Origin of the sequence: Campylobacter sp. LH-2024 (genome assembly GCF_048270605.1) — a bacterium.
In the GTDB taxonomy this organism is placed as follows: Bacteria; Campylobacterota; Campylobacteria; order Campylobacterales; family Campylobacteraceae; genus Campylobacter_D; species Campylobacter_D molothri.
Map to the genome: position 1 here is coordinate 1094271 of NZ_CP168139.1, position 115343 is coordinate 1209613.

Here is a 115343-nt window from a genome sequence, read left to right on the forward strand (position 1 = left end):
TTAAAAAGTAAAATAAATCTATATAAATAACTAAGCAAACTAACATTAACTAAACTTATTATATTAAAAAGAATAAAAGATTAAATAAAGATTATAATTAAGAAGTAGAATAATAACAAGTCCGCAATGAGCTACTTTCCCCCTGCCAGTAAGGCGTAGTATCATCACCCACGATGTGCTTAGCTTCTTGGTTCGGGATGGAGCAAGGCGTTTCCACATCTGTATAATCACGGACATTGTTATTTAAATATTCTTATTAAAAATACTTAAAAAACAATGTTAAAAGCAAGTTAAAAACTTTACTCTTTCTTTTTAAGGTAAAAACCTTAACAAGGAAGTGATGCTTATTAAAAAGATAAGCCAAACGCTCTATTAGTACTGGTCAGCTAAAAGACTTTCATCCATTACACACCCAGCCTATCAAACTAGTAGTCTTCTAGAGAGCTTAGAGAAGATTCATCTTAGAGTTGGCTTCACGCTTAGATGCTTTCAGCGTTTATCCTTTCCAAACTTAGCTACGCTGCGATGCTCTTGGCAGAACAACAGCTACACCAGTGGTTTGTTCAACCCGGTCCTCTCGTACTAGGGTCAAATCTCTTCAATCTTCTTACGCCCACGGCAGATAGGGACCGAACTGTCTCACGACGTTCTGAACCCAGCTCGCGTACCGCTTTAAATGGCGAACAGCCATACCCTTGGGACCTGCTCCAGCCCCAGGATGCGATGAGCCGACATCGAGGTGCCAAACCTCCCCGTCGATGTGAGCTCTTGGGGGAGATCAGCCTGTTATCCCCGGGGTACCTTTTATCCTTTGAGCGATGGCCCTTCCACACAGAACCACCGGATCACTAAGACCGACTTCTGTCTCTGCTTGACTTGTATGTCTTGCAGTTAAGCTGGCTTATACCTTTATACTCTACAAACGATTTCCAACCGTTTTGAGCCAACCTTTGTAAGCCTCCGTTATTATTTGGGAGGCGACCGCCCCAGTCAAACTACCCACCAGACATTGTCCCACTTGAGGATAACTCAAGCTGGTTAGCTACCCAAATAAGAAAGAGTGGTATCTCAACAATGGCTCATATACAACTGGCGTCATATACTCAAAGCCTCCCACCTATCCTGCACATTCTTATCCAAATAGCAGTGTCAAGCTGTAGTAAAGGTCCACGGGGTCTTTCCGTCTTGCCGCGGGTAGGAGGAATTTTCACCTCCACTACAATTTCACTGGATCCCTCTTTGAGACAGCTCCCATCTCGTTACGCCATTCATGCAGGTCGGTATTTAACCGACAAGGAATTTCGCTACCTTAGGACCGTTATAGTTACGGCCGCCGTTTACTCGGGCTTCGATCAAGAGCTTCGCTAATGCTAACCCATCAATTAACCTTCGAGCACCGGGCAGGCGTCACACCCTATACATCCTCTTACGAGTTAGCAGAGTGCTGTGTTTTTGGTAAACAGTCGGGAGGGACTCTTTGTTGTAAGTTTCTTCGCTTTCGGAGTAAATCCTAGTACAGAGCGAACCACACCTTATACCGAAGATACGGTGCTATTTTGCAGAGTATCCTTAAAGAGAGTTCTTCCACGCGCCTTAGAATACTCATCCCACCCACCTGTGTCGGTTTACGGTACGGGCAACATTAGCTAAACTTAGAAACTTTTCTTGGCTCGACGGCATCAGCAATTCTTCTATCCATCCGAAGACTTCAAAAAGCCTGTCAGTTCTCGGAGTATTCTTATACGGATTTGCCTGTATAAGCTCCTACAACCTTCGACTAGCACTTCCATCCGCTAGCTTGCTTAGCCCTAAGCGTCCTTCCATCGCACACTAATGTTGGTATTGGAATATTAACCAATTTGCCATCACCTACCCCTTTCGGACTCGGCTTAGGACCCGACTAACCCTACGATGACGAGCATCGCGTAGGAAACCTTGGGTTTACGGCGTTAATGATTCTCACATTAATTATCGCTACTCATGCCTGCATGCTCACTTCTATTCGCTCCAGCACTCCTTACCGGTATACCTTCGACGCAAATAGAACGCTCTCCTACCACTTGACAAAGTCAAGTCTACAGCTTCGGTACTTACTTTAGCCCCGTTATATTTTCCGCGCAAAATCACTAGACCAGTGAGCTATTACGCTTTCTTTAAAGGATGGCTGCTTCTAAGCCAACCTCCTGGTTGTTTAAGTAACTTCACATCGTTTTCCACTTAAGTAAGATTTAGGGACCTTAGCTGGTAGTCTGGGTTGTTTCCCTCTTGACGACGGATTTTATCACTCGCCGCCTGACTGCTGTGATTACATATAAGGTATTCGGAGTTTGATAGGGTTTGGTACATTGGTGTATGCCCTAGCCCATTCAGTGCTCTACCCCCTTATACTACGACACAACGCTATACCTAAATATATTTCGGAGAGAACCAGCTATCACGAAGTTTGATTGGCCTTTCACCCTATCCACAAGTCATCCCGGGGCTTTTCAACGCCTATGGGTTCAGTCCTCCACTAGTTCTTACACTAGCTTCAACTTGCTCATGGATAGATCACTTCGTTTCGGGTCTGCAGCATCTGACTAAGCGCCCTATTCAGACTCGCTTTCGCTACGGCTTCGCGTGTGCTTAACCTTGCCAGACACCACAACTCGCAGGCTCATTATGCAAAAAGGCAGTCCATCACCCTGGTTTGCACCATAGGGCTCTGAATGATTGTAAGCAAATGGTTTCAGGTTCTATTTCACTCTGATCACCTCAGTTCTTTTCACCTTTCCCTCACGGTACTTGTGCACTATCGATCTGGTATTAGTATTTAGGGTTGGATCGTGGTCGACCCAGCTTCAGACAAAATTCCACGTGTTTCGCCCTACTCAGGATACTGCTAGCTAAAGTTTGGTTTTCGCATACGGGACTATCACCCTCTATGGCTATACTTTCCAGAATGTTCTGCTAACCTCACTTATTGCACATTGCAGTCCTACAACCCCCAATGCAAGCATTGGGTTTGCCCTCTTACGCTTTCGCTCGCCGCTACTGACGTAATCTCTATTGATTTCTTTTCCTGAGGGTACTAAGATGTTTCAATTCCCCTCGTTCGCTCCTATATTAGGTAATGTATATCTCTATACATTGGGTTGCCCCATTCGGAAATCTACGGATCAAAGCTTCTTGACAGCTCCCCGTAGCTTATCGCAGTCTAGTACGTCCTTCATCGCCTTTACCAGTCAAGGCATCCACCATTCGCTCTTAGTAGCTTACCTTTTTACCTTTTTTAGTTGATTCTAAAACGCATCACTTCCTTGTTAAAGTTTTTATAATAAGACTTCTTTAATATCTGTCTTAAGACGGAAAGCATTTAAACACTTATATTAAGCAACAATATAAGCTGTGAAGTTTAAAACTTATTCTTTAAAAAAGAAATAAAGAAAGAAAATTAAATATATTTTTTAATTTTTTATTTAAATATTTATTTATGATAAAAAATAATTAATAAAGCACTAAAAACATTAATTTTAAATTCTTTTTAGTTTTTTAAAGAAAAAGACAGTGAAGTTTTATTCTTTAACAAGTTCAGTAAAATTGTTTTTAAAACTTGCTTGTGACTCTTAACATTGGTAAGTAAAAGAACATAACTTTAGTAATTTTTTTATAAAATAAAAAATATTTCTAAAGTAAAAACTGGAATTATATATACAATAAGCTTAAAATAAGATGAAACAAAAAGTGAAAATCTCACTTTTTGTTTTAATTATTTAGTTTTATATCCTCTAAAAGCAAAAAATAAAATATAAAAATAGCACAATAATGGGACTATATAGGAAATAAGCAAATTAAAATAATCAGCAACTAAACCTTGCACTGGTGGTATTAAAGCTCCACCAACAATAGCCATGCTAATAAGTCCAGAGGCTCTACTTGTGAATTTACCTAGTTTTTTTGTCGCTAAAGAAAAAATAGTTGGAAACATAATAGAATTAAAAAGTCCTATCACTAACAAAGCTATCATGGCAATTTTTCCACCAATTAAAATAGCTATTATAATTAAACAAATGTTGATAATAGAATTAAATGCTAAACATTTATTTGGAGCGATTTTAGTCATGATAAAGCTTCCTATAAATCTTCCTATCATAGCTCCACCCCAATAATAAACTATATACTTTGCTGCCGTTATTTCTTTAATGTTTGCAAATTTTTCCATAGTTAAAATTAAAAAAGAACCTATAGATACTTCAGCTCCAACATAAAAAAATATAGCTGCTGCTCCTAGAACGAAATGAGGATATTCAAAAAGACTCTCTTTTTTATCATAATTTTCCTCACTAACCACTTCAGTTCTTTTCCTTATATCTGGAAGTTTTAAAAGATATATCACAATAGCTAAAAGAATTAAAATTCCAGCAATTGCCAAATAAGGAATTTGAACAGATTGAGCTTCTTCTAACTTACTTGCATATTTTACAGTATCTGAAAGTATAAAAGCAGCACCAAAAATTGGCCCCAAGGTCGTCCCTAAAGAATTAAAAGCCTGAACTAATGTTAAAGCTGTAGCTTCCTTTCCTGGAGCAAGTAAAGTTACAAATGGATTCCCAGCTGTTTGTAATAAAACAACTCCACTTGCCAATATAAAAAAAGCTCCTAAAAATATAGAATATGAAGCCATAGAAGCTGCTGGATAAAACAAAACACAACCAATGGCTGTTAATATAAAACCTAAAACGATCCCTACTGGATAACCAATCTTCTCTAAAAGCTTACCAAAAACTCCACCAGTTACAAAATAAGCTCCAAAAAAGCAAAATTGCACTAAAGCTGATTCAAAATGGTTAAGTTCAAATATTACTTTAAGATGGGGTATTAAAATATCATTTAATACCGTAATAAATCCCATAACAAAAAATAAAGCTGTTAAAGCTACTAATGCAAAATTATTAGACTTAGTTTGCATATTTTTCCCTTCTAAATTGAATTAAAATTTTTATAAATTTGTATTAGATGTTTTGTAGAGCTATCGTGCTCTTGAATTTTTCCACCTTGAAGCTCTGATAAAATAGTTTTTACAAGTTCTTTACCGAGCTCAACTCCCCATTGATCAAAACTATTAATACCCCAAATTACGCCTTGAACAAAAATTTTATGTTCATATAAAGCGACCAAAGAACCTATGCTTTTAGGATTAATTTCATTAAGTAAAATAATATTACTAGGTCTATTACCTGAAAAAACCCTATGAGGTGCAAGTTTATGAATTTGCTCTTCGCTAAAACCCTTACTAGACATTTCTTTTTGAACTTCTTCAAGTGTCTTTCCTTTCATAAAAGCTTCAGCTTGAGCAAAAACATTACTAAGTAAAATTTCATGGTGCCCTGGCAAACTTCCTTTTTTACTCAAAGATGCAATTAAATCAATAGGGCTTAAATGTGTTCCTTGATGTAGAAGCTGAAAAAAAGCATGTTGGGCATTAATACCTGTATCACCCCAAATAATTGGGCCTGTGTCATAATCAACTTTTTTTCCATCTTTTCTAACCTGCTTACCATTACTCTCCATATCTAACTGCTGTATAAATTTAGGGAGATATTTTAGTACAGAATCATAAGGAGCTATAATATGGCTACCAGCATCAAAAAAATTTATATACCAAACACCGATTAAACCTAAAATGACGGGCATATTTTTTTCAAATGGCTGGTTATAAAAATGTTCATCCATTATATAAGCACCTTCTAATAAAGATGAGAAATTTTCTTTACCTAAATAAATCATAATAGACAAACCTATGGCAGACCATAAACTATAACGTCCGCCAACCCAATTCCAAAATTCGAACATATTATTTGAATCAATTCCAAATTCTTTTACTGCTTCTTTATTGGTTGAAACTGCTACAAAATGTTTTGCAATATATTTTTCATCTAAAGCATGATTTAAAAACCATTTTCTAGCTGTAAATGCATTAGTTAAAGTTTCTTGAGTTGAGAAAGTTTTAGAGGCTACTATAAATAAAGTTGTTTCAGGATGTACCTGATCTAAAACACCTTGTAATTGTGCTCCATCCACATTAGAAACAAAATGCATATGCAATCTTGGATGTCCAAAATTTTTTAAAGCTTCGCAAACCATTAAAGCTCCCAAATCAGATCCGCCTATACCTATATTTACTATATCTGTAATCACTTGATTTGTATATCCAAGCCAAGCACCAGAACGCAAAGAATCTGAAAAATTTTGCATTTTTGTTAAAACTTCTCTAACATTGGGCATAATATCCATATCATCAATCATAATTGAATGATTGCTCTTATTTCTTAAAGCAGTATGTAAAACAGCTCTATTTTCGGTTGTATTAATCTTTTCACCTTTGAACATAGCTATCATTTTTTCTTTTAAAGAACATTCATTGGCTAGATTAAACAATAATTTTAAGGTTTCATCATTGATGCGATTTTTTGAATAATCAAGCTTTAAATAATCTGTCTCAAGAAAATATCTCATTCCTCTATTTTGATCTTCTCTAAATAGATCTCTCATGTGCACATCTTTTATGTTTAAAAAATGATTGTGCAACTCCTTATAAGAATTTAAATGTGTTAAAGATTTCATTTTTCACCTTTCACTTCTTTTAAAGAATAATCTTTTAAATGATTTTCCAAAGCAACCGCAGCTCCACTAATACCCGGATATTTTGCTAAAACCACATAAACAGGAATAGCAGCCAAATAAGCATCAAATCTTCCTTTATTTTCAAAACGAATTCTAAAAGGTGATGTTTTGAAATAATCAATAAATCTAGGAATAATTCCTCCGCAAAGATAAACTCCACCTCTAGCTCCTAAAGTTAAAGCTAAATTTGAAGAAACTGTACCCAACATAGCGCAAAATATATCTAAAGTTAATCGACACAAAGGCGAATTACCACTTAAAGCTTGCTCGCTAATAAGTTCTGGAGTCATTTTAGAATGCTTAATACCTTCTCTATTAGCTAAAGCTTCATATATAAGCACCAAACCCGCTCCACTTAAAAAACGCTCAGCTGATACATGACCATATTTTTTCTTTGCATACTGCCAAATCATTATTTCAGTATCATCAAAAGGAGCAAAACTAACATGCCCGCCTTCTCCAGCTAAAGCAGTATATCCGCACTCATTGCAGGGTATTAAACCACTCACTCCAAGTCCTGTTCCAGGACCTAAAACAGCTTTTGGCGCATATACCTCACAAGAACTTCCACCAACTTGCATCAATTCAGAAAGTGGCATTTTGGTTATAGCATAAGCTTGAGCTGTAAAATCGTTAATTAAGATTAAAGATTCCAAATTTAAAGCTTGTCTTGTTGTCTCGATTGAAAAAGCCCAATGATGATTTGTCATTTGAACCCAATCACCCAAAACAGGATTAGCAATAGCAAAAGCGCCAAATCGAACTACTGGATTGCCAACTTTACTTAAATAAGTTTTTGCTGCATCAACAACGGTATTGTAATCTTGACAAGCTAAAACTTCAACATTATCAATTTTACCCGGCATAACTTCCAATGCAAATCGAGCATTAGTGCCCCCAATATCAGCTAAAAGTCTTGGATATGATTTTTTATTTTGAGAAGTAGACATTGCACATTACCTTTTTTGAATGAAGTATATAAGATATAGGAAATTTAGGATTTAAACCCTTAGTAGCCTCATTGAAAACGAGTTGCTTTTCTCTTGTGGCTATAGATAAAAATAACTCATTGCAATTTTCTAATGCTGATAAAGACATGGAAAGTCTTTTGTACGGGGCATTTTTAGGAGTTACTGAAACAATATTTTTTTGAGTTGTTAAAGCAAAGTTGATTTCGTCTGCTTCAGGAAATAAAGAAGCTGTATGACCATCTCCGCCCATACCAAGAATAGCAATATCAGGTTGATTGTAAAATTTATTTGCATTTTTAACCAAATCTTCTAAAGAAAGTTTACAATCTTTAAAAAAAGGTTTAAAATGTGCTTTTTGGGCTAAATTTTTTAAAAAATGCATTTTTATTAACCTTGCATTACTATCTTCATGATCAAGTTCAACTATTCTCTCATCAACCAAAGAAATATTGCATTTATCCCAAGTACAAGCTTTTTTACTTAGCATGTCTAAGAATAAAACTGGAGACTTTCCTCCAGAAAAAGCTAAATTTACACTTTGCTTATCTGATAAAATTTGATCAATAGATAATACAACAGCCTCAACCAAAGCCTTATTACAAGACTTCAAATCTGAAAATTCATGCATTTTAAATGCCATTTTTCCTCCATTTACTGCTTCATAAATTTAATTAAATAAAGTGTAACAGAGTTTTGCTTATAATCATCAAAATAAACAAAAATTACTGAAAAATTTAAACAAATTTGTTTCATAATTACTCAAATTTTGTTTTAATATATTAAGCATTATACCATTCACGTTGATCTTTTTGAATCAAATCAAACGATTCCTTAGGCCCCCAGCTTCCTGCAAAATAAGAATATAAAGGTGTTTTATTATTTTTCCAATTTTCTAAAATAGGATCAATCCAAGCCCAAGCGGCTTCTAATTCTTCTTTATGATTAAAAGAAGCTTGATTGCCCTCTATAACATCCAAAATTAATCTTTCATATGGTTGCATAACTAAAGTGCTATTTAAATTTAAAATTAGATTATTTTCCTCATAATCCATTGTTTTACCAATTTTTTTTACTTTTAAATTTAAAGAAATTTGATTTTCTGGCTGTAAACGTATTATAAGTTTATTAGGATGGATATCTTGATATTGTTGATCTTTAAAATAAATAACAATTTGGGCAAAAGAGTTAGCCATTCTTTTACCTGTTCTAATATAAAATGGGACATTTTTCCAGTTTTCATCTAAAAGCTCAACTTTTATAGCGACAAAAGTTTCTGTTTGACTATTTTCTTTAATATTATCTTCATTTAAATAGGCTTTAAATTCTCCTGATTGGCTGTATTGAGCCCTAATAACATTTGTTTTTATATTTTCATCATCTAAAGGTTTTAAATTTCTTAAAAGTTGTAATTTTGCACTTCTTATAGAATTAGCATCAAGAGTATCTGGTATTTTCATAGCAACCAAAGAAAGAATTTGCAAAATATGATTTTGAATCATATCTCTTAAAGCACCCGTGCTATCGTAAAATTCTCCTCGACTTTCCACTCCTAAAGTTTCAAAAACGCTAATTTCAACATAATCAATATAATCTTTTTTCCATAAAGAAGTAAAAATAGGATTAAACCTTCTTAAAATTAAAAGATTTTGTATACTTTCTTTTCCCAAGTAGTGATCAATTCTATAAATTTGTTTTTCATTATAATATTGTGCTATTTCATTATTTATAGCTTGACAAGATTTTAAATCCATACCTAAAGGTTTTTCTAAAATAATCTTAACTCTCTCATCATTCAAACCTACTGATGCTAAATTTTTACATGCCTTAATAAAAAATTCTGGAGACACTGAAAAATAAATAACTATATTCTTACTTTCACTATTTATTTTTTCTTTTAAAAGTTCAAAGTCTTTTGTTTCATTTAAATTTATACTTAAATAATCAATATTGTGTGTAAATTCTTCCCATTTTTTATCATCACAATTTTTTATATGAATTTTTGATTTATGACTCATCTTATCCTTAAATTCATCAACATTTAACAAACTTCTACCAGTTGCGATCACTTTTCCAATATGAGGTAAAAAACCATCTGCATAAGCTTGATAAAGAGAAGGGAAAATCTTTCTCATAGCTAAATCTCCAGTGGCTCCAAATAAAATAAAATCGAAACTTTGCATATTTTCTCCTTAATTGTATGAAATTAATATCAAAAACTTTATTTTTAATTGCTAAAAACATATTTTAGAATTTTTATCTAAAATTATGGCATAATTAAACATAAAAAATGCTACAATGAAAAACATAAATTTTAAATAAAGGATAAACATGGCATTAAATAAAATTAAACAAATAACTCAAAAAGTAAAAGAACGTAGTAAAAAAACACGAGAACAATATTTAGAACGTATTCAAACCCATAAAGGTAAAATTCAAAGAAAAGATCTTGGATGTGCAAATTTAGCTCATGCTTATGCTAGTATACCTAAACATATTAAAGAAAGAATCAAAGAAAACAAAGATTTAAATTTTGCCATAGTTTCAGCTTATAATGATATGCTCTCAGCACACCAACCCTTTAAAAATTATCCAGATATAATTAAACAAGAACTTTTTAAAAATCATGCATTTGGACAATTTGCCGGCGGAACGCCTGCTATGTGTGATGGAATCACTCAAGGTTATGATGGGATGGAACTTAGTCTATTTTCAAGAGATGTCATAGCTATGAGTGTAGCTATAGCACTTTCACATAATGTTTTTGATGGAGCGTTTTATTTGGGGGTTTGTGATAAAATCGTTCCTGGACTTTTAATTGGAGCTTTAAGTTTTGGTCATTTACCGAGTATTTTTGTGCCTTCTGGCCCTATGACGAGTGGAATTTCTAATGATGAAAAATCAAAAACGAGACAACTTTTTGCTGAGGGAAAAATTTCACGTGATAAACTCTTAGAAAGCGAAATGAAATCGTATCATGATATAGGAACATGTACTTTTTATGGAACAGCCAATTCAAATCAAATGATGATGGAATTTATGGGACTGCACTTACCTAACTCTGCCTTCATAAATCCGAATACATCTTTAAGAGAGGCTTTAGTCAAAGAAGCTGCAAATCATATGACTCAAAATAAAATTTTACCTATAGGAGAGTTACTTGATGAAAGAAATATCATTAATGCTATGATAGGACTTATGGCTACTGGTGGCTCTACAAATCACACTATTCACTTAATTGCTATAGCTCGTGCAGCAGGAATAATCATTAATTGGGATGATTTTGACGCTATTTCAAATATTACTCCACTTTTAGCAAGAGTTTATCCTAATGGTAAAGCCGATGTCAATCAATTTGAAGCTGCTGGAGGTTTAGCCTTCGTGATTAATGAACTCTTAAAAGAAGGTTTATTGCATGATGATGCTAATACGGTAATGGGTCAAGGAATGCAAGCTTACACTAAAAATCCTTTCTTAATTGATGGAAAGCTCATCTATAAGGATGGGATAAAAGCAAGCAAAGAAGAAAATATTTTAAGAAATATAGAAAATCCATTTTCTAAAAATGGTGGTGTTAGAATTTTAAAAGGAAATATAGGAAGAGCTGTTATTAAAATTTCAGCTGTTAAAGAAGAATATCAAATCATTAAAGCTCCTGCTATGGTATTTCACTCCCAGCAAGAATTTTTAAATAAATTTCAAAATAAAGAATTACAAAAAGATTTTATAGCTGTCTTACCTTATCAAGGACCAAGATCCAACGGTATGCCAGAACTTCACAAACTCACTCCACCTTTAGGAATTTTGCAAGATCAAGGTTTTAAAGTTGCACTTGTTACAGATGGAAGAATGTCAGGAGCTTCTGGAAAAGTTCCAGCAGCAATCCATATGAGTCCAGAAGCTTTACTTGATGGTAATATTGCTAAAATTAAAGATGGGGATATGTTATTACTTGATGCAAAAAATGGAATACTTGAAATTCTTATCGATGAAAAAGAATGGAAGGAAAGAAAAATACCTAAGTTAGAAAAAGAAGAAATTTTTGGTTGCGGAAGAGAACTTTTCGCTGGATTTAGAACTCAAACTTCAAGTGCTGAAACAGGTGCAATGAGTTTTGGTGGATATTTTAAATAAGGAGACACAATGCAAACAAAAGAAATTTTAGAAGTAAGTAAAATCATTCCAGTTATAACTATTTATGATTTAAAAACAAGCGTAGATTTAGCAAAAGCTTTAATTGAAGGAGGGATTAAAATTTTAGAAATCACTTTACGTACTCAAGAAGCTATTGAAGCTATAAAACTCATATCAAAAGAAATTCCAGAAGCAGTTGTAGGAGCTGGAACAGTATTAAATACCAAGATGTTAGAAGAGGTAAAAAATGCAGGAGCTAAATTTGCTATAAGCCCAGGATTAAATGTTGTATTTGCTAAAGAAGCAAGAAATATTGATTTACCTTTAATTCCAGGTATTGCAACTGCTGGTGAATTAATGCTTGCCCTTGAATTTGGTTTTAAAAATTTAAAATTTTTTCCTGCTCAAGCTGCAGGAGGCATTAATATGTTAAAGTCATTTTCTGCTCCTTTTCAAGAAATTAAATTTTGCCCTACAGGAGGTATTAGCCTTGATAATATGAATGATTATTTAAAATTAGATAATGTTCTTTGTGTTGGAGGGTCTTGGCTTACTCCTAAAGAATTGATTTTAGATAAAAAATGGAATCAAATCACTCAAATCGCTAAACAAAGTTTGGGACAAATTTTATAAATGATTTTAAATGCAAAAACTAAATCAAAATCTTAAAAAAATATATAAAGAAGAATTTTTAGCTCAACAAGAACAAAGATATTTAAAAGCTTTAGAGGCTTTTAAAAAACATTATCCTAAGCATGATAATTTTAATTTTTACTCTTCATCTGGTAGAACAGAAATAGGAGGAAATCATACCGATCATCAACATGGTATGGTTTTAGCAGCTGCTGTAAATTTAGATATTATTGCAGTAGCTGCCCCCAACAATAGTGATGCAATTTGTATTAATTCTGAAAGTTTTAAATTAAAAGAAATCAAATTAAATAATCTTACTTTTAATTCAAATGAAATTGGAAGTTCAGAAGCTTTAATAAAAGGAATTTGTTCTAAATTTAAAGATTTGGGCTATAATGTAAAAGGTTTTGATGCCTATATCACTTCAGATGTTGTAAAAGGCTCAGGTCTTTCTTCTTCAGCTGCTTTTGAAAATTTAATTGGCACAATTTTAAATTATGAATTTAACAATGCTAATATTCCACCAACTCAAATAGCGTTAATAAGCCAATATGCGGAAAATGTTTATTTTAGAAAATCTTGCGGTTTAATGGATCAAATGGCTAGTGCTATAGGAGGATTTTCTTTTATGGATTTTAAAGATCCTCAAAAACCTATTATAGAAAAGATAAATTTTGATTTTTCGAATTGTAATTATCTTTTATGTATTGTCAATACTAAAGGAAATCACATAGATTTAACTCCTGATTATATTTCAATCACTAAAGAAATGCAACTTGTTGCAAAAGCTTTTAATAAAAAAGTTTTAAGAGAAGTAAATGAAAAAGATTTTTTTAATAATATTGCCTCATTAAGAACGAAAATTCACGACAGAGCCATTTTGCGTGCTATACATTTTTTTAAAGATAATCAAAATGCATTCAAAGAAGCTCAAGCTTTAAAAAATAATGATTTTGAAACTTTTAAAAATCTTATTAGAGATTCTGGAAATTCATCATTTAAATTTTTGCAAAATATTTTTTCTTTATCTAAACCCTTGGAACAAAATTTAGCTTTAGCTTTAGCTTTGAGTGAAAAAATTTTAAAAGATAAAGGCGTAAGTAGAGTTCATGGTGGAGGTTTTGCAGGGACAATTCAAGCTTATATACCTTTGGAACTTGTTCAAGAATATAAAGAAAGTATGAAAAATATTTTTGGCCAAGATTCTTGTCATATATTAAATATAAGAAATATAGGTGTAACAAAACTATGATTTACACTCTTATTGATCAACTAATTTTATATTCCTTGAAAAAAAAACTCATCAAACAAGAGGATAAAATTTTTCACATAAATAGTCTAATTGATCTTTTTGGATTGCAAGAATACAAACAAAGAAAAAAAATACCTAAAATGAAGCTTAATGAGATTTTAAATGCTCTGCTAGATTATGCTTGCGAAAATAAACTTTGTAAAAATGATAATATATCAAGATCTTTATTTTGTGTTAAAATCATAGGACTTTTAACACCTAAACCTAGCGAATTAATTTCTCAATTTAAACAATACTATCAAAAAAGTCCAAAAAAAGCTAGTGATTTTTTTTATCAATTTAACCAAAGCTGTAATTATATCAATGTCGATCAAATTAAAAAAAATATAAAATGGCAAACCCAAAGTAGTTATGGAAAGCTGGAAATTACAATAAATCTTTCAAAACCAGAAAAAGATCCAAAAGCAATTGCTCAAGCTAAAGAAAATGAAAATATCAATTATCCTCAATGTCTCTTATGTAAAGAAAATGAATATTATTCGGGAAATTATCATCATCCTGCTAGGCAAAATTTAAGAATTATACCTATAAAACTTGCTAATGAAAATTGGTTTTTTCAATACTCGCCTTATATTTATTATAAAGAACATTGTATTATTCTTAATCAAAAACATACACCCATGAAAATTTGTAAAAAAACTTTTAAACAATTATTTGATTTTTTAAAAATATTTCCTCATTACTTTATAGGATCAAATGCTGATTTACCTATAGTTGGAGGTTCTATCTTAAGCCACGATCATTTTCAAGGAGGTAGTCATATTTTTGCCATTAATAATGCAAAAATAGAAAAAAGGTATAAAATTAAAAATTTTGAAAATATAGATTTTGCCATTGTAAAATGGCCATTGTCTGTTATAAGAATTTCAAGTAAAGATGATAAAAAATTGATAGAACTTGCAAATTTTATTTTAAAAAAATGGAAAAATTATAGCGACAAAACTGTGAATATTTTAGCAAAAACTCAAAATACATATCACAATACCATAACTCCTATTGCAAGAATTAAAAATTCCAAATTTGAACTAGACTTAGTTTTAAGAAATAACAGAACAGATAAAAATCATCCATTTGGCATTTTTCATCCACATGAACATCTGCATAATATAAAAAAAGAAAATATAGGACTTATAGAAGTTATGGGATTAGCTATTTTACCACCTAGGCTTAAAGAAGAATTAAAACTTTTAAGTGATTATATCCTTAATGATAAAAATATAAATCATAATGAAAAAATCAAAAAGCATGCTCAATGGGTTCAACATTTCCTACCTAAATACAAAAATATTAATAACAATAATATAGAAAAAATTTTAAAAAGAGAAATATCACAATCATTTTTAGAAGTATTGAAAAACTGCGGAGTATTTAAACGCGATCAAAAAGGAATGAGAGCTTTTGAAAAATTTATAAATACCTTACAAAATAGTTAAAGAATTTAATATTATTATTTAATGGTGGGCCTAACAAGACTTGAACTTGTGACCTCACCCTTATCAGGGGTGCACTCTAACCAGCTGAGCTATAGGCCCTTATCATGGTGGAGAATAGCGGGATCGAACCGCTGACCTCCTGCGTGCAAAGCAGGCGCTCTCCCAGCTGAGCTAATTCCCCATAAATTAGCTTTTCATCAATCTTTGAAATCTAAACAAGGACGATTGAGTTTATATGAAGTAATAGTTGTGAGACTTATTACTTTGTACTCTAGAAAGGAGGTGATCCAACCGCAGGTTCTCCTACGGTTACCTTGTTACGACTTCACCCCAGTCGCTGATTCCACTGTGGACGGTAACTAGTTTAGTATTCCGGCTTCGAGTGAAATCAACTCCCATGGTGTGACGGGCGGTGAGTACAAGACCCGGGAACGTATTCACCGTAGCATGGCTGATCTACGATTACTAGCGATTCCGGCTTCATGCTCTCGAGTTGCAGAGAACAATCCGAACTGGGACATATTTTATAGATTTGCTCCACCTCGCGGTATTGCGTCTCATTGTATATGCCATTGTAGCACGTGTGTCGCCCTGGACATAAGGGCCATGATGACTTGACGTCGTCCACACCTTCCTCCTCCTTACGAAGGCAGTCTATTTAGAGTGCTCACCCGAAGTGTTAGCAACTAAATACGTGGGTTGCGCTCGTTGCGGGACTTAACCAACATCTCACGACACGAGCTGACGACAGCCGTGCAGCACCTGTCTCTAAGTTCTAGCAAGCTAGCACCCTCATATCTCTATAAGGTTCTTAGGATATCAAGCCCAGGTAAGGTTCTTCGCGTATCTTCGAATTAAACCACATGCTCCACCGCTTGTGCGGGTCCCCGTCTATTCCTTTGAGTTTTAATCTTGCGACCGTACTCCCCAGGCGGTACACTTAATGCGTTAGCTGCATTACTGAGATGACTAGCACCCCAACAACTAGTGTACATCGTTTAGGGCGTGGACTACCAGGGTATCTAATCCTGTTTGCTCCCCACGCTTTCGCGCCTTAGCGTCAGTTAAGTTCCAGCAGATCGCCTTCGCAATGGGTATTCTTGGTGATATCTACGGATTTTACCCCTACACCACCAATTCCATCTGCCTCTCCCTCACTCTAGATTACCAGTTTCCCAAGCAGTTTAATGGTTAAGCCATTAGATTTCACAAGAGACTTGATAATCCGCCTACGCGCCCTTTACGCCCAGTGATTCCGAGTAACGCTTGCACCCTCCGTATTACCGCGGCTGCTGGCACGGAGTTAGCCGGTGCTTATTCCTTAGGTACCGTCAGAATTCTTCCCTAAGAAAAGGAGTTTACGCTCCGAAAAGTGTCATCCTCCACGCGGCGTTGCTGCGTCAGGGTTTCCCCCATTGCGCAATATTCCCTACTGCTGCCTCCCGTAGGAGTCTGGACCGTGTCTCAGTTCCAGTGTGACTGATCATCCTCTCAGACCAGTTAAGCGTCATAGCCTTGGTAAGCCATTACCTTACCAACTAGCTGATACTATATAGTCTCATCCTACACCGAAAAACTTTCCCTATTCAACTTATGTTAAGTAGGAGTATGGGGTATTAGCAGTCGTTTCCAACTGTTGTCCCCCAGTGTAGGGCAGATTAACTATACCTTACTCACCCGTGCGCCACTAATCCACTTCTAGCAAGCTAAAAGCTTCATCGTTCGACTTGCATGTATTAGGCACGCCGCCAGCGTTCACTCTGAGCCAGGATCAAACTCTCCATAAAAATTATAGAAAGTTTAAATCTTTTTCTTCAAAGAAAAAGTATTTAATATATTTTAGATTAATAAAGAAAACTTTATTAACCCTAATAATTAATATAAATTTTGATTTATTATTGATTATAAAATAATAAATCTATTAATCTGGCTCAATCGATCACTTATTTAGATTTCAAAGATTGACTATAAGATTTGAATAACAATATTAAATTAAAAGAACAAAAACAAAAAATCTTTTTAAATCATTAAAAAATAAAATACTTTTTAATTTTTTAAATTAAAACATTTATAATGATTATATGAGAAGTTTTATTTTTAATAATAACTTTAAAATAAAAAATATTTTAATAATTATAAATTAAAGCAAAGCTTTAATTAAAAATTAAAACTATAATTTATTCTAAAATATTTATGAAACTTCTTTTAAGATTTTAAGCCCTTCTAAAAAAGGAAATGAAAGTATAACTAATTAAGCTTAAAGGGGGTTTAAAGTGTTTTATTTATATTTTTATGAAAATTTAAAGTATAATGTATAAAAAAATTAAATTAGCCATTTTATTTGCCAAAATAATTATAATTTTTAACCAAATTTATAAAATTAAATCTTAAATAATTTACAAAAAAAATATTATAATTACAAAAAATTATTAAATTTACAAAATATAGGAGATTTTTTAATGAAAAAAATATTTATTGCTTTTTGTATTATTTTAATGAGTTTATTTTTTGCAGCTTGTCAAAAAAATAAAAACGACAATCAAACAGAATCAAACGCAACTCTTAGTTTAAAAGTAGGAACAGATCCTAATTACAAGCCTTTTAACTACAAAGAAAATTCAATTCTTACTGGCTTTGATACAGATTTAGTAGATGCTATAGGAAAAAAAGAAAATATAAAAATTACTTGGATTCAAACTAGTTTTGATGGTTTAATTCCTGCTTTAAAAGCTGGAAAAATTGATATGGTTGCTTCTGCTATGAGCGCAACTGATGAAAGAAGAAAAAGTGTTGATTTTACACAACCTTACTTTAAAAGTAAAAATCTTTATATTAAATTAAAAACTAATGATGAAATTAACTCCAAAAATGATTTAGAAGGTAAAAAAATAGGTGTACAACTTGGAACATTACAAGAAAATGCCGCAAAAAAAATCAAAAATGCAGAAATTCGAGCTAATAAAGATTTAAATATTGCTATTTTGGCTTTAAAAAACAGTAAAATTGATGCTATTATTATAGATCAAGATGCAGCAAAAGGTTTTCTTGCTGAAAATCCGGAACTTGTAAGTTTTTATCAAGAAAATGATGATAGCGAAGGCTTTAGTTTTGCTTTTGATAAAGATAAACAAAAAGAGGCATTAGCACGATTTAACAAAGGCATCGATGAATTAAAAACTGATGGGACTTATGATAAACTTTTAAAAAAATATGATTTATAATGAAATATCAAAAAAATACAAACATTGTGTTTTAAGGAATTATTATGCTTTATATCTATACTAAAACAGAAAATGCCTTAGTGCAAAGAATTTGCTTTAATTTAGATGAAAATGTACAAAAACTACCCGAAAATATCTTATGGATAGATTTGCTTCAGCCAAGTATAGCTGAAATCACTTTTATCGCTAATAAATTTGATCTTGAATTTCCAACTAAAGAGGAAAGTCAAGAAATAGAACTTAGTGCAAAATATTGGGAAGATAATGCAACAATTACCATTAATGCACATTTTTTAATCAGAGATTATAAGCATAATGAAAATAAAGTTAGCCCTAGAAATCTTAGCACAGAAGTAGTAACTTTTACTACAGCTAAAAATATTTTATTTACGATAAGATATAGCGAATTTAATACCTTTGAAGAAATCCAAGCTAGAATACTTGCGAGTCCTAAAAATTTTGAGGATGGATATGATATCATTGATAAAATGTTTGAAGTGCGTGTAGAAAAAGATGCGGATCTATTAGAATGGATAGATAAAGAGGCAAGAGGCTTAAGAGTAAGTGTCTTAGAAAAAAAAGATGAATATAGTTACGATTCAATGCTAAAAGATATCTCTAGCTTACAAGAGTCAAATATGTGTGTCAGAGATTCTCTTTTCGATAAAAGAAGAGCAATGACTTCTTTATTAAAAAGCGATAAAATAGATAAAGATATCAAGCAAAATTTAACTATAGTTCTTAAAGACTTAAATTCTTTAGTTGAATTTAGCGTTTCCCAGCTTAATATTTTAGATAATATACAAACAATTTTAGCAAGTCAAGTTAATATAGAACAAAATAAAATTATCAAACTTTTCACAGTTGCAACAGTTGCCATGATGCCACCAACACTTATTGGAACAATCTATGGGATGAATTTTAAATTTATGCCAGAACTTGATCTGCATTATGCCTATCCTATTGTGCTTTTTATCATGATTATTTCTATTATACTACCCGTAATTATCTTTAAAAAAAAGGGTTGGCTTTAAAATTTAAGTTAAGGAGAATATTATTATGGATACAATAAAAATTGGAATTTTAACCCTAAGTGATCGTGCTAGTAGCGGGATATATGAAGATAAAGCAACAAGCGAAGTTGAAAAAATACTCACATCTTTTATAAAAAATAAAATTGATTATTTTAAAGAACTTATTCCAGATGATTATGATTTAATCATACAAAAATTACTTTATTTAAGCGATGAAAAAAAATGTGATTTAATTATAACAAGTGGTGGAACAGGACCTGCATTGCGAGATGTAACCCCAGAAGCAACTGAAGCTGTATGTGATAAAATGATGCCTGGTTTTGGAGAATTAATGCGTTTAGAAAGTTTAAAATATGTCCCTACTGCAATACTATCAAGACAAACTGCAGGAATTCGTAATAAAACTCTTATAGTAAATCTTCCAGGAAATCCTAAAGCTATAATGGAATGCTTAAAACCTATATTTCCAGCAATCCCATATTGCATAGATTTAATCGGAGGATCATATATAGAAAACAATGATGAAATAATTAAAATTTTTCGCCCCAAGAAATGTTAAATAATTATTGATTGGCCTTAATAAGTTTACTAAGTTGTCTAGCTAGTAAATTTACACTGGCTTCATCTTTACTTATTTTTTGAATTTTACGGGTAAAATCAAAAAGCCTATCATCTAAAATAACATCATTAAATGAAATTTTATTTTTTAAATTTTGTTTTTGGGGTGCTTTTTTATTAAACATTTTTCATCCTAAAAATATTAAAATTTTAACAATAATTTTAATATATTGTACCAATAATTTCTTTAAAATGATTAACTTTATTTCATGATTTTAAGTTAGAATTTAAAACAAAAATATTTTTATTTTCAAGGAAAAATATGATTTTAATTGCAATTTTATTTCTTTATACAGCTATATTATCTTTTATTTCTTATCAGCAAATTTGTTTTTTAAAGCAAGAAAAGCAGAAAAAAGCAGAGATTTTAGATGAAAATGATTATAAAAAAGCAGCTAATATTGCTATAGAAAATGAAAAATTTAAATTTTTTTCCAATTTATATTCATTTTTTATCAATACCATTTGGCTTAGTTTTGGTTTTTATTTTCTTAAAAATTTTATTATTCAAGAAAATTCTCGTTTTGAAAACACTTTATTCTTATTAATATTTTTAATTATAACAAGTATTGCAAATTTGCCAGTTAGTTTTTATGAACATTTTGTAAAAGATAAAGCTCACGGATTTTCAAATATGACTTTAAAAATTTTCATCCAAGATAATATAAAAAGCATACTCTTAACCATAATATTTGGTTTTTTAATCATCTACGCTTTGCTTTTTTGTTATGATTTTTTTAAATCATTATGGTGGATTGCTGCGTTTATATTTTCATTTTTTGTTATTTTGCTTATAAATATCATTTATCCTACTCTCATAGCTCCCATATTTAATAAAATTCAAAAATTAGAAGATGAAAATTTACAAAATAAAATTTCTTCCTTAATGCAAAAATGTGGTTTTAATGCAAATGGAATTTATGTTATGGATGCAAGCAAAAGAGACAAACGTTTAAATGCTTATTTTGGAGGACTTTTTAAAAATAAAAGAGTTGTGCTTTTTGATACCCTATTAAAAGCGCTTAATGAAAGGGAACTTTTAGCTGTTTTAGGCCATGAACTTGGACACTTTGTTCACAAAGATATTATAAAAAATCTATTTAGCAGTGCTTTTATGATGCTTTTGCTTTTCTTCATTTTTGCGCATTTACCAAAAATTTTATACACACAAACACATCTAGACAATATTAGTGCTGGAGTTTTTGCACTTTTGTTAATTTTTGGTAATGTATTTAGTTTTATTATTTCACCTTTGATTAATTTTTTAAGTAGAAAAAATGAATTTGCAGCTGATTTACATGGAGCCAAAGTCACCAATAAAGAAGATATGAAGAATGCTTTAATGGCTTTAGCAAGAGAGAATAAAGCTTTTATTAAAACAAGTAAAATTTATAGTTTTTTTTATCTTAGTCATCCAAGTATTTATGATAGAATTAAGGCTCTTTCTTGACAATAAAAGAAGCCCTAAATCAAGCAAAATCTAAACTAAAAGGCTATGAAAATGAAGCTACTTTTATACTTTGTGAATATTTAAATAAAGATAAAACGTGGCTTTTTTTAAATCAGGATTTAAATTTTGATCCAAAAATATATTTTCAACTTATTGATCGATTTAACAAGGGAGAACCATTTGAATATATTTTTGAAAAAGTAAATTTTTGGGGATTAGATTTTAAAATAAATAAAGGTGTATTAATACCTAGATATGACACAGAAATATTATTGAATCAAATTTTAAATTTGTGCAAAACTCATCAATTTAAAAATATTTTAGAAATAGGATTTGGTAGTGGAATTTTAAGTATTATATTAGCCAAAGAGCTCAAAATCAATCTTACTGCTTGCGATATTAATCCCAAAGCACTAGAACTTGCTAAAAAAAATGCAAAAATTCATGGAGTAGAAAAACAAATCGATTTTAAACTTTGCGATTTTTCAACTTTAAAAGATAATTATGACTTTATTTTTTCAAATCCCCCCTATATTAAAAATTCCTATCCTATAGATATTTGGGTTCAAAGCGAACCTAAAGAAGCCTTATTTGGCGGAGAAAAAGGTTATGAAATTTTAGAGAAAATAATTCAGTTTGCTTACTCAAAAAAAGTAAAATTTATAGCTTGTGAATTTGGCTATGATCAAAAAAAAGTTTTAAATAAAATTTTAAAAAAATATCATTTTTCAAATTTATTTTTTAAAGACGAAGCTGGACATGATCGAGTTTTTGTTGCAAAATTTACTCAAAGCTAAAATTATTATGCTAAGATAATCAAAAATTAAAACAAAAAGTGGAGAAAATGAAAGCTGTTAATTTATTTTTACTTGCTGCTATGATAGGCATAGAGCTTATACTTGGGGTGATTGTCGCACCTATTATTTTTTATCCTAAAAATTTTCTTGGAGATGGAATTTTAAATCATTACCAAAGTGGAATTTTAATGACGCAAATTTTCATAAAAATGGGATATTTGCTACTTATTGTTTCAAGTATAAATATTTTATTTGAAGTTTTTTCCTATTTTAAAGAAAAATTTAATTTTAAAATTAAATTTTCAAAATTAATTTTAAGTTTAATTATTTTAATTTTAAGTTTAATTTTTGTATTTTATTTTACTGAACAAATTATTTCGATGCAAAAATTAGGTGAACAAGCAACTATTGGCAATAAATTTTCTAGTATACATAGCGCAAGCGAAATTACTTTAAAAATAATTCTAATATCTCAAGTATTTTTATATTTTTTAAGTTTTAAAATAGACAAAAAATGATATAATCAAAAAATTTTAAATAAACAAGGAGGCACGCTATGATGATTTCCGATGCAACTATGATGCAACAAAATTATTATTTAAATAATGCTCAAAAAGCTAGCGATAAAGCCCTAGAAAATATTGCTGCTGTTCGTGCAATTAGTGGAATTGATAGTGCAAATTTAGCTATTGCTGATTCTTTAAGATCTCAATCTAGCACAATAGATCAAGGAATCGCAAATGCTTATGATGCTATCGGTGTATTGCAAATTGCTGATGCTAGTTTAACAAATATTTCTCAAAGTGCTGATAGACTAAACGAGCTTTCAGTTAAAATGAATAATGCTGCTTTGAATGATTCTCAAAAGAATATGCTAAGAACAGAAGCTACAAGAATTCAAGATTCTATTAATGATTCTTTTAATAATGCGACTTATAATGGTAAAAATGTATTTCAAACTATGAACTTTGTAGTAGGAAATGGTACTGAAACTACTAATCTAAATTCGCTTTCTACAGCAGGTCTTAGTATAGATAATCAAGATAGTATTACTAATTTTATGGATCAACTTGGCAGTCTTAGAAGCGAAATTGGTTCTGGTATCAACGCAATTACTTCAAATATTAATTCTAGTGTTCAAAATAGCATAAATACAAAAGCGGCTGAAAATAATCTTTTAAATAATGATATGGCTAAAAATATTAATGATTTTAACACTAACTATTTAAAAGAAAATGCGGCAGCTTTTGTAGCAGCTCAATCTAATATGCAATTACAAAGTAAAATTGCAAACTTATTGCAATAATTTTTAAAGCCTTTTTTTTGTAAGGCTTTAAACAAAATATATCTTATGATATTAGAACAAATTTTAGAAAAAACAAAAAATATTCATTTAGTTGCCGCAAGTAAATATACAGATTCTAATACAATTAAAAAATTTTTTAACCTTGGAATTGTAGATTTCGGAGAAAACCAAGTTCAAGCCTTGTCGCAAAAAAAACAAGAGCTTGATAAAGAAAATTTAAATATTAAATGGCACTTTATAGGAAATTTACAAAGTAACAAAATTAATCTTTTAATTAAACAAAAACCTATTCTTTGGCAATCCTGTAATGGTTTAAAAATCGCTCAAGCTGTAAATCAAAGACTTGATTATAGACTTGATACTTTACTTGAAATCAACAGTGCTAAAGAAAAAAATAAAAATGGAATTGACTTAAATAGAGCAATAGAAGAATATTTACAAATTCAAGAAGAGTGCCCAAATTTAAATCTTTGCGGTGTTATGAGTATAGGCGCTAATGAAAAAGATCAAAATCAAATAATAAAAAGCTTTGAAATTACATTTAAAATTTATGAAAAATTACAAAAATATGGTGCAAAAATTTGTTCTATGGGGATGAGTAATGATTTTGAGCTCGCAATCAAATGCGGCTCAAATATGGTTAGATTAGGAAGTATTTTATTTAAAAATTAAAATCATCCAGCATATTTTTCAATAATCTTTTGACTTATATTTTCAGAAATAATAAAATCAGTATGATAAAGCAAACAAGAACCAGCACTAATAATTTTTAAAACAAGTTTTCGATTCCCTTTTTCATTTGGATTGTGTGCATTTCTTGCTATATCATGAATTTCATAAATTAATTCACGATTTAATTTAGAAATATCAAGTTCAATAATATTTTTTTCAAATTCTTTAGGTTCTTCGGTAAAATCTTTATTTTCTTTAATTATTTTTTTAGTCGAAAATTTCTTAATTGCCTTAAAATCTCCCTCTTTAAGTTCCTCTATCTTTTTAATTGATCTTAAAGCGAAACTATCAACCTTACCTTCATCAGATTTATAACTCAATAAAAATCCATAAGCCCTGTTTTTTAATTCCTCATCTTTTAAAATATTGTCCAATTCTTCTATATTAGATTCAAAAACAGTTACATCGAAGGCGGAATAAAAATCTAAAATTTCAAGCCTACCATAACGTTTATTATTTTTACTCATCATGGTTTTAAAACCTTCTATCTTTCCGATACTCAATATTTCTCCACTACCCTTAAGCGATGAAAAATCTATACTTTTTACATAATCTAAATCCTTGAACTCTTCATAAAAACGATCTAAAGGATGTCCTGAAACATAAATTCCTAGAATTTCTTTTTCAAAATCAAGTTTTTCCATGATTTCAAATTCATCATTTTTAACAATGAAATTCGCTTGTAAACCACTAGAAAGCTCTTCTTCTCCAAAAAGTGAGCTTGCTGCATTTTTTCTTACTTCAGCCATTTTCCTTGAACCTTCTGAAAGGTTTTCTAAATTATCAAATAAACATTTACGTGTATAGCCAAATTCATCAAAAGCACCGGCTTTAATGAGACTTTCTAATGCTCTTTTATTAATTTTCGAAGGTTCTATCTTACCTAAAAAATCATTAATATCTTTAAATTCTCCACTTTCTCTAGCTTCAATTAAATTCTCAACTGCCGGAATTCCTACACTTTTAATCGCTCCTAAACCATAAACAATCGCATCTTTTCCATCTTCTTGTTCTATAGCGCTAAATTCACGTATAGCCTTATTAATAGAAGGTGGTAAAAGTTTAATATTCATTTTTTTCATCTCATCTATATAAACAGCAATTTTAGTAACATTATTTTCTTCACTTGTTAAAAGCGCAGCCATAAATTCACTAGGATAATAAGTTTTCAAATAAGCAGTTTGAAATGTAATGAGAGCATAAGCTGCAGAATGCGACTTATTAAAACCGTATCCAGCAAATTTTAAAATAAGTTCCCAAAGATCTTCGGCTTCTTTTCTATTATATCCTTGTTTTTCAGCTCCATCTGCAAATTCGTCTTTTAATTTTTTCATTTTTTCAGGATCTTTTTTACCCATAGCACGGCGTACAACATCTGCTCCACCTAGAGAAAATCCACCGATAATTTGGACTATTTGCATAACTTGTTCTTGATAAACTATAACCCCATAAGTTGGTTCTAGAACTTCTTTTAAAACATCAAAAGGATATTTTATATCTTTTAAACCGTGTTTTCTATCAATAAAATCATCAAGCATTCCAGATTCCATAGGTCCTGGACGATACAGAGCCAGCACCGCAATTAAATCCTCAAATCTTTCTGGCTTAAGTCTTGCATTTAAGCTCTGCATGCCATCTGATTCTATTTGAAAAATTCCCAAAGTATTTCCACTTTGTATGGTTTTATAAACCTTTGGATCATTTACATCAATACTCTCCCAAATTATCTCTTTATTATAACGCTTTTTTATAAGATTGATAGCATTATTAATAACAGTTAAAGTTTTAAGACCCAAAAAATCAAATTTAATCAAATCAACATCTTCCAAATGATCCTTAGAATACTGTGTTACTAAATGTCTTTCATCATTTTTGCTTTGCCTAAAAAGAGGAGTTTTTTTCCATAAACTTTCATTAGAAATAACAACGCCTGCTGCATGCATTCCTGCGTTTCTATTAAGCCCTTCTAAAGCTTTTGCATATTCCCAAACTTCATGTCCCTTAGGGTGTCTATCAATAAATTCTTTGATTTTTGGCTCTTTTTCATAAGCACTATCTAAAGTAATTTTAAGCTCTTCAGGGATAAGTTTAGCAAGCTCATCAGCATCAGGAATACTCATATCACATACTCTAGCAACATCTCTAATTACTCCGCGTGCCAACAACTTACCAAAAGTTATAACTTGTGCAACTTTATCAGAACCATATTTATCAATTACATAATCAATAACTTCACCGCGTCTATCTTGACAAAAATCAACGTCAATATCTGGCATAGAAACACGCTCTGGGTTTAAAAAACGCTCAAAAAGTAAACTATAAGGCAAAGGATCTAAATCTGTGATTTTTAAACAATAAGCCACTAAACTCCCAGCAGCAGAACCTCTCCCTGGTCCCACTGGAATACCTTTGCTTTTAGCAACAGCTATAAAATCATGAACAATAAGCATATAGCCTGAAAATTTCATATTTTTAATGATTTCAATCTCTCTTTGCAATCTCTCTTTGTAATCTTTGTGTCTATCTTGATCTATAAATTTTAATCTTTCTTCTAAACCTTTATTGCAAAGATATTCAAAAACAATATCATCATTATCAAAACTAAATTCTTTCTTTTCATCTTTTAATTGCAAGTTGTGTTCTTTGGCATATTCTCTAGTAAATTTAAAATTAGGTGGAGTTGGATTTCCTAAATTTAATTCCAAATTGCACTTTTGTGCTACTTCTTGTGTATTTTCTATTGCTTCTGGGATATCTAAAAAAAGTTCTGCCATTTGCTGAGGGGTTTTTACATAAAATTCATGCACGCTATGACGCATACGATCAGGATCATTTAATTTCTTTCCCATTGCTATGCACATAAAAACTTCATGCGCTGCGGCTCTTTCTTTAAAAGTATAATGTGTATCATTTGTAGCTATAATTTTTATATTTAATTCTTTAGATAATCTTATAATATCATCATCGATACATCTTTGATCATAAATACCATGTCTCATAATTTCTAAATAAAAATCGTCTTTAAAAACATCTTTATACCACAGTGCTGCTTCTTTAGCGCTATCATATCCTTTTGCACCAAAACGAGCATTTCTTTGACTTTGGATATTTAAATGCCAATTAATCTCGCCTTGTAAACAAGCTGATGAACAAATAAGTCCTTCGCTATGTTTTTCTAAGATTTTTTTATTAATACGTGGATAATAATAAAGCCCATGAATATAACTTTGAGAACTTAAGTACATTAAATTTTGATAACCTATTTCATTTTTAGCATACAAACAAAGATGAAAACGCTGCCTAGAGCTTTTATCGCTTATATCATCATGATTATGCAAATACGCTTCTAAGCCTATAATCGGTTTAATACCTCTTGATTTCATCGTTTGATAAAAATCAATAGCTCCAAACATATTGCCATGATCTGTCATGGCAACGCTTGTAACTCCTTGTTCTTTTAAGGTATCTGCTAATTCTTTTAATTTATTAGCGCCATCAAGTAAAGAATATTCGGTATGCAAATGAAGATGGGTAAATTGACTCATTAATTATCCTTAAAATACACTAAATATATTTTTTATTATAGTTCTTTATCCCTGAATTTTTAAGAATTTATTCTCCTAGATTATTTAAAAAATATATTATAATTATAAAAAATCTAAATAAAAGGAGATTAAAGTGCGAGTAAAAATTATTTATTGTAATCTTTGAAACTATCGTCCTCAAGCTGCACGTGTTGCAGAAGAATTAAAAAATAATTTTAAAAATATCCATATTGAATTTGAAATTGGTAACAAGGGCGATTTTATTGTAGAGGTTGATTCAAAAATAATCTTTTCAAAAATGGATCTTATAAATTGTGAAAATGAAAGATTTCCATATGAAAAAGAAATATCAGATTTGATCAACAAAATGTAAAAAATATTAGAATCTTTAAAATAGTTTTTATTTTAAAGATTCATATTCTTTTCCGATATAAATTTTACCTTGAAATTCTATTACTGGGCGTTTAATACAACTTGGGTTATTTAATATCACTTGTTTTAACTCATCTTTGCTTAAATAAGTAAGCTTTTCCTTATTTAATCCAATCTTCTTAGCAGTGATACCTGCTGTATTTACAAAATCAATAATATTTCTTTGCCCTATCCAAAAATCAAAAGTTTTTTCATCAAGTTTTTTAATATCAAAAAATTCAAATTCGATTTTTTCATTTTTAAGAAATTCTTGAGATTTTTTAACATTATTACAATTTTTTATCCCATAAAAATTTAACACTTCTTGTTCCTTTTTAATAAATCTGCGATTAAAAATGCGAGCTCTAAAGCTTGATCAGCATTTAATCTTGGATCACATTGGGTTTCATAACGCTTATTTAATTTTTGCTGAGTAATATTCGAAGCACCACCTATACATTCTGTAACATTTTGTCCTGTCATCTCAAGATGAACTCCTCCTGGATAAATTCCTTCGCTATGAGCAATTTCAAAAAAATATTTAAGTTCTTGAATAATTTTATCAAATTCTCTAGTTTTATAATTTCCTATTTTTGTAGTATTACCATGCATAGGATCAATACTATAGATTAAATTAATTCCTTCTCTTTTAAGTTTAGTAAATATCTTAGGTAAATTTTGGACTATTTTTTCAGCACCCATTCTAATGATAATATTTAACCTACCCTCTTCATTTTTTGGATTTAAAGAATGAGCTAAAGCACAAATATCTTCGGCATTAGCATTGGGTCCTATTTTTACCCCTAAAGGATTTTTTATTCCGCTTAAAAAATGAACATGCGCTTCATTAATAGATCTTGTTCTTTCTCCCAACCATAACATATGAGCAGAACAATCATAAATTTCTCCACTTAAACTATCTATTCTTGTTAAAGATTCCTCATAAGGCAAAAGCAAAGCTTCATGAGAAGTATAAATATTAACTTCTTTAAGCGTAGATGTATCTTGTATATTAATACCACAAGCTTCTATAAAATTTAAAGCTTCAGAAATTTTTTCACTCATATGTGCATATTTTTCATATAATTTATTTTTTTTTAAAAAACCTAAATTCCAGCGATGAACTTCACGTAAATCAGCTAAACCACCCTTAGCAAATCCACGTAACAAATTTAAAGTTGTAGCACTTTGATAATAAGCCTCTAACATTCTCTTAGGATCAGGAATTCTTGATTCTTTATCAAATTTAAAATCATTGATAATATCCCCTCGATAACTAGGAAGTCTTATTCCATTTAATTCTTCAAAATCACTACTTCTAGGTTTTGCAAATTGTCCCGCTATACGTCCAATCTTAACAATAGGGCATCTGCCAGCAAAAGTCAAAACTATAGCCATTTGAAGTAAAATTTTAAACATATCGCGTATATTAATAGCACCAAAATTTTTAAAACTTTCAGCACAATCTCCACCTTGAAGCAAAAAAGCTTCGCCTCGTGAAACTTTAATTAAGTCATTTTGAAGAGCTTTAACTTCACCTGCAAATACTAAAGGTGGTAATTTTTGAAGTTTAGATAAAACTTTATCCAAATCTTGTCGATTTGGATAAATAGGTTGCTGTTTTGCAGGATATTTTCTCCAAGAGTTAATATTCCATTTCATAATAAATTTTTAATTCTCAACTTCCTCTATAAGTAGAATATCCAAACGGTGAAAGAGTTATTGGAATATGATAATGTTTTTGATCTTTAGAAAGCTCAAAACTAACCTCTATAAAGGGATAAAATGTATCAATTTTATGAGACATATAATAATCTTTAGTGTAGAATTTAAGCTTATAAATTCCATTTACTCTATTTTCTGGTTCATTGTAGGGTAAAAAATCACCTATTCTTCCATCATCTTTTGTAAATTCTTCACCTATTTTTTTCCATTTTTGATTTTTTTCCATTTTATAAAGTTCTACTTTAACTTTAGGTGCTGGTTTTCCAGAAACAATATCCAAAATATGAGTACTGAGCTGATACTGTGCAGCACTTAAAAGCAATGGAGTGCTAATAACCAAAAATGCAATAATTTTTTTAACCGAAAACATTTTTTCTCCTTAATAAATAATTTTAATATATTTTGATTATAATAAAATATTATTAACAAATATAACCAAATAATAAAAATTATTTAAAAAGATATTTTTTAGATAAGTAGTATTAAATATTTACAACGACAATATCGTTGTAAATATTATTTTTTAAGTTCTTTAATGCGAGCTGCTTTCCCACGTCTATCTCTAAGATAAAATAATCTTGCACGACGAACACGGCCTTTTCTTAGCACAGTAATACTCTCTAAGCTTTCACTATAAATTGGGAAAATTCTTTCAACGCCTACATTATTAGCACCAATTTTACGAACAATAAAAGTTTCACTTACTCCATTGCCTCTTCTAGCGATACAAACACCTTCAAAATTTTGAATTCTTGTTTTATCGCCTTCTTTAATACGAATTGCAAGCTTTAAAGTATCTCCAGCACGAAATTCTGGAACATTTTTACCCTCAATTTGCTTAGCTTCAAATTGTTCTATGTATTTGTTTTTCATAAAAATCCCTCATTTTTTGCGTTTATGCTCCAAAAATAAATCCGGACGAAAAAATTTAGTTTTGCAAAACGCTAAAGTAGTTTTTAAACTTGCAATTTTAGCGTGATTACCCTTTAAAAACTCTGAAGGGGTATAAAAACTTTGACCTTTTCTTTCAAAAATAAAAGGTTTTGAAAATGAAGGAGCTTCAAGTAAATTATTTTCAAAACTTTCTTCTTCAAGACTGGAAGTATTTCCCAAAACTCCCTCTACATTTCTTAAAATCGCATCGCAAAGAGTCAAAGCTGGCAATTCTCCGCCAGTTAAAATAAAGTCTCCTATGCTAAAAACTTCATTAGCAAATATTTCTATAACTCTCTCATCTATACCTTCATATCTCCCACAAACCAATACAATATTTTTCTTTTTACTTAAACGTTTTGCATCTTTTTGGTTAAATAATTTTGCACTTGGGGTTAAAAAAATAAAATAAGGTTCATATTCTTCATTATTTTTAATAAAATATAAAGCGTTATAGAGTGGATCAACTTGCATTAAAAGTCCAGCTCCTCCACCAATTTTATAATCATCTACCTTATGATAAGAATTTTCACTAAAATCTCTAGGATTAACAAATGAAAGTTTAAAAAGATTTTTTTTTCTTGCTTTTGCTAAAATAGAATCTTGAAAATAAAATTCAATTAAATTGGGAAATAAAGATACAAAAGTAAATTTCATGAATTTTCTAAAATTAAAAAAGCATCTTGAGTGCAAAAAATATTTTTTTTATCTACATCAATTTTACTAATAAATTTATCAAGATAAGGTATAAAAAATATTTTAGGATAATTTTTGACTAATAATTTTTTATTTGTCTCTACTTCAAATAAAAACGAATTTCCAACTTCTAATATATTAATTACTTGGCCCAAATTTTGTTCTTGAAATAAAATTTGACATCCTAAAATATCAAAGTAAAAGAATTCATCTTTATTTAATTTACAGGTTTTTCGAGTTGTTTCAATACTTTGATACAAAATAGCATTCACAAGCTCTTGAGCTTGTTCGATGCTTTCATATCCCTCAAATAAAATTGAAGAATTAGCATGATTGTATGATTTTATAATTAATTTTTTATGACCTCTATTAATAAAAAAGGAGGAATCTTTTTTAAACTGTTTTGAAAAATCACTAAAATTATGAAGTCTCAAAAAACCTTTCAGACCAACAGTTTTTCCGAGTTTAGCAACTTGAATAAAATCTTCTTCACTCAAGAGCTTTTACCGTTACACGATAATTTGTTGCATCTTTGCTTTTAAAAGCAGATACAACAGTTTTAATTGCATTAATCATTTTACCATTTTTACCGATAAGCTTACCCGTATCTGTCTTATCAACATAAAGTATAATTTCAAAAAAATTTTCACCAAGTTCTACCTTTTCAGTTAAAATCCTATTAGGATAATCTGCTATTAACTTAGTGTATTCTTTTAAAAATTTCTCTACCATAATTATTTGTTAGTAATTGAAGCAACTTTATCACTTAATTTAGCACCTACGCTTTTCCAATAAGCTAAACGCTCTGCATCAAATTTAATAACTTCAGGCTCAACCATAGGATTATAATAACCAATGCTTTCAATCCAACCGCCATCACGACGTTTTCTACTATCTGTTACCACGATACGATAAAAAGGTCTTTTTGTTCTTCCCATTCTTGTAAGTCTAATTACTGTCATTATTACTCCTTAAAATAAAAATTTTATTTATAAATATAAACTAAATACTCATAAATAAAATTTTTAAAATTGTCTTCTAGCTTGATTCATCATTTGCATCAAATTTTCCATCCCTTTTTTTCCTGAAAATTTTTTAGCTAACTTAGCTGCATTCGCAAATTGTTTTAAAAATCGATTTACTTCCATTTGAGATAAACCAGCACCTTCTGCTATGCGACGTTTTCTAGCATTATTAAGCAAATCTGGATTTTCCCTTTCTTTAGGAGTCATTGAGGAAATCATCGCTTTAATATGTAAAATTTCTTTAGAATTTTCAAGATCAATATCTTTTATAGCTGAAGACACGTTGGAAAGTCCAGGAATCATACCAATAAGAGATTTCATACTTCCAAGTTTTTTCATACTCTCCATTTGATTTAAAAAATCATTAAAATTAAATTCGCCTTTTTTAATTTTTTGATTAAGCTTTTTCGCTTCTTTCTCGTCGATTATAGTTGCAGTTTTTTCAGCTAAAGTTGCTAAATCACCTTCGCCCATAATTCTGCTAACAATTCTATCAGGTATAAAAACTTCAAAATCTGCTATTTTCTCACCAATTCCTATAAATCTTAAAGGAATTTCAATTTGCCTAGCTATTCCTAAGGCAACACCTCCTTTAGTATCTGCATCAAATTTAGATAAAATAACACCACTAATACCCAAAGCTTGATTAAAACTAGCTGCTGTTTTAACTCCGTCTTGACCACTCATCGCATCTGCAACATAAAAAATTTCATCAGGATTTAAAATTTCTTTAATTTTCTTTAATTCATCCATTAAAATTTCATCAATAGCTAAACGCCCTGCAGTATCAACTAATAATACATCAACCATAGAATTTTTAGCTTTATCTAAAGCTTGTTTTGCTACCTCTATAGGATTTTTTTCATCTTCTAAATAAAAAAGATCAAGTTCATTTGCACTACATAATTGTTTAAGTTGCTCAACAGCTGCTAAACGCTGTAAATCACAAGCAGCAATTAAAATCTTTTTATTGCGAAGTTTTAAATAATTTGCAAGCTTAACCGTAGAAGTAGTTTTACCTCCACCTTGCAAACCTGCCATAAGAACAACTGTTGGAGGTTTCGAAGAAAATACAAAACCTTGGTTTTTATTGGCAACATTTAAAATATTTTCTAAATTTAATTTTATAGCATCTAAAAATTGTTTTTGTCCTATCCCATTTTTTTTAACATCATCTTCAACAAGTATTAATAATTCTTTGACAACTTTATGATGCACATCAGCTTTTAAAAGGGATTTCTTTAAGGTTTCTAAAGCATTCTTAAGCGCTTTTTCATCATCAACAAAACGTAATTTATTAATCGCTGATTTAAAAGATTCGCCAATTAATTCAAACACTTTATACCTTTCTTTTTAATTTAAGCCTAGAATTATACAAAATTTTTTCTTAAATGGCTTTAAAAATCTAAATTTTTTATTTCAAAGCCCAAATTAAAAAAACCGTGATCTAAATCCGCCTTAAATTTATAATCAAATAAATTTATTTCATAACTATGCAAATACATCCTATTGTTAATAATTCTTGCATATTTTTCATCTCCTATGATTCCATGCTTAATAAAATTAGCGTGCACTCTAATTTGATGAGTTCTTCCAGTATGAATAATAATTTTTGCCAAGGTTTTTTTAGCTTGAACCATAATAGGAATAAATAAACTTGATGCACTCAAACCTTCTTTGGAAATTTTACTCAAAGCTCCTCGTTTTGTTTTTATAGTTAAAATTGGCTCATTAACTTCTATTTCTTCTGCTAAAATTCCATCTAAAATTGCTATATAACTTTTATAAACTTTTTGCTGTTTAAATTCTTCAATGCAAAGCTTTTTAAAATTTTCATCTTTGCAAAGTAAAATTACTCCACTTGTTTGCTTATCAATACGATTTAGTAGTTTTGCACCAAATTTTTTTTCTAAATCCTCACTTATATAAGAATAAGGTTTATTTATAGCAATAATTTTATCATCTTCAAAAATAATACTAGGATTTGACATTTTTATAATATTAAATTTTGTCTTATTACTCATTAAAGCTCTTGCGATAAGCACTTTCTTTCCATGTGTAAAAACACATCCTTTATCTATCAACTCCTTGGCTTCGCGATTTGAAATATTTTCTTGTAAGGCTAAAATTTTATAAGCTTTTTCCTGCATCAATTCCTTCCTGTATCGCTTTAAAAATTTGTGATAAATCATCACTTTTTTTAATTTTTGCTTTTAAATTACAATGGTGAATTTTATAATCCAATTCTTTTAAATCATTGCAGTAATAAACATTTTCAACTTTATCAAATAAAACTTTTTGATTATCTATAAAAGGCCCAGTTATTAAAACATTTTGAAAAGAAGCTACTTCTATTGGATTATGCCCACCAATATTTTTAAAAAAAGATCCGCCAAGAACAACTACATCTGAAATAGCATAAAAATTGATTAATTCACCTAAAGCATCTAATAATAAAATTTTTTTACTGAATTTTTTATCTTGAGTATCTAAAAGACTAAATTTTTCAAATTCTAAACCTTTATTTTTAAGTAAATTTTCAACCTCATAAAAACGTTCTGGATGTCTAGGAGCAATAATAAGCTTTTCTTTTTTACTCAAATTTATAGAGTTAAGTAGCAATTCTTCTTCGCCTGCATGTGTGCTTGCAAAAATAATTAATTTTTCCCTAGGTTTAAAATAATTTTTACTAAATTTAATTGTAATATTTGCTTTAATGTTATGTAAGACTTTAACATTTTTTGCTCCTAAACTTTCAAGTCTTATTTTATCTATATCACTTTGTGCAAAAATTTCATCAATATAGTAAAAAATTTTTTTATAAAAAAAACGAAATCTTAGATAACTTTTATAAGATTTGTCCGAAATACGTGCATTAAGCAAAATAATTTTTGCTTGATAAAATTTAGCCATAAAAACTAACATAAGCCAATATTCAGCCTCAAAAATGACTAAAACCCTTGTAGGTTTAAACCATAACGGTATCCAATTTTCAAAAGGGAGATAATTCACTTTATCGCAAAATTCTTTAGCACAATTAAAACCAGTTTCTGTTATAGTAGTAATTCTAGAATTAAATCTTAAAGCAAATTCTTTAATACTTCGTGTTTCGCCATAAGAGCAAGAATGAAAATGAACATCAGATTTTTTCTGATTAAAATTCTTAAATAAAAAAAATCGAGATTTTAAGCTATATTTATATTTTTGTTTTAATAGAGAAAGGATAAAAACAGGGATAGCCGATATTATAAAAGCTATCCATGACAAGATATAATAACAAAAAATCAACTCTTGTCTTCTTGTTCTTTGTATAGTATTCTACCGCAATGTGGACAAGTTATAATCTCTTCTCCTTTTATCACAGATAAATAAGTTTTATCATAAATTTTCATAAAACAACCATAACATGCTTGTTTTTTAACAGCTACAACTGCTGTATTTTTAGCCCATTTTCTAATTTTTTCATAAAAGCTTAAAACTTTTAAGTTAATATCTGCAACAAGTTTAGTTTTTTTAGCATAAACATCCATTCTTTCTTTTTCCAAAGCTTCCATTTGAGTTTTAATACTTGATCTTATCGTTTCTATATCTTGCTCTTCTTTAGCTTTTTTTTCTAAAAGTTCTTTTTTAAAAAGCTCTTTATTTTCCAAAATTTTATCCAAACGAATAATCTCATCATTAGCTGAATCAAGTTGTTCTTTAGCAATATCTTCTTCTATTTTTAAAGCATTAGCCTCTTTTTCCGTTTTAACAGAAGCGCTTTTTTTACCAAGCTCTTTTATTTTAGCTGAAAATTCTGAAATATGTAAATTATTTTGAATTTTTTGATTTTTTACATCTTCAATCTCAAGTTCTAAATTACCAATTTGAATATTAATCTGATTAATCTTATTTTCAGCATCTTTTAAATTTTTAGTTATGCTATCTATTTTTGGCTCAAAACTATCGATTTCTTGATCTATTTTGGATAAAAGCACTAATTGTTCAAGATGTTTATTCATATATATTCCTTAAAAATATTGAAATGGATTTTTTGAAACTGATATTATAACCTTTAGTGGCAAATTTTTCAAGTCTTTTGCTAGACATTGTGAAAAATACCGCTCACTTTCAAAATGTCCTATATCTATCAAATTTAAACCATCGCTTACGGCTTGCATGGCTTGATGATATTTAAAGTCCCCGCTTAAAAAGCAATCTGCTTGCACTTTAGATATAAGATCACCTCCGCTTCCAGTGCAAATAGCAAAGCGTTTGATTTTTTCTTTTCCACAATAGCTAATCTTTAAAATATCTATTTGCAATTTTAATTTTAAATATTCACACAATTTAAAAAATTCAAATTCTTGATCAACATAGATTAAAAATTCATCCTTAAAAGCAATTTTAAAATCTAAAATCTCTTCAACAAAATAACTATTTAAATGGCTTAAATCAAAATTTGTATGCATAGATATTAATGAAATATTTTTTTTTATCATTTTCTTAATAAAAGCTTTAGGATAATCTAAATTTGCTAAACTTTTTAAACCTTTAAAAATAAGCGGATGATGGGTTATAAACAAAGAATTATCTTCAGCTTGATTAATTAAATTTTCATCAATATCTAAGCTTAAATATACAGTTTTAATCTCATCTTGATTATTTCCAAGTAAAATACCACTATTATCCCAATCTTGCTGATTATTAAAAGGGCTTAATTGATCTAAAAAATTATAAATATCAATCAGTTTCATTTAACGTTTTTTTATAAATCTGAGCACAATTTTTAGAAAGCTCTCTAATCTTTAGCATATAATCTTGCCTTTGTGCAACCGAGATAGCTCCTCTTGCATCAAGAAGATTAAAAGTATGTGCCGCAAGCATACAGTAATCATAAGCCGGCAATGCCAATTCTTGCTCCAATATGCTTTTACATTCCTTGTAGGCATTCTCAAATTGCTGATTTAAGAACTCAACATTGCTTACCTCAAAATTATATTTACTAAATTCATATTCACTTTGTTTATGAACATCACCATAAGTGATTTTTTTACCTTGAAATTCACTCCAAATAATATCATAAACATTATCAATATTTTGAAGATACATAGCTATTCTTTCAAGCCCATAAGTTATTTCAGCGCTAACTAAATCTACTGCTATACCTCCAACTTGCTGAAAATATGTAAATTGTGTAACTTCCATGCCATCAAGCCAAACTTCCCATCCAAGTCCCCAAGCTCCTAAACTCGGACTTTCCCAGTTATCTTCAACAAAACGTATATCATGATTTTTTAAATCAAAACCTAAATTTTCTAAACTTCTAAGATAAAGTTCTTGTATATTTTCTGGACTAGGTTTTATTAAAACTTGAAATTGATAATAAGCCCCCAGACGATTAGGATTTTCACCATATCTTCCATCTGTTGGACGACGAGAAGGTGCTACATAAGCTACAGCCCAAGGCTGTTTTCCGAGACTTCTTAAAAAAGTAGCGGGATGGAAAGTACCTGCTCCAGCTGGCATATCATAAGATTGCATTATAGCACAACCTTGTTGTTGCCAAAATTCTTGTAATTTTAATATCATTTGCGAAAAATTCATTTTTCACCTTCTTGATCATTATCTAAATTTATATCAATTTTATTTTCTTTATTCATTTCCAAATCAGGCTCTGTTTTTGTTCCAAAAATTTCAGTTGTCTTATTCCACATAAGCTTATATTTACGTTTTAAAAACTCAATCTCTTCTCTTGCATGTTTTAATTCGCTATTTAAAGTTTCTATTGTTTTTCTGTCTTCGTCGTAAAGTTCTTGCATAGAATAAAGTGCATCTTTTAAAAATTTATTTTCATTTTTTAAAGCTTCGAGTGTTTCATCTTTTGCGTCTAAAACTTTTTCATGTAAATTTAAAATTGTACCTATAGTTTTTTCTACAAAACTCTCTCCAGCTAAAGTCATAGAATTGACCATAGCAGATTGTGAATTAGCAGTAGGAACAACGCTAAAAGTGCCTTGATTAGCTTCTATATAAATCACACCTTCTTCTTCTTTAAAATTTAAAGCACCTTTGGCCATCATACCCTTTACAACATCTTCATTTAAATGTACAAGTTTGCAAAATTCCTCAAGCTCTAAATAAGTCTGCATCTTTTTTCCTATAATAAAATCTCGACACTTTTTGAGTCTGCAACCAATTTATTTTCTTTAGCCTCTCTATCTTCTTTTAAAGCTTGTGCTAATTTAGCATCACTTAAAGCAAGAATTTGCATTGCTAAATAAGCAGCATTTTGAGCACCTGCTTTTCCAATAGCTAAAGTTCCAACAGGAATTCCGCTTGGCATTTGCACAGTAGAGAAAAGAGAATCCATGCTCGCCAAATTATTTCCTGGCATAGGAACCCCTAAAACTGGTTTAGTTGTATAAGCAGCAACTGCTCCAGCCAAATGAGCTGCCATACCTGCAGCTGCAATAAAAACTTGAACACCTTTTTCTTCTGCTTTTTTTATATATTCTTTAGTACGTTGCGGACTGCGATGGGCTGAAGTAATAATAAGTTCATATTTAATATTAAATTGCTTAAAAATATTAGCACACTCTTGCATAATTTCATAATCACTTTTACTTCCCATTAAAATAGAAACAAATTTCATAAAATTTCCTTTCTTAGAAAACTAAATGCACTAATTTTTGTTGGCATTTTAATTTCGTTTTCATTTCCGCTATGGATTTCTGTAAATTCTTTATTATTTTTTGCAATTAACTTCTTAAATTCTACAAAATATTTATCATTTTTTTTATAAATTTTACCTATTTCATTTTCACATTCTCTAAGTTTATCTCCCAAAGGGATTAAAATTTCATAAGCTGTATTTAAAACTATTTTACCTTTGCATTTAAAATACTCTCCATCCTCAACAATAGCATGAACTTGATGAGTTCCTTCTTCTATACTCGTATGATGATTTTGAGTATCGGTTTTTTCTAAAGGACGAGAAACCAAATAACCATCTGTAAAACCTCGATTTTTAAGAGTATAAATTTCTCTTTCATATTTTTCAGAATTAAAATTATGATTTAATGTATCTTCTATAGCCATTTTGTAAGTTCTAGTAGTGAGTGCGACATAATATTCGCTTTTCGTTCTTCCTTCTATCTTAAATGCACTAATACAATTTTCTTGCATAATTTTTTCTATATAAGAGCATAAATTTAAATCTTTTGAATTAAAAATATGCGTACCATTTTCATCTTCTTCAAGTCTAAAAAGTGTATTATTTTCAGGATTTTTAGCATAAAGTTCATAACTAAATCTACAATCATTAGCACAAGAACCTCTATTGCTCATTCTTCCACTTTGAACTGAACTAATTAAGCAACGACCAGAATAAGCAAAACACATAGACCCATGAACAAAAGCTTCAAGCTCTATATCACAGTTTTCTTTTAAAATTTTAGAATCTTTTAGACTTAATTCTCTAGCTATAACAATACGTTTAGCGCCCATACTTTTATAAACTTCAGCATCAAGATAATTTAAAACATTAGCCTGAGTGGATACATGCAAGGGAATTTCAGGAGCCAATTCTCGAGTAAGCTTCATAGCACCTACAGATGCAACGATAAAAGCGTCGGGTTTCATTTCGCGAAGTTTCAAAATATGACGCTTAAGACCTTCTATTTGTCCACTTAAATGAAATCCATTTAAAGTGACATAAATTTTTTTACCATTATTATGAGTATATCTTACAGCTTCTTCAAAGGTTTCATAAGTAAATTCTTTAGCTGTCCTAGAACGCAAAGAAAAGTTATTTACTCCAGCATAAACCGCATCAGCCCCATAAGCTAAAGCAATCTTTAACTTTGTAAAATTTCCAGCTGGAGCTACGATTTCGGGAATGATCATTTATTTTTGACCCAAACTTGCTATCAAGGCTTCTATATCATCATTACTTACAACCTCTGCTGTGCTATCTCCTTCTATATGTACCGCAGAACCGACACGTTTCCTATCATCGATTTTGCCTTCAAATAAAGAACTCATGTATCGACTTAAGGCACGCATAACATTAATAACACGTTCAATTTTTTGACGATGGATATCTTGATATTGCATTGCATCCATAGCCATCATGACTTCATCTTGGCCACCCTGCAAATGATCGACAATATCACTACTTGTTTTTTTTGCTTTTTTATTAGTTTCTAAAGCCTCGCAAAAACTTTCAACATTAGGAAATTTCTCGTTTAACTTTGTAAAAATTTCGATATTTTTATCTAAAATTTTATTAATATCAGCTATTAAACTTTCAGAATCTGCAAAAAAATTATTAATATTTTCAAGCTTTTCCATCATTTCTGTAGCTTTTTGCTCACTATCTTTAGTCACATCATCGAGCTGATGTACTACTTTGTGTTCTTGGCTTGGTGGTGGTGGTGGCCATGCTAAATTAGGATTTGGTCTATAATCAGCCACTTTTACATCTTCTATTTTTTCTTCTTGAGTTTCATCGCTTTGAGTCTCTACTTCAGCCATAGTTTCAGACTCTAAGGTATCATCAGAATCTAAATCACTATTCATCAAAGCATCAAGTTCTTCTTGAGTCATTGTTTTCCTTAATTTTTAAAATATTCAAATATTTCTTAAATATTTTAAGATTATATTCTATTTAATCTGAAATAAAAATATAAATTCTCATATTTTTTAAATATTCTTTTTTATTGAATTTTTAATTGCAATCCATTTTAAAGATATTAATAAATTTTTTATTAAAATAATATGATACAATTTTAAAAATTAATATTTATTAGGGAGAATAAATGGGAAAATTTGTTAATAGTATCAATGATTTTTTTGAATTTTGTACACAAAATGAAGTAATTTTTGTAGATTTTCGTTTTACTGATCTAATAGGAACTTGGCATCATATTACCTATAATATACATTCAATTAATGAGCAAACCTTTGACACTGGAATTCCATTTGATGGAAGTTCTTTAAAAGGATGGCAACCGATCGAAAAATCAGATATGATCTTAAAGCCCGATGTACAAAGTGCTTTTCTAGATCCTTTTACAGCAGATCCAACTATTATTGTTATTTGCGATGTATACGATATTTATAAAGGGCAAATGTATGAAAAATGTCCAAGAAGTATTGCCAAAAAAACAATGCAATATCTTAAAGATTGTGGTATTGCAGATATAGCATATTTTGGAGCAGAAAACGAATTTTTTATCTTTGATAGTGTAAAAATAGTAGATACAGCACATTGTTCAAAATATGAAGTTGATACCGAAGAAGGAGAATGGAATGATGATAAAGAATTTATGGATAGCTATAACACAGGACATAGACCTCGTAAAAAAGGTGGATATTTCCCTGTGCAACCTATAGATTCGCTGGTAGATATTAGGGCTGAAATGGTACAAACTCTTGAGAAGGTTGGACTTAAAACCTTTGTGCATCATCATGAAGTTGCACAAGCTCAGGCAGAAATAGGAGTAAAATACGATACACTTGTAGAAGCCGCAGATAATGTCCAAATTTATAAATATATTATTAAAATGGTTGCACATTTAAATGGAAAAACAGCAACATTTATGCCAAAACCGCTCTATGGAGATAATGGAAGTGGTATGCATGTACATATGAGTTTATGGAAAAACGGAGTCAATCTATTTTATGATAAACAAGGATATGCAAATTTAAGTCAAACCGCCATACACTATATAGGTGGAATTTTAAAAAATGCTAGAAGCCTTGCTGCCTTTACAAATCCTAGTTCAAATTCTTATAAAAGAATAGTTCCAGGTTTTGAAGCTCCTTGTATTTTAACTTACTCTTGTCAAAATAGGAGTGCAAGTTGTCGCATACCTTATGGTATAGACAAAAATTCAGCTCGCATTGAAATCCGTTTTCCTGACAATACAGCAAATCCATATCTTGCTTTTGCAAGTTTATTAATGGCAGGACTTAATGGAATAGAAAATAAAATCACTCCGGTCGGCCCAATGGATGAAAATTTATTTGATTTAACCCTAGATGAAATTCGAAAAAAAGGCATAGAACAACTACCGCACACTTTAAGAGGAAGTCTAGAAGCTCTTATTCGCAACAATACTTATCTAAAACCTATCATGAGTGATCTTTTTATCAATGATTATCAACATTTAAAATTTGAAACTCAAGTATGGCCTGTAGAAGCACGTCCTACTGCTTATGAATTTAAAACTTGCTATTCTTGCTAATTAAAAATTAGATTTTTAATATCGCAATTAAGCGATATTAATTTCTTTTATTTACTTCCTAAACCCTAGTTTGTCCCAAAAGATTATTAAGTCTATCCATTATATTATTTACAAAAGAATCTATACTTTGGCTACTTGCTTTCCAGCCATTAGCCTTTGCTTGATGAAATTCTCTATCAAAAGAGATTCCACTGCCTACGTATACATTTTGCCAAGCAACTCCTTTTTCCATTGCATATATACCTGCATCAAGCCAACCATCTTGTGCATAGCCTTTTAATAAACTTGCAAAATCAACCTTACCTGTCATGATGTCATCTAGTGAAATATCAAAAGAGGGATTTGCTTTCATTTCTTGCTCAAATTTTGCTTCACGAACTTTTGCTTCAGGACTGAAAACAACTTGATTTGAAGATGGAAGAGGCGGATAAGACTTTAAAAAACTCATAAACAAAGCTTCTTTAGAATAACTTCCATCTTCATTTTTTGGATAAACTGACATATCAGGATTGAAACCACCTTCTAGCGAAGGACCTTGCTCCATACTTTGTGGAGAAAAGTCAAGTTTTACAAGGTTCATACCCAAATTCATAGTAGAATATTTAATCGCTTGTGCTTCGTGAAATTGTTCTGCATTGAATATATTTTTTACAACTTTTTCTTGATTATCATTACGACCATAATTTAGTCCTTTAGGCAATTGTTCTAAATCCGCTTTGCTAAAACTTGTTTTATTGGTATCGTTAAAAGTATGATTTATAATTTGATTAAATTGATTATAGTATTGTTTAATAGTATTTGCCATATCTATATTATCATAATATTTATCCACACCTAGATATTCTTTTATTTTTGCATTATAAAAGTTATTTTCAGCTACTCTCTCTATCTCATCCAAAGTAGATTTATGTATCTTAAAATCTTTTGGCAATCCTGCAGCTTTATTAAAATCACTTCCCATATAGCCATCTTTATCTACACTATAACCATAGGCTGTATTATTACTTATATCTGCTTGTTTATATTTTAGAGTATAAATAGAGTTTTTAAATTCACTTGATATATTATAATTAGGAGAATTTGTTTTACTACTTATACTAAAATTAGTATTATTGCTAGTATTTGTTGTATTAGTAGAATTTAATACTTCACTTCTTGCTAGAGTTTGTGAATTTGCACTTTGAATTTCATTTAACTTAGTGGCATTTTGTTTTAAAAAAGCATTAGCAAAACTTATTTTAGAATTTTCTTTACTTTCTTTATTGGCTTTTGCTTGTGAAAGTATAGAATTATAGTTTGAGTTATCATTGATGCTAAAGATACTCATATTTATTCCTTTGATTTTAGAATTGTTCTGCCTTCAAATCTAAATATCTTATAAATAAATATAAGCAAGAAGTGTTCCGCTTTGGATAAGTGGAACGAGAGTATTTAAAATAAGACCAAAAATTAATATATTAATTATCGTTTTAACTGATTTACAATACCAAGCATATCATCACTTGTAGTTATGGCCTTTGATCCAGCCTCATAAGCCCTTTGTCCCGTAATCAGATCTGTCATTTCTTCAACAAGTTGGACATTACTAAGCTCCACAAAACCATGTCTGATTGTACCAAGTCCATCTTGCCCTGCAATTCCTGCAACTGGAGCACCGCTAGCACCGGTTTCAAGATATAAATTATCCCCCATAGAGTGAAGTCCCGCTGGATTAATAAACTGCACTAATTCCACTTGTCCAATTTGAGTTTCTTGTTGCTCTCCAGGAAGCATAACAGATACCGTTCCATCAGTTGCCACATTAATAGCAGTTGCACCTTCTGGTATAGTCATTTCAGGAAGTAGTTTATAGCCATCTGAATTTACAATATTACCTTCATTATCTTTTGTAAATTGTCCATTTCTGGTATATCCTATCGTTCCATCAGGAAGTTGAATTTGAAAAAAACCATTCCCAGCAATAGCCATATCAAGACTATCTGTACTCGTTGCTTTCAAATTCCCCTCTGTAAAAACTTTTGTTACAGCAGTAGGGCGTACACCAACCCCTACTTCTATGCCTGAGGGTGAAAGAGTTGTGGCTGAAGTAGAAGTTCCTGCATATTTCATAACCTGATACATTAAATCAGCAAATTCAGCACGACTCTTTTTAAAACCAGCTGTATTAACATTAGCAATATTGTTAGAAGTAACATCAATTTGTGTTTGCTGCGCTACCATTCCTGTAGCTGCAGTATGAAGTGATCTCATCATTTTTTTATCCTTTTAATTTTTAATCTTATTTAACAGATGCAAGCTTATTAATTGCTTCTTGATTTAAATCATCCATATGAGCTGTCATAACTTTTTGATACATTTCAACCATTCTATTAGTCTCAATCAAGCCCACCATTTCAATAACTGGATTGACATTGGAACCTTGAGAAAACCCTTGTCGTACCGCACTAGAATTATCCAAATCCCTAATACGAGTTAAATCATCGATTTTATAAACATTATCTCCATCTTTTTGCAAAGCCCTCATATCATCTACTTGTGCAATAAATAATCTTGCATTTCTTGCACCATCAACTTCAATATTTCCATCTTTATCAACACTAATTTGCGAGGATCCATTTGGAATCTTAATAGCGGCATTTTCAGGATTATTAAAATAATCACTACTTAATACCTTATATCCTTGTTTGTTTACCAAGTACCCTTCTTCATTTAATTGAAAATTTCCATCTTTGCTTAATCTAATTTCTCCATTTTTTGTTTGAACTAGATAAAAAGCATCATCTCTTGTTATTGCAAAATCCAAAGGATTGTTAGTTGCTTTTAAAGAACCTAAACTGAAATCTGTATATTCTTGAGAAACTTGGGGTATGCCATCTATAGTGGTATTAAGAAAGCGTGAAGCATCTCTTGTATTATTTTCTATAGGCAACACATCCTGAGTTTCTTTAAAAATCCTTTTAAAATCTGCAATTACAACATCATCTCTTTTATATCCACTTGTATTAATATTGGCAAGATTGTTTGTAATAACATCAAGTTTATTAAACTGAGTTACCATTCCACCCACTGCTTGATAATATCCGTTTTGCATATTTTCACCTATAAAATTATTTTATTACAAAAAAATAAAAGCAAAGAGTGTTCCAACTTTTAAAAATATAGAAAAAACGGGGAATAAAAGAAGAATTTATAAGAAAACAAGGCTTTTAAAGCCTTGTAAATTAATCCATTTGGCGGCGTAAAAATGTAGGAGTTTCTATTTGAGCCATAATCTCTTCATCAAAACCACCACTTACTTTTTTAAGATTTAAATAAGGATTTTTCTTAGCAACTTCGGTTTCCTCTGAAGATTTTTTTCCAACAGTATCTTTATCTTCAAAACCTGTAGCAATAATAGTCACTTCAACTCTATCTTCCATAGTGTCATCCATGGTTGATCCAAAAATAATTTTTGCATTTTCATCAACTTTTTCTTCAATGCTATTGGCTGCTGCAGAAATTTCAAATAAAGAGCAATTAGAGCTTGTTTTAAAATGCAAAATCACACCTTTAGCCCCTTTAATATCCATTCCATCTAATAAAGGAGACTCTATAGCATTTTTTAATGCTATTTCAACAGCATTTTCACCTTCAGCACTTCCAACACCCATAAGCGCAAGTCCTCTATGACTCATGATAGTTCTAACATCAGCAAAATCAACGTTAATATCACCATTATCTAAAAGTATAGAAACCATACCTTTTACTGCACGAGTCAAGATATCATCAACTAATTTAAAAGCCTCTTTCATGCTTGCTTTTTTATCAATAATACTTAAAAGTTTTTCATTTTGAATTACAAGGATAGAATCGCTTTCTTTTTTTAACTCAAGAAGTCCGCTTTCTGCAAGTTTTTTTCTTTGTTTACCTTCAAAGCTAAAAGGCATAGTTACCACAGAAACAGTTAAAGCTCCAATTTCTTTAGCTGCTTGTGCTATAACAGGAGTAGCACCTGTTCCGGTTCCACCACCAAAACCAGACGCAATAAATACTATATCACTTTGACTTAAACTCGCTTTGATTTCCTCAAAACTCTCTCTAGCACTTTCTGCTCCAACTTCAGGAAGCATACCTGCTCCAAGCCCTTTTGTTTTCTTTTCGCCAAGTTGAATTTTAGTTTTTGCCAAAGACGTAGAGATAGCTTGTGCATCAGTATTAGCAGCGATAAGATCAAGATCATTCAGTCCCATTTTAACCATATGATTGATCATATTACCGCCACCACCACCGCAGCCTATAACTTTAATTTTCGCACCCTTGTTATGTTGCATCTCTTCTACTAAAAATTCATTCATTAAATTCTCTCCTTGTTAAAATTGATTTATTATTTTATGCCAGACGCTTGAAAAAAGACCAGATTTTTTTTCTCGTGTCTCTTTGAAATCTAATTGTTCTTGAATTGCTATTGTATCATTTTCTTGCAAATTTTCATCAAAAAAATCAGATTTTATTTCAGTTTCTACTTCTTTTTGAGGAATAATTTCTTGCCTGATTTGGCGATTATAATTTTCTATTTCACCTTTATATCTTAATTTTTCATTAGAATCAAGCTCATAAGGAGTAAAATAACCTGCTCCATAAAGACAAAGACCTATGGCACAAGTATTTTCAGGATCATTAAAAATTTCATTAAAACTTGTTATTAAGTCTCTTCTTGCAGTTGCTATTCTAATAGAACGATTATCAAAAGTAGCAGGTGCCAACTCATCAATGCCTGCTAATTTAGTCATTCCTCCAGTAAGCACAACTCCACCACCTATGCTATTAGCATAACGATTATCGCTTAAAATTTTTGCTAAAATCATTAAAGTTTCTTCTGCTCTAGCATAAATAACCTCTGAAATAATATCCAAAGAAACCTCATTTACTCTTTTTTCATCACCCATTGTTGGAATTTGTATAAGTGCATTAGGTTGCTGTGATAAGGCCGCATAATTGAGTTTAATTTTTTCAGCTTCTTTAAGTGGAGTATGTAAAGCCATTGATAAATCTTGAGTAATATTAATAGAACCAATTTGCAAACAATCATTATAACGGATCGAATTTCCAGTATGAACCACCATATCACAAATTGCACCACCCATATCAATAAGGACAGACCCGAGTTCTTTTTCACTATCATCCAAACAAGCTATTGATGAAGCATAACCAGAAAGCACTATATTATCAACTCTTAAATCTGCTAATTCTACAGCTTTTTTCAAATTTTTAATATGAGATTCTTGGGAAATAACAATATGAGTTGAAACTTCCAAGCGACTTCCACTCATTCCTAAAGGATCATCTACATGCTCTAAATCATTGACTTTAAAATTATAAGGTAAAACATGAATAATTTCATATCCACTTGGTATATTAGCTGTATGTTTTGCAGTGCTTACCGCTCGATGTATTTCTTTAATTCCAATTTCATGATTTGGAATATTTACAACTCCAATACTATCTACACTCTTAGTATAAGCTCCAGAAATAGAAACAACAACTTTATCATAATGTACACCGCTCATCATCTCGGCATTTCTTACCGCTTCTTCAATAGATTTTGAAGCAAGTTCAATATTTGTAATAGCACCTTTTTTCACACCATTGGTTTTTGATTTTGAAAAACCAATAATTTTTAAACCTTCATCATCTTTTTGCGCAATAATAGCACAAGTTTGAGTCGAACCTAAATCAATTCCTAGTATATTCAAAATCACTTCCCTTTATAATAAATTTTTATTGGATATGCTTTTCTTAATTGATTAATTAATTCCTGTTTTATCATATCAGATTTTAATATTTGCAAATTTTGTTTTAATGTTTCATAATGCTGATTTAATTTATCATCACTAATATCAATTTTTTGCTTATTGATTTTATAAAGCACTGCTTTATTATCACCTAAAAGAACATAAGAAGCATTTTGATCAGAATTAAAAACATTAGTTAAAAAATAACTAAATTCAGCATTATTAAATATATTTTTATCCATTTTGATATCACTAAGCAATGAATCTCTAGTTACAAAACCTATATTTTCACCTTTAAAATCTTTCAATCTCTCCTCAGCTTCTTTTTCTAAATTTTCTTTAGATTTTTCGCTCAAATATAAAGGTAAAATTTCATTCCTAGCTTCTTCAAAAGTTTTAATTCTTATAGGATTAATTTTATTGATCTTAATAATCATATAGCCATCTTTATATCTAACCGGTCTTAAAAGATCTCCGGTTTTAATTTTAGATAAAAGATCCAAAGGATAATAGATACTTAAATCCGAAATATTTTCATCTTTTTGAAATTTCTCTTTATTGTTCTTTAATTCTAAAAATTTAGCATTGGCTAAATTTTTAAGCTTGATTAAACCATAATCTTTTGCAACTTTATTTTTTGCCAATTTAAAATCTAAAATCTTGCCATCTTGATCTTTATAATTTAGTCGATTGTTTGCATCATTGTAAAATTTTTGCAATTCTTCTTCTGAAAAATTCTGATCATTTAATGGTAAAAAATATGTAGAAATTTCATAAGTTTTACTTGTTTTATAATCTTCTTTTTGTTGTTCCCAAAATTTTTTTAACTCCTCCTCGTTGATCTTTATATTCTTTTTATCATAATTAAGTTCTGCAATACTTAAAGAATCTTTCATAAAATAAGCAATTGCCAACATTTTGATTTCACTTTCACTAGAAGGCAAGTTAAAAATTTTATTTAATTTGTCAATTATAACTTCATCAGAAAGAATTTTTTCATAATCTTTAGGCATAAAACCATTAGCATGTAAAATTTCATAATAAATTGTTTTATTAAATTCACCTATTGGGTTTTGAAAAGCTCTTGTTTGCGTAAGCTTTTCTATAATTTCATTATCATTAGAATTTAAACCTAAATCTTTAGCAAAATTTAATAAAAGTTTATCTTCTATAAGAGAATTTAAAGCTAATTCTTTTAAACCTATCTTTTCAGCATTATTTTCATCCAAACTGCCATTGCTAATCTGATTATAATAATTAAAAATCTGATTATATCGTGTATTAAATTCATTGTAACTTATCTTCTCATTTCCAACAATAGCTGCATTTGAAGCACGATCAAGATTAAAATCATAAGCACCCCAATTAACAAAAACAGCTCCAACTAAAGCAATAGTACTAATCCATATAGTAATAATAAGATATTTTCTATGATGCTGCATCCAAGTAAGCATACTATTCCTTGATAAAAAAATAAGTTTAATATTTTAGCACATAAGTTTTTAAGTGGAGTTTAATTTAAACCAAAGTATGTTGTTTTTTTGATTTTGATGCTAAAATAAGCTATAATATCAAACCCGATTAATAAAAATTTTGTAGGATTTAGCTTGGAAATTCCACATATTCCAGTATTACTTAATGAAGTCAATAAGGCCTTTGAAAATTTAAACCATGGATATTTTTTAGACTGTACTGTAGGCTTTGGTGGCCATAGTGAATCTTTGCTTAAAAATCATCCTAATATAAAACTAATTGCTTGTGATCAAGATGAAGAAGCACTTGAATTTTCAAAACAGCGCCTTGAAAAATTTAAAAACAGAACGCAATTTTTCTTAACAAATTTTAGCCAAATTCTTGATCAAATTCCTACAAATTCTTTAAGAGGAATTTTAGCAGATATTGGAATTTCTTCTTATCAATTAGATAATAACAAACGAGGATTTAGTCTTGATTCTGATTTTTTAGATATGAGAATGAATCAAAATATTAAAAATTCAGCTTTTAATGTTGTTAATTCTTATACTTGCGAACAACTCACTTATATTTTTAAAGAATATGGTGAATTAGATGATGCTTATTTTATTGCTAAAAAAATTTGTCAATCAAGGATTAAAACACCTATAAAAAGTGCCAAAGAATTACAAAAAATTATAGGCTCAACCAAACAACATCATAGAAAAGTTTCCAAAGCAACTTTAGTTTTTCAAGCTATTAGAATTGAAGTCAACCAAGAACTTGAGGTTTTAAAATTTTTTTTGGAAAAATTAGAAAAAATAAAGTTAAAAGATTGTATTTTAGCTATAATTTGTTTTCATTCTTTAGAAGATAGAATAGTGAAAAATTATTTTAAAAAATGGTCTAAAAATTGCATTTGCGATGAAAAAGTTTTACGTTGCGAATGCGGAAATAATCATTCTTTAGGAAAAATTTTAAATAAAAAAGTTATCATTGCAAGTGAAACAGAAATAATGCAAAATTCAAGATCTAGTTGCGCAAAAATGCGTTTATTTCATTTTAAAAATATGGAAAAATAATGTTAGAAGATGATTTTTTAAAAGAAAAACAAAATATACGTCAAAAAATGCTAAATTTTTCACGCGCTATGAATCAAGGAAAGCCTTTAGACGATGAACTTAAAAATGAAATTATTTCTAGTAATGATATTTTTAAAAGACGATTAAATAAACAACCTCGTAATTTATTTGATCCAGATGAATATGAAATAAAAAATTCTAAAAAATCAAATATATATCTTAAAGAAGATTTAATTAATGTAAAATTAGAAGAAAAGCAATCCTTGGCTAAAAAAATTTTTTCTAAAATAAAAGAAAAAAATAAAAATTCACACACAAAAAAAAATAAGAAAAAATTATTTTCTCTAAAAAAAACAGAAAAAGAAATTGAGCCCAAAAAGATACAAGAAAATAAAATAGAAACTAAAAATTTAAATAAAAAAAACAATAAAGAATCTCAATTACCAAAAAAAGAAAATAACCATAAATTAGATAAAAAAAATTCAAAAATTCCACAAACTGATATTAAGCAAAGTTTAGAAAATTTACAAAAAAAAATACATACCAACAATATAACCGATATACCGTTGAAAAAAAATTCCAATGAAGAAGATAGTGAACAAGCTAAAAATACTCTTTTAGAAGGTTTCACAGATGCAACCAAGGAAGATAGAAATTTAAATTTCAATCACTTGCTTTTTGCTATTTTACTTGTAAGTTTTGCTTTATTACTTTTTATTCCACAAATTTATATAAGAAATCAAATTTATTATTTAAGTCGAGAAATTGCAACTTTAAAAACAGAAGAAAGTGTTCTTAATGAGGAAAATAAAGATCTAAAAAGAAGATTAGAAAATATGCGTTTTCAAAATCAAATTCTTGATTATCTTGATTGAATAATTTTTTCTAACACATATTTTTCCAAATTCTTCTTTAAAATATCATCTTTTAAAGCTTCTTTGTAAAGTTTACTTGCTACCAAAGAGTATTTTTCATATGAAAAATAAGGAAAATGTAAACTCCAAGCTTTTTTAATCAATTGTCTTGAAATAATTTTTCTAGTATAAATTTTAAAAATATCATAACTTATAAAAATACAAGATGTTACAATAACTGCACTAATTATACTTATATGGAAGTCAAGACGCATAAGAAAATAATGTGTAATAAGTAATAAAGGTAATAAAACAAGCACACAAAGAATACTAAAATATAAATAAGAATTTAAAATTTTGAAATTAAAATTAAGTTTAGAAGGATCAACAAGCATTCCATCATTAAACAAAGCGTTAGCTTCAAGTAAATCACGTAAAATAACTGGTTGATCTGATATTTTAAAAAGAAAATTAAGACTAAAATCTTTAAATTTTTTCATGCTTTAAAATATGTAAATAAAAGCTTTTAGCCTTTATTTACAAGCTCTTCTGTAACTCTTGCAATTTCAAATTCTTCATCTGTAGGAATAATACAAACTTTTATTTTAGAATCTGTGGTGCTTATTATTCTTTCAGTGGACATTCTTTGATTATTTAAATTCAAATCAAGATCAATACCAAGATGAGATAATTTTTCACAAACTTTTTGTCTTACCAAAGAAGAATTTTCACCTATGCCTCCTGTGAAAATAATACCATCAGTTCCTGGTAATATAGCAAGATAAGCTCCTATATATTTTACTAAACGATAGCAAAACATATCAAAAGCTAAACGTGCTTTATCTTCTCCTTTTTCAACTCGTGATTCAATATCTCTAAAATCATTGTAACCACAAATGCCATATACGCCGCTTTTTTTATTCATCAAATTATCAATCTCTTCTATATTTAAGCCCCTTGCTTTACTAATAAAAGGTATAATTGCAGGATCCATATCACCACAACGAGTTCCCATAACTAGACCCTCAAGAGGAGTAAATCCCATAGAAGTATCTACGCTCTTTCCATTTTCTACAGCACAGACACTTGCTCCATTCCCAAGATGAGCTGAAATCACATTTACACTCTTTTTACCTAATAAATTAGCAGCTTTCGAACTTACATAAGCATGAGAAGTTCCATGGAAGCCGTATCTTCTTATACCATCTTTATCATAAAATTCATAAGGTAAAGCATACATATAAGCATAATCAGGCATTGTTTGATGAAAAGCTGTATCAAAAACTGCAACATTTGGTACATTTGGAGCAGCTTTAATCATTGTTTTTATACCTGCTAAATGAGCTGGATTATGCAAAGGGGCAAAAACACTTACTCTGTCAATTTCATTAAGTACATGATCATCTATTAAACAATGTTTTGTTAAAGTTTTCCCTCCATGGACAATACGATGACCACAACCATCAAGAACTTTTAGATCTTCTAAAATTCCTGATTCCTTAAAAAGTTCATTTAAAACTTGCAAGCCATGTTCATGATCTTTTATGGCAATATCTCTTTCAAATTTTTCATCACTTAAAGTATTTTTTAAAACAACTTTAGAAGTTTCCTCACCTATTTTTTCAATTAAACCACTTGCCTTAACTATTTTATCATCAAAAAATTTAAATTTTATAGATGATGAACCTGAATTTAAAACTAAAACTTTCATTTTACATCCTTTATTAAAAATTATTGCGCTTGTACAGCACTTAAAATTACAGTATCTACAATATCATCAACCAAACACCCACGACTTAAATCATTGACTGGTTTTTTAAGACCTTGTAAAATAGGACCAATTGCCAAAGCATTAGCTGTTCTTTGCACAGCTTTATAGCCTATATTTGCAGCATCAAGATCTGGGAATACATAAACATTGATCTGTCCTGCTATTTTAGATTCTGGCATTTTTGAAGCTGCAGTCTTAGGATCATAAGCGCAGTCAAATTGCATAGGGCCATCTATATTTAATTCTGGATATTTTTCCTTAGCTATCTTAAGAGCTTCTTTTACAAGATCTACACTTTCACCTTTTCCACTATCTCCACTAGAATAAGAAAGTAAAGCAACTTTAGGATCTAGTCCAAAAGATTTTGCGGTCATAGCACTAACATAAGCACTAGAGGCTAATTGTTCAGCTGTTGGATTAGGATTGACAGCACAATCTGCAAAAGCTAACATTTTATCTTCTAAACCCATAAAAAATAATCCTGAAACAGAACTCACTCCTTCTTGAGTTTTAATCAACTGAAGCGCAGGACGAATTGTCTCAGCTGTGGTTGTAGAAGCGCCGCTTACCATAGCATCAGCTTTTCCACTATGCACAAGTAAAGTTCCAAAATAAGTCTTATCTTTTACTAATTCCTTAGCTTGATCAAGAGTCATTCCCTTAGATTTTCTTGCTTCATAAAGCATTGAAGCAAATTCTTCACATAAATCAGAAGTGCTAGGATTCATCATTTTTGCAGAATGGATATTAAGCATTAGTTTTTCTGCATTCTGCTTGATTTCTTTTTCATCTCCTAAAATAATAAGATCAACAACTTCAGTTTTTAATAAAATATCGCAAGCTTTTAAAATTCTCTCATCATTGCCTTCTGGTAAAACAACTGTTTTTTTATTTTTAATACCTTTTTTAATCATTTCATATTTAAAACGATAAGGAGTCATAAAATCATAAGATTTTAATTGACTGATTTTCTCAAAATCAATATTTTCATCAATTAAAACGTAATTTTTACCATTTAAAAGTTTATCAAGATGTTTTTGAGTCATTGCCATATATTCACTACAAACATCAGCAACAATTGGAGTATTAAGATTTTTGGCGATCTTAACATTAAGTCCAAAGGTATCTAATATACCAAATTGAGAAAAACCAATTGTTAAAACAAATTCATATTTTTCTTTTAACTCTTCATAAGTTTTTAAAATAGTATTAAAAAAAATATTAGAGTCTTTATTAAATTCTTCCATAGCATCTTTATCAATAAAACTATAGGTATTTTCTATATTTTGATTGATGCTAAATTGATTAAGCCACTCTTGAAAAATAGAAATATCATGCTTGGAAGCTATTGGGCAATAAATTGCTATATTTTTATAATTTTTACTATAATATTCTAGCAATTTTAAACCGACTATAATATTTTGATCATCACTCTTAGATCTTATTAAATAAAGATTCTCCATTACTTCTCCTTTTATTTTAAAAAAGTGGAACACTCTTTGCTTTTGTATATTTATAAATATTATTTTAACAAAAAAAAATAAAAATTCATAATTTAAAGGACGATTTTAATGAAAAAAGTTTTATTTTATACTCTACCATTTGTATTTTTTGGTTGTTCTGCTACAGTAGATCCACAAATTTCTATGAAACCACCTGCTTATGTAGAGGAGCTTGCCCCTAAACAAAGTAATAATATTGAAACAGCACCAGGATCGCTTTTTGGAAAGGGAGATAATCCTTTATTTTCAGATAAAAAAGCAATGAATGTTAATGATTTGGTTACAGTAGTTATTCAAGAAAGCACTACTCAAAGCACTCAGGCTAATAAAGCTACAAGCAGAACCAATACTTCAAATTTAGGCGGAGGAACTTTAACAGGTGGTTCTGGAATTTTAAAAAATGCAATTAATAAAATTAATGCATATTCTAATATAGGTTTTCAGACCAATAGTACAAATAACTATCAAGGCTCAGGCTCTCAAAGTCGCAATGAAAGTTTTAATACAACAATTTCAACTCGAGTAATTAAAATTTTATCCAATGGTAATTATTTTATTGAAGGCTCAAGAGAACTTTTAATTAATGGAGAAAAGCAAATTATTCAATTAAGCGGAGTAATTCGTCCTTATGATATTGGACAAGATAATACCATAGATAGTAAATATATCGCAGATGCAAAAATTCTTTATAAAACTGAAGGCGAAGTAGATAGAAGTACTAGAAAACCTTGGGGAAGCAAAGTAATAGAAGCTATTTGGCCATTTTAATAAAAGTAAGGTTTTTTTACCTTGCTTTTATTAGTCTTTTACTGTTCTACTTTTTACCTCATCTTCAACTTCTAATAAAAATCTATTAACCAAATCTTTTTCTTTAAGTTTAGCTACAACTTCACCGTGTCTTATAACAAGACCTTGATTTTTTCCAAAAGCTATGGCAACATCAGCCCCCTTAGCTTCACCTAAAGCATTAACAACGCAACCCATAACGCTAATGTTAATCGGTTCTTTAATATGTTTAGTTTTTTCTTCAACTATTTTAATTGCACTAAGTAAATCACTTTGTATTCTTCCGCAAGTTGGACATGAAATGATATTAACTCCGTTTTTTTGCACTCCGCTATCTTGCAAAATTGCTTTTGCGACACGAATTTCTTCTTCAAGCTCTCCTGTTATTGATACACGCATTGTATCACCTATACCTTTAAGAAGTAAATTTCCTAAAGCTATAGAACTTTTTATTGTGCTATGAAATTTAGTTCCAGCCTCTGTAACACCTAAATGAAACGGATAATTACAAAGTGGACGTAATCTTTCATAAGCTTCTATTGTTTTTTGAGCATCCGAAGTTTTCATCGAAATTTTAATATCTGTAAAATCTAAATCCTCTAAAAGTTTGATATTATACAAAGCACTCTCTAACATAGCATCTATACCATATCCAAATTTATCACTAAATTGTTTTTCTATAGAACCATGATTTATCCCTATACGTATAGGGATATCGCGTTTTTTACACGCTTTTACTACTTCTTTAATGTTTTCCTTAGAACCAATATTTCCAGGATTGATTCTCACACCATCAATAAATTCAGCACAATATACAGCTAAATTATGATTAAAATGAATATCAACTATTAAAGGCAACGGACTCTTTGTTTTAATTTCCTTTAAAGCTCTTGCATCTGCCATATCTAAACAAGCTAAACGCACTATATTAGCTCCAGCAAAATAAAGACGATTAAGTTGTTCTAAACAACCCTCTATATCTCTAGTTTTTGTAAATAACATTGATTGAACGGAAATAGGTGCATTACCTCCTATTAACACATCTCCAACTTTAATCTGTTTTGTTTCAACTCTTTTTACCATAAAAACTCTTTTTTAATATTATTTTTAAAATTTTAACTTTTTTTGCTTTAACTAAAGTTTATTTTTATATAATCTCTCCATCTAATTTTATTAAATATATGGAAAAAATAATGCAAAATTTAAAAAATGGTGGAGTGATTTGGCTAACAGGATTAGCTGGAAGTGGAAAAAGTTATATTGCTGAAGAATTATGTAGAAAATTAAAAGAAAAATTAAATAATATCATCTATCTTGATGGTGATGAATTAAGAGATCTTTTAGGGCATTATGGCTATGAAAAAGAAGGGCGTATTGAAGTCTCATTAAAACGTTCTAATTTTGCTCATTTTTTAAGTTCTCAAGAAATGATAGTTATAGTAAGTACAATTTCTATGTGGAATGAAATTTATAGCTATAATCGAAAACGATTAAAAAACTATTTTGAAATTTATATAAAATGTGATTTTGAAGAATTAAAAAGACGAGATAAAAAAGGACTTTACAGTGGGGCTATACAAGGCGATATCAAAAATGTTGTAGGTGTTGATATTGATTTTGATGAGCCATGCTCTGATCTTATTATAGATAATTCAAAGCTTGATAATCTTGAAGAAAAAGTATCAACAATCTTAAATTCTTTACAAAAACATCTATAAAATATGCAAGATTTATTAGAATTTATACGAAATAACTTAAACCAAACTCAAGCTCAGATTTTATTAAAAGCTTTAAAAAATTCTCATAATGAAAATTTTTTTAGTTTTGTTATGAAAAATATTAATATTATTTGCGAATGGCTAAATTCTCATGAATTTAAAGAAAATTATTTAAACAATCCTTATCCCGCCTTAATCAATCCAAATTTCATTGATACAGATTCAAGCAGATATTGCGCAGAACTTGCCTGGGATCTAAATTTACCTCTACCTCAACATTATAAATTTATCTACATTTCTCCTCATGGAGTTGGCGCTGCTGCATTTTTAAGATATCTCAATGAAGGTTGTAATGTTTTATGTTTCCCTTCTTGGACCTCGCCTGAAGATGCTAAAGAAAGATATTGCATGCATTATATGCATTTAAATAGCAATATTAAGCAATATGCCATAAATATTTCAGAACTTAATATTCCTAATTTTGATAAATTTTTAGCCCTGCTTAATCCCAACTCTAAAATTATTTGTAGTGTTAGAGATCCAATAAGTATTTTAAAACACAATTGGGGAAGAGATTGGACAAAAATCACAAGAAACTATCCACGCGATTTTGATCTTACTTATGATTATAGAACTTATATTAAATTTTTAACCCACAATGCAAAAACTGAAATTAAAGTTGATTTTGAAGAACTAAACAATAGTGTTTTTATTTTAAATTTTTTATTACAATACTTTAATAAAGAACAAATATATTATTTAGATATGAACTCAATTATTCCTAAAAATGCTTTTAAAACCTTGGATTTTCTTGCTCGAAAATTCAGCTTTACCCGCCCCCTGCAAGAAAAACAATCTTTTTTTAAAATTCAAGAATTTCAAGGTTATATACGCTACCTTTTTCCTATCACGCTTTATGTTAATGAAAAAGATATAAAGAATAGATTTACAATTAACAATCCTAAGATGCATGATTTAGAAATCGATCCTTTAAATAGTATTGCCATTACTTTAGATAGACCAAGAGAAAATGAACAAATTAATATAATAAAATTAATTATCAACGATGATTTGTCAAACGATATAGCTTTATATATTCAAAAAGAAGATTTAGAAAAATTAACAAATAATGCACAACTTTTTACAATCGTTAAAGAATATTTACGTGATTTTTTATATGAAATTAAAAAAATCAATCATAAAAATCAACTTATGATGATGAAAGAAGAAGAGGTATTATCTATTTTTAATGCTAATAAATTTCTAGCATCTAAATTTTTAAATATTTTCAAAAAAGAATATCAACATTTAAAACAAAATCGTCCAGATATTATCAATTCTTGGAAATATTATCAAGAATTTAAAAAAATATTTTAAAAAAATAATAATTTTACATAAATTCTATAGGATCAATATCTGCATTAATATTTTTAAATTGCAAAACATATTCTTCTATAGAAATTAAAGCTTTATAAGAATCACTGCGAATAAGAATATGAAAACGATATTTTGAATTAATCATTTCAATACCACAAATCCCATAGCCAACAAGTTCTATATTTTTCATTATTGCTAATTTTTCAGCTAAATACTCACATAATTTTTGTGCTTTTGTTTTATCTATATCTTCTATAATTAGTCTTAAAAGACGTTTAAAAGGTGGATATAAATCTTTTCTATTCTCAAGTTCATCTTTTAAAAAAGTATCGTAATTTTGTATATATTTTTCAAAAAAAGCACGATTTTTAGTTTGTAAAAGCACCCTAGCTTCTCCTTTACGCCCTGCTCTACCTGCTACTTGCATAGCTAAAGCTAAAGTTTCTTCACTTGATCTAAAATTCGGCCTAAATAAATACTCATCAATACCTAAAATCACACTCAAATCAACATTATGATAATCATGCCCCTTAGCAAGCATAGAAGTTCCTATAAGTATATCAATTTTCTTATCATTAAAATCTTTTAAAATATTATTTAATTTTTTAACACTAGTAATCTCATCGCTATCAAACTTTGCTATCTTAGCATGAATAAATTTTGATTCTAAAAGTTCTTTGAGTTCAGCTGTTCCCATTTTTCTAGCTTCTAGCATTAATCCTTTACAAGAAGGACAAGATTGATCGATGTTTTTTGTAAAATTGCAATAATGACATTTTAATAAATTTCTATTTTTATGCAAACTCATAGCAATAGAACAAAATGGACACTTTATTGTATCTCCGCAATTTTTGCAAAAAATTTGACGAAAATTGGCACGCGTAGGTAAAAAAATAATGGCTTGTTTTTGCTTATTTAGACTTACTTGTATTTCATTTAAAAGCATTGGACTTAAAGATAACTCATTTTCATCATATAAAAAATATTTTCTACTTTCAAAAAATGTACCCTTAAGTCTAAATACTTTTTGTTTATAAAAACTTGTTAAAGAAGGAGTTGCGGATCCTAAAACAACCTTAATATTTAATTTCGATCCTAAAAAAAGCGCCAAATCTCTGACATTTATATAAGGTTTATTTGAAGCTTTGTAAGAATTATCATGCTCTTCATCTACTACAATTAAACCTAAATTTCTAAAAGGTAAAAAAAGCGCGGAGCGGGCTCCAGCAATTAACAAGGCTTTACCTTCATTAAAACTTTCTAAACATTCTTGTTTCTTCTTTTTAGAAACCTTAGAATGCCATAAAAAAAAATTATCTTTAAAATACATCTCTAAACGTTTTTTAATTTGAGAAGTGAGTGAAATTTCAGGCATTAAAAATAAAACTTGCTTTCCTTTTTCTAAGTAATCTTTTATTAAAGAGATGTAAATTTCAGTTTTACCACTCCCAGTATCTGCAAAAAGTAAAGAACTTGATTGATTATTTAAAAATTCTAAAGCTTTTTGTTGCTCAAAACTTAAATTAGGTTTTTTTAAAATTTCTAATTTTTTACAAGAATATTCTTTACTTGTTGAAAAAAAACCTAAAACAAAACCTATTGTAGTAGCATAATAATAAGAAATAAATTTTGCGAGTTCAAATTGAGATTTACTCAAAGAAAAAGGTGTAAGTTCTTTAATAGCTTTTGTTTGAAAATTTGGCTTTTCACATTCTTTAATCACTAAAGCCCTAAGATTTTTTTTCATTTTTATATCTACAATAACTTCACTCAAAGAAGGAATCTTCTCCTCGCTATGAAAAATTAAATTCTGTAAATATAATCCAAAAATAGATACTTCATAATATCTCATTGCAAATCTTTACAATATTTTGAATTTATGCACTCTAAAATACCATCATTAGGATGATAAATAAAATCGATATATTCTTTTGAATTTAAAAAAAATCTATATTGATTAATTGCGATTTTCATCCAAGAATTAAAATCAGAATAAATGGGAGAATCAAGCAAAGAGTAGCCATTTTGATCGACACAATAAAAAAGTTTTTCTCTTGGGGTATTAAATTTAGCTTGATCAAGATTTGCTATAAAAGCAATTTCCTTAAGCTCAGCTTGAGTACGCATGAGTGACAAAGCTGAGCTTAACATTTCATAATCTATTTTTAATTTTAAAATTTTTGCTTCATCTTTGTTTTTACCTGAAAAATTTAAAGATATACCTATAAGTATTCCTAAAATCAAAACAACAAAAACTAATTCAAGCAAAGTAAAAGCTTTTTTCATTTGACCGGAAGTTCTTCATTAATAGCTTTTATAAGTTTTTTAAGCTCTCTTTCTAAAATATAATTTTCATAACTTTTTTTTACAAAAGCATCTACAAAACGCTTAAGTTCAATTTTTTTAGTTCCGCCAGAAATTAAAGCAATATCATCCTCTAAAATATTAGCAAATTCTTCGCTACACTTGACAATAAAATCTTTTGCGGAAACATTGATAATTACTTGCTTTAAATTATCACTTGCCAAGTACAGCCTCGATTTTTTTATAAATATCCTCACTTTCTATATTGCGAGATTTTAATTCTTCTTCAAGACGCATAATTTGATTACTTTTTGCCTCATTTTGTGCTTTAACGCTAACAAGCTCGTTTCTTAAATTCTCATTTGCTTCACACACTTCATTATACTTTTCAATAAGCTCATTTACTTTATCTGACATAGTATTAATAATTTTTTCATCAAACATATTTTTCGCCTTCTTTAATTGAAAATTTAAATATAGGAAATATTTATATAATTGTAGCAAAAAAAAATAAATTTTTACGTTTTTTAAAAAGATTAATTTTAATTAAAGCATTTTCTTTTAAAATTTTTTTCAAAAATAAAATTAAAAAGTAAAAAAATGTTAGAACTTACAAGCGAATTTAAACCAAGTCCTGATCAAAAACAAGCCATAGAAGGGATAGTAAAAAGCATTAAAAAGGGTAATAAATATCAAACTTTATTAGGCGTAACAGGTAGTGGAAAAACTTTTACTATGGCTAATGTTATCAAAGAGCTTCAAATGCCAACACTCATCATGAGTCATAATAAAAGTTTGTGCGCTCAGCTTTATAGCGAATTTAAAGGTTTCTTTTCTAAAAATCATGTAGAATACTTTATCTCTTATTATGATTATTACCAACCAGAAGCTTATATTCCACGTACAGATGTTTTCATAGAAAAAGATAGCTCTACCAACGAAGATCTAGAAAGATTAAGACTAAGTGCCACAGCCTCACTCTTAAGCTATAAAGATGTTATATGTATTGCAAGTGTTTCAGCTAATTATGGGCTTGGAAATCCAAATGAATATATTGGAATGGTTTTAATTTTCGAACTTGGTATGCAAATTTCACAAAAAGAACTTCTTAAAAAACTTGTAGATATGGGTTATAAAAGAAATGATAATTTTTTTGATCGTGCAGATTTTCGCGTACAAGGTGACATTATAGATATTTATCCTGCTTATTATGAAGATGAAGTAGTAAGACTTGAATTTTTTGGTGATGAACTTGATAGCATGTATCATTATAATGTTTTAGAAAACAAAAAAGGCAAGGATTTAAAACGCTTTATTTTATATCCTACAAGTCAATTTAGCGTCGGTGAAACACGTTTAAAACAAGCTATTAAAGATATCAAACAAGAATTAAATGAACGTTTAGCTCAATTTGAACTTGAAAATAAACTTGTAGAGTATCAACGCTTAAAACAACGCGTTGAATTTGATCTTGAAATGCTTACAAGTACAGGTATGTGCAAAGGTGTAGAAAATTACGCTAGACATTTAACAGGCTTAAAAGCTGGGGATACACCATATACGCTATTTGATTATTTTGCTATTAAAGATAGGAAATTTCTTGTTATTGTTGATGAAAGTCATGTTTCACTACCTCAATTTCGCGGAATGTTTGCTGGAGATAGAAGTAGAAAACAAACTTTAGTAGATTATGGTTTTCGCTTACCTTCGGCGCTTGATAATCGTCCTTTAATGTTTGATGAATTTATCCACAAAAATTGTCAATTTCTTTTTGTTTCAGCTACTCCAGCACCTCTAGAACTTGAACTTAGCAAAGAAAATATTTTTCATCAAATTATGCGTCCAACAGGTTTACTTGATCCATTAATAGAATTAAAAGATAGCGATAATCAAGTTGAAATTTTGTTTGATGAAGCTAAAAAAGTGATTAATAAAAATGAACGTGTATTAGTTACAGTACTAACCAAAAAACTAGCTGAAGAGCTTACAAGATACTATTTAGAACTTGGTATTAAGGTAAAATATATGCATTCAGATATCGATGCAATAGAACGCAATGAAATCATTAGAAATCTTAGAAGTGGTGCTTTTGATATGTTAATTGGTATCAATTTACTTAGAGAAGGGCTTGATTTGCCTGAAGTTTCACTCATTGCCATTATGGATGCTGATAAAGAAGGATTTTTAAGAAGCACAACAAGTCTTATACAAACTATGGGAAGGGCGGCAAGAAATGTTAATGGGAAAGTATTACTTTTTTGTAAAAAAATTACAAAATCTATGCAAGAAGCTATAGATATAACTAATGAGCGTCGTAAACTTCAAGAAAATTACAATAAAAAACACAATATAACCCCAACTTCAGTCAAACGCCATATAGAAGAAAGTTTAAAAAATGAAGAAGATTTGGGAGAAATTTATCGCAAAGGTAAAAAACTAGAAAAAATACCTGCTAGTGAAAGAGCTAAACTCATTAAAGAACTTCGAAAACAAATGTTAGAAGCAGCAAAAGCTCTTGAATTTGAAAAAGCGGCAGCCATAAGGGATGAAATTAACAAAATGAAAAATTTATAACAAAAATATATCTCTCGTTCTTACCCCAACTTCATTAATTAAAGCATTTAAAATCTCATATTGAAAATCTTGCAAAGGACGCTTTTCTTTTAAAACTATACCAATAACCCCTTTTGTCTTTTCCCCATCTTCTATGGGCAAATACATTGCATTAGCATTCGGTAAAGTATTTGTACAAAGTCCAGCTCTTTCACGATTTGTAGCCACCCATTGAGCGATAGCAATTTCATCAGCACTGAAACAATTTTTGAGTATTTGCTTATCATTATTAAAAAACAATAATGGTTTAGATAAGATATTATTTTTACTCATAGGATAAATAATTATAGGTAAATTTAATAACTTTAAGGCTTGATTGCCTAGTTGTTCCCAAAGCTCTTGTTTACTTTTTACTCTAGCTAACTTTTCACTATTTTCAAGCAAAATTGCTGTTCTATAAGCTCTTTTTGCTAATTCTTTAGATTGAAGTTTTAATCTTCTTGTAAAAATAGAAGTTAAAAAACCAACAATAAACATAGTCGAAAAAGTAACTATATTCGCACTATCATGAATTTTAAAACTAAAAAAAGGCTTCAAAAAGAAAAAATTATAAAACAATACACTGATTAAAGAAGAATATAAAGCATAAAATTTGCTATCCGATATAAAAGAAGAACCAAAAACTGCCAAAATAAAAACCATCATTATATTGCTAGGTTGCGTGTCAAATTGATGAAATACAAAAGCTATTATAATTGCTAATAATAATATAGCATTAATCATAATAAAATTTAAAAAATTAAAACCTTTTTTTCTGGCTATTTTAGGCGTTTTAATTTCACTTTCATTAACGAGATACAAGTCAATATTTGGACTTTTTTTCGCTACAGCTTCAAAAATTTCTTCTTTAAATTTCTTCTTATTTTTATTTTTTCCCAAAACTATCTTAGAAACATTACTAATGCTAGAATACTCAGCAATTTGACCCGCTATATCTTCATCATAAACACTAATGATTTCAGCATTAAAACTCTTTGCAAGTTCTAAATTTTCTTTTAATAATTTATCTTCCTCAAGATTGGAATTTTTTATACAAATAGCACTTAATTTTGCATGAAAAGCACTTGCAAGTCTTGCAGCCGACCTGATAACCTTGGCATTGCTTTCATTGATACAAACTAAAATATGTTCTCCGGTATGATAAGTTAGATCATCATTAATAAGTCTTTGTTCATTCGCTCTTAAATTTACCCTTGATGCAAGCCTTCTTAAAGCAATTTCCCTTAAAGCTATCAATCTTTCTTGTCTGAAAAAATTTTCTAAAGCTAATTTAGCCTGCTTTTCTTTATAAATTTTACCCTCTTGCATTCTTTTTAAAAGTTTATTAGGTTCAATATCAACAAGTTCTACTTGATCAGCTTCATCAAAAATACTATCAGGAATTCTTTCTTTAACTTCTATTTTACTGATATTTGCCACCAAATCATTTAAGCTTTCTAAATGCTGAATATTTAAAGTAGTATAAACATCAATGCCTGCTTTTAATAACTCTTCTATATCTTGAAAACGCTTTTCATTTCTAAGGCCTTTTGCATTGGTATGCGCTAACTCATCAACTAAAACCAAAGCTGGTTTTCTTTTTAAGGTGGCATCTAAATCAAATTCTTTTAAAATAATATTTTTATAAGAAATTTCAAGATTTTCAATACTCTCAAAACCTTCAGTTAAACTCATAGTTTCAGGTCTATCATGTGGCTCTATATAACCTAAAACCACATCAACTCCATTTTGCAATAAATTTCTAGCTTCACTTAGCATAGCATAAGTTTTGCCAGATCCTGCTGCATAGCCTAAAAATATTTTCAACTTGGCAAATTTATTTTTTTCCTCTTCTTTAGCCTTTACTTCAAATTTCTTAAGAATTTGTTCGGGTGTTTGTCGTTGCATTTTTACCCTCTTTCATAGCTTGACTTATTGCTATATTAGCTTTTAAAACATTAACTTTCATCTCACCAAAAATACCCAAAAACTTATCTTCTGTGTTATTATTAATAATTTTTTCTACTTGATTTTGATCTAATTTTGAAAATTTCACTATACGAGGAATTTGTATCCATGCCGCTTGTTTGCTAATATGAGGATCAAGTCCTGAGGCTGAAGCACTTAATAAATCAATAGGAATTTCTTTTTTTAAAATATGTGGATTTTGTTTTAAAAATTGATTTAAATCTTTTGCTATACGCTCTTTTAATTCTGGATTGGACATAGCATAATTAAAACCGCCAGAATTAACACTGCTTTGATTAGTGTCACTTGTATTATAATTTATAGCTGAACTTCTTCCGTGTAAAAAATAAGGTTGGGTAAAAGCTTGTCCTAAAAGCTTTGATCCAACTGCTTTATTTATATCAAGCGTAGCTTTTCCATTTTTATCGATCAAACTTCCACTTGCCTCATAAGGAAAAATAAATCTAGCTGTTTCATTTAAAACAAAGGGATAGACAATGCAGCATAAAACAAGCATAACAACAAAAAAACTAAGCAAAGTTCTAATCATACTAAACTCCTAAAATTCTAAGCAACCAAGCTGTAGGAATATCAATAATTTTAATACCAATAAAAGGAGCAATTACTCCGCCAATTCCATAAATTCCTAAATTTCTCAAAAGCAACATTTCACTTTTAATGGCTCTAAATTTAACACCACGCATAGCAATAGGTATAAGTAAAGGAATTATTATTGCATTAAAAATTAATGCCGATAAAATCGCACTTTGAGGGGTTTGTAAATGCATAATATTTAAAATTTGCATTTGTGGCAAAACTACACTAAACATAGCTGGTAAAATAGCAAAATATTTAGCAATATCATTAGCCATGCTAAAAGTTGTTAAACTTCCTCTAGTAATTAATAAACCTTTACCTATTTCTACAATTTCTAAAATTTTTGTAGGATTTGAGTCAAGATCAATCATATTAGCTGCTTCTTTAGCAGCTGCTGTTCCTGAATTCATTGCAATACCTACATCAGCTTGTGCGAGTGCTGGAGCATCATTAGTACCATCTCCTGTCATTGCAACAATCTTACCTTCTGCTTGTTCTTTTTTTATGGCTTCTATTTTATCTTCTGGTTTGCATTCTGCTATAAAACCATCAAGTCCAGCTTCTTTAGCTATCGTAGCAGCTGTTAGAGGATTATCCCCAGTGCACATAAGAGTTTTAATACCCATTTTTCTTAATTTTGCAAATCGCTCCTTAAGACCTGGTTTTACAGTATCTTTTAGATAAATCACTCCTAAAATTTCTTTATTTTGACTTACTACTAAAGGAGTTCCACCCAGATTTGAAATTTGCATTACTTTTGTTTCTAAATCACTTGGAATTTTTCCACCCATTTTATCAATATAGGTCTTAATAGTGTCAAAAGCTCCTTTGCGAATTTGAGTACCATCCTTTAAATTAACACCGCTCATTCTATTTTGAGCACTAAAATCAATCACATCTTGTATTTCTTTTTGATCACAGTGATATCCCATTTTATTTGCTAATACAACGATACTTTTTCCTTCTGGAGTTTCATCTTTTAAGGAAGATAGCAAGCAGGCATTGATTAATTGATCTTTATTAACACCTTGGACTTCGTAAAATTCATTAGCCAAACGATTGCCAAAAGTAATTGTACCTGTTTTATCTAAAATCATAGTATCAACATCACCGCAATTTTCTACCGCTTTTCCAGAAAGTGCTATCACATTAAAACGAGTTACTCTATCCATTCCAGCTATACCTATAGCTGAAAGAAGTCCTCCTATAGTAGTAGGAATTAAACATACAAGTAAAGCAATTAGCCAAGAAATAGGCAAATTAACGTTTAAAAATTGCATAAAAGGATATAAACTAACTACAACAATTAAAAAACTGAGACTAAGAACAATTAAAAGAATATTTAATGCAATTTCATTCGGCGTTTTTTGACGCGCAGCTCCTTCAACTAAATTAATCATTTTATCCAAGAAACTTTCTCCAGCACCTACTAAAATTTTAATTTTTAAAAAATCCGTTAAAACCGTTGTTCCTCCAGTTACAGAAGAAAAATCACCCCCTGCTTCACGCATCACAGGTGCACTTTCTCCAGTAATTGCTGATTCATCAACACTAGCTGCCCCTTCGATAACTTCTCCATCATTAGGTATAAGCTCTCCTGCTTTAACTAAAACAATATCGCCTATTTTTAATTTACTAGCACTTAACATTTCTTCGCTACCATCATTTTTAATTAATCTTGCTTTAAAATCTTTTTTACTTTGCTTTAAAGTAGCTGCTTGTGCTTTGCCTCTGCCTTCTGCTATACTTTCTGCAAAATTTGCAAACAACAAAGTAACAAAAAGAATTAAAGTGATTAAAATATTATAAATTCTTTCTTGATTATCTCCCTCAAATAAACTAGGAAAAAAACTTAAAATAAGAGTAATAACAAAACCAATCTCTACAATAAACATTGTAGGATTTTTAATCATAAAGCGTGGATCAAATTTAAAAAATGCTCCTTTAATAGCAGTGCTTAAAATTTCTTTTGTGATAAGTTTATTTTGTTTTTTAGACATTAGCACTCCTTATTTAATACCACAAAGATAAATATTCAGCCACACTAGAAAGCGTTAGCACCGGAAAAAAGGTTAATGCTGTAAAAATATAAACTATACAAATTAAAACAAACATAAAAGTCAAACTATCTGTTTTTAAGGTATTTGTGCTACCTTCTTGAGTTTTTTGCTTTAAAAACGATCCTGCAATTGCTAATTGTATGATTAATATAAGATAACGTCCACAAAACATAGCAAAAGCTGTACTTAAATTCCAAAATAAATCATTATCTTTAAGTCCCTCGAGTCCAGATCCATTATTTGCGGTTGCAGATGTAAATTCATATAAAATTTGAGCTAAACCATGAAAGTTAGGATTTGAAATACTGTCTTTTGCGAAAATTACTCCAAATGCGCTTAAAACAAGAATTAATAAAGGATGTATCAAAATAGCCAAGGCAATAAGTTTCATTTGCTTACTTTCTATTTTTTTTCCTAAAAATTCTGGAGTTCTTCCTATCATTAAAGCACAAATAAATACGCATAAAATAACATAAATCATCATATTCATAAGCCCAACACCATCGCCACCAAAAGCAACATTAAGCATCATATTAAGCATAGCAACTCCTACACTTAAAGGATTTAAACTATCGTGCATATTGTTAATACTTCCCGTTGTAAAAGCAGTTGTAGTAGCACTAAATAGACTAGATGAATTAACTCCAAATCTTAATTCTTTACCCTCTAAATTACCCAAAGTTTGATTAAGCTCTAAAGAAGATAAATTAGGATTTGGGATAGTTTCACTATGATGGATAATAACTAAAGAAATTAAGAAAATAATACTCATAGCTCCGAAAATAACACCGCCTTGCTTTCCCATTAAAACAAAACCTTGCTTTTCTTTTTTATAATGAACCATCAAGCCAAAAACTACAACACAAGAACTTGGAATAAGCATCATAGATAAAATTTGTATAAGATTAGTCAAGGCATTGGGATTTTCAAAAGGCATGCTTGAGTTGGCTCCAAAAAATCCTCCACCATTAGTTCCTAAGTGTTTGATTGACTCAATAGCAGCAACAGGACCTGTAGCTATAGTTTGAATTTTATTTTCTAAAGTTATAAGATGAAAATTTGGATAATAATTTTGCACTACACCTTGTGAAATGAAAATTAAAGAAATAATAAAACTTAAAGGAAGTATCAAGCGCGTCATTATACGAGTAAAATCTTCATAATAATTTCCCATTTGCATACCACAAAATGCTCTACAAAAAGCTATACAAGCACAATATCCACTTACGCCAGAAACAAACATAGCAAGTAAAATTCCTGTACTTTGAGAAAATAAACTTAAAGCATTTTCTCCAATATAATGCTGTAAATTAGTATTAGTAATAAAACTAATAGCAGTATTTAAACTCAGATCTAAAGACATAGATTTGATGGAATTAGGATTTAAAAAAAAATTATCTTGAAACAAAAAAATAATAAAAGAAAAAATAGCTACTAAAAAATTAAAAATACACAAATGCAAAGAATACTGTTTCCAAGTCATATTTTTTCTATCAATAGCACAAATTTTATAAATTAAAGCATCTATAGGATTAAAAATAAAATCAAAAATAGTTTTTTTAAAATTAGCGATTTTATATAAATAACGTCCAAAAATTAAAGATAAACCAAAAGATATCAGAAGCACTATTATAATTTCTAACATATTCTTCCTTTAGAATTTTTCAGGATATAAAAGCGCATAAAAAAGATAACAAGCAAGCATCAAACTCAAAATTAATAAAAAAATCATTTATAAAATCCTAATTAATAAAAATTACTTTACAATAAAGGGTTTTAATTCTATCCTTGCTAGCCTTATAATTTGCTTTATCATTTTTGAACTAAAGGTATCCCGCCATCATTGCTATAAAATAACCCGCTATACAAGAAGTAATTACACCAATAAGTCCAGGCAAAATAAAACTATGATTGATTACAAATTTACCAATATGAGTTGTTCCTGATCGATCAAATTGTATAGTAGCTAAATCACTTGGATAAGTTGGCAAAATATAATATCCATAACAAGCAGCTGCAAAAGCTATAATTACGCCTGGCTCAACACCAATACTTAAAGACAAAGGAACAAAAGCGGAAATAGCTGCTGCTTGAGAATTGACAAATTTGGAAATTAAAAGCAACATTAAAGCATAAGTCCAAGGATGTTCTTTAACTATATTTCCAAATAAAGTTTTCATCATGGGAGTATGAACCCCAAACATCGTATCAGCCATCCAAGAAATTCCAAAAACTGCCACAAGAGCCACCATGCCAGATTTAAAAATTTCATTAGAACTTATCTTTTTTACATCTGTTTTTGTGAAAATAATTATCAAAGCACCTGCTAAAAGCATAAACATTTGAATGATTGATACCATAGAAATATAATTATAACTTGGATTTCCAAGTTTATCTTTTTGTGCAATAGCCGTAACTACATTTGATTGATCTTTTATATTAGAAGTTAATTGTTTAAGATCAATTATAACTTTATCTTTTCCACTTAAAGTCCATTCTATTGTATTATTAATATGTGCTTGATACATCATTTTTTGACCCCAATTTGGTTTTAAATTATCAAAAATTCCAATAGCAGCTACTAAAAAAATTGCAATGATAAAAATCCACATTGCAACCCAATTGCTTTTTGCCAGTTTAACACCCAAAAGCGTTTTAGATTCTCCATAAACATATTTTTTAAATTCTAAATCTTTCAATTTTTCTTTAAAAATTTCATCTTTATCTAAATTCTTACCTCTAAACCAAGAAAAGATTCCCACACATAAAACGCCTATAAAAGTGCTGGGTATGGTGATTTGAAGCAAATTAATATAACCATCAAAACCAACTAATTTATGAGAGGTATTTAAAAGCAAAGCTGTTAAACTTACAACTGCTACAGAAACAGGACTTGCTATGATTCCCATTTGTGAAGAAATAGAAGCTGCTGCCATGGGACGTTCTGGGCGAATACCATTTTTAATAGCAATATCATAAATTATAGGCATTATAGTATATACCACATGCCCTGTTCCACAAAGCATTGTTAGAAAACAAGTAACAAAAGGAGCTAAAATAGTTAAAAATTTAGGATTTTTTCTTAAAATTTTTTCAGCAATTTGAAGCATAACATCTAAACCGCCACTTGCTTGCAAAGTTGCACTAGCAACAACTACAGCTAAAATAGTAAGCATCACATCAATCGCAGGTTTTCCAGGCTGGACATGAAAAACAAAAACCAACATCAAAATGCCTATGCCGCCTAGCAATCCAAGAGCTATACCACCCTTTTTAGCACCATAAAAAAGACAAATAAGTATTACTATTATTTGAATAAAAAATTGCCATCCTTCACTAAGATTTGTAAAAAAATCCATTTTAGATCCTTTTTAAATTATAAAAATTGTAATTTCATTGTATCATAATTTAAAAAGAAAAGATAACATTTATTAAATAATTTAAATAAAAATTAAATATTAAAATTTAGCAGATTAAATTTTTATCCTTCAAGTTCATAAAGTTTTTTTCTATCTGTAGAACTTGCAATATTAAGATGTTTTCGGTACTTAGTAACTGTTCTACGCCCAATATCAATCTTAAATTCATCTTGTATAAGTTTTAAAATTTTACTATCGCTTAAAGGTTTTAAGCGATTTTCATTTTTGACTAAATTTGCAATAAAATCTTTCACACTCGCATTAGAAGTTTCTCCTTCTTCATCAAGAGCAAAAGCAAAAAAATCTTTTAAGGGAATCAATCCTCTTTCGCAACTTAAATATTTATTTGCAATCGCTCTTGAAACCGTAGAAGCATTACGATCTAAATCTTCAGCAATATCTTTTAAGGTCATAGGCTTGATATCTTTGCCTACAAAAAAATCATATTGATGTTCTACTATCATTAATCCTATTTTATACAAAGTTGCTTTTCTCATAGCTAAAGCATCTACTAAATTCTTAGCTTCTTTAATATAATGAGTTAAATATTCATGATCAATTCCATCTGTTTCAATAGAAATTTCAGGATAATATTCATCATTAATTTTTACTTTAATCTCATCATTTTCACGAAAAATAAATATATCTGGAATAATAGTTTGAGAATCTTCAAAATATTCCAAAAAAGGCGGAATACTAAATTTTTTTATGACAGAAATTGCTTGGGTGTATAATTTTTCTTTTGTATAGTTTTGAATATTTTCAAAATCCAATATAAGCAATTTACAAAAATCATAAAGCTCTTCATCTATACTTTCATTTTCTAGAGCAAATAAAAAAGCTTCTTTATAGTCTTTAGCACCTACACCTATTGGATCTAAAAATCTAAAGCGCATCCTAATATTTTCAAGATCCTTTTCATCGATATTTTGCATAACTTCTTGATCATATTCAAAATATCCTTCATGGTTAAGACATTCAATGATTTTATTTGCAATATTTTGAGATTTTTTTGTAGGAAAAAGTGGAGGAATAATCTGTTCACTTAAAAGCTCATAAACGCTTTTTTTACCAATACCCATGCTTTCAACCATGGCTGAATTTGTATTGTTTTTATAAAAAGAATCAAAATAATTCTTTCCCTTTTCAGAAGTTTTAATCGCATCTTGAACATTTAAAAAAGGATTTTCTTCTGCAAATTTGTCCAAATTTTCTTTTAAATCTTCTATATTGGCTTGTAAAATAGGAAGCCAAGAGCGTAGAGTCTGAGAAATTTTTGTTTTTGCGCCCTGAGTAACTTTTTGTTTTAACATTAATCTAGGAGCTTAAACTCCGCTCCTAAATAGTATTTTTTTACATCTTTATTGTTTGCAATTTCTTCAGCATTTCCACTTGCTAATAAAGATCCAGAACGGATTACATAAGCTCTATCACAAATTGCCAAAGTCTCGCGTACATTGTGATCAGTTATTAAAATTCCAATATTTAATTTTTTAAGCTCTTTAATTAAAGTTTGAATTTCAGAAACCGCAATAGGATCAACTCCAGCAAATGGTTCATCAAGAAGTAAAAATTTAGGCTCACACATCAAATTTCTTGCTAGTTCACAACGCCTTCTTTCTCCTCCACTTAAACTCAAACCTTTTCTTAATCGAATCGGTTCTATACTTAAAAGTTCAAGCATTTGCTCCACTTTTTCATTTAAAACTTTTTTATCTTTATAAAAAATTTGTGCCGCTAAAAGTAAATTATCCTCAACGCTTAAATCTTTAAAAATGCTACTTTCTTGCGGCAAATATCCAATTCCTTTTCTAGCGCGTTTATTTAATGGCTCTTTAGTGATATCCACGCCATCAAGCAAAACTTTTCCATTGCTTGGAGTAATTAAACCACATATCATATAAAAAGTAGTAGTTTTTCCTGCTCCATTTGGCCCTAAAAGTCCAACAACTTCACCACTATTTAATTCTAATGATACATCTTGTATTATTTTTGTTTTTTTTATGATTTTTTCTAAGTTGATTATTTGTAGCTTACTCATAAAATTTCATACTTTCTTTTATTCTTTTCAACACTAATTTTAACAACCGTTGATAAAATTCCAAATTGAAATAATTTTTCTTTTAGCTGTTCATCTCCCCATTCTACCAAATGCAAACCTTCCTCAAATAAATTATCAAATAATCCATTTTTCAAAAGCCCTTCTAATCCTTCTTGATAAATATCATAATGATATATGCAAATATTTTCATTTTGATATTTTTGCATAATAGAAAAAGTTGGAGAAGTTACTTGATCACTTAAATTTAAAAATTTAACCCAAGCTTGAACCAAACTAGTTTTACCACTAGCTAAATCTCCTTGTAATAAAACCACTCCTTTACAAGGCAAATAAGAAAAAATTTGATCTATTTCTTCTTTGGATAAAACAATTTCTTTCATAATTTTTCCACATATTGATTTTGAGTATTTTTAGGAATACTTTTGGTAGAGGGTATAGCTAAAACCTTATATTCTTGAGTGTATTGCATAAAATGTAAACTAATGATATCTCCTATTTTTACTTCCTTACTCGCTTTAGCAACTTTATCATTAATTTTAACCACCCCGCTTTTACACATATCTTCAGAAATTGCTCGCCTTTTAGTGATATTAACCACATTTAAAAATTTATCCACTCTCATAGGAATGAATTTTAGCAAAAAAAAACAAATTTTGGAACATATTTTGCTTGTATTAAGGCAATTAAATTTCATTTAAAACCTTTCTTTTAATAAAAATTTAGATACAATAAGGCAAAAATTAAGTTAAAACTTAAAAAAGGATTTTCAATGAAAGTATTATTGATCAAAGATGTTAAAGGACTTGGAAAAGCTGGAGAAGTTAAAGAAGTCAAAGATGGATATGGGCAAAATTTTTTAATCGGAAAAGGACTAGCTAAAGCTGCTACCACTGAAGTTTTAAGAAAATATGAAAGTGATAAGAAAAAAGAAGCTGAAAATTTACGCTTTGAAATTGCAAATTTGGAAAAACTAAAAGAAGAACTTAGTAAAATAACTCTTGAAATTTTTAAACCTGTTGGAGCTAATGGTAATTTATTTGGTGGAGTTACAAAAGATGAAATTGCTCACGCACTTAAAGAACAAAAAAATATAGAACTTGATAAAAAAAGCTTAGAATGTGATACTTTAAAAAGTATTGGAATTCATGAAATTAGCGTAAAACTAGGTCATGCAATCCATGCAAATTTTAAAATTGATATAAAGGCAGAATAATATGTTTCATGCAACTACAATTTTAGCCTATAAAGGCAAAAACAAATCCGTAATTGGAGGAGATGGACAAGTTAGCTTTGGAAATACTGTTTTAAAAGGCAATGCAGTTAAAATTAGAAAACTTAATAATGGTAAAGTTTTGGCAGGTTTTGCAGGAAGTACAGCAGATGCTTTTAATCTTTTTGATATGTTTGAAAATTTATTACAAAGCTCTAAAGGAGATCTCTTAAAGGCTGCAATAGATTTTTCTAAGGAATGGAGAAAAGATAAGTACTTGAGAAAACTTGAAGCTATGATGCTAGTGCTTGATAGAAATCATATTTTTTTGCTTTCGGGAACTGGCGATGTAGTTGAACCAGAAGATGGAGAAATTGCAGCAATTGGAAGCGGTGGAAATTATGCGCTTTCAGCTGCAAGAGCATTGGCAAAACATGCTTCTTTAGATGAAGAAGAGCTGGTTAAATCAAGCTTACAAATTGCAGGAGAAATTTGCATTTATACTAATACAAATATAAAAACCTATGTGATAGAGGATGAAAAATGAACTTAACTCCAAAAGAAATAGTCAAATTTTTAGATGATTACGTTATCGGTCAAAAAAAAGCTAAAAAAATTATCGCTATAGCTTTAAGAAATCGCTATAGAAGAATGCAACTAAGCCCAGAACTTCAAGATGATATTATGCCAAAAAATATTTTAATGATAGGATCAACTGGAGTTGGTAAAACAGAAATTGCAAGAAGACTTGCAAAAATGATGGGCTTTCCTTTTATAAAAATTGAAGCTAGTAAATATACAGAAGTTGGTTTTGTGGGACGAGATGTAGAAAGTATGGTTAGAGATTTAGCTAATGCGGCTTTAAATTTAGTCAAAAATGAACAAAAGGAAAAAAACAAAGATAAAATCGATGAATTTATCGAAAATAAAATTTTAGAAAAACTCTTACCGCCTTTACCAAAGGGTATTAGTGATGAAAAACAAGAAGAATATAAAAATAGTCTTGAAAAAATGAGAACCAAACTTAGAAATGGTGATCTAGATGAAAGCAATATAGAAATAGAAATATCTCAAAGTATGTTTGATACCAATCCTAATTTACCGCCTGAAATGGGAGCAATGCAAGATATTGTTAAGGTTATTGGCGTAGGCAGTAAAAAAGTCAAAAAAGAAATGAAAATTAAAGATGCCAAAAATGCTTTAAGAAACGAAGCTGGAGATAAAATTTTAGATCAAGAAAGTATCAAAAGTGAAGCCTTAAAAAGAGCAGAAAATGAAGGTATTATTTTTATAGATGAAATTGATAAAATAGCTGTTTCAAGTGGAAATTCAAATCGACAAGATCCGAGCAAAGAAGGGGTACAAAGAGATTTATTACCAATTGTTGAAGGTTCTAGTGTTCAAACCAAAATCGGGACTTTAAAAACTGATCATATACTTTTTATTGCCGCAGGGGCTTTTCATTTAAGCAAGCCAAGTGATTTGATTCCAGAATTACAAGGACGTTTTCCTTTAAGAGTTGAACTTGATAGTTTAGACGATAAAGCTCTTTATGAAATTTTAACCCGTCCAAAAAATTCACTTTTAAAACAATATACCGAGCTGTTGAAAACAGAACAATTAGAACTTGAATTTGATGATGAAGCGATAAAAGAAATTGCAAGAATAGCCTCTAAGGCAAATGAAGAAATGCAAGATATAGGTGCTAGACGTTTGCATACTGTAATAGAAAAACTTCTTGAAGATTTGAGCTTTGAAGCCGATGAATATGCGGGTAAAAAATTTACAGTTGACAAAAAAATGGTTGAAGAAAAACTTGGAGATATTATAGAAAATAAAGATTTAGCTAGGTATATTTTGTGAAAAGTGGCTTTGTTAGCATTATAGGAAGAACCAATGCTGGAAAAAGTGCTTTGGTTAATTCCTTGCTTGAAGAAAAAATTACCTTAGTTTCTCACAAACAAAATGCTACTAGACGAAAAATCAAAGCTATAGTAATGCATAAAGAGGATCAAATTATTTTTATTGATACTCCTGGGCTACATCAAAGCAAAGCAACTTTAAATCAAATGCTAATTGAAAGCGCTATAAAATCCATGGGAGATTGTGATTTAATTTTATTTGTAGCAAGCGTATTTGATGATTTAAAAAATTATGAAGAATTTTTAGCTTTAAAGCCAAAAGTGCCGCATATTATTATTTTAAATAAAGTAGATTTAACTCATAATGATATCCTTTTAAAAAAGCTTAATGACTATGCTAAATTTAGCGAGCATTTTAAGGCTATTATTCCTTATTCTTGTAAAAAAAAGAGTTACAAAAAAATATTACTTGATGAAATTGTAAAATATTTAGATGAGCATGAATATTTTTACGACCCTGAATTTTTAACTCCAAGTAGTCAAAAAGAAATCTATAGAGATTTCATACTTGAAAGTATTTATGAAAATTTGAGTCAAGAATTGCCCTATTGCACTGAAGTTATAATCAACAAAATTAAAGAAAAAACAAAGCTTATTATCATCGAAGCACAAATAATCACAGATACAAATTCCCATAAAGCTATGCTTATAGGAAAAAATGGAGCAACGCTTAATCGTATAGGTAAAGATGCTAGGATGAAAATTACTCGATTGGCTCAAAATAAAGTTCTTTTGAAGTTATACATTGTGGTGAAAAAGAATTGGCAAAAAGATGAAGACTTTTTAAAAAAAATGTTAAATTATGAAGAATAAAATTGAAATTTTAAGTTTTGAAAAACTCATTTATATTCAAAAAAATGGAAAATTTGAAGAAGATATACTTTTTGAAAAAGTTATTAAAGAGTGCGATATAAAAAATCCTTTTGAGTATCAAATAGCTTTTTTAAAACAAGATGAAATTTATCATTGTTTTCTAAGCAAAGTTAAAAATTTACCTAAATGTTTCGCTTGCTTTCCTAAAGCTTTTATTTTTAAGTCTTTATTTAAAAATAATTTGATTCAGGAAAATAATTTTTGTTTTTTAGAACTTTATTTAGATGAAGTATATTTATGTTTTTATGAGCAAGATAAATTTAAAGCTTTTAAAAAATTTAAATATGAGAAAAATTTAGAATCATTTTTAGAAAAAAATCATATATTAGAGCTTTTGCAATATTATGAAAGTGAAATTTTGATCAGTTTTGAGAATAATGATTTAATAAAAGAATTAAAAAATAAAGCCATTGCTTGTAAAATTTTAGAACAAAATGAAAATAAACTTGCACAATTAAGTATGTCAATCTTAGATAAAAATGCAAATTTTATTAAAACAAGTAAGAAAAATTTTCCTTATTATTTAAAATTATTTTTTTTATTTTTACTGAGCTTTTTGAGCATGAGTGGAATTTTAATTTTTAATAATTTTTTAAATTACCAAGCAAATAAAAGCTTACAAACTCAAAATAAAAACTCCCAAGATAAGCTTTATAAATTAGAAAAAGAAAAAAATATAGTTTTAGAAAGAAAACTTAAAGATTTAAATTTAACTCTTTATGACAAAAAAGCACTTCTTGATCAAAATTTTAATCAACTCGATGAAATTATAAAAAATTTCAAGCCAAATAAAAATAGGACTTTAATTTTAAAAAATATCTTTATTTGGCTTAATCAAAATTCTTTAGGAATTTCTAGCTTAAAGCTAAAAGATTATAATATTATCATACAATTTAACAATCAAGAAAATTATCTTAATGCTCTTAAAAATTTAAAAACTGAATTTAAACTTATATCTAAAAATGATGCACTATATCAAATTATTTTAGAGTTAACTCATGGATAAATTAGAATTTGTTTTAGAAAATTTAAACTTAAGAGAAAAATTTCTTATTGCTATAATTATAGTATTATTGGCTATTTTTCTAGCTTTTAAAGTCGAATCTTTATTTATAAATTCCTTTTTTAATCATAATATTTTCATTCATGATATTGATATTAAAAAAGAACAATCTATTAATCAAAATTTAGAACAAAAATTACAAATATTAAATCAAAAATTACAGCAAATTCAAAATAAAACACTTATCTATGAACAATATTTAAGTTTATTTCAAAAAAAATATGATCAATATTTAAAAAATATCCAAACACTTGCTTCAAATAATAAAATTGAAATAGAAAATATCACTCAAACAAAAATTCAAAAAAACAATATCAATCGCTATGATTTTTTTATTAAAACTTATGGAAATTTTAATGCTTTATTATCTTTTATAAAAGATTTAGAAAATTCAAATTTTTATTACCAAATTAATACTATTGAAATGCAAAATTTAAGAAGTTTAAAATTAGAATTAAATCTTGAAATATCAACAATACATATTAATAAGGAAATTTGATGAATTTATACCAAAAAAGAATTGCACAACTTAGAGATTTGATGAAAAAACATCATTTAAATGCTTATTTAATTTTAAGTTCAGATCCTCATTTAAATGAATATCTTCCAGATTTTTATCAAAATAAAACTTTCATCAGTGGTTTTAAAGGATCAGCTGGAACTTTAATTATTACCCATGAAAAAGCTCTTTTATGGACAGATGGAAGATATTGGTTACAAGCTGAAAGAGAACTAAAAGGAACTTTTATAGAGCTTCAAAAACAAAATAATACAAATACTTTTTTAAATTGGTTAAAAAAAAATCTTAAAAAAAATGAAATCTTAGGAACGGATTTTTCTCTTTTATCTTTAAATTTATTTAAAAATTTACAAACAAATTATCAAATAAAACTAAAACACATCGATTTAATTTCACCTTTATGGAAAGAACGTCCCAATTTACCAATAAGTAAAATTTATGAACATAAAATAAAATATTGTGGTTATTCACGTCAACAAAAAATCAGTCAAATACGAGAAAAAATGCAAATTTTAAATACTCAAAATCATCTCATTTCTTCTCTTGATGATATCGCCTGGATTACCAATTTAAGAGCTAATGACATAAAGTATAATCCTGTATTTTTAAGTTATTTATTTATCAATCAAAAAACAATTTTACTTTTTATTGATAAAAATAAAATTGATTCAAAGCTAGAAAAAAAACTCAATCAAGATGGAATTTATATTAAAGATTATTATGAAATTTATCAAGAAATCCAAAAACTTCGCAATACAAACCTACTGATAGAACCAACGAAAACCACAGCCTTGCTGATTCAATATCTCCATAAAAGTGTAAAAATTATAGAAGAAATTAATCCTAGTACATATTTAAAATCAATCAAAACTCAAAAAGAAATCAAGCATATAGAAAATGCTATGATAGAAGATGGAGTTGCTTTAGCTAGATTTTTTACATGGCTAGAAGAGAATATTAAAAAAAATGAATGTATAAGCGAACTTGATATTGATTTTAAGATAACAGAATTTAGAGCAAAAAGCCCTTATTATATTAGCAATAGTTTTGCAACCATAGCGGGTTTTAATGCTAATGGAGCTTGTATCCATTACAAAGCATCAAAAGAAAATTTTTCCTATATTAAGAAAAACGGGCTTTTACTTATAGATTCTGGAGCCCAATATGAAAATGGCACTACAGATATAACTCGCGTCATTCCTATAGGACAAATAAGCAAAGAGCAAATTTATGATTATACCCTTGTTTTAAAAGCACATATAGCCATATCTAATACTATTTTTCCAAAAGATATTCCTATGCCTTTACTTGATGCAATTTCAAGAGCACCATTATGGAAAAATCAACTTGATTATATGCATGGAACTGGACATGGAGTGGGATATTTTTTAAATGTTCATGAAGGTCCGCAAACCCTATCTTACTTTTCTCCAGCTCTTGAAAAAACTAAAGCCAAAGAAGGGATGTTAACCTCTATAGAACCAGGGATATATAAAAAAGATAAATGGGGTATTAGGCTTGAAAATTTAGTCTTAAATACTAAAGTTAAAAATCCAAAAAATAGAGATTATGGAGAATTTTTATACTTTAAACCCTTAACTCTTTGTCCTTTTGAATCAAAATGTATCGATAAAACCTTACTCAACAAAGACGAAAAATTATGGCTAAATACCTATCATAAAAAAGTTTATAATAAACTTTCTATTAAATTAAAAAATGAACCCAAAGTTCTAAAATGGTTAAAAAATAAAACAAAAGCTATTAAATAATTTTATAAAATTAGAGGACTATTTGAAATAACCCAAATTTATCATTTTTTGATAAATTTTTGCACTAATTTCTCCAGAAGTAGTATCCCTACCCCCATGTTCAAGCAAAACAGTTACAACATATTTTGGATTTGCATAGGGCGCATAAGAAGTAAGCCAAGCATGGGATCTTGTATAATATTGCAATTGTTTTTCATCCACCCTACTTCGATCCGTTTGAGAAAATCCTACAACTTGTGCAGTTCCTGTTTTAGCAGCTACTTTTACTTTAAGATCATGTAAATAACGATAAGCTGTTCCTCCTTGTTCATTAGCTACAGCATACATCGCATCTCTTATATATGGAAGCTGACTTTTTTCAAATAAAGTAAAAATTTCCTGATTAAAGTGAGTTTTATTTTGAATTTTAGTATTATTATTTTCTATACTTTGCAAAAAATGAGGTAAAACTTGTTTACCTTTGGCAATTTGAGCTGTATATCTTGCAATTTGCATAGGAGTTGCTAAAAAATTTCCCTGCCCTATGGCCGTATTTAAAGTATCGCCTTGAAACCAATTTTGCCCGTACCTTTGCATTTTCCATTCTCTGCTTGGCAAAATACCTACAAATTCATTGGGCAAATCAACTCCAGTTTTTGCTCCAAAACCAATACGTGATAAAGTTTGACTGATTTGATTAATACCAACTTGCAAACCTCCATCATAAAAATAAACATCACAACTTGATTTAATAGCATGTTTTAGATCCACATTTCCATGACCTGATCGATTCCAACAACGAAATAATCTTCCTCCAAGCTCAACACTACCTCCACAAAAAAATTGAGTAGAAGGTGTAATATTGCCTGAATTTAAGAAGGCTAAGGCAACACCCATTTTAACAACTGAACCAGGAGGATAATATCCATTAATAAGTTTATTTGTAAAAGGGTGATCAAGATTATTAGAAAGTTCATCCCAATCTTTGAAAGAAATACCAGTTACAAAAGGATTAAGATCATATTCTGGAAAACTTCCAGCTGCCAAAATAGACCCATCACTAATATCCATAATTATTGCGGCTCCAGCATTATTTTCAAAAAGATTTGTTAGAAAATTCTGCAATTCTATATCAATAGTTAAATGTATATCATTTGAAAGCGGAGGAGTATAAGAAATTTGGGCTACTTCTTGATTTAAAGCATTAACCTTATAAACCTTCTCTCCTTTTACTCCTTGTAAAATATCATTGTAGTAACGCTCTATACCACTTTTTCCAATAAAATTTGTTAATTTAGAAATTTCATTTTCTTTTATATCTTGTAAATTAGCTTTTCCAACATAACCTATAATATGAGAAGCTAATTTTCCATAAGGATATTTTCTTTGCACAGCAGATTCTATTTTTATATTTTCATCCAAATTAAGCACGGAATAATGTTTCATCATTTCTTGCGCAGGTATAAAATCTACAATTTGTATATAATCTTGATTATAATATGAATCATTTTTCTTGTAAAATTGCAACAATTTTGTAACATTTAAATCTGGAAAAAAACCTTGCAATTTATTTAACTCTTTTTCCAAAATACTGATTTTATTTTTTTTAAGACTTAAATAAGGCTTTAGAGAAATACTATATCCTAAATCATTAACCGCCAAAAGTGTGCCATTTCGGTCAAATATTTCCCCACGTTTTGGTGCTAATAATTGTGTTTTTATGGCATTTTGTTTCGCAAGCTCTTCATAATATACATTAGACTTTATACTTAAATAATAAATTCGACTCAATAAAAAAATAAAAAATAAAAGTATAAATCCAACAACTAAACGCATACGCATTAAATTTTACCTCTAAAAAAGACATAAGCTAAAAAACACTCAATTCCTATGGATATTAAATATCCAAAACTTAATGCTTTAAAATGCTGATTATTCATATAAGAAAAAATAAAATCCAAAAGAAAAATAAAAAAATAAGCACAAAGCACAAATGCAATAGGGATAAATTTTTCTATTTTTAAACTTGTTTTAATCCAATCAGCACAAATATAATAAAAAAGAGCAAATGCAATCCAAGATGAAAAAATAAAGAAATCATAAGTGACATCTGTGAAAAATAAAAAAAATAAAGAAAAATACCACCGAAAATCAAGCTTATTAAAAGTTTTTTGTCTTTGCTCTAAAAGATAAATCATATAACAAAAAAATAAACCATAGAGCAAAGGAGTGTAAGTGAAAATAGAACCTAAAATTTGATATATAATATAAAAAATACCTAAAAATATATATCCACCATTGATACTTACTCTATAATTTTTTATCATTTATAAACCCAAAACTTGATCGATAATTTCATTCTCAAGTCTATCAAGTCCAAATTTATTTAAATTTGAAATTAAAATTGCATCTTGAAAATAATTTTTAAGTTTAGCCTTCTCACTTTGATTTAATTTATCACATTTTGTAAAAACTTTTAAAATTTTTTGATCTGGTCTTATGAAACCTTTTAAATAACCATCCAATTCTTTATCAATTTCTAAGTTAATATGTCTTGCATCAATTAAATGAATAAATAATTTTATAGAAGTTCTTAGCTTTAAAAACTCATCTAAATGAATATTCCATTCTTCTTTTAAATTTTTTGAAACCTTAGCATAACCAAAACCAGGCAAATCCACGAAATAAATATTAAATTTATCTTCATTTTTTTGACACAAAACTTCAAAAAAATTTATTAATTGCGTTTTTCCAGGAGTTGAGGAGCTTTTAGCGAGGTTTTTTTGTTTGCATAAAGAATTAATTAAAGAACTTTTTCCAACATTTGATCTTCCCAAAAAAGCCACTTCGCTAAAATGAGATGCAAAATTGATATCAAATTTTGCCAAAGAGGCAATAAAACGGGCATTAATAATCATTTTTGTTTCAAATCAAATACAAAGCGTGCGGGCTTATTATCTTTGCTTTGTATTTTATAAATATTTTTTTTTCTATCTATAAAAATTTTATTTCCGCAAAGTTTTTGATGATTAATAGGCTCATTAATATACGCATTTCCATCAATCTCATAAGTATCTTCAATAACATTATAAATTAATTTATCTCCTTCTCCTTTATAAATTTTGCCTTTTAAATTAATTTTAAATTTTGGATTTTGTGTAGCTTCATAGCGTATTGGTTTGCGATTTTTGTCTGTATAGATAATCAACTTTCCAGCATTTAAAATATCTTCCCCTCTTTTAACCTCAACATCGCCACTAAGTGTGCTTTCTCCCTTATTTTCATCGGAATAAAAATTTAAAGCTTTTACTTCAATTTTAGTTGCTAAAGATATGCTAATACAAAAGAATAATAAAATTATTTTTCTTGCAAACATGCATTTACCTCTTGAATTTGCAAAATTTTATTTTTTGTATCATATTGTAAACTTTTTCCATTAACAATATTTCCATTAATTAAACCCTTAAAACCTATATCTGTGCTTAGAATTTTGCTTTTTGGTTGATACTCTACCTCATCGGCAATAAATTTAACATTATTAGATCCCAAATAGGTAACATTTCCTTCAAATTTTATTTGATCCATATTTTGACCCAAAAGTTCTAATTTATTAGCACTTAAATTAAAATCCAAATTATAATTTGTAAAATTATCAAATTCATCTCTATTAGCATATCTTACCCAAGAATTAGCCTTATAATAAGATTTAATTGCTGTTTGATTCACATCATAAGCTTTTAAATGACTTGCCTCAATATTTTTAAAATTTAAAGAATAAGATTTAACATCTAAAGAATAAGGATCTTGAAGCCACAAAACCACAAAAGTAATCACAAAAAGAGCGATAAGAATACCAAAACTTTTTATAGCCAAATCTTATTCCAATCTTGTTGCATATTATTCTTTCTCACAATATATTCTATCATTTCTGCTACAGCAGCCTCTCCACCTTTATGCTCTAAAACTATATCAACTTTTAAATCCTTATGAGCATCTTTTGGTTTAAAACTCAACCCTACATTTTCAAGAAGATTTTTATCATTAAAATAATCCCCTATAGCTGCACACTGAGAAAAATCGAGATTTAATTTTTGTAAAATTGTTTTAGCACAAGTTAATTTATCTTTAACTCCTTGAAATAAAAGATCTATTTTTAAATCTTTAGATCTTTTATCTACACAAGGGCAATTTCTACCTGTAATAATAGCGATTTTTTTGCCAAGTCTTAACCAAGCCTCAATCGCCGCACCATCTTTAACATTAAATTCTTTGATAAAATTACCTTCTGAAGTATAGATGATTTTTCCATCTGTTAAACAACCATCTACATCTAAAAAAATTAATTCTATCATTTTTATTCTCTTACTATAAAAGCTCCAGCAAATGCTCCACTTGCAGCAAAATCACGCGCTTCTTCTTCACTTCTAAACCCAGTTAAAAAAACTCGGTTTAAACCATCTACTGTGCTTGTACGTATAGTAGAAGAATAAGTTCTATAAGTTTTATATCTTGAGGCTATAGTTCTTGCTCCTTCTGGATTTTTAAATGCACCAATTTGAACCATAAAATTTCCACCTTCATAAATTTGGCCATTACCTGAAATTTCTCCGCCATTTCCATAATTTATATTAGAATGAACAATATTATTGCCAGAATTAGAAGAACCAAATCCTATAACTTCAAGTCTAACAGGCGCTGTTCCGCTATGTATCATATCAATTTGCTTTGCGGCCGCATTAGACAAATCAATAATACGATTATTTACAAAAGGGCCACGATCATTTATACGAACAGTAACTTGACGATTATTATTTAAATTTGTAACTTTTAAAATTGTATTCATAGGTAAAGTCTTATGAGCTGCCGTAAATGCATTTTGATCATAAATTTCACCATTTGAAGTTTTTTTACCATGAAAACCTGGCCCATACCAACTAGCAATACCATCAGCAGTTTCTCCAACAGATACTACAGTTGGATAATAAGTTTTTCCATTTATGGTATAAGGCTTCATAGTGCCTTTTCCTCCTGAAGAGCTAGGATTACTTTTAAAATCGTTACTTGGATAATAAACCTGAGCACTACCGCTTGATTCTGAAAGTAAATTTCCTATTCCACAACCTGTAAAAACACTAATTATGGATAAAATTGGAATAATTTTTAGAGTCGCTTTGAGCTGTTTTAATATTTGCATTTTTATTCTCCTTTATTGGTATTATAATTTTTTGATTGATACTTAAACGATTTTTATAAATACGGTTTAATTCTTTAATACTATCTACACTCACACGATGATTTTTAGCTATTTTATATAAAGAATCACCTGCTTTTACAATATAAACTTTAGTCATAGGTATAGTTGTATCAACTTTTGCAAGTTTATTTTCTTTAAAATGTTTATCAAAAAAAGCTACTTTATTTAAAGGAATATACATATAATAACCTTTTCCCGGAGGTGTAAAATTATGTTTAAAATGAGGGTTATACTTTTTAAAAGTAGCAAAACTTATATTTAAATTTTTAGCTATATCTTTTAAAGAAACCGAAGATGGAGCATCCACCTTAATAAAATCATTACTTAAAGTATAATTAACTAAAGATGCATCTTTGGTTAATAAAAAATCTCTATCATTTGCCAAAAATGAAAGTGTTAAAATTTTACGCAAAAAATTTCTAGTTTCTAAAGAAAGATATTTCTTATTTGAATCAAGCAAAACATTTAAATCATCACTCCCAGCTTCTTCGATAGCTTGATGCAATTTTCCATTTCCACAATTATAAGCTAAAATAGCCAAATACCACTTACCAAACTCTGCTTTCATTCTCTTTAAATAATCAATCGCAGCATAAGTTGACTTGACTGGATCTCGTCTTTCATCAACATAAGCATCCACCCTAAGTCCTAAATTTTTAGCTGTAGGCTTCATAAACTGCCAAATTCCAACAGCTTTAGCATTAGAAACACTATTAACTTTTAAGCCGGATTCAACCATAGCTAGGTATAAAATTTCTTCAGGAACTTCCTGTTCGGATAATATTTTTCGGATCATAGGCGTTATTTTAGAAAAATTTTGTATCCCATCGATTAAAGTTTTAGTGTGTTTTGATTTTATATCTTGCTGGCTTTGAACAAAAACTAAATTACTGATAAAATTTGATTCAATATCTAAATCTCTTAAAATTTTTATTTGTCTTTCGTAAAATTCGGGAGTATTAATTTGCGCAAAAAGAAAATTAAAAGACAGCAATAATAATATTTTTCTCATAAAGCCCCTTGAAAAAATAATTTTTTGGAATTATCTAAACAAATTTTCAAAAGCTCTTCTCTTGATAAATTTAGAATTTCACTCATTTTATTGGCTACCAATTGAGTTAATAAAGGTTCATTCCTTTTTCCACGATAAGGCTCTGGGGTTAAATAAGGTGCATCAGTTTCAATAAGCAATTTATCCTTTGGAATTCTAGGTAAAATCTCTACTAATTTTTTAGCATTTTTAAACGTTAAAATTCCACCTATTCCAAAATAAAAACCCTCGTTACTAAGACGAAGTAAATGTTCACTTGCATTAAAACAATGCAAAACCCCTCCAACAAGTTCTTTGGAATATTGATGTAAAATTTCGTAGGTATCATTATTAGCTTCTCGTGAATGAATAATTACAGGTTTTTTAAATTCTTTTGCCAATTCAAGTTGAATTTTAAAAAAATGTTTTTGAAGATTTTTTTGATACTCTATCTCTTTTAAATCATCACTTTGAAAACGAAAATAATCCAACCCACACTCACCCACAGCTATGCATTTTTCTTGTTTTAAATATTGTCTTAAAATATTTTCATCAAAATTATCAATTTCATAAGGATGTATTCCAGCTGCAAAATATACTCTATCATATTTTTTTGATAGCTCTGCAGCATAAGGCAAATCTTTAATGTGTGCACCAGGTATGATTATTTTTTCAATTCCATTGTTAAAAGAATGTTTTAAAAGTGCATCCAAATCCTCCTTAAAAACATCGCTATCAATATGACAATGGGTATCGATTATTTTTAAATTATCTTTAAATTCAAGTTCTAAGAACATACTTCTACTCGATCTTTTCCATTAATTTTTGCTTGCTCAAGGGCATTAGATGCTTGCTTGCTCAAGTGATCAAATTTATCTTTGTTTTTACCAAAAGCCACTCCGATAGAAGCGGTAAAAAATACTTCATCTAAATTAATTAAAACTCCAACTTTTTTGATATTAACACGAATACGAGATAAAATTTTAACAGCTTTTTCATGAGAAATATTTTTTAATAAAATGCAAAATTTTTCAGGACTAAATCTTCCTACTATGTCCCTACCTTTGATCTCATTTACAATTTCATTGGCACAAATTTTAACAACCTCATTACCTACATCAAAACCATATCTTTCATTTACAGATCTTAAGTCATCAATATTTAAAAAAGCCAAAGCAAAATCTTCTTCTTTAGTCATAATTTCATTAAAATATAACTCAATATCATCCATTAAGGCTTCATAGTTTTTCACACCTGAAATAGGATCAAGATTATTATAAGTATTTAAAAATTTCATATTTTCCATATAAGTTAAACATCGATCTAATCGAGAATTAAAACTATCTCTTTTAATCGGTTTTATCAAATACTCATTAGCGCCATTTTTAAATAAATCAGCCTCTAAAGTATCATTTTTATCACCTAAAAGTATCACCCCTAGTTCTTCTTCACTAAAACGAGTTCTAACTTCATCCAAAAGTTCGCTTCCACTAATGACTGGCATATTAACATCGGCAATAATAAGGCGTATATCATCATTATCATTTAAATAACTCATAGCCTCTTCTCCATGGGCAGCAGCCAAAACATTAAAACGTCTTTGCGTAAGAATTTTTTTAATCTCATTACGCTCAGGAAGTTTACTTAAAGCTAAAATGATTTTAATTCCAGAATAGTGTTCTAACTTGGATATTGAATTTATAATATCATCGATACAAGTACTACTTTCTTTAAAAATATAACCTAATATATCTTTTTTTAAAAAATCATCTCTTACTTCTTTATCATTATTGGCAGTTAAAACAATCACGGGTAATTTTTTCTCTAAAAGAAACTCAACTACCTCTCCATTTGGAGCATCGGGTAAATATAATTCTGCAAAAACTAAAAAATAATTATTAACAGATAATTCTTTTGCTTCTGTATAGCTAAAAACTATATCAACTTCGTAATTTAAAGTTGATTGAATTTTTTTAGCCAAAAGTTTTCCAAGCATTTTATTATGATCAACAATTAAAATTTTTTTATTCATAAATTTAACACACCTTAAAAATTAAAAGCTAATTCTAATGTAAGAATAAAATTATAACATGTTTAAATGAAAAATCCGCTTAAGATTTAAACAAAGTTTTAGCAAATTCTATAGCCTCTTCATTAATCTTTTCTCCGCTTACCATTCTAGCAAGTTCTTTAATCCTCTCTTCTTGGTTTAACTTTTTTACAAAGCTTTCATCACCTTTTTTTTCAACCAAGAAATGATTGTGTGCCCTAGAAGAAAGTTGAGGCAAGTGCGAAATAGCAAAAATTTGATAAAAATTTGAAAGTTCGTCTAAAACCATAGCAATGCTCATCGCTTCTTTGCCGCTTAAGTTGGCATCAATTTCATCTAAAAACAATATCCCACTACCTTGACCTAAAATTTTACATTCTGTTGCTATAAATGCAAGTCTTAAACGATTAAGTTCTCCGGAGCTTAAATTTTTTAAATTAGCAAAGTTAATATTTAAATTAATCTCATCTTTACCCATGAAGGATATTACTTTGCTTTCATCTAACCTTAAAATAGCATCTTTCATATAAAGATTTTTTAAATACTCATTCAAACAATTTTGTAATTTTTCTAAGTTATTTATCCTTGTTTGAGTTAAAATTTTTGTACTTTTTTCTAGTTTGTCTTTTGCTTTTTCAAATTTTTTCTCAAGTTCTTTTTTCTCAAAACTTAAATTCTCATAATGTTCAAGCTCTTGTTTTTTTTGCTTTAAAATTTCTAATGCGTTTTCGATACTCCCGTAACGTTTCATTAAAAAAGATAAATTTTCTATCCTATCAAGTATTTTTTCAATATCAAAATCAAAATCTTCTATTTTTTGACTCTCTAAAATCAAACGTAATTCATTTAAACATTCGCTAAAAAAAGTTGGATCTTTCTCACTTAAATTTAAAGCATCAATTACAATTTTTTCTAAATCAAAAATTACACTAGCTTTTTGCCAAGCTTCATCTAATTTATCTTTTTTAGAAAGTTTTTTCTTAAGTATTAATAATTCCTCATATTCCCCTATTTTTGGATTGATACTTTGAATTTTTTCAATTTGAATTTTAGCCACTTCTTTTAATTCTTCGATTTTTCTTTCTTCATCTAAAATTTGATTTAATTCTTCAGATAATCGAGTATAATTATTAAAATCTTCTTTAAATTCACTTAAGAAATTTTCAAATTGAGGATTATTTTGTATCTCCAAAGCATCTAAAATTCTTAAAAATTTTTCATTACTAAATTCATTATTTTCCTTAGCGCTAAGATATTTAATAAAACTTTTACTTAAATTTTGCAAACTTTTTTTAGCAATGCTTTGATTATTAATAAAGTATTTTGTATTTTTTTCTTTTAAAAGCTTAAAAACATTTTCTTCTTCGCTTTCTATTCCATATTCTTCCAAATTCAATTTATCATCAAGCCCTAATTCTACAATTCTTGCTTCGCTATCGCTTATAGCAAAAGCAGATAAAATTCCTTTAAATAATATTGATTTTCCAGCTCCACTAAGTCCAGTAAAAACAGTAAGTCCTTTTGAAATTTCAAGCTTAGCTTCTTTAAAACCTAGATTTTCTTTTATAAAAATTCTATTAATCATCAACTTCCCCAATTTAATTTTTCTTTTAGAATTTGAAAATAATCTCGATTCTCTGGACGAATTAAAGTAACACTCTTGTGACTTAAACCTACTTTAATACTTTTAAAATCATCCATTTTGTAATTTTTTTGTCCATCTATAGAAAACATGCATCCCTTGGCTCTAATTTCTAATTCAAACCCCTTAGGCAAAACTATAGGTCTTTGTGTTAAAGAATGAGAACAAATTGGAGTAAGAATAAATGCTTGAGCTAAAGTATAAACTATAGGACCATTAGCGCTTAAATTATAAGCAGTTGATCCAGCAGGAGTAGAAACAATTAATCCATCTCCAAAATATTCATTAAATTTTTTATCCTGATGATACACCTCAATATATGCCATAGAGGTTTGATCTTCTCTTTTTATTATAATATCATTAAAAGCATAATCTTTCATTTTTTGGCCATTCTTTTGCTTTAAATGAACACTAAGTAAAAAGGGATTTTCTGTTTTAAAATGACCGCAAAAAAAAGATTGAAAAAAATCTTCTGCTTGATCCATTTTAAAATCTGTTAAAAAACCCAAATGTCCAGCATGAATTCCCAAAACGGCTCGATCATATTCCCAAGCTTTACGACATACAGAAATTAATGTCCCATCTCCACCTAAAGAAATAATAAAATCTGAAATTTTAAATAAATCATCAATATCATAATGTGATAAATTTGGCTTTTTAAAGTTTTTTAAAAACAAAAGTTCAACATTATATTTCTTTAAAATGTTTTCTAAAGTAGATATTTCCTCATCAAAATTCGAATTAAAACGAACAACAAGTCCTACTTTCTTAATATTTTTATAATCTATTTTATTTTGCATAAAAAAATTATAACAAAACTTAGCTAAGCAAAAGAATAAAAATACTATAATTTTAAAATAATTATTTTAATTTCAAGGAAAAAAATTGCGTAGTCATTATAATACAGACTTAGGAATTTCCAATGTTGGAGAAACAGTTAAACTCTGTGGTTGGGTCAATAGCTACCGCGATCATGGAGGAGTCATTTTTATAGACTTAAGAGACCGTAGTGGTATTATACAACTTGTTTGCGATCCAAATGATAGCAAAGAATCTCATGAAATTGCTTCGCGTGCTAGAAATGAATTTGTTCTTATTGCTGAAGGAAAAATTCGTCCTCGTGGAGAAGGACTTGCTAATAATAAATTAAAAACTGGTGAAATTGAAGTTGTAGTTAGCAAACTTATTATAGAAAACGAAAGTGCAGTTCCTCCTTTTGCAATTGCTGATGAAAGTGTTAATGAGGAATTAAGATTAAAATATAGGTTTTTAGATTTAAGAAATCCTAAGCTTTATGAAAATTTTTCTTTACGTTCAAAAGCTTGTATAGCAGCTAGAAATTCCCTAGCTGCTATGGGATTTTTAGAAGTTGAAACCCCTATTTTAACTAAAGCTACACCCGAAGGAGCAAGAGATTATCTTGTTCCTTCTCGCGTTCATCAAGGTGAATTTTATGCCTTACCTCAAAGTCCGCAGTTATTTAAACAACTTCTAATGTGTAGTGGTTTTGATCGTTATTTTCAAATCGCAAAATGCTTTAGAGATGAAGACTTAAGAGCGGATCGTCAACCAGAATTTACCCAAATTGATGTCGAAATGAGTTTTTGTGAACAAAAAGATGTTATGATAGTTGCTGAAACTTTTTTAAAAGATATTTTTAAAGCTTGTGGCAAAGAAATTAAAACTCCTTTTAGGATTATGCAATATAAAGAAGCTATGGAACTTTATGGAAGTGATAAACCCGACTTAAGATTTGATCTTAAGTTTATAGATGTAATTGATATCTTCGCAAAATCTAATAATGAAATTTTTTCAAATATTGCTAAAGACACAAAGAAAAACCGCATTAAAGCTATACATGTTCCACAAGGAGACACCATCTTTTCAAAAAGACAAATGCAAAGATTTGAAGAATTTGTTCGCAAATTTGGAGCACAAGGCTTAGCCTTTATACAAGTTAAAGAAGATGGCCTTAAAGGTCCACTTTGCAAATTTTTTAATGAATCTGATTTACAAGAACTTAGCAAACGTTGTAATTTGGAAGTTGGAGATGTTGTATTTTTCGGTGCTGGTGCTAAAAAAACTGTTCTTGATTATATGGGAAGATTTAGAATTTTCCTTGCAGAAGAATTAAAATTAATCAATCCAGATGCATTGGAATTTTTATGGGTTGTTGATTTTCCTATGTTTGAACAAAACGACGATGGAACTTATTCGGCTATGCATCATCCTTTTACTATGCCAAAAAATATTGATGAAGAAGATATTGAAGAAATTTACTCCATTGCCTATGATGTTGTTTTAAATGGTGTGGAATTAGGTGGTGGAAGTATTAGAATTCATAAAAATGATATTCAGCAAAAAGTTTTCAAAAAATTAAATATTGACGAAAGTGAACAAAAAAATAAATTTGGATTTTTGCTAGATGCTTTAAGTTTTGGAGCTCCACCTCATGGCGGCATTGCTATAGGATTAGATAGGCTTATCATGCTAGTTACTGGTTCAAAAAGTATAAGAGAAGTTATTGCTTTTCCAAAAACACAAAGAGCACAATGTCTCATGACAGATGCGCCATCAGAGCCAAACAATGAAGCTTTAAGAGAACTAGGAATTAAATTAAGGGAGAATATAAAATGAAAGAATTGTTTTTAATCATAGGAGCACCTGGGAGTGGAAAAACAACAGATGCAAGTCTTATAGCTCAATCAGATATTAACATTACTCATTATTCAACAGGTGATTTATTAAGAGAAGAGGTTACTAGCGGCAGTGAGCTTGGAAAAACAATTGATAGTTTTATCTCTAAAGGAAATTTAGTACCTTTGGATGTAGTTATAAATACTATAGTCTCAGCACTTAAAAATGCACCAACTCAAACAATCATTATCGATGGTTATCCAAGAAGTATTGAACAAATGACAGAATTTGATAAGGTTTTAAGCTCTCAAAATGAAATAGAACTTAAAGGCGTGATTGAAGTACGCGTAAGCGAACAAGTAGCCAAAGATAGAGTTTTAGGTAGAAATCGTGGAGCTGATGATAATGAAGAAGTTTTTTATAATAGAATGAAAGTTTATACAGAACCATTAGAAGAAATTCAAAAATTTTATCAAAATAAAAAACTTCATTTTATTATTGATGGAGAACGCACAATAGAACCTATTGTTGCAGATATGAAAGAATTGATTAAAAAAATTCAAAGTATTTAAAAAAGGAGAATAAATATGGATTTAAGCAAAATCAAAATTGGAGATATTCCAAATAAAATTAACGCCGTAATTGAAATTCCTTATGGGTCAAATATTAAATATGAAATTGATAAAGATAGTGGTGCTATTATGGTTGATCGTGTAATAGCAAGTGCAATGTTTTATCCTGCAAATTATGGTTTTATTGCAAATACCTTAGCTGATGATGGTGATCCTGTTGATATTTTAGTTTTAAATGAATATCCTATTCAAGCTGGGGCTGTCATTCCTTGCCGTTTAATCGGTGTTTTAATCATGGAAGATGAAAGCGGAATGGATGAAAAACTTTTAGCTGTCCCAAGTTCAAAAATTGATGCAAGATACGATAATATCAAATCCTATACCGATCTACCTCAAGCAACTTTAAATAAAATTAAAAATTTCTTTGAAACCTATAAAATTCTTGAACCAAATAAATGGGTAAAAGTACAAGATTTCAAAGATACAAATGTTGCAATTGAAATTTTAGAAAAAGCAATTAAGAATTACAAATAAGTCATTAGTCTTTTTTGCTGTTAAGGAAAATATGAAAAGCATTATTTTAGGTGGTGGATGTTTTTGGTGCATACAAGCTGTATTTGAAAAAATTAAAGGGATTGTAGATAGTGAGGTTGGATACACGGGTGGAGCCGAAAATCCAACCTACGAAAGTGTATGTTCTGGCGATGGTAATATTGAAGTCATTAAATTAAACTACAACGATAAAGAAATTTCTCTTATAAAAATTTTGGATATTTTTTTTAAAATTCATGACCCTACTTCTTTAGATAAACAAGGCGCCGATGTAGGAATTCAATATAGATCTGCAATTTTTTATGAAAACGAAAATGATGAAGTTATAATTAAAAAATTTATTGAAAAGATAAAAAACAATTACTCTTCACCAATAGTCACTCAAATTTATAAATTAAACAAATACTATCCTGCGGAATCTTATCATCAAAATTATTTCACAAAAAATCCCAATCAAGGATATTGTCGATTTGTTATTGCTCCAAAATTACAATTTGTAAAAAACGAATTCATATAATTAACTTTTTTATAAATATATTTTATTCACAAAGTTTTCACAATGTGATTTTCTTACTAAATATCTATAAAATAGTATTTCAAGCCTAAAAAAATAAAAAAAATATTTATTGTTTTTTAAGTTTTTTTGTGAATTTAAAATTATATGTGAAAAGTTTAATTCAAAATCATTGTTAAAATTATTTTTAGGAACACTTCTTGCTTGTATTTAATTAAGATATTTAGATTTGAGGGCAGAACAATTCTAAAATTAAAGGAATTAATATGAGTATCTTTAGCATCAATGATAACTCAAACTATAATTCTATACTTTCACAAGCAAAAGCTAATAAAGAAAGTAAAGAAAATTCTAAAATAAGTTTTGCTAATACTTTTTTAAAACAAAATGCTAGTAAATTAAATGAAATTCAAAGTGCAAATTCACAAACTCTAGCAAGAAGTGAAGTATTAAATTCTACTAATACAACAAATACTAGCAATAATACTAATTTTAGTATAAGTAGTAAAACAAATTCTCCTAATTATAATATATCAAGTGAATTTAAAAACTCTATTTATACTCTAAAATATAAACAAGTAGATATAAGTAATAATACAGCCTATGGTTATAGTGTAGATAAAGATGGTTATATGGGGAGTGATTTTAACAAAGCTGCGGGATTGCCTGAAGATTTTAAGATACATAAATCTACTTTGGATGAGATTAAAAAAGCTGCTGAAAATGATCCTGTTGTTTCAAGTACAAAAGAATACTTAGGCGTAAGCGAGTATTATACTAATATCGATATGGCTGAAACCATAAAACAATATTATAATCTTTTTTCTAATGCTTTAGGTCAAAGTTTTCCAAATGATAAAACAAGTTTTAGTGAAGCAGATATAAATTCTATGCCTAAGGGTTATATTTCTGTTGGCTATAAAGGTTTAGATTTTTCAGATCAATCCAATCCTTATAATGCATTAGGACTAGTTAATCATTCTAACACAAAAGTAACTAATGTTTTTAAAACAGATGATGAATTTCATGAAGCTCAAGCAATACAAATGGGAATGACGGGTATTGATTTTTATCCGCAAAAATTAAATATATCAACTCAAAGTTTATCACAAGGAGCTTTAATGGAAGGTGGATTTAATCCTGATATGTCAGTTTATCCACAAAATGAAGATGGAAGTTATTCTAAAGAAGCTTTGTTTATGAGCTTTTTAAAATCAGAAGGTGGTTATATGGTTGCAGGAAAAAATACAACTATTGCACCGCAAGCAATGAATTATAATCTTAATGTTGCCAAACAAAGTATCCCAAAATACTCTAATGTAGATTTCGATGACATTATGACAGGCAAAGTGGATTTTGCAAGTCTATTAAAAGGTTATGCACAAGATGGCTGGCTTGATGGAGGTATATATGCAATGGATAAAGGAGTTAAATGGCAAAATATATACGTAGGCAGTGGAATCTCTTTTGATAGAGAATTTCATCAAGCAAAAGCTAATGGTTGGAAAGCAAGTAGTGAAAGTATCAATTCTTATGTTGGATCTATAATGGATAGATTAAATATCTCATAGGACAAACTAGGGTTTAGGCTAGTTTTCTAAGTTTGGCTATAAAAAATCCATCATAATCCAAATTTGGAATAATTCTCTTACATTTTGAAATTTCTTTAAAAAATTCGCTTTGTGCATCTTTTGCTATAGCATGCTCTAAATTGATATCCAAAATTTCAAGTTTAAATTCGCTTTTCAAAGCATTTTCTATGACTTCTTCATTTTCTTCCTTGGTAAATGTGCAAGTGCTATAAACAAGCTCTCCGCCAACTTTTAAAGCTTTTAAAGCGGAATGCAAAAGTTTTTTTTGTATTTTGGCTATATTTTTTATTTCTTTATAGCTTTTTTCCAAATTAAAACCTATTTTTGCAAAAGTGGAGCAAGGAGCATCAAGCAAGATTTTATCAAATTTTAAAGGACATAATTTTCCTATTGTTTTACCATCCTTCATAAAGCATTTTGCGTTTATGCCATAATTTTGAAGATTTTTTTGCAAAACAAAAAAACGATCTTTACTGATTTCATTGCAAGCTAAATAGCCTGTATTTTTCATAAAATTTGCCAAATTAATACTTTTTCCACCTGGAGCAGCACACATATCTAAAACATTTTGCCCCTCTTTTACATCTAAATTTAAAGCACACAAATAAGAGGAATAATTTTGTATATAAAATTTAAATTCATTAAAAGATTTCATAGAGCTTAAGATATTTTTATCCTCAGCTTTAAATAAATAACAATATTCATTGATTTTTTTCCATTCTAAATTAGCATTTAAAAAATCATTTTCCAATTCTTTAAAATTACATTTTAGAGTATTTAAAAAAATGCAAATATTTTTTTTCTTTTCAAAAGAATTTAAAATTTGAATAAATTCTTTTTCCGTGTAAAGTGCTTTAATTTTAGAGAGCAAAATAATCCTTTATCATAATAAAAGCTGCTAAAGAATCTAATTTTCCATCTTTTTTTCGAGTATTTGCTCTTTGAAATTTCAAAGCCTCTTTGCTTGTGCCACTCTCATCTACATAAACCACTTCTTTTTCAAATTCAAGCAAAGATACAAAATGTTGGATACGCTTTTTCATTTCATCCTCACTTGAACCCCCTTTTGGAATACCTACAATCAATAAAGAAATATGATACTCTTGTAAAATTTTTTTTATTTCTATGGCAGCTTGGTTACGATTTTTTCTTAAAACAGCATTAAGCGGGAGTGCTATTTTATCGATACAAAGCGCCAATCCAATACGCTTTAAACCTATGTCTAATGCTAGCGCTCTCATTTTAAAACTCTTATTAATAATCCTTCAACGGAAATTTTACCCTCAAGTTCATATTCATAGACTTTTTCACCATAAATTGCCAAAGCTTCATCAACACTAACACCTTTTTTACAAAAATCTAAAAATTCATCTTGCATATCCTCGCAAACTTTTGCAAACTGACCAACAAATTCCTTAAAGTCATAAATTAATTCCGCTTTTTTTTCTTTTAAAAATAAATTCGTTCCGCTACTTTCATTAATCCTATGAGGTAAAACGTACAAAGGTTTTTTTAATTCTAAAGCAAGTTTAGCACTTTGCATAGAGCCACTGTTAATATCAGCTTGAGCAACTACAACAGCCTCACTTAAAGCAATAATCAAACGATTTCTAAGTAAAAAATCATACTTTTTAGGAATATAATCTTCTTCATATTCGCTTAGTGCTAAGGCTTCTTGATACATTTGCTTAATAATTTTTTCATTACTCTTTGGATAAATTTGATTTAAGCCATTTGCAAAAATTCCTATTGTATAGGGCATAGCAGCGATACTTGCATTAATATCAACCCCCAAAGCTCCACCACTTACAACACAAATTCCTGAATTTTTAAGCATGCTGGCTAAAGAAAAAACACAATTTTTTGTATAAATACTCATTTTTCTTGAACCAATGATTGCAATTTTGCGTTTTCTTAAAAGCTCTAAATTTCCTCTGTAGTAGAGTTTTTTTGGAGGTTTTTTTAAATCTTTAAAAAAGTCTAGAAAATCGTCGCTTAAAATTTTACTTTCCATAAATTTCACTCAAATAAACCAACTCTACCTTATCAAGTAAATTTTTGCTTTGCTCTAAAGCTTTTAAAGTATTTTTCCTTGGATGACCAATTGCAATAGCAAATCCTTTTTTTTGTGCCAATTTTACAGCGCTTTCAAGTTGTTTCTTAACATAGGCTACATTATCTTCATTGTCTAAAAAAATATCTCTTTGTATATAAATCATGGCCATTTCTTTAGACACCTTTAAAGCTTTAGAATTTCCTATAGTTTTAGAATCCACAAAAAGTAAATTTTGACTTTTTAAAGCCTCATAAAGATGTTTCATAGCTTTTTCATTGCTTGTAAATAAGCTTCCTGTATGATTATTAATATATTTTAAATTTTTAAAATCTTTTTTAATCTGCGCAATTTTTTTAAAAATTCTTTCCTCGCTATCGTTTGGATTTAAAGTATCAAGTTCTGGTTTATTGTAGTGAATAGCAGCCAAAGGCAAATGCACCATATAAAAATTAAAATCAGAGGCTAATTTTGGAGTATTTGGATGATTTTTATCTGGTGGAAAAAAAGAAGGATTGAGCTTTAAATTTAAAGCTTTAAGATTTCTTACTTGACTTGCATTTGCCATATCATCAATAATAATAGCAAGTTTTGGAAGATATTTGTCTTTTTTTTGTATTGATTGAATATTTGTACTTAAATTTTGCTCCATATAACTTGAATTATTTTCTAAAATACTTGCATTTTTTGGACTTAAATTATTATCACTATTTAAACTCAAATTGCTCTCTAAAGTGCTATTTTTTTCAAGGCTTACATTTTGTTCGATCATTTTTGTTAAATTGATATCATTATCAATCTTTTGTGCTTCTTGTTCTAAAATAGCTAAACTTTGATTTTTATCTTGATTGTAAAAATCTTCAAATATTTCTATTTTATTTTGGTTTTTATCATCTAATAAAACTAAATTTTCTTGCTGATTATCCTTACTTTTAGCCAAATGATTTGTGGCATTTTTAAGTTCTTGATATTTTAATAAAATTCCTAAAACTAAAGCTATACACAATAAAAAAAGTATAGCTATAATTAAAAATCGTTGTATTTGTATTATTTTTTTCTTAAGCAAAATAAAATCTTATAATAAAATATTTTGATAAAAATTACTTTTTTTAATATTGTATTTAATTTGATAAGCTTTGGTAAAAAAATTATTCATTTTAATTTATCCTATTTATTCTAAAATATCAATGGCAAGTATTATAACAATTAAAGTCTAAAATTCATATTTTTTTTATAAACTTTATGTAAAATTTATCAAAAAATTACAAAAGTATATTTATAATGAAAGAATTTTTAAATAGCCTAAATTATGGAATAAATATTAACCAAATTAATAACGAACACAAACAAATTATAAGAGAACTTTTAGCAAATCAAATTATTAAAGAATATAAAAATAAATTTTATCTTAACAATGGTTTTACTTTTGGAATTCTTGATATTACAAGTAAAGGCACAGGATTTTTAGAATCTTTTGATGAAAGTTTTAAAAAAGATTTGCTTATTGAAAATAAAAATTTAAAAGGTGCGAATTATAAAGATATTGTCGCTGTTAAACTCCTCCCTTTAAAGAGAAAACGACCTAGCGCTAAAGTAATTTTAGTATTAAAACGTGCCAATGAAACCTCAATAGTTATTACTAAAAGATATGGAGAAGCTATACTTGGAATGAATATAAAAACAGGGCTAAACCTTGCTTTAAAAGCTTCACAAAAATCATTAAAAGCTTTACCTTTGGGAACTGTATTAAAAATAGAAAATGAAAATAACAATATCATTGAAGTTCTAGGGCATATTGATGATGAAAGTGTAGATGAAAAAATTTCTCTTGCTCTTTTTAATAAAAATAGCAAATTTAGCGACACTTGCATCAAAGAATCTTTAGCTAATGGCGATAGCGTTGATGTCAGTATGTATGAAAATAGGATTGATTTAAGATCTTTACCATTTTGTACTATAGATCCTATACATGCTAAAGATTTTGATGATGCTATTTATTTTGATGAAAAAAAACGAGAAATTTATATAGCCATTGCAGATGTTAGCGAATATGTCTATGCTTATAGTGCTATAGATAAAGAAGCTAGAAATCGTGGATTTTCAATATATTTTCCACATATTGCTATTCCTATGCTACCTCGGGCTTTAAGTGAAAATATTTGCTCTTTAAAACCTTATGAAGATCGTCTAGCGTATTGTTTTAAAATCATTTTAAATGAAAAAAATGAAGTTATCAAAGAAGAACTTTTTGAAGCAATTATTAACTCAAAACGTCGTTTTAATTACGATGAAGTAGATGAAATTTTATTAAAAAAACCTGATTTAAAAGAACATAATTGGCTTTATAAACTTTTCGAAATTACCCAAATTCTAAGAAAAAAACGTCTTAAAAATGCCTTTGAATTTCGCACTGAAGAACTAAGAATGGTTTTAGATAAAAATTTAAGCCTTGAAAGCACTTTTATAGAAAAAGATACCTTTTCTCATAATCTAATCGAAGATTGCATGCTTTTAGCTAATAAAACAGCAGCAAAAATCTTAGAAGATATAGGAATTTTTAGAAACCATTTAAGTGCCGATGCCAAAAAAATCAATAAGCTTCTTAATGAATTAATCGAGCTTGGAATTGATGTTAAATTAAAACCTAATCTTCCAGAACTCATACGCGATATCCAATCTTTAGCAGATGAATTAAATTTAAGAGCAGAGGTTGATAAACTTATTATCAAAGCACAAAAAAAAGCGGAATACTCAAGTAAAAATCAAGGTCATTTTGGCTTAGGATTCGAAAAATATTCTCATTTTACAAGTCCTATTAGAAGATATTCTGATCTTATTTTGCATCGCTTATTAAAAGCCAGACAAAAAAAGGATGAAAAGCTTTTTAATTATTTACTTTTAAATATACAAAGTACTTGTGAAAACCTTAGCACCTTAGAAAGAGAAGCTGATAAGGTTGCTTTTGACTTTATGGATAGAAAATTTGCCAGATGGGCGCTTAAAAATATAGGAAAATGTTTTCAAGCTTTAATTATTCAAAATGAAGGGATATGCATTGCTAAGCTTGATGATGAAATTAAAGGAGCAGATATTATCCTTTATGACACCCAGGCCAATCTTTTACAAAGAGTTGAAATTCAAATTATAGAAGCAGATATTGTCATGGCTAAAATTTATGGAAAAATTATCAAAGACTACTTGAGGTAAAAATGTATAGAAAAGAACTGCAAACACTACTTTTGAAAAATAATTTTCCTAATATTTTCTTTTTATATGGAGCTGACAACTTTCAAATAGAATTATATGCCAATTTTATTAAGAAAAAATGGACTTATGATGAAAATTTAAAATTGTTTTTTGAAGAATATCATTTTAATCAAGCTAGTGATTTTTTAAGCGGAGGATCTCTTTTTAGTAATAATAAGCTTTTAGAATTAAAAATCAATAAAAAAATTCCCACAAAAGAATTAAAAACTCTAGTAGAACTCTGTCACAATAATCAAAATAATTTTTTTCTTTTAGAATTTTATAATGAAAGTTCCAAACAAAGCGATATAGAAAAAATTTTTGGAAATAATTTTGCACGATTTTTTCAACCTAATAATGCAAAAGAAGGTATAGAACTTTTAGCTATAAAGGCAAAAGAACTTAATATAGAAATTACCCAAAATGCCTTATTTATGCTATTTACAAATTTTAATGAAAATCTATACTTAGCAGCAAGCGAATTAAACAAATTTACAAATTTAACCGTAAGCGAACAAGATATAGATCAATACTGCCATAGCCTTAGTTCTGGAAGTTTTGAAAATTTTTTTGAACTAATTTTGAAAAAATTAGATTTTAAAAACGAGCTTGAAAAAATTATAGAAAATTATAATGAAATTGCATTGCTTAATTATCTAAGCGCTGCTTTTTATCGTCTTTTTAAAATCGCCATTTATGCAAAAATTTATGGAAAAGTAGATTTGAAAGAATTATTAGGCTACTCCCCTCCTCCTTTAATCGCACAAAAATTAAGCCAGCAGGCTTTTAGCATCAAAATAGAACAATATAAAAATATTTTTACCTTATTGCTTAAAAGCGAACATGAATTAAAAACTAATTCTAAACTCGCCAAAAAAGAATTTTTGATTTCAAATTTATTAGAGCTTGGAAGAATTATAAAAATTTAATCATTGCATTATTAATCGCATTAAATGCAAATCTTCACCCTGTATAATCTTATAATCAATACTTGAGCAACATGGGCACTTAAAAATATTTTCTTTTAAAATACTTTTTTGATCACATTTTAAACATAAGATCTCAAGTGGAGTAATTTCTATAAAAAGTTTTGCATTTTTGCAAAATTGAGAATTTTCTTTAAATGTTTCAAAACAACGCTTGAAAAGATCTACTTCAACCCCACTTAAACGTCCAATATTTATATAAATTTCTTGTATATCTTTAGCATTATTGGTTAAAGCATTTTCTTCACACAGATCAATTAAAGATTCTACAATACTAAGTTCGTGCATTAGCAAATTCTTGGCAAAAGTTCACCTTTTGGAACTTCTAAAAAACGCTTTGCTCCAAAAGAATTTTGCAAAATCACACGAGATGCTTTTTCCTTTAAAACTTCCCCTATAATATTTGCATTTTTATTATACTTTCTTAAAATTTCTAAAGCTTTTTGTTCGTCTTCCTTTTCTACACAAAGAACAAAAGTGCCTTCATTTGCAAGCTCATATGCTTCATAACCAAAAAGTTCACAAAGCCCTAAAACTTCATCTTGTATGATAATTTTTTCTTCAAAAATTAAAAAATCATTTCCACTTTGCTTTGCCCATTCATTTAAAACCGCACTTAAACCCCCTCTGGTTGCATCACGCATAGCTATAACTTTTACATTATTTTCTAAAAGCTCTAAAACCTCTTCATTTAAAATCTTACAATCGCTTTTTATATCAGCTTCTAATTGATTTCTTTTGATTAAAACACTCGCACCGTGTCTGCCAATATCACCAGAAACTAAGACACTGAGTCCTGCTTTTATATTTTTAGTTTCTTTTTTAGCAATGATTTCTCCTAAGGCTGTAGTATTAATATAAATTTCATCACCTTTGCCTTTTGGGACCACTTTAGTATCGCCACATACAACTAAAACCCCAGCTTTAAAACACTCTTTTTGTATGCTTTGTAAAATTTTATTGAGTTTTTTTATCTCAAAACCTTCTTCTAAAATAAAAGCTAAACTAAGATACTTTGGCTTAGCTCCAACCATTAAAATATCGTTTATCGAACCACAAACGCAAAGCTTACCTATATTTATCTCATCATCTAAAAATATAGGATTTAATACAAAAGAATCTGTGCTAAAAGCTATATTTCCCAAAATTGCAGCATCATTTGCAGCATTTAAAATATCATTATTAAAAATTTTAAAAATTCCATCTAAAAGCTCATTCATTTCTTCTCCGCCACCACCATGAGCTAAAGAAATATTTTTCATACATTTACCTTTGAATATCTATAATAAGCAGCACATGCTCCTTCACTTGAAACCATGCAACTACCTATAGGGTTTCTTGGAGTACAAGCTTTAGCAAAAACTTTACAATCATAAGGTTTAGCTAGGCCTCTTAAAATTTTCCCACAAATACAAGCTTTGTTTTCATTTTTACTTAAAACCATACAATCAAATTGCTTACTTGCATCAAAATCACCAAATTCCTCTATTAATTTTAAGCCACCATTTTTAATAACTCCTAAGCCACGAAATTCAAAATCACAAGGTTCAAAATATTTTGCAACTAAATTTTGTGCTTTAATATTGCCTTTTTTACTTACAGCTCTTTTGTATTGATTGTATACTTCAAATGTTCCTTCATTAATTTGTCTTACTATATTTAAAATACTCTCCATAATATCTACTGGTTCAAAACCACTCACTGCTATAGGGGTTTTATGTTTAGCTGCTATAGGTTTATAAATTTCAAAACCTGTTATCACACTAACATGAGAAGGTCCTAAAAAAGCATTGATTTGTACATTTTCATCATCCATAATTGCTTCAATAGGCGCTGGAACGGTAATATGATTGATATGAAAAAAAACATTTTTCAAATTTAACTCTATCACCTTTTCAAGCAAAAGAGCACTCATAGGAGTTGTTGTTTCAAAACCTATAGCAAAAAAAATGATATTTTTATTTGGATTTTCCTTAGCAATTTCTAAAATTTCAAGCGGAGAATAAAGTGCTCTAATATCAGCTCCTTTTGCTCTTAGATCAATTAAAGAAAAATCACTCCCTGGCACTCTTAAAAGATCACCTAGGGTGCAAAAAATATTATCCTTCATAGAAGCTAATTTAATAGCTATATCAATACGATTTCTAGGCATAACACATACAGGACAACCTGGTCCGTGAATAAAATTAATCTCTTTAGGTAAAATAGAAGGCAAGGCATATTTCATAATACTGTGCGTATGTCCGCCACAAATTTCCATAATATTAATAGGGTTTTTAATCTCTTTTTCTATCAATTTTTTTAAGGCTAAAATACTTTGTTTATCTCTAAATTCATCGATTAAATTCATTTAAACCCAAATCCCCTTCATTGGTATTAATTTCTCCACTATTCATTTTATCTACAATTTCTCTATAAGTTTTTATACTCTCCAAAGCAGATTCTTTATCGATTTTTTCCATAGCAACACCTACATGTATTAAAACAAAATCTCCCTTTTGTAAGGGTTCATCAATCAAATCTAAATTCACTTTTCTTTTAACACCTAAGGTTTGCACGATGGCATTGTTTAATTCATCGATTTCTAAAATTTCAGATGGAATGGATAAACACATTAAAAAAGCTCCTTTTTTAGTCTTAAAAATTTATACCAAAGTTCCATATTGCTTCCATTTTTAGCATCTAAAACTATAATATCTGCTTTTGGATTTAATTCTTTAATCAATTTGCTTGCTTCCTTGATATCAAAATCAAAATGATGTGCTAAATCAGCTTTACTAATAAGCACAACATCAGCTTTTTTAAACATAACTGGATATTTTTGCGGCTTATCACTTCCTTCGGTAACTGAAAGTAAAACAATATTTAAATGTTCTCCTAAATCATAGCTTGCAGGGCAAACTAAATTACCTACATTTTCTATAAAAAGTAAATCTATATCATTAATCGCTAAGTGATGCAAAGCTTCATGCACCATAAAAGCATCTAAATGGCAACTTTGTCCTGTAGTAATTTGATATGCTTTAGCACCAATATTTTTAATTCTTTGTGCGTCATTATTGGTTTCTAGATCCCCCTCAATGACTGCAATTTTTATCTCATCTTTTAAAGCTTTAATTGTATTTTCTAAAAGAGTGGTTTTGCCACTTCCTGGAGAACTCATTAAATTAATACAAAGTGTATGTGATTCATTAAAATGATTTCTATTATGCAAGGCTTGTTCATCATTTTTACTTAAAATTTTAGAAATTACCTCTACAGTCTTACTCTCTTTTAAACTTGGATTTTCATGATGATGAAAAAAAGAGTCCTCTTTAGAATTTATCGAACAACCACAATCTTTACACATTTTCATTCCTTAAAAATTAAATAATTATTTCATTGTATCCTTAAAAGCATTAAATTTTAATGAGTTTTTGGGTTAATTTTTATTTAAAAAATGTATCATTTGCCCTAAAGCTATTGAGCTATCATTACAAGGATATTTTAAAGGCACAAAAAAATCTAAATTTTTAGCTTTTAGAATTTCAAGTAAAGTTTTATTTTGAAAAACTCCACCACTAAGCAATACTTTAAAATTATAATTTTGACTATATTTTATAATGAAATCAGCCAAGCCATTAAGCATACCTGTAATAGCTTTACTTTTTTCATCTCTTAAAGCCCCCAAAATCAATTCTTTAAAATTAATTTTGCCATTTTCAACATAAAGTTTATAAGAAAAATTTAAATCTCTTTGATAAAAACTTTCACACATAAGACCAATTTGTGCTTCATAAGAACTTTGATCTAAGTCAAAAACAATAGCACCAAAAGCATCGATAATACGTCCTAAAGAGCTTGTTTTAAGAGTAGAATTAGTATAAATTTTTTTAAGATTTTCAAGTTTAACTTTTGAAATTTTATCTAAAAAATCTTGAGCTAAATTTTCTAAATTATAATGCCAAATTACACTTAAAGCTAAATTATATATATTTTTTATATCAGCATTAATCAATTTAAAATCATCAAAATGAGCAATTCTTTCATATTCTTTTAAATTAGCTATAAAAATCTCTCCACCCCAAATACTGCCATCATCACCATAACCCGTTCCATCCCAAATAAAACCTAAAGCCTTCTCATCTTTGATAAATTCTTCTTGGTATTCAAAATAAGCTGCACAAAAATGTGCATAATGATGTTGAATTTTAATTGTTTGCTTAAAGTCTTTTGTATATAAAAAATGAGGATGTTTATCACAAAGTATAGTATCAAATTTTAAATCATAACTTTTTTTAAAAAAATCCAAAAGCCTTAAAAATCTTTCATAAGTATCAACACTTTTTAAATCTCCTATATAAGGGGAGATTAATATTTTATTTTGATAAAAAATCACAAATTCATTTTTAAGCTCTGACCCTAAAGCTAGATAAGTTTGATTGAAATTTAAATTTGTTTCTATATAATAAGGATTTAAACCCCTTGAAGTACGTAAAAACATAGCTTGATTATTTATTAATTGAGCGATACTATCGTCACTAGAGTTAAAAATCGCTCTATCATAGTCTAAATAATAATCAAAAACTCTATCAAGTTTAAATCTTAAATTATCCTCATCTTTAATAATACTTTCGCCACTTAAATTTGCACTTGTTGCTACAAGAATACCTTTAAAATATTCAAAAATCAAAAGATGCAAAGGAGTATAAGCCATCATAATACCTATTTTATCAATATCTGGAGCAATTAAATCAAAGTTCTTTTTCGCTTTTAAAATTACAATAGGCGCTAATGAGCTACCTATCAATCTTTCCTCTTCGTCGCTTAAAAATGCAAGTTTTTTAATATCTTTAATATCCTTACACATTAAAGCAAAAGGTTTTTTAGGACGGTTTTTTCTTATTCTTAATTCTTTTAAAGCTTTTTCATTAAAAGCATCACACATTAAATGAAATCCGCCCATTCCCTTAATAGCAAGAATATTTCCTTGTTTTAAAAGTTTTGCACACTCTATAAAAGCATTTTCATCTGTAAATAAAATTTCACCTTGCTTGTTTTTTAAATACACTGAAATTTTGCATTTAGAACAACTAATAGGTTGAGCATGAAAGCGGCGATTTGAAGGATTTTTATATTCTTTCTCACAAAAATCACACATCTTAAATTTATCCATCGTAGTATTATCTCTATCATAGGGTAAATTTTTTATGATGCTAAAACGAGGTCCACAGTGAGTACAAGTGATAAAAGGATAATGAAAACGCTTATTGTTTAAGTCATAAAATTCATTTTTGCATTCTTGGCATAAAGCAAAATCGCTTAATATAGGGGTTGTTTTTATACTTTGTTTTGAAGAAGCGATGCAAAAGTTATGATAAACTTTTGACCTACATTTTAAAATTTCAATTTTGTCTATTCTTGCAAGAGGAGGAGGGTTACTTTTTAATTGCTCTATAAATTCCAAACATTTTTTATAAGAGCAAGAAAGTAAAATTTCTACCCCAAAACCATCATTTTTTACTTCTCCTAAAAGTTGAAGTTTTAAAGCTATTTCATATATAAAAGGGCGAAATCCTACACCTTGGACCAAGCCTGAAATTTTGATTTTAAATCCTAAGTGGCGCATCGCTTAGTTTGCAATCTTTTAAATGTTTTAAAGTATTTTTAAGTAGAGATTTATGTTCAAATAAAGCACCACTAACAATAGCTATTTCAGCTTGTTTTTTTGATCTTAATTCATCATATATATCACGTAAAAAATAACTTAAACTCTCAACAATCCCATAAGCAATATTAACACTATCAACCCCAGCAAGCATAAAACTCATAACAGATCGCAAAGTTCTTACATGGTTAAAACTTTTATCTTTTTTTAAACGATAATCTATTTTCACTCCACGTGGCATTTTACTTTCATCAGCCATTTTTAAGAGTTTTTCTCCAGCACTATAAATTTCTTTATCTAAGTTTAAAATTCTACCTAAAATACAAAATAAAGAATAAAAATTATTTTTTAAGGTAAAATCTTCATCTAAAAGTGGAAATTCTTTTGAGAAATTAGATAAAAGCTTAGCACCAATCTCATCTTTTTCAATTTCCTCATAAAGCTTTTTAAAACTTTTAGGCAAATCAAGTTTTAATAAATTTAGCTCCTTATTTATAAGCAAAATATCGTCATATTTTTTACTTAATTCTAAAAGAAAAACTTCTTGTTTAAAACTACTTAAAATGTAAGAAATTCTAGCCATATTTTTATCTTCTTTGGAAAAAATAAGTTCTCTTGCTTTACGATCTATAAATTCTAAACCTTGCAAAATTACAACTTTTTCATCTAAATTCATCACTTCAAAATCTTCTTCTTTTTCATCAATTTTTAAAACACTCAAAAAAGAAAAATCCTGTTTATAAAGCTGATAACATAAAGCAAATGTGAAAAGATCTTGTGCTAAAACTAATTTAAAATCATTAAATTTTAAATTATATTTTTTTCTAAACATAGCATTTAATCTTAACTTAATTAAAGGTTTCTCTAAGCTTGCAAGAAGTTTTAAATTTTCTTGAGAACAAACAAAAATCGTCTGTATGGTTTTTATATCACAAGGTATTAAAAAATCGCATTCAAAATTCTCATTAAAGAGGCTGATTTTATAACTTCCTTTATGATTTTTTAAGTAAATTTCTTCTTTATTGACCAATTTTTCAAGAGCTTTTTGTAAAAATGTATCAAAATTGACCTGATTTATTTTTTCAAAATACAGTCCATCGAGTGAAATTTCATTCTCACAAAATACACCCCATTCATTATTTGAAAGTTCTTTTTTTTCCACATATGCACTAGAATTTAAATGAGTAAGATAGAAAAACTTTTCACAATAATCAAAACTTTGATTAAAATCATTTAATCTTTCGGTTATCCTTACATCAAATTTTTTCAAAAAAACACTATTGCTTATACCTTTTAGATTTTCACAAAAATCAGATAATTCTTTTTCATCGCCTTCTATTTGCAATAAAATCTTATTTTTTTCTCGATTTAAACTATATTTATAATTCTTAGCATAAAAATTTAAAAGATAGGTAAAATAATCATTATTTCCAAAATACTCAAATTCAAATTCTAAAATCAATTTTCATCCTTCAAATATAAAAAATTATATCAAAAAAAATCAATCTTACTTATCAAAGTTTAAATTCTTTTTCCCTTACTCTAAAATCTTTCATGTAAAATGCTAAAAAATTATAAAAATCTTGACTATGATTGGGATATTTTAAATGGGCTATTTCATGTAAAATAACATATTCTATAGCTTTTAAACTTTTTTCTAAAAGTTTTAAATTTAGATTAATATAACCTTTTTTATGATTACAAGAACCCCAACGTGTTTTCATTTTCTTAATACTTAAATGTGTATAATTAAGCTTGGTCCTTTGAGTCCATTTTTTAAGATAAAAAAGAAAAATAATTTTAGAATTTTTTCTTAAAAAAGACTCAAATTCTATTCTAGAAGGAGTATGAATTTCGGTTTTTAAAATTTTTGTTTTAAAAAGGTTTTCTTTTAAAACTAATCGATATTTTTTACCTAAAAAATAAACTTGATCCACTTCATTAGTTTTATTTTTAAAATTAAGCCATGTTTTTTTAATCCAATCTTCATGCTTGATTAAAAATTTTTCAATATCGTCTAAAGTGTAAAAATAAGGCAAACTTAAATAAAATTTACCCTTTTCATTTAATCTTAAATATACATTTTTAATGGATTTTTTTTGATAAAAAAATACCCAATTATTCCAAGAAAATTCCTTTATATTACAGCTTTTCCTTGCCATTTTTTACTCTTCCATCTATAGGCATTAACAAGTCCTCTTAAAGATTCATCTGCACAATAACCTATCCAAATTCCTAAAATTCCAAGGTTGCAATAAAAACAAAGTATATATCCTACAGGTAAAGACACTCCTAACATAAATATCATACCGCTAAAAAATGGAAATTTAGCATCTCCACTTGCTCTTAAAGCATTGACCATTACTATATTAAAAGTTCTTGAAATTTCAAGAAAAATAGAAAGAGTAAATAAAGGGAGCATAATTTCTCTAAGATCTTCTTTTAAATCTAAAAGATTCATAGTAACATCTTTTAAAAAATAATGGCACAGCACGACTATAATCGTAGCCATAACACTAAAATAAAGCGCCTTCCAAGTATGCTTATAAGCTATATTTTCGTATCTTGCACCAACTAATTTTCCTATAATAATCTCATTAGCAACACTCATAGCAATTCCCATCATCATAATAAATAAAGACAATTGAAAATAAATCGTTTGAACACTAAGATTTTCTTTTCCAAGACTGGCCACAAAACTAAAACTAATAATATATTGACTAATCCAAATTAGATTTTCTCCCGCGGAAAAACCTCCTATGCTAAAAACTTTTTTTAACACCTCTTTTTCAAAATTAAGCATTTCTTTTATTTTTAAATGAATTTTAAGCTTATAAGTTATGATTAAAAACATAGCAACTACAGCAACAATTCTTGCTATAATATTGCTAACCCCTACTCCAAAAAGTCCTAGCTCTGTAAAATGAAGTACATAAAAATTTCCAACAACGATAATTAAATTCATCATAATACCCACCATCATAACCCAATAGGCTATATTATAAACTCTCATAATCGCTGATAATATTAAACCAATTGCATCAAAAATAAGACAGATTGCAAGCATATCAAGATAAATTTGACTATCTTTGAGTAATTCTTTAGGTATATTTAAAAGATTGAGCAGAAGTTCACTTTGCCATAAAATAAAACTCCCACAAATCAAACCAAAAAGCAAATTTAAAAACAAACTTTGATGAATCACTTTTCTAGCTAGTATGGTATCTTTAGCTCCAATAGCTTGAGCAATAACGACACTGCACCCCACACTTAAAAAACTAAAAATAGTAATAAATAAATCAATGATTTCATTACCAGCTCCCATTGCTCCAACTAAATCATTAGAATAATGAGAGACCATAGCAGTATTAGCAATAATACTTAAAAATCTAAAAAATAAATCCCAAAAAATAGGAATGCTAAGTCTTGATAAAGAAAGTCTTTTTTTTGCCATAAATTGCACCTTAAAAAACTAAAAATTCTATCAAAATATTTCTTAAATTTTTAAAATTGTTTTTATTAAAAAATATAAAATTTCATATTATTTTATTTATTTTTTTGCCAAATTAGGGTATATTTTTCCCATTAAAATAAAAATATATAGACAAAGGAGATCTAATGCTTTCAAAAGAAGTAGTAAGATTACTTAATGAACAAGTTAATAAAGAAATGTATGCGGCTAATTTATATTTAAGCATGAGTTCTTGGTGCTATGAAAATAGCTTTGATGGTGCTGGAGCATTTTTATTTGCTCATGCAAGCGAAGAAAGTGAACATGCAAAAAAACTTATCACTTATCTTAATGAAACAGATTCTCATGTTGAACTTAAAGAAGTTAAGCAACCTGAACAAAATTTTAATTCCTTGCTTGATGTTTTTGAAAAAACATATGCCCATGAACAAAGTATTACAAAATCAATCAATGAACTTGTAGAACATATGCTCGTTAATAAAGATTATTCTACTTTTAATTTTTTACAATGGTATGTAAGTGAACAACACGAAGAAGAAGCGCTTTTCCGTGGTATAGTGGATAAAATCAAACTTATTGGTGAAAATGGAAATGGTTTATATTTGGCCGATCAATATATTAAAAGCATTGCTCTTAAAAAATAGTTTTTATTTAAGATAAAGATCTAAACCAATTTTACATAAATGACTTACTTTTCTTTAGAATTTAGCATTTTGATGATGGCATTTTTTGCCATCTATTGGTTATTTCACGATAATTATAAAATACAAAATATTTTAATTTTAATCTTTTCTTATCTGATTTATTTTCTGTTTAATCCATATTTTGCTTTAATTTTATTTGTATATACCTTTTTTATACATTATTTTTCTCTACTTATTTTTATTCGAAAAAAACGTTATGTTTTCATGACTTGTATCACCTTTGTTATTTTAAATTTATGTTTTTTTAAATATTTTGCAAGCATTAAGACAAGTTTTGATTCTATTATGGAATTTTTTGGTCTTGATTTTATTAATTTAGATGTTTTATTTCCTATGGGAATTAGTTTTTATACCTTTACTTCGATTACTTATCTTTTAGAAGTTTATAAAAAACGTCGTCTAGAAAGCTTTTTCAATTTGGCTCTATTTTTATCTTTTTTTCCTACCTTGCTTTCAGGTCCAATTATGCGAAGCTCTTTTTTCTTTGAGCAAAGTCATCGCAAACGAGAATTTAAAAATGAAAATTTAATTATTACTTTGTTGATTTTTGGAATTGTAAAAAAAGTCCTTATAGCTAATTATTTAGGTAATTATGCTGAACATATTCTTGATTTTCCACAATCTTATAATTTTATACAGCTTTTAAGTGCTATTTATGCCTATGCTATACAAATTTATTGTGATTTTAGTGGATATATTGATTTAGTATGTGCTTTTTCTTTGATGTTAGGCTTTCATCTTCCTCCAAATTTTAATATGCCTTATTTGTCTAAAAATCTCAAAGAATTTTGGTCAAGATGGCACATTAGCCTTTCAACCTTTATAAAAGATTATATCTATATCCCTTTGGGTGGAAGTAAAAAAGGTAAAACTAGGACTATTTTAAATCTTCTTATTGCCTTTATACTTTCTGGAATGTGGCATGGCAATACTTTAACATTCTTAATTTGGGGTTTATTACACGGTATAGGCGTTGCCTTCTTGCATATATTCGCCTTAACAAAAATAAATTTACAAAAAATTCCAACACTTGGAAGATTTTTAACTTTTCAATTTGTATGCTTTACTTGGATTTTCTTTTATTATAATAAAAGTTTAGATGATGCTATAGAATATTTTAAAGCTTGCTATAATAATTTTTCACAAATTCCAAGCTATCAAGATATTTATATTCTTGCAAGTTTTGGTGTTATTTTTCTTATTTATCCTTTATTTATCAACTTTAGAACTTATTGTGTAAAAATTTTAGATTTAACTCCTTTTTTATTAAAACCCTTTATTATTACTTTTATTTTATTATTGGTATTTACATTTATGCCAGATGGTATTCCTAATTTCATTTATTCGAGTTTTTAATGAAGATAATTAAATTCTTATTTATTCTAATGGCTGTATTTGTCTTAGTCATAATTGTTATGAATGAAAGTATTAGTTCATATATAGAACAAAGATATCATCTTAGCTTTTATCCACAAAATACCATTTTAAAAGAAGGTAATAAATTAAAGATAAAATTAGAACAAATTCATACCGTTTTAAGCACAGAAAATACCACTAAAACTACCCATTCTAACTATCAAATTATAAAAGATATTAAAGATGCAAATCTTAGTAACGATACAAAAATAAAAAATCAATCTTTAGTACAAATGCAACAAGAAGAAAATGCAAGCTCTTTTAAAGATAAAAATTCAACTATTTTAACCGATAATGGAAAATTAACAATCAATCCAAATAAAGAATTTCTTTTTATTGGCGATTCATTAATGCAAGGGGTCGCAATCAATCTTAACAAAAATTTAAATATTTTAGGCATCAAATCAGAAGATTTAAGTAGGCAAAATACAGGACTTTCTTATAAATCTTATTTTAA

The 115343-nt window shown here is 28.8% G+C and carries 110 protein-coding genes, 2 tRNA genes, 3 rRNA genes and 1 pseudogene (1 of these 116 only partly in view); 37 read left to right on the top strand and 79 right to left on the bottom strand.

Annotated features, from left to right (window positions below):
* Positions 1 to 118: 118 nt before the first annotated feature.
* The 7 genes from rrf to zwf all read right to left on the bottom strand — a co-directional run bounded on the left by rrf (position 119) and on the right by zwf (position 9814).
* Positions 119 to 235 (bottom strand): 5S ribosomal RNA (rrf, locus tag ACD570_RS05595).
* A 116-nt stretch (positions 236 to 351) separates the two neighbouring features.
* A 23S ribosomal RNA gene (locus ACD570_RS05600) occupies positions 352 to 3260 on the bottom strand.
* Positions 3261 to 3748: 488 nt separating this feature from the next.
* Complete coding sequence (locus ACD570_RS05605; RefSeq protein ID WP_200283377.1) at positions 3749 to 4948, bottom strand: sugar MFS transporter; 1200 nt, start codon at positions 4946 to 4948, stop codon at positions 3749 to 3751.
* An 11-nt stretch (positions 4949 to 4959) separates the two neighbouring features.
* Positions 4960 to 6603, bottom strand: a complete 1644-nt coding sequence (pgi, locus tag ACD570_RS05610) for a glucose-6-phosphate isomerase (RefSeq protein WP_200283374.1) — start codon at positions 6601 to 6603, stop codon at positions 4960 to 4962.
* A complete protein-coding gene (locus ACD570_RS05615) occupies positions 6600 to 7613 on the bottom strand; it encodes a glucokinase (RefSeq protein WP_200283372.1) in 1014 nt (337 codons plus the stop codon). Before ACD570_RS05615 ends, pgi begins: the two co-directional genes overlap by 4 nt.
* On the bottom strand, positions 7594 to 8274 hold the full coding sequence (gene pgl / locus ACD570_RS05620; protein ID WP_337207770.1) for a 6-phosphogluconolactonase: 681 nt from the start codon (positions 8272 to 8274) through the stop codon (positions 7594 to 7596). Before pgl ends, ACD570_RS05615 begins: the two co-directional genes overlap by 20 nt.
* Positions 8275 to 8413: 139 nt before the next feature.
* The gene (gene zwf, locus ACD570_RS05625; protein WP_337204620.1) at positions 8414 to 9814 is read right to left on the bottom strand and encodes a glucose-6-phosphate dehydrogenase; all 1401 of its coding nucleotides are present in this window, start codon (positions 9812 to 9814) and stop codon (positions 8414 to 8416) included.
* Between the two features lie 148 nt (positions 9815 to 9962).
* Here zwf and edd point away from each other — a divergent pair, with 148 nt between their 5' ends.
* The 4 genes from edd to ACD570_RS05645 are packed head-to-tail and all read left to right on the top strand — an operon-like array spanning position 9963 to position 15143.
* Positions 9963 to 11765 carry a phosphogluconate dehydratase gene (gene edd, locus ACD570_RS05630; RefSeq protein ID WP_337207768.1) on the top strand — a complete coding sequence of 601 codons (1803 nt, stop codon included), beginning with the start codon at positions 9963 to 9965 and terminating at the stop codon, positions 11763 to 11765.
* A 9-nt stretch (positions 11766 to 11774) separates the two neighbouring features.
* Positions 11775 to 12398 carry a bifunctional 4-hydroxy-2-oxoglutarate aldolase/2-dehydro-3-deoxy-phosphogluconate aldolase gene (locus ACD570_RS05635; RefSeq protein WP_239820570.1) on the top strand — a complete coding sequence of 208 codons (624 nt, stop codon included), beginning with the start codon at positions 11775 to 11777 and terminating at the stop codon, positions 12396 to 12398.
* A 10-nt stretch (positions 12399 to 12408) separates the two neighbouring features.
* Entirely contained in the window at positions 12409 to 13650 is a 1242-nt protein-coding gene (locus ACD570_RS05640; protein ID WP_417904209.1) for a galactokinase, read from the top strand.
* Positions 13647 to 15143 (top strand): UDP-glucose--hexose-1-phosphate uridylyltransferase, encoded by a 1497-nt coding sequence (locus ACD570_RS05645; protein ID WP_417904210.1) that lies wholly within the window; start codon positions 13647 to 13649, stop codon positions 15141 to 15143. The genes ACD570_RS05640 and ACD570_RS05645 overlap by 4 nt, the downstream gene beginning before the upstream one ends.
* 22 nt (positions 15144 to 15165) lie before the next feature.
* Here the strand turns inward: ACD570_RS05645 and ACD570_RS05650 are convergent.
* The 3 genes from ACD570_RS05650 to ACD570_RS05660 form a co-directional block, all read right to left on the bottom strand.
* A tRNA-Ile gene (locus tag ACD570_RS05650) sits at positions 15166 to 15242 on the bottom strand.
* 6 nt (positions 15243 to 15248) lie between these two features.
* Positions 15249 to 15324: transfer RNA gene (locus tag ACD570_RS05655), tRNA-Ala, on the bottom strand.
* 94 nt (positions 15325 to 15418) lie between these two features.
* Positions 15419 to 16930: ribosomal RNA gene (locus tag ACD570_RS05660) — 16S ribosomal RNA — on the bottom strand.
* A gap of 672 nt (positions 16931 to 17602) precedes the next feature.
* On the opposite strand from ACD570_RS05660, the gene ACD570_RS05665 reads away from it, so the two are divergent.
* The 3 genes from ACD570_RS05665 to mog are packed head-to-tail and all read left to right on the top strand — an operon-like array spanning position 17603 to position 19957.
* On the top strand, positions 17603 to 18364 hold the full coding sequence (locus ACD570_RS05665) for a basic amino acid ABC transporter substrate-binding protein (RefSeq protein ID WP_337207735.1): 762 nt from the start codon (positions 17603 to 17605) through the stop codon (positions 18362 to 18364).
* Between the two features lie 44 nt (positions 18365 to 18408).
* On the top strand, positions 18409 to 19398 hold the full coding sequence (gene corA / locus ACD570_RS05670) for a magnesium/cobalt transporter CorA (protein WP_200282355.1): 990 nt from the start codon (positions 18409 to 18411) through the stop codon (positions 19396 to 19398).
* 25 nt (positions 19399 to 19423) lie between these two features.
* Entirely contained in the window at positions 19424 to 19957 is a 534-nt protein-coding gene (gene mog, locus ACD570_RS05675; protein WP_200282352.1) for a molybdopterin adenylyltransferase, read from the top strand.
* A gap of 4 nt (positions 19958 to 19961) precedes the next feature.
* Here the strand turns inward: mog and ACD570_RS05680 are convergent, their stop codons facing one another.
* A complete protein-coding gene (locus ACD570_RS05680; RefSeq protein WP_337207734.1) occupies positions 19962 to 20141 on the bottom strand; it encodes a molybdenum cofactor biosynthesis protein in 180 nt (59 codons plus the stop codon).
* A gap of 137 nt (positions 20142 to 20278) precedes the next feature.
* Between ACD570_RS05680 and ACD570_RS05685 the strand changes: the two genes are divergently transcribed.
* Genes ACD570_RS05685 through ACD570_RS05705 form a run of 5 tightly spaced genes read left to right on the top strand, consistent with a single transcriptional unit; the run spans position 20279 to position 24241 of the window.
* Positions 20279 to 21466, top strand: a complete 1188-nt coding sequence (locus ACD570_RS05685) for a M48 family metallopeptidase (protein WP_337197445.1) — start codon at positions 20279 to 20281, stop codon at positions 21464 to 21466.
* Positions 21463 to 22263, top strand: coding sequence for a peptide chain release factor N(5)-glutamine methyltransferase (gene prmC / locus ACD570_RS05690; RefSeq protein ID WP_337198674.1), 801 nt, complete (start codon positions 21463 to 21465; stop codon positions 22261 to 22263). The genes ACD570_RS05685 and prmC overlap by 4 nt, the downstream gene beginning before the upstream one ends.
* 47 nt (positions 22264 to 22310) lie before the next feature.
* The gene (locus ACD570_RS05695) at positions 22311 to 22781 is read left to right on the top strand and encodes a DUF4149 domain-containing protein (protein WP_337198675.1); all 471 of its coding nucleotides are present in this window, start codon (positions 22311 to 22313) and stop codon (positions 22779 to 22781) included.
* A 38-nt stretch (positions 22782 to 22819) separates the two neighbouring features.
* Positions 22820 to 23569, top strand: a complete 750-nt coding sequence (flaC, locus tag ACD570_RS05700; protein ID WP_337199315.1) for a flagellin C — start codon at positions 22820 to 22822, stop codon at positions 23567 to 23569.
* Between the two features lie 45 nt (positions 23570 to 23614).
* The gene (locus tag ACD570_RS05705) at positions 23615 to 24241 is read left to right on the top strand and encodes a YggS family pyridoxal phosphate-dependent enzyme (protein ID WP_337206901.1); all 627 of its coding nucleotides are present in this window, start codon (positions 23615 to 23617) and stop codon (positions 24239 to 24241) included.
* A 2-nt stretch (positions 24242 to 24243) separates the two neighbouring features.
* On the opposite strand, the gene dnaE is transcribed toward ACD570_RS05705, so the two are convergent.
* Complete coding sequence (gene dnaE, locus ACD570_RS05710) at positions 24244 to 27846, bottom strand: DNA polymerase III subunit alpha (RefSeq protein WP_337197437.1); 3603 nt, start codon at positions 27844 to 27846, stop codon at positions 24244 to 24246.
* Between the two features lie 133 nt (positions 27847 to 27979).
* On the opposite strand from dnaE, the gene ACD570_RS05715 reads away from it, so the two are divergent.
* On the top strand, positions 27980 to 28219 hold the full coding sequence (locus ACD570_RS05715) for a SelT/SelW/SelH family (seleno)protein (protein WP_255349559.1): 240 nt from the start codon (positions 27980 to 27982) through the stop codon (positions 28217 to 28219).
* Positions 28220 to 28246: 27 nt separating this feature from the next.
* Here the strand turns inward: ACD570_RS05715 and ACD570_RS05720 are convergent, their stop codons facing one another.
* The 18 genes from ACD570_RS05720 to ACD570_RS05805 form a co-directional block, all read right to left on the bottom strand.
* Complete coding sequence (locus ACD570_RS05720; protein WP_417904211.1) at positions 28247 to 28579, bottom strand: arsenate reductase family protein; 333 nt, start codon at positions 28577 to 28579, stop codon at positions 28247 to 28249.
* The gene (locus ACD570_RS05725; RefSeq protein WP_417904212.1) at positions 28573 to 29919 is read right to left on the bottom strand and encodes a class II 3-deoxy-7-phosphoheptulonate synthase; all 1347 of its coding nucleotides are present in this window, start codon (positions 29917 to 29919) and stop codon (positions 28573 to 28575) included. The genes ACD570_RS05720 and ACD570_RS05725 overlap by 7 nt, the downstream gene beginning before the upstream one ends.
* A gap of 16 nt (positions 29920 to 29935) precedes the next feature.
* Entirely contained in the window at positions 29936 to 30352 is a 417-nt protein-coding gene (gene uraH / locus ACD570_RS05730) for a hydroxyisourate hydrolase (protein ID WP_417904213.1), read from the bottom strand.
* Between the two features lie 146 nt (positions 30353 to 30498).
* A complete protein-coding gene (gene rplS, locus ACD570_RS05735) occupies positions 30499 to 30855 on the bottom strand; it encodes a 50S ribosomal protein L19 (RefSeq protein WP_200282307.1) in 357 nt (118 codons plus the stop codon).
* Positions 30856 to 30864: 9 nt separating this feature from the next.
* The gene (gene trmD, locus ACD570_RS05740; protein ID WP_200282304.1) at positions 30865 to 31572 is read right to left on the bottom strand and encodes a tRNA (guanosine(37)-N1)-methyltransferase TrmD; all 708 of its coding nucleotides are present in this window, start codon (positions 31570 to 31572) and stop codon (positions 30865 to 30867) included.
* Positions 31569 to 32108, bottom strand: coding sequence for a ribosome maturation factor RimM (gene rimM / locus ACD570_RS05745; RefSeq protein WP_337204578.1), 540 nt, complete (start codon positions 32106 to 32108; stop codon positions 31569 to 31571). Before rimM ends, trmD begins: the two co-directional genes overlap by 4 nt.
* Positions 32101 to 32343: a KH domain-containing protein gene (locus tag ACD570_RS05750; protein WP_200282298.1), complete on the bottom strand. Its 243-nt coding sequence runs from the start codon at positions 32341 to 32343 to the stop codon at positions 32101 to 32103. Before ACD570_RS05750 ends, rimM begins: the two co-directional genes overlap by 8 nt.
* A 2-nt stretch (positions 32344 to 32345) precedes the next feature.
* Positions 32346 to 32573, bottom strand: a complete 228-nt coding sequence (rpsP, locus tag ACD570_RS05755) for a 30S ribosomal protein S16 (RefSeq protein ID WP_239820556.1) — start codon at positions 32571 to 32573, stop codon at positions 32346 to 32348.
* Positions 32574 to 32636: 63 nt separating this feature from the next.
* Entirely contained in the window at positions 32637 to 33974 is a 1338-nt protein-coding gene (ffh, locus tag ACD570_RS05760) for a signal recognition particle protein (protein ID WP_337200264.1), read from the bottom strand.
* A gap of 59 nt (positions 33975 to 34033) precedes the next feature.
* Complete coding sequence (locus ACD570_RS05765) at positions 34034 to 34786, bottom strand: RluA family pseudouridine synthase (protein WP_200282289.1); 753 nt, start codon at positions 34784 to 34786, stop codon at positions 34034 to 34036.
* The gene (waaA, locus tag ACD570_RS05770) at positions 34767 to 35924 is read right to left on the bottom strand and encodes a lipid IV(A) 3-deoxy-D-manno-octulosonic acid transferase (RefSeq protein ID WP_337207731.1); all 1158 of its coding nucleotides are present in this window, start codon (positions 35922 to 35924) and stop codon (positions 34767 to 34769) included. Before waaA ends, ACD570_RS05765 begins: the two co-directional genes overlap by 20 nt.
* Positions 35921 to 36637 carry a zinc ribbon domain-containing protein gene (locus ACD570_RS05775; protein ID WP_200282283.1) on the bottom strand — a complete coding sequence of 239 codons (717 nt, stop codon included), beginning with the start codon at positions 36635 to 36637 and terminating at the stop codon, positions 35921 to 35923. Before ACD570_RS05775 ends, waaA begins: the two co-directional genes overlap by 4 nt.
* A 9-nt stretch (positions 36638 to 36646) precedes the next feature.
* A complete protein-coding gene (locus tag ACD570_RS05780) occupies positions 36647 to 37372 on the bottom strand; it encodes a Nif3-like dinuclear metal center hexameric protein (protein ID WP_337206738.1) in 726 nt (241 codons plus the stop codon).
* Positions 37359 to 38222, bottom strand: coding sequence for a glycine--tRNA ligase subunit alpha (gene glyQ, locus ACD570_RS05785; protein ID WP_337207730.1), 864 nt, complete (start codon positions 38220 to 38222; stop codon positions 37359 to 37361). The genes ACD570_RS05780 and glyQ overlap by 14 nt, the downstream gene beginning before the upstream one ends.
* Complete coding sequence (locus ACD570_RS05790) at positions 38219 to 38767, bottom strand: DUF3972 domain-containing protein (RefSeq protein WP_337207729.1); 549 nt, start codon at positions 38765 to 38767, stop codon at positions 38219 to 38221. The genes glyQ and ACD570_RS05790 overlap by 4 nt, the downstream gene beginning before the upstream one ends.
* A gap of 8 nt (positions 38768 to 38775) precedes the next feature.
* Entirely contained in the window at positions 38776 to 39270 is a 495-nt protein-coding gene (gene purE / locus ACD570_RS05795) for a 5-(carboxyamino)imidazole ribonucleotide mutase (RefSeq protein WP_337198687.1), read from the bottom strand.
* Complete coding sequence (locus tag ACD570_RS05800) at positions 39267 to 40523, bottom strand: peptidase U32 family protein (protein ID WP_337197417.1); 1257 nt, start codon at positions 40521 to 40523, stop codon at positions 39267 to 39269. The genes purE and ACD570_RS05800 overlap by 4 nt, the downstream gene beginning before the upstream one ends.
* Complete coding sequence (locus ACD570_RS05805) at positions 40524 to 41225, bottom strand: chemotaxis protein (protein ID WP_200282261.1); 702 nt, start codon at positions 41223 to 41225, stop codon at positions 40524 to 40526.
* A 212-nt stretch (positions 41226 to 41437) separates the two neighbouring features.
* Between ACD570_RS05805 and glnA the strand changes: the two genes are divergently transcribed.
* The gene (gene glnA, locus ACD570_RS05810) at positions 41438 to 42868 is read left to right on the top strand and encodes a type I glutamate--ammonia ligase (RefSeq protein ID WP_337202362.1); all 1431 of its coding nucleotides are present in this window, start codon (positions 41438 to 41440) and stop codon (positions 42866 to 42868) included.
* A 58-nt stretch (positions 42869 to 42926) separates the two neighbouring features.
* On the opposite strand, the gene ACD570_RS05815 is transcribed toward glnA, so the two are convergent.
* From ACD570_RS05815 to ACD570_RS05840, 6 genes are all read right to left on the bottom strand, one after another.
* Complete coding sequence (locus tag ACD570_RS05815) at positions 42927 to 44195, bottom strand: Cj0814 family flagellar-dependent secreted protein (protein ID WP_417904214.1); 1269 nt, start codon at positions 44193 to 44195, stop codon at positions 42927 to 42929.
* Between the two features lie 134 nt (positions 44196 to 44329).
* Complete coding sequence (gene flgG, locus ACD570_RS05820; RefSeq protein ID WP_137624165.1) at positions 44330 to 45121, bottom strand: flagellar basal-body rod protein FlgG; 792 nt, start codon at positions 45119 to 45121, stop codon at positions 44330 to 44332.
* A gap of 25 nt (positions 45122 to 45146) precedes the next feature.
* On the bottom strand, positions 45147 to 45959 hold the full coding sequence (locus tag ACD570_RS05825) for a flagellar hook-basal body protein (RefSeq protein ID WP_337207656.1): 813 nt from the start codon (positions 45957 to 45959) through the stop codon (positions 45147 to 45149).
* Between the two features lie 130 nt (positions 45960 to 46089).
* The gene (gene ftsZ / locus ACD570_RS05830) at positions 46090 to 47202 is read right to left on the bottom strand and encodes a cell division protein FtsZ (RefSeq protein WP_337197131.1); all 1113 of its coding nucleotides are present in this window, start codon (positions 47200 to 47202) and stop codon (positions 46090 to 46092) included.
* 15 nt (positions 47203 to 47217) lie between these two features.
* Complete coding sequence (gene ftsA, locus ACD570_RS05835; protein ID WP_200282257.1) at positions 47218 to 48606, bottom strand: cell division protein FtsA; 1389 nt, start codon at positions 48604 to 48606, stop codon at positions 47218 to 47220.
* Complete coding sequence (locus tag ACD570_RS05840; protein WP_200282256.1) at positions 48603 to 50093, bottom strand: peptidylprolyl isomerase; 1491 nt, start codon at positions 50091 to 50093, stop codon at positions 48603 to 48605. The genes ftsA and ACD570_RS05840 overlap by 4 nt, the downstream gene beginning before the upstream one ends.
* Before the next feature lie 153 nt (positions 50094 to 50246).
* On the opposite strand from ACD570_RS05840, the gene rsmH reads away from it, so the two are divergent.
* Together rsmH and ACD570_RS05850 are read left to right on the top strand one after the other, a co-directional pair.
* A complete protein-coding gene (gene rsmH / locus ACD570_RS05845; protein ID WP_337207657.1) occupies positions 50247 to 51173 on the top strand; it encodes a 16S rRNA (cytosine(1402)-N(4))-methyltransferase RsmH in 927 nt (308 codons plus the stop codon).
* Positions 51173 to 52048 carry a hypothetical protein gene (locus ACD570_RS05850; RefSeq protein ID WP_337200129.1) on the top strand — a complete coding sequence of 292 codons (876 nt, stop codon included), beginning with the start codon at positions 51173 to 51175 and terminating at the stop codon, positions 52046 to 52048. Before rsmH ends, ACD570_RS05850 begins: the two co-directional genes overlap by 1 nt.
* Here the strand turns inward: ACD570_RS05850 and ACD570_RS05855 are convergent.
* The 3 genes from ACD570_RS05855 to pta are packed head-to-tail and all read right to left on the bottom strand — an operon-like array spanning position 52036 to position 55261.
* Positions 52036 to 52527 carry a hypothetical protein gene (locus tag ACD570_RS05855; protein ID WP_200282249.1) on the bottom strand — a complete coding sequence of 164 codons (492 nt, stop codon included), beginning with the start codon at positions 52525 to 52527 and terminating at the stop codon, positions 52036 to 52038. The genes ACD570_RS05850 and ACD570_RS05855 overlap by 13 nt on opposite strands.
* Before the next feature lie 26 nt (positions 52528 to 52553).
* The gene (locus ACD570_RS05860; RefSeq protein WP_337198695.1) at positions 52554 to 53738 is read right to left on the bottom strand and encodes an acetate kinase; all 1185 of its coding nucleotides are present in this window, start codon (positions 53736 to 53738) and stop codon (positions 52554 to 52556) included.
* Positions 53739 to 53758: 20 nt separating this feature from the next.
* Positions 53759 to 55261, bottom strand: coding sequence for a phosphate acetyltransferase (gene pta / locus ACD570_RS05865; RefSeq protein ID WP_337210167.1), 1503 nt, complete (start codon positions 55259 to 55261; stop codon positions 53759 to 53761).
* A 108-nt stretch (positions 55262 to 55369) separates the two neighbouring features.
* Between pta and flgH the strand changes: the two genes are divergently transcribed.
* Positions 55370 to 56068: a flagellar basal body L-ring protein FlgH gene (flgH, locus tag ACD570_RS05870; protein ID WP_200282241.1), complete on the top strand. Its 699-nt coding sequence runs from the start codon at positions 55370 to 55372 to the stop codon at positions 56066 to 56068.
* 30 nt (positions 56069 to 56098) lie between these two features.
* On the opposite strand, the gene ispG is transcribed toward flgH, so the two are convergent.
* Positions 56099 to 57169, bottom strand: a complete 1071-nt coding sequence (gene ispG / locus ACD570_RS05875) for a flavodoxin-dependent (E)-4-hydroxy-3-methylbut-2-enyl-diphosphate synthase (protein WP_337207659.1) — start codon at positions 57167 to 57169, stop codon at positions 56099 to 56101.
* A gap of 110 nt (positions 57170 to 57279) precedes the next feature.
* Between ispG and ACD570_RS05880 the strand changes: the two genes are divergently transcribed.
* Complete coding sequence (locus ACD570_RS05880) at positions 57280 to 57804, top strand: adenylyl-sulfate kinase (protein WP_337207660.1); 525 nt, start codon at positions 57280 to 57282, stop codon at positions 57802 to 57804.
* 3 nt (positions 57805 to 57807) lie between these two features.
* Entirely contained in the window at positions 57808 to 59181 is a 1374-nt protein-coding gene (locus tag ACD570_RS05885; RefSeq protein ID WP_417904215.1) for a DUF2972 domain-containing protein, read from the top strand.
* Between the two features lie 13 nt (positions 59182 to 59194).
* On the opposite strand, the gene ACD570_RS05890 is transcribed toward ACD570_RS05885, so the two are convergent.
* The 4 genes from ACD570_RS05890 to ACD570_RS05905 are packed head-to-tail and all read right to left on the bottom strand — an operon-like array spanning position 59195 to position 61929.
* Positions 59195 to 61033, bottom strand: a complete 1839-nt coding sequence (locus ACD570_RS05890; protein WP_200283350.1) for a primosomal protein N' — start codon at positions 61031 to 61033, stop codon at positions 59195 to 59197.
* Positions 61030 to 61467 carry a prepilin-type N-terminal cleavage/methylation domain-containing protein gene (locus tag ACD570_RS05895; protein ID WP_337197155.1) on the bottom strand — a complete coding sequence of 146 codons (438 nt, stop codon included), beginning with the start codon at positions 61465 to 61467 and terminating at the stop codon, positions 61030 to 61032. Before ACD570_RS05895 ends, ACD570_RS05890 begins: the two co-directional genes overlap by 4 nt.
* Complete coding sequence (locus ACD570_RS05900; protein ID WP_137622217.1) at positions 61464 to 61709, bottom strand: hypothetical protein; 246 nt, start codon at positions 61707 to 61709, stop codon at positions 61464 to 61466. The genes ACD570_RS05895 and ACD570_RS05900 overlap by 4 nt, the downstream gene beginning before the upstream one ends.
* A complete protein-coding gene (locus tag ACD570_RS05905; RefSeq protein ID WP_137624181.1) occupies positions 61699 to 61929 on the bottom strand; it encodes a hypothetical protein in 231 nt (76 codons plus the stop codon). The genes ACD570_RS05900 and ACD570_RS05905 overlap by 11 nt, the downstream gene beginning before the upstream one ends.
* A gap of 156 nt (positions 61930 to 62085) precedes the next feature.
* On the opposite strand from ACD570_RS05905, the gene uvrB reads away from it, so the two are divergent.
* A complete protein-coding gene (gene uvrB / locus ACD570_RS05910) occupies positions 62086 to 64059 on the top strand; it encodes an excinuclease ABC subunit UvrB (RefSeq protein ID WP_337198699.1) in 1974 nt (657 codons plus the stop codon).
* On the opposite strand, the gene ACD570_RS05915 is transcribed toward uvrB, so the two are convergent.
* From ACD570_RS05915 to ACD570_RS05960, 10 genes and pseudogenes are all read right to left on the bottom strand, one after another.
* A complete protein-coding gene (locus ACD570_RS05915; protein WP_337207662.1) occupies positions 64054 to 65985 on the bottom strand; it encodes a sensor histidine kinase in 1932 nt (643 codons plus the stop codon). The genes uvrB and ACD570_RS05915 overlap by 6 nt on opposite strands.
* The gene (gene kdpC / locus ACD570_RS05920) at positions 65954 to 66595 is read right to left on the bottom strand and encodes a potassium-transporting ATPase subunit KdpC (protein ID WP_337199298.1); all 642 of its coding nucleotides are present in this window, start codon (positions 66593 to 66595) and stop codon (positions 65954 to 65956) included. Before kdpC ends, ACD570_RS05915 begins: the two co-directional genes overlap by 32 nt.
* Position 66596: 1 nt before the next feature.
* The gene (gene kdpB, locus ACD570_RS05925; RefSeq protein ID WP_417904216.1) at positions 66597 to 68642 is read right to left on the bottom strand and encodes a potassium-transporting ATPase subunit KdpB; all 2046 of its coding nucleotides are present in this window, start codon (positions 68640 to 68642) and stop codon (positions 66597 to 66599) included.
* A gap of 13 nt (positions 68643 to 68655) precedes the next feature.
* Positions 68656 to 70347, bottom strand: a complete 1692-nt coding sequence (gene kdpA / locus ACD570_RS05930; protein WP_417904217.1) for a potassium-transporting ATPase subunit KdpA — start codon at positions 70345 to 70347, stop codon at positions 68656 to 68658.
* A gap of 9 nt (positions 70348 to 70356) precedes the next feature.
* Positions 70357 to 70434 (bottom strand): annotated as a pseudogene (kdpF, locus tag ACD570_RS05935) (K(+)-transporting ATPase subunit F); the annotation flags it as partial.
* Positions 70435 to 70525: 91 nt separating this feature from the next.
* Positions 70526 to 72061 carry an anaerobic C4-dicarboxylate transporter gene (locus ACD570_RS05940; protein ID WP_417904218.1) on the bottom strand — a complete coding sequence of 512 codons (1536 nt, stop codon included), beginning with the start codon at positions 72059 to 72061 and terminating at the stop codon, positions 70526 to 70528.
* 122 nt (positions 72062 to 72183) lie between these two features.
* Positions 72184 to 73434, bottom strand: coding sequence for an RNA polymerase factor sigma-54 (locus tag ACD570_RS05945; RefSeq protein WP_200283327.1), 1251 nt, complete (start codon positions 73432 to 73434; stop codon positions 72184 to 72186).
* Positions 73434 to 74162, bottom strand: coding sequence for an LPS export ABC transporter ATP-binding protein (gene lptB, locus ACD570_RS05950; protein WP_417904219.1), 729 nt, complete (start codon positions 74160 to 74162; stop codon positions 73434 to 73436). Before lptB ends, ACD570_RS05945 begins: the two co-directional genes overlap by 1 nt.
* Complete coding sequence (gene tsaE, locus ACD570_RS05955; protein WP_200283321.1) at positions 74159 to 74563, bottom strand: tRNA (adenosine(37)-N6)-threonylcarbamoyltransferase complex ATPase subunit type 1 TsaE; 405 nt, start codon at positions 74561 to 74563, stop codon at positions 74159 to 74161. Before tsaE ends, lptB begins: the two co-directional genes overlap by 4 nt.
* A complete protein-coding gene (locus tag ACD570_RS05960) occupies positions 74560 to 74805 on the bottom strand; it encodes an RNA-binding S4 domain-containing protein (RefSeq protein ID WP_200283353.1) in 246 nt (81 codons plus the stop codon). The genes tsaE and ACD570_RS05960 overlap by 4 nt, the downstream gene beginning before the upstream one ends.
* Before the next feature lie 147 nt (positions 74806 to 74952).
* On the opposite strand from ACD570_RS05960, the gene rplI reads away from it, so the two are divergent.
* Genes rplI through ACD570_RS05995 form a run of 7 tightly spaced genes read left to right on the top strand, consistent with a single transcriptional unit; the run spans position 74953 to position 81540 of the window.
* Positions 74953 to 75396 carry a 50S ribosomal protein L9 gene (gene rplI, locus ACD570_RS05965; protein WP_137624191.1) on the top strand — a complete coding sequence of 148 codons (444 nt, stop codon included), beginning with the start codon at positions 74953 to 74955 and terminating at the stop codon, positions 75394 to 75396.
* 1 nt (position 75397) lies between these two features.
* Entirely contained in the window at positions 75398 to 75940 is a 543-nt protein-coding gene (gene hslV / locus ACD570_RS05970; protein WP_137624192.1) for an ATP-dependent protease subunit HslV, read from the top strand.
* On the top strand, positions 75937 to 77256 hold the full coding sequence (hslU, locus tag ACD570_RS05975; protein WP_200283305.1) for an ATP-dependent protease ATPase subunit HslU: 1320 nt from the start codon (positions 75937 to 75939) through the stop codon (positions 77254 to 77256). Before hslV ends, hslU begins: the two co-directional genes overlap by 4 nt.
* Entirely contained in the window at positions 77253 to 78128 is an 876-nt protein-coding gene (era, locus tag ACD570_RS05980; RefSeq protein WP_374263049.1) for a GTPase Era, read from the top strand. The genes hslU and era overlap by 4 nt, the downstream gene beginning before the upstream one ends.
* On the top strand, positions 78118 to 79194 hold the full coding sequence (locus tag ACD570_RS05985; RefSeq protein WP_337206658.1) for a hypothetical protein: 1077 nt from the start codon (positions 78118 to 78120) through the stop codon (positions 79192 to 79194). Before era ends, ACD570_RS05985 begins: the two co-directional genes overlap by 11 nt.
* Positions 79187 to 79750, top strand: coding sequence for a hypothetical protein (locus tag ACD570_RS05990; protein ID WP_337197175.1), 564 nt, complete (start codon positions 79187 to 79189; stop codon positions 79748 to 79750). Before ACD570_RS05985 ends, ACD570_RS05990 begins: the two co-directional genes overlap by 8 nt.
* The gene (locus tag ACD570_RS05995) at positions 79750 to 81540 is read left to right on the top strand and encodes an aminopeptidase P family protein (RefSeq protein ID WP_337207666.1); all 1791 of its coding nucleotides are present in this window, start codon (positions 79750 to 79752) and stop codon (positions 81538 to 81540) included. Before ACD570_RS05990 ends, ACD570_RS05995 begins: the two co-directional genes overlap by 1 nt.
* 18 nt (positions 81541 to 81558) lie before the next feature.
* Here ACD570_RS05995 and mrdA read toward each other — a convergent pair whose 3' ends face one another.
* The 12 genes from mrdA to ACD570_RS06055 all read right to left on the bottom strand — a co-directional run bounded on the left by mrdA (position 81559) and on the right by ACD570_RS06055 (position 92295).
* Positions 81559 to 83361: a penicillin-binding protein 2 gene (gene mrdA / locus ACD570_RS06000; RefSeq protein ID WP_239820526.1), complete on the bottom strand. Its 1803-nt coding sequence runs from the start codon at positions 83359 to 83361 to the stop codon at positions 81559 to 81561.
* On the bottom strand, positions 83361 to 83846 hold the full coding sequence (locus tag ACD570_RS06005) for a hypothetical protein (RefSeq protein WP_200283445.1): 486 nt from the start codon (positions 83844 to 83846) through the stop codon (positions 83361 to 83363). The genes mrdA and ACD570_RS06005 overlap by 1 nt, the downstream gene beginning before the upstream one ends.
* Positions 83847 to 84437, bottom strand: coding sequence for a ribosome biogenesis GTP-binding protein YihA/YsxC (yihA, locus tag ACD570_RS06010; RefSeq protein ID WP_337202377.1), 591 nt, complete (start codon positions 84435 to 84437; stop codon positions 83847 to 83849).
* Positions 84434 to 84895, bottom strand: coding sequence for an LptA/OstA family protein (locus ACD570_RS06015; RefSeq protein WP_337202378.1), 462 nt, complete (start codon positions 84893 to 84895; stop codon positions 84434 to 84436). The genes yihA and ACD570_RS06015 overlap by 4 nt, the downstream gene beginning before the upstream one ends.
* Complete coding sequence (locus tag ACD570_RS06020) at positions 84877 to 85392, bottom strand: hypothetical protein (RefSeq protein WP_417904220.1); 516 nt, start codon at positions 85390 to 85392, stop codon at positions 84877 to 84879. Before ACD570_RS06020 ends, ACD570_RS06015 begins: the two co-directional genes overlap by 19 nt.
* Positions 85383 to 85871, bottom strand: a complete 489-nt coding sequence (locus ACD570_RS06025) for an HAD-IIIA family hydrolase (RefSeq protein WP_337202380.1) — start codon at positions 85869 to 85871, stop codon at positions 85383 to 85385. The genes ACD570_RS06020 and ACD570_RS06025 overlap by 10 nt, the downstream gene beginning before the upstream one ends.
* Positions 85872 to 85873: 2 nt before the next feature.
* Positions 85874 to 86713, bottom strand: a complete 840-nt coding sequence (locus tag ACD570_RS06030) for a septal ring lytic transglycosylase RlpA family protein (RefSeq protein WP_337197184.1) — start codon at positions 86711 to 86713, stop codon at positions 85874 to 85876.
* Positions 86652 to 87785: a lytic transglycosylase domain-containing protein gene (locus ACD570_RS06035; RefSeq protein ID WP_200283414.1), complete on the bottom strand. Its 1134-nt coding sequence runs from the start codon at positions 87783 to 87785 to the stop codon at positions 86652 to 86654. Before ACD570_RS06035 ends, ACD570_RS06030 begins: the two co-directional genes overlap by 62 nt.
* The gene (locus ACD570_RS06040) at positions 87782 to 88600 is read right to left on the bottom strand and encodes a TatD family hydrolase (protein WP_239820522.1); all 819 of its coding nucleotides are present in this window, start codon (positions 88598 to 88600) and stop codon (positions 87782 to 87784) included. The genes ACD570_RS06035 and ACD570_RS06040 overlap by 4 nt, the downstream gene beginning before the upstream one ends.
* The gene (locus ACD570_RS06045; protein WP_337198709.1) at positions 88591 to 89835 is read right to left on the bottom strand and encodes a diguanylate cyclase; all 1245 of its coding nucleotides are present in this window, start codon (positions 89833 to 89835) and stop codon (positions 88591 to 88593) included. Before ACD570_RS06045 ends, ACD570_RS06040 begins: the two co-directional genes overlap by 10 nt.
* A 79-nt stretch (positions 89836 to 89914) precedes the next feature.
* Complete coding sequence (locus tag ACD570_RS06050; RefSeq protein WP_337207668.1) at positions 89915 to 91438, bottom strand: AAA family ATPase; 1524 nt, start codon at positions 91436 to 91438, stop codon at positions 89915 to 89917.
* Positions 91438 to 92295: an NAD(+) kinase gene (locus ACD570_RS06055; RefSeq protein ID WP_200283388.1), complete on the bottom strand. Its 858-nt coding sequence runs from the start codon at positions 92293 to 92295 to the stop codon at positions 91438 to 91440. Before ACD570_RS06055 ends, ACD570_RS06050 begins: the two co-directional genes overlap by 1 nt.
* Positions 92296 to 92380: 85 nt before the next feature.
* Between ACD570_RS06055 and aspS the strand changes: the two genes are divergently transcribed.
* The 5 genes from aspS (at position 92381) to ACD570_RS06080 (ending at position 97341) form a co-directional block, all read left to right on the top strand.
* Positions 92381 to 94132, top strand: a complete 1752-nt coding sequence (aspS, locus tag ACD570_RS06060) for an aspartate--tRNA ligase (RefSeq protein WP_417904221.1) — start codon at positions 92381 to 92383, stop codon at positions 94130 to 94132.
* Positions 94129 to 94704: an adenylate kinase gene (locus tag ACD570_RS06065; protein WP_417904222.1), complete on the top strand. Its 576-nt coding sequence runs from the start codon at positions 94129 to 94131 to the stop codon at positions 94702 to 94704. The genes aspS and ACD570_RS06065 overlap by 4 nt, the downstream gene beginning before the upstream one ends.
* Positions 94705 to 94719: 15 nt before the next feature.
* Complete coding sequence (ppa, locus tag ACD570_RS06070; RefSeq protein ID WP_417904223.1) at positions 94720 to 95238, top strand: inorganic diphosphatase; 519 nt, start codon at positions 94720 to 94722, stop codon at positions 95236 to 95238.
* Positions 95239 to 95269: 31 nt separating this feature from the next.
* Positions 95270 to 95773, top strand: a complete 504-nt coding sequence (msrA, locus tag ACD570_RS06075) for a peptide-methionine (S)-S-oxide reductase MsrA (protein WP_239820517.1) — start codon at positions 95270 to 95272, stop codon at positions 95771 to 95773.
* Between the two features lie 263 nt (positions 95774 to 96036).
* The gene (locus ACD570_RS06080; RefSeq protein ID WP_417904224.1) at positions 96037 to 97341 is read left to right on the top strand and encodes a Cj0814 family flagellar-dependent secreted protein; all 1305 of its coding nucleotides are present in this window, start codon (positions 96037 to 96039) and stop codon (positions 97339 to 97341) included.
* A gap of 13 nt (positions 97342 to 97354) precedes the next feature.
* Here the strand turns inward: ACD570_RS06080 and ACD570_RS06085 are convergent, their stop codons facing one another.
* From ACD570_RS06085 to ACD570_RS06100, 4 genes are read right to left on the bottom strand one after another with little or no spacing between them, the layout of a single operon-like run.
* A complete protein-coding gene (locus ACD570_RS06085) occupies positions 97355 to 98233 on the bottom strand; it encodes an RsmB/NOP family class I SAM-dependent RNA methyltransferase (RefSeq protein WP_239820516.1) in 879 nt (292 codons plus the stop codon).
* Complete coding sequence (gene ruvX, locus ACD570_RS06090; protein ID WP_417904225.1) at positions 98223 to 98603, bottom strand: Holliday junction resolvase RuvX; 381 nt, start codon at positions 98601 to 98603, stop codon at positions 98223 to 98225. Before ruvX ends, ACD570_RS06085 begins: the two co-directional genes overlap by 11 nt.
* Positions 98600 to 99376, bottom strand: a complete 777-nt coding sequence (locus tag ACD570_RS06095; RefSeq protein WP_337207970.1) for a DNA-processing protein DprA — start codon at positions 99374 to 99376, stop codon at positions 98600 to 98602. Before ACD570_RS06095 ends, ruvX begins: the two co-directional genes overlap by 4 nt.
* Complete coding sequence (locus tag ACD570_RS06100) at positions 99366 to 100481, bottom strand: divergent polysaccharide deacetylase family protein (RefSeq protein ID WP_417904226.1); 1116 nt, start codon at positions 100479 to 100481, stop codon at positions 99366 to 99368. The genes ACD570_RS06095 and ACD570_RS06100 overlap by 11 nt, the downstream gene beginning before the upstream one ends.
* 215 nt (positions 100482 to 100696) lie before the next feature.
* Between ACD570_RS06100 and ACD570_RS06105 the strand changes: the two genes are divergently transcribed.
* Positions 100697 to 102622 (top strand): RNB domain-containing ribonuclease, encoded by a 1926-nt coding sequence (locus ACD570_RS06105; RefSeq protein ID WP_417904227.1) that lies wholly within the window; start codon positions 100697 to 100699, stop codon positions 102620 to 102622.
* Positions 102623 to 102624: 2 nt separating this feature from the next.
* Positions 102625 to 103590: a DNA polymerase III subunit delta gene (locus ACD570_RS06110; protein ID WP_417904228.1), complete on the top strand. Its 966-nt coding sequence runs from the start codon at positions 102625 to 102627 to the stop codon at positions 103588 to 103590.
* On the opposite strand, the gene ACD570_RS06115 is transcribed toward ACD570_RS06110, so the two are convergent.
* The 9 genes from ACD570_RS06115 to ACD570_RS06155 all read right to left on the bottom strand — a co-directional run bounded on the left by ACD570_RS06115 (position 103591) and on the right by ACD570_RS06155 (position 112748).
* Positions 103591 to 103935, bottom strand: coding sequence for a hydrogenase maturation nickel metallochaperone HypA (locus tag ACD570_RS06115; protein WP_337199410.1), 345 nt, complete (start codon positions 103933 to 103935; stop codon positions 103591 to 103593).
* Entirely contained in the window at positions 103935 to 104909 is a 975-nt protein-coding gene (gene hypE / locus ACD570_RS06120; RefSeq protein ID WP_200283289.1) for a hydrogenase expression/formation protein HypE, read from the bottom strand. The genes ACD570_RS06115 and hypE overlap by 1 nt, the downstream gene beginning before the upstream one ends.
* Complete coding sequence (gene hypD, locus ACD570_RS06125) at positions 104906 to 105997, bottom strand: hydrogenase formation protein HypD (protein ID WP_337206946.1); 1092 nt, start codon at positions 105995 to 105997, stop codon at positions 104906 to 104908. The genes hypE and hypD overlap by 4 nt, the downstream gene beginning before the upstream one ends.
* A complete protein-coding gene (locus ACD570_RS06130) occupies positions 105981 to 106262 on the bottom strand; it encodes a HypC/HybG/HupF family hydrogenase formation chaperone (protein WP_200283283.1) in 282 nt (93 codons plus the stop codon). Before ACD570_RS06130 ends, hypD begins: the two co-directional genes overlap by 17 nt.
* Positions 106262 to 106996, bottom strand: coding sequence for a hydrogenase nickel incorporation protein HypB (gene hypB / locus ACD570_RS06135; RefSeq protein ID WP_200283280.1), 735 nt, complete (start codon positions 106994 to 106996; stop codon positions 106262 to 106264). Before hypB ends, ACD570_RS06130 begins: the two co-directional genes overlap by 1 nt.
* Before the next feature lie 72 nt (positions 106997 to 107068).
* Positions 107069 to 109255, bottom strand: coding sequence for a carbamoyltransferase HypF (gene hypF / locus ACD570_RS06140; protein ID WP_417904229.1), 2187 nt, complete (start codon positions 109253 to 109255; stop codon positions 107069 to 107071).
* Positions 109236 to 110756 (bottom strand): hypothetical protein, encoded by a 1521-nt coding sequence (locus tag ACD570_RS06145; protein WP_417904230.1) that lies wholly within the window; start codon positions 110754 to 110756, stop codon positions 109236 to 109238. Before ACD570_RS06145 ends, hypF begins: the two co-directional genes overlap by 20 nt.
* 52 nt (positions 110757 to 110808) lie before the next feature.
* A complete protein-coding gene (locus tag ACD570_RS06150) occupies positions 110809 to 111456 on the bottom strand; it encodes a M48 family metallopeptidase (RefSeq protein ID WP_417904231.1) in 648 nt (215 codons plus the stop codon).
* Positions 111432 to 112748, bottom strand: coding sequence for an MATE family efflux transporter (locus ACD570_RS06155; protein WP_417904232.1), 1317 nt, complete (start codon positions 112746 to 112748; stop codon positions 111432 to 111434). The genes ACD570_RS06150 and ACD570_RS06155 overlap by 25 nt, the downstream gene beginning before the upstream one ends.
* A 164-nt stretch (positions 112749 to 112912) precedes the next feature.
* On the opposite strand from ACD570_RS06155, the gene ftnA reads away from it, so the two are divergent.
* The 3 genes in view from ftnA to ACD570_RS06170 are tightly spaced (at most 39 nt apart) and all read left to right on the top strand, a layout consistent with a single transcriptional unit that may run on beyond the window.
* The gene (gene ftnA, locus ACD570_RS06160) at positions 112913 to 113410 is read left to right on the top strand and encodes a non-heme ferritin (protein WP_200283263.1); all 498 of its coding nucleotides are present in this window, start codon (positions 112913 to 112915) and stop codon (positions 113408 to 113410) included.
* Between the two features lie 39 nt (positions 113411 to 113449).
* A complete protein-coding gene (locus tag ACD570_RS06165; protein WP_239820503.1) occupies positions 113450 to 114826 on the top strand; it encodes an MBOAT family O-acyltransferase in 1377 nt (458 codons plus the stop codon).
* Positions 114826 to 115343: the 5' portion of a DUF459 domain-containing protein gene (locus ACD570_RS06170; protein ID WP_417904233.1), read on the top strand. Its footprint extends 487 nt past the window's final position; 518 of the gene's 1005 nt are visible here — the first part of the coding sequence; its start codon is at positions 114826 to 114828; its stop codon lies beyond the right edge, outside the window. Before ACD570_RS06165 ends, ACD570_RS06170 begins: the two co-directional genes overlap by 1 nt.

What these genes read in the sequence shown, in the direction of transcription:
- ACD570_RS05695 (WP_337198675.1), top strand. Translation starts at nt 22,311, where the DNA reads ATGAAAGCTGTTAATTTATTTTTACTTGCTGCTATGATAGGCATAGAG.
- ACD570_RS05860 (WP_337198695.1), bottom strand. Translation starts at nt 53,738, where the DNA reads ATGAAAGTTTTAGTTTTAAATTCAGGTTCATCATCTATAAAATTTAAA.
- ACD570_RS05685 (WP_337197445.1), top strand. Translation starts at nt 20,279, where the DNA reads ATGATTTTAATTGCAATTTTATTTCTTTATACAGCTATATTATCTTTT.
- ACD570_RS06035 (WP_200283414.1), bottom strand. Translation starts at nt 87,785, where the DNA reads ATGAGAAAAATATTATTATTGCTGTCTTTTAATTTTCTTTTTGCGCAA.
- hypE (WP_200283289.1), bottom strand. Translation starts at nt 104,909, where the DNA reads ATGAAAAATATTTCTTTAGCTCATGGTGGTGGCGGAGAAGAAATGAAT.
- hslU (WP_200283305.1), top strand. Translation starts at nt 75,937, where the DNA reads ATGAACTTAACTCCAAAAGAAATAGTCAAATTTTTAGATGATTACGTT.
- ACD570_RS06065 (WP_417904222.1), top strand. Translation starts at nt 94,129, where the DNA reads ATGAAAGAATTGTTTTTAATCATAGGAGCACCTGGGAGTGGAAAAACA.
- glyQ (WP_337207730.1), bottom strand. Translation starts at nt 38,222, where the DNA reads ATGAATTTTTCGCAAATGATATTAAAATTACAAGAATTTTGGCAACAA.
- ACD570_RS05885 (WP_417904215.1), top strand. Translation starts at nt 57,808, where the DNA reads ATGCAAGATTTATTAGAATTTATACGAAATAACTTAAACCAAACTCAA.
- ACD570_RS06105 (WP_417904227.1), top strand. Translation starts at nt 100,697, where the DNA reads ATGAAAGAATTTTTAAATAGCCTAAATTATGGAATAAATATTAACCAA.
- ACD570_RS06045 (WP_337198709.1), bottom strand. Translation starts at nt 89,835, where the DNA reads ATGAATAAAAAAATTTTAATTGTTGATCATAATAAAATGCTTGGAAAA.
- ACD570_RS05960 (WP_200283353.1), bottom strand. Translation starts at nt 74,805, where the DNA reads ATGAGAGTGGATAAATTTTTAAATGTGGTTAATATCACTAAAAGGCGA.
- ACD570_RS05945 (WP_200283327.1), bottom strand. Translation starts at nt 73,434, where the DNA reads ATGTTAAAACAAAAAGTTACTCAGGGCGCAAAAACAAAAATTTCTCAG.
- mog (WP_200282352.1), top strand. Translation starts at nt 19,424, where the DNA reads ATGGATACAATAAAAATTGGAATTTTAACCCTAAGTGATCGTGCTAGT.
- hypD (WP_337206946.1), bottom strand. Translation starts at nt 105,997, where the DNA reads ATGAATTTAATCGATGAATTTAGAGATAAACAAAGTATTTTAGCCTTA.
- ACD570_RS05765 (WP_200282289.1), bottom strand. Translation starts at nt 34,786, where the DNA reads ATGCAGGAAAAAGCTTATAAAATTTTAGCCTTACAAGAAAATATTTCA.
- ACD570_RS05985 (WP_337206658.1), top strand. Translation starts at nt 78,118, where the DNA reads ATGAAGAATAAAATTGAAATTTTAAGTTTTGAAAAACTCATTTATATT.
- ACD570_RS06030 (WP_337197184.1), bottom strand. Translation starts at nt 86,713, where the DNA reads ATGCAAATATTAAAACAGCTCAAAGCGACTCTAAAAATTATTCCAATT.
- ACD570_RS06080 (WP_417904224.1), top strand. Translation starts at nt 96,037, where the DNA reads ATGAGTATCTTTAGCATCAATGATAACTCAAACTATAATTCTATACTT.
- ftsZ (WP_337197131.1), bottom strand. Translation starts at nt 47,202, where the DNA reads ATGAATGAATTTTTAGTAGAAGAGATGCAACATAACAAGGGTGCGAAA.
- ftnA (WP_200283263.1), top strand. Translation starts at nt 112,913, where the DNA reads ATGCTTTCAAAAGAAGTAGTAAGATTACTTAATGAACAAGTTAATAAA.
- ACD570_RS05780 (WP_337206738.1), bottom strand. Translation starts at nt 37,372, where the DNA reads ATGAAACTGATTGATATTTATAATTTTTTAGATCAATTAAGCCCTTTT.
- ACD570_RS05940 (WP_417904218.1), bottom strand. Translation starts at nt 72,061, where the DNA reads ATGGATTTTTTTACAAATCTTAGTGAAGGATGGCAATTTTTTATTCAA.
- ACD570_RS05805 (WP_200282261.1), bottom strand. Translation starts at nt 41,225, where the DNA reads ATGACTCAAGAAGAACTTGATGCTTTGATGAATAGTGATTTAGATTCT.
- yihA (WP_337202377.1), bottom strand. Translation starts at nt 84,437, where the DNA reads ATGATTATTAATGCCCGTTTTATTGCCTCTTTGGCAAAATTTGATATC.
- flgH (WP_200282241.1), top strand. Translation starts at nt 55,370, where the DNA reads ATGAAAAAAGTTTTATTTTATACTCTACCATTTGTATTTTTTGGTTGT.
- ACD570_RS05790 (WP_337207729.1), bottom strand. Translation starts at nt 38,767, where the DNA reads ATGCAGACTTATTTAGAGCTTGAGGAATTTTGCAAACTTGTACATTTA.
- rpsP (WP_239820556.1), bottom strand. Translation starts at nt 32,573, where the DNA reads ATGACAGTAATTAGACTTACAAGAATGGGAAGAACAAAAAGACCTTTT.
- kdpA (WP_417904217.1), bottom strand. Translation starts at nt 70,347, where the DNA reads ATGTTAGAAATTATAATAGTGCTTCTGATATCTTTTGGTTTATCTTTA.
- ACD570_RS05645 (WP_417904210.1), top strand. Translation starts at nt 13,647, where the DNA reads ATGATTTACACTCTTATTGATCAACTAATTTTATATTCCTTGAAAAAA.
- ACD570_RS06050 (WP_337207668.1), bottom strand. Translation starts at nt 91,438, where the DNA reads ATGATTAATAGAATTTTTATAAAAGAAAATCTAGGTTTTAAAGAAGCT.
- ACD570_RS06055 (WP_200283388.1), bottom strand. Translation starts at nt 92,295, where the DNA reads ATGCAAAATAAAATAGATTATAAAAATATTAAGAAAGTAGGACTTGTT.
- hypF (WP_417904229.1), bottom strand. Translation starts at nt 109,255, where the DNA reads ATGCGCCACTTAGGATTTAAAATCAAAATTTCAGGCTTGGTCCAAGGT.
- ACD570_RS05680 (WP_337207734.1), bottom strand. Translation starts at nt 20,141, where the DNA reads ATGTTTAATAAAAAAGCACCCCAAAAACAAAATTTAAAAAATAAAATT.
- ACD570_RS06015 (WP_337202378.1), bottom strand. Translation starts at nt 84,895, where the DNA reads ATGTTTGCAAGAAAAATAATTTTATTATTCTTTTGTATTAGCATATCT.
- hypB (WP_200283280.1), bottom strand. Translation starts at nt 106,996, where the DNA reads ATGTGTAAAGATTGTGGTTGTTCGATAAATTCTAAAGAGGACTCTTTT.
- ispG (WP_337207659.1), bottom strand. Translation starts at nt 57,169, where the DNA reads ATGGTAAAAAGAGTTGAAACAAAACAGATTAAAGTTGGAGATGTGTTA.
- ACD570_RS06130 (WP_200283283.1), bottom strand. Translation starts at nt 106,262, where the DNA reads ATGTGTTTATCCATTCCATCTGAAATTTTAGAAATCGATGAATTAAAC.
- ACD570_RS05775 (WP_200282283.1), bottom strand. Translation starts at nt 36,637, where the DNA reads ATGAATAAACATCTTGAACAATTAGTGCTTTTATCCAAAATAGATCAA.
- flgG (WP_137624165.1), bottom strand. Translation starts at nt 45,121, where the DNA reads ATGATGAGATCACTTCATACTGCAGCTACAGGAATGGTAGCGCAGCAA.
- ACD570_RS05635 (WP_239820570.1), top strand. Translation starts at nt 11,775, where the DNA reads ATGCAAACAAAAGAAATTTTAGAAGTAAGTAAAATCATTCCAGTTATA.
- lptB (WP_417904219.1), bottom strand. Translation starts at nt 74,162, where the DNA reads ATGAGTAAGCTACAAATAATCAACTTAGAAAAAATCATAAAAAAAACA.
- ACD570_RS05840 (WP_200282256.1), bottom strand. Translation starts at nt 50,093, where the DNA reads ATGCTTACTTGGATGCAGCATCATAGAAAATATCTTATTATTACTATA.
- ACD570_RS05665 (WP_337207735.1), top strand. Translation starts at nt 17,603, where the DNA reads ATGAAAAAAATATTTATTGCTTTTTGTATTATTTTAATGAGTTTATTT.
- tsaE (WP_200283321.1), bottom strand. Translation starts at nt 74,563, where the DNA reads ATGAAAGAAATTGTTTTATCCAAAGAAGAAATAGATCAAATTTTTTCT.
- flaC (WP_337199315.1), top strand. Translation starts at nt 22,820, where the DNA reads ATGATGATTTCCGATGCAACTATGATGCAACAAAATTATTATTTAAAT.
- rplS (WP_200282307.1), bottom strand. Translation starts at nt 30,855, where the DNA reads ATGAAAAACAAATACATAGAACAATTTGAAGCTAAGCAAATTGAGGGT.
- ACD570_RS05880 (WP_337207660.1), top strand. Translation starts at nt 57,280, where the DNA reads ATGCAAAATTTAAAAAATGGTGGAGTGATTTGGCTAACAGGATTAGCT.
- ACD570_RS06115 (WP_337199410.1), bottom strand. Translation starts at nt 103,935, where the DNA reads ATGCACGAACTTAGTATTGTAGAATCTTTAATTGATCTGTGTGAAGAA.
- kdpC (WP_337199298.1), bottom strand. Translation starts at nt 66,595, where the DNA reads ATGATTAGAACTTTGCTTAGTTTTTTTGTTGTTATGCTTGTTTTATGC.
- hslV (WP_137624192.1), top strand. Translation starts at nt 75,398, where the DNA reads ATGTTTCATGCAACTACAATTTTAGCCTATAAAGGCAAAAACAAATCC.
- ACD570_RS06150 (WP_417904231.1), bottom strand. Translation starts at nt 111,456, where the DNA reads ATGGCAAGGAAAAGCTGTAATATAAAGGAATTTTCTTGGAATAATTGG.
- ACD570_RS06025 (WP_337202380.1), bottom strand. Translation starts at nt 85,871, where the DNA reads ATGATAGAATTAATTTTTTTAGATGTAGATGGTTGTTTAACAGATGGA.
- ACD570_RS06110 (WP_417904228.1), top strand. Translation starts at nt 102,625, where the DNA reads ATGTATAGAAAAGAACTGCAAACACTACTTTTGAAAAATAATTTTCCT.
- ACD570_RS05640 (WP_417904209.1), top strand. Translation starts at nt 12,409, where the DNA reads ATGCAAAAACTAAATCAAAATCTTAAAAAAATATATAAAGAAGAATTT.
- ACD570_RS05905 (WP_137624181.1), bottom strand. Translation starts at nt 61,929, where the DNA reads ATGTTTGATGAAAAAATTATTAATACTATGTCAGATAAAGTAAATGAG.
- uvrB (WP_337198699.1), top strand. Translation starts at nt 62,086, where the DNA reads ATGTTAGAACTTACAAGCGAATTTAAACCAAGTCCTGATCAAAAACAA.
- ACD570_RS05705 (WP_337206901.1), top strand. Translation starts at nt 23,615, where the DNA reads ATGATATTAGAACAAATTTTAGAAAAAACAAAAAATATTCATTTAGTT.
- uraH (WP_417904213.1), bottom strand. Translation starts at nt 30,352, where the DNA reads ATGTTTTCGGTTAAAAAAATTATTGCATTTTTGGTTATTAGCACTCCA.
- ACD570_RS05800 (WP_337197417.1), bottom strand. Translation starts at nt 40,523, where the DNA reads ATGATCATTCCCGAAATCGTAGCTCCAGCTGGAAATTTTACAAAGTTA.
- pgi (WP_200283374.1), bottom strand. Translation starts at nt 6,603, where the DNA reads ATGAAATCTTTAACACATTTAAATTCTTATAAGGAGTTGCACAATCAT.
- ACD570_RS05605 (WP_200283377.1), bottom strand. Translation starts at nt 4,948, where the DNA reads ATGCAAACTAAGTCTAATAATTTTGCATTAGTAGCTTTAACAGCTTTA.
- ACD570_RS05990 (WP_337197175.1), top strand. Translation starts at nt 79,187, where the DNA reads ATGGATAAATTAGAATTTGTTTTAGAAAATTTAAACTTAAGAGAAAAA.
- ACD570_RS06155 (WP_417904232.1), bottom strand. Translation starts at nt 112,748, where the DNA reads ATGGCAAAAAAAAGACTTTCTTTATCAAGACTTAGCATTCCTATTTTT.
- ACD570_RS05915 (WP_337207662.1), bottom strand. Translation starts at nt 65,985, where the DNA reads ATGCAACGACAAACACCCGAACAAATTCTTAAGAAATTTGAAGTAAAG.
- ACD570_RS05815 (WP_417904214.1), bottom strand. Translation starts at nt 44,195, where the DNA reads ATGAGTATCTTTAGCATCAATGATAACTCAAACTATAATTCTATACTT.
- pgl (WP_337207770.1), bottom strand. Translation starts at nt 8,274, where the DNA reads ATGGCATTTAAAATGCATGAATTTTCAGATTTGAAGTCTTGTAATAAG.
- dnaE (WP_337197437.1), bottom strand. Translation starts at nt 27,846, where the DNA reads ATGAGTCAATTTACCCATCTTCATTTGCATACCGAATATTCTTTACTT.
- ACD570_RS06095 (WP_337207970.1), bottom strand. Translation starts at nt 99,376, where the DNA reads ATGGAAAGTAAAATTTTAAGCGACGATTTTCTAGACTTTTTTAAAGAT.
- zwf (WP_337204620.1), bottom strand. Translation starts at nt 9,814, where the DNA reads ATGCAAAGTTTCGATTTTATTTTATTTGGAGCCACTGGAGATTTAGCT.
- ACD570_RS05825 (WP_337207656.1), bottom strand. Translation starts at nt 45,959, where the DNA reads ATGCAAAACGGATATTATCAAGCAGTGGGTGGAATGGTAACTCAGTTT.
- ACD570_RS06165 (WP_239820503.1), top strand. Translation starts at nt 113,450, where the DNA reads ATGACTTACTTTTCTTTAGAATTTAGCATTTTGATGATGGCATTTTTT.
- ACD570_RS05855 (WP_200282249.1), bottom strand. Translation starts at nt 52,527, where the DNA reads ATGAAAAAATTTAAAGATTTTAGTCTTAATTTTCTTTTTAAAATATCA.
- corA (WP_200282355.1), top strand. Translation starts at nt 18,409, where the DNA reads ATGCTTTATATCTATACTAAAACAGAAAATGCCTTAGTGCAAAGAATT.
- ACD570_RS05615 (WP_200283372.1), bottom strand. Translation starts at nt 7,613, where the DNA reads ATGTCTACTTCTCAAAATAAAAAATCATATCCAAGACTTTTAGCTGAT.
- trmD (WP_200282304.1), bottom strand. Translation starts at nt 31,572, where the DNA reads ATGAAATTTACTTTTGTATCTTTATTTCCCAATTTAATTGAATTTTAT.
- mrdA (WP_239820526.1), bottom strand. Translation starts at nt 83,361, where the DNA reads ATGCGTATGCGTTTAGTTGTTGGATTTATACTTTTATTTTTTATTTTT.
- kdpB (WP_417904216.1), bottom strand. Translation starts at nt 68,642, where the DNA reads ATGTCTAAAAAACAAAATAAACTTATCACAAAAGAAATTTTAAGCACT.
- purE (WP_337198687.1), bottom strand. Translation starts at nt 39,270, where the DNA reads ATGAAATTTGTTTCTATTTTAATGGGAAGTAAAAGTGATTATGAAATT.
- ACD570_RS05750 (WP_200282298.1), bottom strand. Translation starts at nt 32,343, where the DNA reads ATGGTAGAGAAATTTTTAAAAGAATACACTAAGTTAATAGCAGATTAT.
- ACD570_RS06040 (WP_239820522.1), bottom strand. Translation starts at nt 88,600, where the DNA reads ATGTTCTTAGAACTTGAATTTAAAGATAATTTAAAAATAATCGATACC.
- ACD570_RS05995 (WP_337207666.1), top strand. Translation starts at nt 79,750, where the DNA reads ATGAATTTATACCAAAAAAGAATTGCACAACTTAGAGATTTGATGAAA.
- ppa (WP_417904223.1), top strand. Translation starts at nt 94,720, where the DNA reads ATGGATTTAAGCAAAATCAAAATTGGAGATATTCCAAATAAAATTAAC.
- ACD570_RS05850 (WP_337200129.1), top strand. Translation starts at nt 51,173, where the DNA reads ATGTTAGAAGATGATTTTTTAAAAGAAAAACAAAATATACGTCAAAAA.
- glnA (WP_337202362.1), top strand. Translation starts at nt 41,438, where the DNA reads ATGGGAAAATTTGTTAATAGTATCAATGATTTTTTTGAATTTTGTACA.
- rplI (WP_137624191.1), top strand. Translation starts at nt 74,953, where the DNA reads ATGAAAGTATTATTGATCAAAGATGTTAAAGGACTTGGAAAAGCTGGA.
- ACD570_RS06005 (WP_200283445.1), bottom strand. Translation starts at nt 83,846, where the DNA reads ATGATAAAAAATTATAGAGTAAGTATCAATGGTGGATATATATTTTTA.
- msrA (WP_239820517.1), top strand. Translation starts at nt 95,270, where the DNA reads ATGAAAAGCATTATTTTAGGTGGTGGATGTTTTTGGTGCATACAAGCT.
- ACD570_RS05895 (WP_337197155.1), bottom strand. Translation starts at nt 61,467, where the DNA reads ATGAAAAAAGCTTTTACTTTGCTTGAATTAGTTTTTGTTGTTTTGATT.
- edd (WP_337207768.1), top strand. Translation starts at nt 9,963, where the DNA reads ATGGCATTAAATAAAATTAAACAAATAACTCAAAAAGTAAAAGAACGT.
- ruvX (WP_417904225.1), bottom strand. Translation starts at nt 98,603, where the DNA reads ATGAGAGCGCTAGCATTAGACATAGGTTTAAAGCGTATTGGATTGGCG.
- pta (WP_337210167.1), bottom strand. Translation starts at nt 55,261, where the DNA reads ATGGAGAATCTTTATTTAATAAGATCTAAGAGTGATGATCAAAATATT.
- ACD570_RS05725 (WP_417904212.1), bottom strand. Translation starts at nt 29,919, where the DNA reads ATGAAATGGAATATTAACTCTTGGAGAAAATATCCTGCAAAACAGCAA.
- ACD570_RS05890 (WP_200283350.1), bottom strand. Translation starts at nt 61,033, where the DNA reads ATGAGATATTATGAAGTATCTATTTTTGGATTATATTTACAGAATTTA.